Annotated in this window: 77 protein-coding genes, 1 tRNA gene and 4 pseudogenes; 29 read left to right on the top strand and 53 right to left on the bottom strand. The window is 49.1% G+C overall.

Translation table 11 applies throughout. The annotated features are described in order from the left end of the window. Positions 1–89: 89 nt before the first annotated feature. Complete coding sequence (locus tag FWE06_03290) at positions 90–1,109, bottom strand: site-specific integrase (GenBank protein MCL2546208.1); 1,020 nt, start codon at positions 1,107–1,109, stop codon at positions 90–92. A 531-nt stretch (positions 1,110–1,640) separates the two neighbouring features. Between FWE06_03290 and FWE06_03295 the strand changes: the two genes are divergently transcribed. The 5 genes and pseudogenes from FWE06_03295 (at position 1,641) to FWE06_03315 (ending at position 6,029) form a co-directional block, all read left to right on the top strand. Next, a complete protein-coding gene (locus tag FWE06_03295) occupies positions 1,641–3,557 on the top strand; it encodes an SAM-dependent methyltransferase (GenBank protein ID MCL2546209.1) in 1,917 nt (638 codons plus the stop codon). A 25-nt stretch (positions 3,558–3,582) separates the two neighbouring features. Further along, positions 3,583–4,005, top strand: a pseudogene (locus FWE06_03300) (restriction endonuclease subunit S). After that, positions 3,991–4,599: a restriction endonuclease subunit S gene (locus tag FWE06_03305; GenBank protein MCL2546210.1), complete on the top strand. Its 609-nt coding sequence runs from the start codon at positions 3,991–3,993 to the stop codon at positions 4,597–4,599. Before FWE06_03300 ends, FWE06_03305 begins: the two are co-directional and overlap by 15 nt. Before the next feature lie 12 nt (positions 4,600–4,611). Then, the gene (locus FWE06_03310) at positions 4,612–5,226 is read left to right on the top strand and encodes a hypothetical protein (protein MCL2546211.1); all 615 of its coding nucleotides are present in this window, start codon (positions 4,612–4,614) and stop codon (positions 5,224–5,226) included. Next, a complete protein-coding gene (locus tag FWE06_03315) occupies positions 5,226–6,029 on the top strand; it encodes a DUF4868 domain-containing protein (GenBank protein MCL2546212.1) in 804 nt (267 codons plus the stop codon). Before FWE06_03310 ends, FWE06_03315 begins: the two co-directional genes overlap by 1 nt. 205 nt (positions 6,030–6,234) lie before the next feature. On the opposite strand, the gene FWE06_03320 is transcribed toward FWE06_03315, so the two are convergent. The 11 genes and pseudogenes from FWE06_03320 to FWE06_03370 all read right to left on the bottom strand — a co-directional run bounded on the left by FWE06_03320 (position 6,235) and on the right by FWE06_03370 (position 15,864). After that, the gene (locus tag FWE06_03320; protein ID MCL2546213.1) at positions 6,235–7,398 is read right to left on the bottom strand and encodes a MobA/MobL family protein; all 1,164 of its coding nucleotides are present in this window, start codon (positions 7,396–7,398) and stop codon (positions 6,235–6,237) included. 42 nt (positions 7,399–7,440) lie between these two features. Then, positions 7,441–7,755, bottom strand: coding sequence for a DUF3847 domain-containing protein (locus tag FWE06_03325; GenBank protein MCL2546214.1), 315 nt, complete (start codon positions 7,753–7,755; stop codon positions 7,441–7,443). A 12-nt stretch (positions 7,756–7,767) separates the two neighbouring features. Further along, positions 7,768–7,929: a hypothetical protein gene (locus FWE06_03330; protein ID MCL2546215.1), complete on the bottom strand. Its 162-nt coding sequence runs from the start codon at positions 7,927–7,929 to the stop codon at positions 7,768–7,770. A 75-nt stretch (positions 7,930–8,004) separates the two neighbouring features. Beyond that, complete coding sequence (locus FWE06_03335) at positions 8,005–9,666, bottom strand: DUF4368 domain-containing protein (protein ID MCL2546216.1); 1,662 nt, start codon at positions 9,664–9,666, stop codon at positions 8,005–8,007. Continuing rightward, the gene (locus FWE06_03340; GenBank protein MCL2546217.1) at positions 9,609–9,806 is read right to left on the bottom strand and encodes a hypothetical protein; all 198 of its coding nucleotides are present in this window, start codon (positions 9,804–9,806) and stop codon (positions 9,609–9,611) included. The genes FWE06_03335 and FWE06_03340 overlap by 58 nt, the downstream gene beginning before the upstream one ends. A gap of 111 nt (positions 9,807–9,917) precedes the next feature. Next, positions 9,918–10,433 (bottom strand): annotated as a pseudogene (locus FWE06_03345) (ATP-binding protein). Positions 10,434–10,624: 191 nt separating this feature from the next. After that, complete coding sequence (locus FWE06_03350) at positions 10,625–11,314, bottom strand: hypothetical protein (GenBank protein ID MCL2546218.1); 690 nt, start codon at positions 11,312–11,314, stop codon at positions 10,625–10,627. A gap of 27 nt (positions 11,315–11,341) precedes the next feature. Beyond that, positions 11,342–12,205, bottom strand: a complete 864-nt coding sequence (locus FWE06_03355; protein ID MCL2546219.1) for a peptidoglycan DD-metalloendopeptidase family protein — start codon at positions 12,203–12,205, stop codon at positions 11,342–11,344. Positions 12,206–12,504: 299 nt separating this feature from the next. Then, a complete protein-coding gene (locus FWE06_03360) occupies positions 12,505–13,368 on the bottom strand; it encodes a hypothetical protein (GenBank protein ID MCL2546220.1) in 864 nt (287 codons plus the stop codon). A 12-nt stretch (positions 13,369–13,380) separates the two neighbouring features. Then, on the bottom strand, positions 13,381–14,574 hold the full coding sequence (locus FWE06_03365) for a hypothetical protein (protein MCL2546221.1): 1,194 nt from the start codon (positions 14,572–14,574) through the stop codon (positions 13,381–13,383). Between the two features lie 144 nt (positions 14,575–14,718). Then, positions 14,719–15,864 carry a hypothetical protein gene (locus tag FWE06_03370; protein MCL2546222.1) on the bottom strand — a complete coding sequence of 382 codons (1,146 nt, stop codon included), beginning with the start codon at positions 15,862–15,864 and terminating at the stop codon, positions 14,719–14,721. Between the two features lie 373 nt (positions 15,865–16,237). On the opposite strand from FWE06_03370, the gene FWE06_03375 reads away from it, so the two are divergent. The 7 genes from FWE06_03375 (at position 16,238) to FWE06_03405 (ending at position 23,059) form a co-directional block, all read left to right on the top strand. Further along, entirely contained in the window at positions 16,238–17,176 is a 939-nt protein-coding gene (locus FWE06_03375; GenBank protein MCL2546223.1) for an IS30 family transposase, read from the top strand. Positions 17,177–17,609: 433 nt separating this feature from the next. Then, positions 17,610–18,314, top strand: a complete 705-nt coding sequence (pgeF, locus tag FWE06_03380) for a peptidoglycan editing factor PgeF (GenBank protein ID MCL2546224.1) — start codon at positions 17,610–17,612, stop codon at positions 18,312–18,314. A gap of 382 nt (positions 18,315–18,696) precedes the next feature. Further along, positions 18,697–19,449: a heat-inducible transcriptional repressor HrcA gene (locus FWE06_03385; GenBank protein MCL2546225.1), complete on the top strand. Its 753-nt coding sequence runs from the start codon at positions 18,697–18,699 to the stop codon at positions 19,447–19,449. Further along, complete coding sequence (locus FWE06_03390; protein MCL2546226.1) at positions 19,442–19,933, top strand: nucleotide exchange factor GrpE; 492 nt, start codon at positions 19,442–19,444, stop codon at positions 19,931–19,933. The genes FWE06_03385 and FWE06_03390 overlap by 8 nt, the downstream gene beginning before the upstream one ends. After that, a complete protein-coding gene (locus FWE06_03395; GenBank protein MCL2546227.1) occupies positions 19,933–20,481 on the top strand; it encodes a GNAT family N-acetyltransferase in 549 nt (182 codons plus the stop codon). The genes FWE06_03390 and FWE06_03395 overlap by 1 nt, the downstream gene beginning before the upstream one ends. After that, a complete protein-coding gene (gene dnaK, locus FWE06_03400) occupies positions 20,478–22,289 on the top strand; it encodes a molecular chaperone DnaK (protein ID MCL2546228.1) in 1,812 nt (603 codons plus the stop codon). The genes FWE06_03395 and dnaK overlap by 4 nt, the downstream gene beginning before the upstream one ends. 188 nt (positions 22,290–22,477) lie before the next feature. Continuing rightward, on the top strand, positions 22,478–23,059 hold the full coding sequence (locus FWE06_03405) for an RNA polymerase sigma factor (protein ID MCL2546229.1): 582 nt from the start codon (positions 22,478–22,480) through the stop codon (positions 23,057–23,059). Between the two features lie 244 nt (positions 23,060–23,303). Here FWE06_03405 and FWE06_03410 read toward each other — a convergent pair whose 3' ends face one another. The 3 genes from FWE06_03410 to FWE06_03420 all read right to left on the bottom strand — a co-directional run bounded on the left by FWE06_03410 (position 23,304) and on the right by FWE06_03420 (position 26,558). After that, on the bottom strand, positions 23,304–24,197 hold the full coding sequence (locus FWE06_03410; protein MCL2546230.1) for an AraC family transcriptional regulator: 894 nt from the start codon (positions 24,195–24,197) through the stop codon (positions 23,304–23,306). A 155-nt stretch (positions 24,198–24,352) separates the two neighbouring features. Further along, a complete protein-coding gene (locus tag FWE06_03415) occupies positions 24,353–25,165 on the bottom strand; it encodes a hypothetical protein (protein MCL2546231.1) in 813 nt (270 codons plus the stop codon). Positions 25,166–25,232: 67 nt separating this feature from the next. Beyond that, entirely contained in the window at positions 25,233–26,558 is a 1,326-nt protein-coding gene (locus FWE06_03420; GenBank protein ID MCL2546232.1) for an MATE family efflux transporter, read from the bottom strand. A gap of 208 nt (positions 26,559–26,766) precedes the next feature. Here FWE06_03420 and FWE06_03425 point away from each other — a divergent pair, with 208 nt between their 5' ends. After that, a complete protein-coding gene (locus FWE06_03425; protein MCL2546233.1) occupies positions 26,767–27,942 on the top strand; it encodes a YibE/F family protein in 1,176 nt (391 codons plus the stop codon). 39 nt (positions 27,943–27,981) lie between these two features. Here the strand turns inward: FWE06_03425 and FWE06_03430 are convergent, their stop codons facing one another. Both FWE06_03430 and FWE06_03435 read right to left on the bottom strand, forming a co-directional pair. Beyond that, on the bottom strand, positions 27,982–28,920 hold the full coding sequence (locus FWE06_03430; protein MCL2546234.1) for a cation diffusion facilitator family transporter: 939 nt from the start codon (positions 28,918–28,920) through the stop codon (positions 27,982–27,984). A gap of 15 nt (positions 28,921–28,935) precedes the next feature. Continuing rightward, on the bottom strand, positions 28,936–29,898 hold the full coding sequence (locus FWE06_03435) for a biotin--[acetyl-CoA-carboxylase] ligase (GenBank protein ID MCL2546235.1): 963 nt from the start codon (positions 29,896–29,898) through the stop codon (positions 28,936–28,938). Between the two features lie 318 nt (positions 29,899–30,216). Between FWE06_03435 and FWE06_03440 the strand changes: the two genes are divergently transcribed. Continuing rightward, on the top strand, positions 30,217–33,630 hold the full coding sequence (locus FWE06_03440; protein MCL2546236.1) for a pyruvate carboxylase: 3,414 nt from the start codon (positions 30,217–30,219) through the stop codon (positions 33,628–33,630). 355 nt (positions 33,631–33,985) lie between these two features. Here the strand turns inward: FWE06_03440 and FWE06_03445 are convergent, their stop codons facing one another. The 24 genes and pseudogenes from FWE06_03445 to FWE06_03560 all read right to left on the bottom strand — a co-directional run bounded on the left by FWE06_03445 (position 33,986) and on the right by FWE06_03560 (position 52,282). Then, positions 33,986–34,252, bottom strand: a complete 267-nt coding sequence (locus FWE06_03445; GenBank protein ID MCL2546237.1) for a hypothetical protein — start codon at positions 34,250–34,252, stop codon at positions 33,986–33,988. A gap of 98 nt (positions 34,253–34,350) precedes the next feature. Then, positions 34,351–34,929: a manganese efflux pump MntP family protein gene (locus FWE06_03450; GenBank protein MCL2546238.1), complete on the bottom strand. Its 579-nt coding sequence runs from the start codon at positions 34,927–34,929 to the stop codon at positions 34,351–34,353. 78 nt (positions 34,930–35,007) lie between these two features. Next, the gene (locus tag FWE06_03455) at positions 35,008–35,343 is read right to left on the bottom strand and encodes a TM2 domain-containing protein (GenBank protein ID MCL2546239.1); all 336 of its coding nucleotides are present in this window, start codon (positions 35,341–35,343) and stop codon (positions 35,008–35,010) included. A 700-nt stretch (positions 35,344–36,043) separates the two neighbouring features. Next, entirely contained in the window at positions 36,044–36,637 is a 594-nt protein-coding gene (lexA, locus tag FWE06_03460; protein MCL2546240.1) for a transcriptional repressor LexA, read from the bottom strand. Positions 36,638–36,853: 216 nt separating this feature from the next. Beyond that, positions 36,854–36,958 (bottom strand): annotated as a pseudogene (locus FWE06_03465) (DUF2200 domain-containing protein). Between the two features lie 10 nt (positions 36,959–36,968). Next, positions 36,969–37,091, bottom strand: a pseudogene (locus FWE06_03470) (DUF1905 domain-containing protein). A gap of 16 nt (positions 37,092–37,107) precedes the next feature. After that, entirely contained in the window at positions 37,108–38,160 is a 1,053-nt protein-coding gene (locus FWE06_03475; GenBank protein ID MCL2546241.1) for a homocysteine S-methyltransferase family protein, read from the bottom strand. Between the two features lie 60 nt (positions 38,161–38,220). Further along, the gene (locus tag FWE06_03480; protein ID MCL2546242.1) at positions 38,221–38,622 is read right to left on the bottom strand and encodes a hypothetical protein; all 402 of its coding nucleotides are present in this window, start codon (positions 38,620–38,622) and stop codon (positions 38,221–38,223) included. Between the two features lie 2 nt (positions 38,623–38,624). Then, positions 38,625–40,316 carry an arginine--tRNA ligase gene (gene argS, locus FWE06_03485; GenBank protein ID MCL2546243.1) on the bottom strand — a complete coding sequence of 564 codons (1,692 nt, stop codon included), beginning with the start codon at positions 40,314–40,316 and terminating at the stop codon, positions 38,625–38,627. Next, entirely contained in the window at positions 40,310–40,738 is a 429-nt protein-coding gene (locus FWE06_03490) for a DUF1934 domain-containing protein (GenBank protein MCL2546244.1), read from the bottom strand. The genes argS and FWE06_03490 overlap by 7 nt, the downstream gene beginning before the upstream one ends. 113 nt (positions 40,739–40,851) lie before the next feature. Next, complete coding sequence (locus tag FWE06_03495; protein MCL2546245.1) at positions 40,852–41,658, bottom strand: creatininase family protein; 807 nt, start codon at positions 41,656–41,658, stop codon at positions 40,852–40,854. Positions 41,659–41,678: 20 nt separating this feature from the next. Beyond that, on the bottom strand, positions 41,679–42,107 hold the full coding sequence (locus FWE06_03500) for a GNAT family N-acetyltransferase (GenBank protein MCL2546246.1): 429 nt from the start codon (positions 42,105–42,107) through the stop codon (positions 41,679–41,681). 1 nt (position 42,108) lies between these two features. Next, the gene (gene ruvC / locus FWE06_03505) at positions 42,109–42,609 is read right to left on the bottom strand and encodes a crossover junction endodeoxyribonuclease RuvC (protein MCL2546247.1); all 501 of its coding nucleotides are present in this window, start codon (positions 42,607–42,609) and stop codon (positions 42,109–42,111) included. Continuing rightward, positions 42,597–43,820, bottom strand: a complete 1,224-nt coding sequence (locus tag FWE06_03510) for a methionine gamma-lyase family protein (protein MCL2546248.1) — start codon at positions 43,818–43,820, stop codon at positions 42,597–42,599. Before FWE06_03510 ends, ruvC begins: the two co-directional genes overlap by 13 nt. Continuing rightward, positions 43,813–44,313 (bottom strand): hypothetical protein, encoded by a 501-nt coding sequence (locus tag FWE06_03515; GenBank protein MCL2546249.1) that lies wholly within the window; start codon positions 44,311–44,313, stop codon positions 43,813–43,815. The genes FWE06_03510 and FWE06_03515 overlap by 8 nt, the downstream gene beginning before the upstream one ends. A gap of 99 nt (positions 44,314–44,412) precedes the next feature. Next, on the bottom strand, positions 44,413–45,234 hold the full coding sequence (locus tag FWE06_03520; GenBank protein ID MCL2546250.1) for a Cof-type HAD-IIB family hydrolase: 822 nt from the start codon (positions 45,232–45,234) through the stop codon (positions 44,413–44,415). Then, on the bottom strand, positions 45,231–45,989 hold the full coding sequence (locus tag FWE06_03525; protein MCL2546251.1) for a polysaccharide deacetylase family protein: 759 nt from the start codon (positions 45,987–45,989) through the stop codon (positions 45,231–45,233). Before FWE06_03525 ends, FWE06_03520 begins: the two co-directional genes overlap by 4 nt. A 78-nt stretch (positions 45,990–46,067) precedes the next feature. Further along, positions 46,068–46,511, bottom strand: coding sequence for a cell division protein SepF (locus tag FWE06_03530; GenBank protein ID MCL2546252.1), 444 nt, complete (start codon positions 46,509–46,511; stop codon positions 46,068–46,070). Between the two features lie 58 nt (positions 46,512–46,569). Beyond that, complete coding sequence (locus FWE06_03535) at positions 46,570–47,256, bottom strand: YggS family pyridoxal phosphate-dependent enzyme (protein ID MCL2546253.1); 687 nt, start codon at positions 47,254–47,256, stop codon at positions 46,570–46,572. Between the two features lie 177 nt (positions 47,257–47,433). Further along, the gene (locus FWE06_03540; GenBank protein ID MCL2546254.1) at positions 47,434–48,669 is read right to left on the bottom strand and encodes a hypothetical protein; all 1,236 of its coding nucleotides are present in this window, start codon (positions 48,667–48,669) and stop codon (positions 47,434–47,436) included. Between the two features lie 44 nt (positions 48,670–48,713). Next, positions 48,714–49,559, bottom strand: coding sequence for a tRNA (adenosine(37)-N6)-dimethylallyltransferase MiaA (gene miaA / locus FWE06_03545; protein MCL2546255.1), 846 nt, complete (start codon positions 49,557–49,559; stop codon positions 48,714–48,716). Continuing rightward, a complete protein-coding gene (locus tag FWE06_03550; protein ID MCL2546256.1) occupies positions 49,556–50,071 on the bottom strand; it encodes a GNAT family N-acetyltransferase in 516 nt (171 codons plus the stop codon). The genes miaA and FWE06_03550 overlap by 4 nt, the downstream gene beginning before the upstream one ends. Before the next feature lie 2 nt (positions 50,072–50,073). Continuing rightward, positions 50,074–51,963 carry a DNA mismatch repair endonuclease MutL gene (gene mutL, locus FWE06_03555; protein ID MCL2546257.1) on the bottom strand — a complete coding sequence of 630 codons (1,890 nt, stop codon included), beginning with the start codon at positions 51,961–51,963 and terminating at the stop codon, positions 50,074–50,076. A 76-nt stretch (positions 51,964–52,039) separates the two neighbouring features. Next, positions 52,040–52,282, bottom strand: a complete 243-nt coding sequence (locus FWE06_03560) for a helix-turn-helix domain-containing protein (protein MCL2546258.1) — start codon at positions 52,280–52,282, stop codon at positions 52,040–52,042. A gap of 117 nt (positions 52,283–52,399) precedes the next feature. Between FWE06_03560 and FWE06_03565 the strand changes: the two genes are divergently transcribed. Beyond that, positions 52,400–52,804: a hypothetical protein gene (locus FWE06_03565; GenBank protein ID MCL2546259.1), complete on the top strand. Its 405-nt coding sequence runs from the start codon at positions 52,400–52,402 to the stop codon at positions 52,802–52,804. An 86-nt stretch (positions 52,805–52,890) separates the two neighbouring features. Here FWE06_03565 and mutS read toward each other — a convergent pair whose 3' ends face one another. From mutS to FWE06_03610, 9 genes are all read right to left on the bottom strand, one after another. Beyond that, positions 52,891–55,479 (bottom strand): DNA mismatch repair protein MutS, encoded by a 2,589-nt coding sequence (gene mutS, locus FWE06_03570; GenBank protein MCL2546260.1) that lies wholly within the window; start codon positions 55,477–55,479, stop codon positions 52,891–52,893. 100 nt (positions 55,480–55,579) lie between these two features. Continuing rightward, on the bottom strand, positions 55,580–55,930 hold the full coding sequence (locus tag FWE06_03575; protein ID MCL2546261.1) for an endonuclease domain-containing protein: 351 nt from the start codon (positions 55,928–55,930) through the stop codon (positions 55,580–55,582). Between the two features lie 126 nt (positions 55,931–56,056). Continuing rightward, entirely contained in the window at positions 56,057–57,184 is a 1,128-nt protein-coding gene (gene miaB, locus FWE06_03580) for a tRNA (N6-isopentenyl adenosine(37)-C2)-methylthiotransferase MiaB (GenBank protein ID MCL2546262.1), read from the bottom strand. A 67-nt stretch (positions 57,185–57,251) separates the two neighbouring features. Further along, entirely contained in the window at positions 57,252–57,632 is a 381-nt protein-coding gene (locus FWE06_03585) for a VOC family protein (protein ID MCL2546263.1), read from the bottom strand. A gap of 81 nt (positions 57,633–57,713) precedes the next feature. Next, positions 57,714–59,195 (bottom strand): IMP dehydrogenase, encoded by a 1,482-nt coding sequence (gene guaB / locus FWE06_03590; GenBank protein MCL2546264.1) that lies wholly within the window; start codon positions 59,193–59,195, stop codon positions 57,714–57,716. 105 nt (positions 59,196–59,300) lie between these two features. After that, the gene (locus tag FWE06_03595) at positions 59,301–60,746 is read right to left on the bottom strand and encodes a leucine-rich repeat domain-containing protein (protein MCL2546265.1); all 1,446 of its coding nucleotides are present in this window, start codon (positions 60,744–60,746) and stop codon (positions 59,301–59,303) included. 69 nt (positions 60,747–60,815) lie between these two features. Then, a complete protein-coding gene (locus tag FWE06_03600; GenBank protein MCL2546266.1) occupies positions 60,816–62,369 on the bottom strand; it encodes a hypothetical protein in 1,554 nt (517 codons plus the stop codon). Continuing rightward, complete coding sequence (locus tag FWE06_03605; protein MCL2546267.1) at positions 62,366–64,678, bottom strand: MMPL family transporter; 2,313 nt, start codon at positions 64,676–64,678, stop codon at positions 62,366–62,368. Before FWE06_03605 ends, FWE06_03600 begins: the two co-directional genes overlap by 4 nt. A gap of 139 nt (positions 64,679–64,817) precedes the next feature. Continuing rightward, a complete protein-coding gene (locus FWE06_03610) occupies positions 64,818–67,112 on the bottom strand; it encodes a sugar phosphate nucleotidyltransferase (GenBank protein ID MCL2546268.1) in 2,295 nt (764 codons plus the stop codon). A gap of 413 nt (positions 67,113–67,525) precedes the next feature. Here FWE06_03610 and FWE06_03615 point away from each other — a divergent pair, with 413 nt between their 5' ends. Next, on the top strand, positions 67,526–69,589 hold the full coding sequence (locus FWE06_03615; protein MCL2546269.1) for an S-layer homology domain-containing protein: 2,064 nt from the start codon (positions 67,526–67,528) through the stop codon (positions 69,587–69,589). Here the strand turns inward: FWE06_03615 and FWE06_03620 are convergent. After that, positions 69,586–69,849 carry a pro-sigmaK processing inhibitor BofA family protein gene (locus tag FWE06_03620; GenBank protein ID MCL2546270.1) on the bottom strand — a complete coding sequence of 88 codons (264 nt, stop codon included), beginning with the start codon at positions 69,847–69,849 and terminating at the stop codon, positions 69,586–69,588. The genes FWE06_03615 and FWE06_03620 overlap by 4 nt on opposite strands. Before the next feature lie 611 nt (positions 69,850–70,460). Here FWE06_03620 and FWE06_03625 point away from each other — a divergent pair. The 10 genes from FWE06_03625 (at position 70,461) to FWE06_03670 (ending at position 77,764) form a co-directional block, all read left to right on the top strand. After that, positions 70,461–70,808, top strand: coding sequence for a hypothetical protein (locus FWE06_03625; protein ID MCL2546271.1), 348 nt, complete (start codon positions 70,461–70,463; stop codon positions 70,806–70,808). After that, positions 70,801–71,628, top strand: coding sequence for a purine-nucleoside phosphorylase (locus FWE06_03630; GenBank protein MCL2546272.1), 828 nt, complete (start codon positions 70,801–70,803; stop codon positions 71,626–71,628). Before FWE06_03625 ends, FWE06_03630 begins: the two co-directional genes overlap by 8 nt. Continuing rightward, complete coding sequence (locus tag FWE06_03635) at positions 71,628–72,938, top strand: amidohydrolase (protein MCL2546273.1); 1,311 nt, start codon at positions 71,628–71,630, stop codon at positions 72,936–72,938. Before FWE06_03630 ends, FWE06_03635 begins: the two co-directional genes overlap by 1 nt. Before the next feature lie 49 nt (positions 72,939–72,987). Next, on the top strand, positions 72,988–74,748 hold the full coding sequence (locus tag FWE06_03640) for a polysaccharide biosynthesis protein (GenBank protein MCL2546274.1): 1,761 nt from the start codon (positions 72,988–72,990) through the stop codon (positions 74,746–74,748). 103 nt (positions 74,749–74,851) lie between these two features. Further along, positions 74,852–75,505, top strand: coding sequence for a MazG family protein (locus tag FWE06_03645; protein MCL2546275.1), 654 nt, complete (start codon positions 74,852–74,854; stop codon positions 75,503–75,505). Positions 75,506–75,541: 36 nt separating this feature from the next. Continuing rightward, positions 75,542–75,814 (top strand): HU family DNA-binding protein, encoded by a 273-nt coding sequence (locus FWE06_03650; GenBank protein ID MCL2546276.1) that lies wholly within the window; start codon positions 75,542–75,544, stop codon positions 75,812–75,814. Positions 75,815–75,874: 60 nt separating this feature from the next. Next, the gene (locus tag FWE06_03655; GenBank protein MCL2546277.1) at positions 75,875–76,114 is read left to right on the top strand and encodes an RNA-binding S4 domain-containing protein; all 240 of its coding nucleotides are present in this window, start codon (positions 75,875–75,877) and stop codon (positions 76,112–76,114) included. 98 nt (positions 76,115–76,212) lie between these two features. Then, entirely contained in the window at positions 76,213–76,512 is a 300-nt protein-coding gene (yabP, locus tag FWE06_03660) for a sporulation protein YabP (protein ID MCL2546278.1), read from the top strand. Positions 76,513–77,014: 502 nt separating this feature from the next. After that, entirely contained in the window at positions 77,015–77,317 is a 303-nt protein-coding gene (locus FWE06_03665; GenBank protein ID MCL2546279.1) for a hypothetical protein, read from the top strand. A gap of 57 nt (positions 77,318–77,374) precedes the next feature. Beyond that, positions 77,375–77,764, top strand: a complete 390-nt coding sequence (locus FWE06_03670) for a S1 RNA-binding domain-containing protein (GenBank protein ID MCL2546280.1) — start codon at positions 77,375–77,377, stop codon at positions 77,762–77,764. Between the two features lie 75 nt (positions 77,765–77,839). Here the strand turns inward: FWE06_03670 and FWE06_03675 are convergent, their stop codons facing one another. Next, positions 77,840–78,445: a superoxide dismutase gene (locus FWE06_03675; protein MCL2546281.1), complete on the bottom strand. Its 606-nt coding sequence runs from the start codon at positions 78,443–78,445 to the stop codon at positions 77,840–77,842. Between the two features lie 230 nt (positions 78,446–78,675). Here FWE06_03675 and FWE06_03680 point away from each other — a divergent pair. The 3 genes from FWE06_03680 to FWE06_03690 all read left to right on the top strand — a co-directional run bounded on the left by FWE06_03680 (position 78,676) and on the right by FWE06_03690 (position 80,481). Next, positions 78,676–78,762, top strand: a tRNA-Ser gene (locus FWE06_03680). A 126-nt stretch (positions 78,763–78,888) separates the two neighbouring features. Beyond that, entirely contained in the window at positions 78,889–79,878 is a 990-nt protein-coding gene (locus FWE06_03685) for a hypothetical protein (protein MCL2546282.1), read from the top strand. Between the two features lie 84 nt (positions 79,879–79,962). Further along, complete coding sequence (locus FWE06_03690; GenBank protein MCL2546283.1) at positions 79,963–80,481, top strand: hypothetical protein; 519 nt, start codon at positions 79,963–79,965, stop codon at positions 80,479–80,481. A gap of 403 nt (positions 80,482–80,884) precedes the next feature. On the opposite strand, the gene FWE06_03695 is transcribed toward FWE06_03690, so the two are convergent. Continuing rightward, positions 80,885–81,076: a helix-turn-helix domain-containing protein gene (locus FWE06_03695; GenBank protein MCL2546284.1), complete on the bottom strand. Its 192-nt coding sequence runs from the start codon at positions 81,074–81,076 to the stop codon at positions 80,885–80,887. Between the last annotated feature and the right edge of the window lie 237 nt (positions 81,077–81,313).

Here is an 81,313-nt window from a genome sequence, read left to right on the forward strand (position 1 = left end):
AATTTATATTTTGTGTATAAGCCCCTCAAACCTAGTGTTTGCAAGGGGCTTGTCACTAGCCCGCTCCTAGTTCAATCTGCGTTTAACTGCTAGGCAGCGAGTAACTCAATGGCGGTTTTGAGTTCGTCAAAGGTTTTGTGCGTGTAGAACCGCTCCCCAACATCGCCAGTTTGATGCCCCATCATGAGGTCGATACACTTTTTATTTGCCCCTGCGCTGTCAAGGCGTGAGCGGAACGAGTGACGGCACTCATGCGGTGTGTGTTGTATGCCCGCCGTGTCCATGACGTTTTGCCAAAACACCCGATAGGTTTTATCCCCGCATTGCTTGCCTTTGTACGAGAATAAATACTCGCCGTCCTCTTGCATACGCGCCTCGACAATGTGACGGATTTTCGAGTGGATAGGCACTTTACGGTCTTTGCCCGCTTTGGTTTTTGTACCACCCGTGATTATGCCGTTTTCAAGGTCAATGTTTTCCTTGCGAAGTGCCAACATTTCCGAGATACGAAACCCGGTATAGAGCAAGAACAACACCGAGTCAACCCATGCTTGCCCCTGCATGGCCCACATTGCCGTGATTTCCTCATCGGCAAAAGGCTTGCGCTTTGAAGTTTGCACGGCGGGCGCGGACGTGAGCAAAGGCGCATAGTTGCGCGTGATAATGTCTAACTCTAACGCGAACTTGCCAATATGCCGCCAGTAGGTTTTGATGTGGTTTTGCGCCCCGTAGCCGTAGCCGCAGTTGTCGATAATGCCCTGCATATGATACGCCTTGATATTGACATAGCGTTGCTTGTGGAGTGCCGCGCAATGGTTGTATGCGGACGTCATCATGCTCAAAGTGCTTGGCGTTGTTTTGGGGGCTTTGCGGTCTAGCCACAAGCTGAACAATTCGGCAAGCGTTATATTGGCTTTGTCAACGTCCCACGGTTCATTGTTGTATGCGGCGAGTAATATCATGCCCTCCTCTCTTGTTGTTACATAGGCTATGATTTGGTAAATCGGGTGTCCCTTTTCATTAAAGCCTACGGTTTTCCGCACTTGGTAAGGGCGGCGGCGGTTGCCTTTTAGTTTGGTAACACTACCATATCCGTTGGGATTTCTCATCTTTTGAATACCTCCAATTTGTAGTGGCCTCTGACGTTCCGCGCCGTCACCCTGCGGGTGACTATGCGAAAGTCGACGGCATTGTCAGTTCCAAAAGCTGACACTATTATAGCAAAAAGCCCGCACCATCGCAACGATGGGTCGGGCTTTTCGGCAAGTAAGCGGATTTTGTCCCTAATCGATGCCGAGTAGGTGTGCCGCGAGGCTCAGACAACACGCACAAACTTTGTGATTTGTCAAGCGTGGGATGCCCCGATGTACTCGGCAAAGAGTTTGGGGCTGATGTGGTAGTCGTAGGTACTGCCCGATACTTTGGTGGCGAACCCGAACGGCGCAACGCCGTTTTGTAACGCCATGCGGATAAACTGCTTGGCAAGTCCAGGCAAATAACGCGCGAGGATAGGTCAATGTTCGTGCAGTTTTGTCAAGGGGGTAAATTAGATATTTTTGCATTTTCTCTTGCAATTTTGCTGTAAACACTATATAATGTGCTTGTCGACAAGTCAGCGACTAGATACGGAGGATACACACATGATAAAGCGTGAGGCGAATTTTGATGTATACATAAATGGACTGCTCACCGCCGCAAAAATCGAATTTTCGGTACAGGGCAGCACCGTTCTTGACATAGACAACGCATTAAAAACGGCATCTAAAAGACAAACAGGCAAGGGCGGCTATCCCGAATTTGTCGCGGTAGTAGGCGAGTTTGTTTTGGTGGGTGAAAACAAGCCCGAGCGTAGCCTGCTCTGCCAACGTGACAGCGAGGGCAATATCTCGCTTGAAGTCAAAGCAACCGAGGACTATGCCGTCAACGGTGCGCTGTGGTATGCCAAGCACATTGTCGAAAATACAAGCTATAAAAAAGTGTTTGCGTTCGGCAATGCGGGCGATAGCAAGCACCATATTTTGCAACCGCTTTTTGTTGGCATAGACGGCGTCGTCGAGTTAGACGAGGTGCAAACTTTCGAGAATTTCTCGGCTGAAAATATCGAAGAATACTACCGCCGCATCGTACTAGGCGAAACGCCGCCCGAAGATATACAACTTGGCGAAGTCTTGAAACACGCAAAGACTTTGCACGAATATCTACGCACATTTGGCAGTTTGGGCGAGGACGAAAAGCCGCTCGTTGTGTCAGCTATTTTGCTTGCCTTGCGTGAAGAAAAAGAGAAGAATTTTCAACTCGATTCGCTCAATGGTGACATACACGTCACAGATGGCAGCAAGCTATTCAAGGCATTAGAAAGCTGTTTTGCTCGGGCGCAAGTAAGCCCTCAAACCAAACGCGATAGAATACTCAACCAGTTCACGCTTATCAAAGACCGCCCCAAACTCAACGCAAAAGTAAAAACGCTAGGCGATAAAACGCCGCTCCGCTATTTTACCGAATTTATTCGCGAGAACATTTTTAACGCCGTGATTAGCAACTCGGGCGAGGATTTTCTCGGGCGATTTTATAGTGAATTTGTTTCATACTCAGGCGGTGATGGGCAAGCGTTGGGCGTGGTCCTCACGCCCGGACATACTACCGACTTGTTTTGTGACTTGGTGGACTTAAAGCCCGATGATGTGCTGTTTGACCCTTGTTGCGGCACGGGCGGCTTTTTGGTGGCGGGAATGTATCGTCTGCTTGAAATGGCAGCAGACGAACACGCCAAAAATCATGTCAAGGCAAATCAAATTCACGGCGTGGAAGATAGAGAAGATATGTTCGCCATTGCCACCACGAATATGATTTTTCGCGGTGATGGGCGTAGCAATTTGCAATGCGGCGATTTTTTCACCTTTGAGTCGTCCAAATTGCAAATTGACACCGAGGCAACGGTGGGGTTGATGAACCCGCCGTATTCGCAGGGCAGCAAAGAACACCCCTCGCTGTATGAAATTTGCTTTATTCGCCACTTGCTGGATAGCCTTTTGAAAGGCGGCAGAGCGGCGGTTATTGTGCCTGTTTCGACCATGATTGGCAAGTCAAAGGAGGAGAAAGAAATCAAAAAAGAGCTACTCAAACGCCACACATTGGAGGGCGTGATTAGCTGTAACAAAAACACATTCTACGGCGTGGGGACTGTGCCGTGTATCGCCGTGTTTACTTGCGGCAAGCCGCACGACAAGAACAAAATCGTGAAATTTATCAACTTTGAAGATGACGGCTTTGTGGTCAAAAAACATATTGGATTAGTTGAAACGCCCCGCGCTGTTTCGCAAAAGAAATTACTGCTTGATTGTTGGCATGGTCGCACCGAGGACGTGCCGAGCAAGTTCATGGTGCAAACGAAAATCGAGGACACAGACGAGTGGATTCATGCGTTCTATTACTACAACGACGAGGTACCCACCGAGCAAGATTTTATGAACAGTATCGCGGATTATTTGACATTTGAGTTTAATATGATAACGCATGGACGCGGCTATCTCTTTGGGGAGGGCGGCGATAATGCTTGACTTGAAAAGCAGGGAGTGGCTACCCTTTTTGCTGTCTGATATTTTTGAGATAAAGCACGGCAAGCGACTAACAAAAGCAGATATGAAAAAAGGTAGCCGTCCATTTATTGGTGCAACGGACTCTAACAATGGTATTACTAACTTTGTGTCAAATAGCAACTCGTCTTTAGACAAAGAGGTGTTGGGGGTCAATTATAATGGAAGTGTTGTTGAAACATTCTACCACCCTTACGAGTGTGTGTTTTCAGATGATGTCAAGCGATTTGTAATCAAAGCAACTTCGCTCAGTCGGCAAATCTATCTTTTTCTGAAGTCGGCAATCATCCAACAAAAAGTGAAATATGCCTATGGCTACAAATTTAATGAACAACGCATGAGTAAGCAGTCTATCTTATTGCCAACAGACGAAAGCGGCAATCCTGACTGGCAGTTTATGGAGGATTATATCCGTGAGCGGGAGGAGGGTTTGGTGCAGCAGTATATTGCCCATGCCGAACAGATTTTGCGCGCGTGTGAGGTGGGTGAGGTTGCACCGTTGCGGGATAAGGAGTGGGGTGAGTTTGTGTTGGGCAAAGAGTTTTCGATACAATCAACCTCCAGCAGTATTGACAAAATCAAATTAACCGAAGGTGAGGGCAATGCCCCCTACATCACGCGTACAGACAGAAACAACGGCATAGATAGCTTTGTGCGTGAACAAAAGGGCTATGATGTTGATTGTGGAAATTGTATTACGATAGGGCTTGATACGCAAACGGCGTTTTATCAACCCACCGCTTTTTACACAGGACAAAACATACAAGTTTTGCGTAGTGAATGGTTGAACTCTCACATCGCAAAATTCCTTTTGCCTTTTCTCAAAAATGCGCTCTCTATTTTTAGTTGGGGTAGCACAGGCGCAACATTAACGCGCCTTAAACGAACAAAAATTCTGCTCCCAATGGGCGAAAGCGGCAATCCCGATTGGGCATATATGGAGCAATATGCAAAGGTTATGATGGGGCAACAAGTGCGAGAGTACTTGGCGTATGTTGCGAGATAAGCGGTATCTTTCATGAGTAAACTTTTTCGTTGGAATATGCTGATTACTTCGTTTATTCCCCTTTGGATATCAATTCTATTTGTTGTATTTGCCGACAACCGACAAACTGATGGCTCAACATTAAGGGCGATCGTCGAAAACGGAAATATCCAAACATATTTTTCTCTTATCCTTGTCTGCGTAGTTCTTTTTAGCACAACTTGCGTTGTTTTGTTTTTGTTAAGCAGTTGCAAGCAGAATAGGATTAGTGGTGTTGGGAAAATTACACATGCACGCAAATCTACAACTTTGGCAACTGACTTTTTGCTTACTTACATCATGCCGCTTATTGCCTTTGATTTCACAAGAAACCGTGACATTGCGCTCTTTTTAATCTACTTTGCATTGATAGCTTTCTTGAATATAAGAAATGGAAATGTGTATACGAACATTTTGTTTGAAGTTATGGGATACAAGATTTTTAGTTGTGATATTGAACGAAAAGTGGCAGGAAAAAAATATGATGTTCCTTCATGTGTTATTATTAGTAAGAAAGATTTAGTGGGACAAGTTGGGCAAGATTTTTCATATTTTGATTTTAACAATGACACATATTTACACTTGCAAACGCCAAAGGAGAAACGCTGATGGATAAAGCATATCTAGAAAAATGCTTGCATAGTGCCGCAAATAATTTCGTTTGGAACCTCTATTTTTTCAATCGAGGGCGCAAACCCAAAAATGGCACTCGACCATACGAAGCTCATAGAATAAGATTTTCCAATAATGCACATTTAGTTTCTTACATGGGTGAGGTTCTGAATGCCGTAAATCATTTTCAAATTGCCCCTCTAAGCCAAGTTGAAATCTACAACGGTTTTAACACAAAATGTTCATGTGATAGACTTGCCATTAATGATGAGATAATAGAAGAATGCTTTTCTTCATTTAGAAATAGTTTGACCAATTCAGCTGAAGGCAACCTTAAGGATTCTTATCATGGTTACATATTGGAGGGGCAGCCACAAAGCGGAGCAGATGGTGTAGCTGTTACACTTATGAAATTTGCAAATCCCACGGCGAAATTGAAAGGGCGAAAAAGCACTTACTTCAAGAAATGCGATAATAATCTTTTGGGTGAAATCACAGAACAATTTTTTAAAATGTATTTGACTATTGATGCGATTTTAATTGAGGAAAATCGATATGTCTTTAATCATGCCTTTGAAAAGGTTTTCGATATGGAACAAACTTTTCAAAAGGTGAAAGCAAAAGCAATTCAAGCCATTGCAGACTCGGGCTTTATATCAAACCCTGATACTTTTGCAGACTACGCACAAAGCACAAACGCTAGAACGTTTGTGACGCTTGATGATGAGCGGATGCAACGCGCGGCAAAAGGTGATGAACGAGTACAGATTGGTCGATTTTCATGTAACGGTGAACGCTGACGGCTTGTTTGAAGTATCAACAGAAGATGAAACAAAGAACTTGCTAAAGTATCTTTGTTACAAAGCCTTTAAGGAGGCAGAAACAAACACAATTCTTGAAGGGAATGTATCACCCCTAACCATCGAAATCCCCACATAATTCAGTCACTTCGGGGCAAAAAATCATCGCGCAAAGAGGGCAGCTTTGCTACCCTCTCTATAATGCCTACCGCTCCATTTCGTGCGCCGTGGTGCGCTGTTCGGCTTGCATGATGTCGTACACGCCGCGCTTGATTTTGTAGGCGTTGTCGGTTTCGCGTTTGAGGGTTTGGTACTGTTGATTGAGGGCTTGCTTGTCGGCAAGCAACCGCTCCCGCTCCGTGCGCCATGACTTGATGGGGATAACTTTTCTGCCGTTGAGGTGGCGGTCAAGGTAGGCTTTTGATTGTGGGGATTTCGTCTTGCGATATGCCGCCGCTTGCGTGAGGTGTTCGTCCAAAGCCTTTAGCCGCCGCTCGATGGGCTTTAGCTTGTCGCGGAGGTCAAACTGAGTCGCGTACATCTGCGTGAGTTTTTCATCCAGTCCCGCCATGTCGCGGATTTTGTTGCCTTGCAAAAACGCCAAAATCTCGGCGGAGTATTTCAAGTGGCGTAGCCCACTTCGGCGGTTGAAAATTGCTTGCATGACTTCGGCAAGGCTTGGCTCTTTGGGTAGTTCGTTTAGCCATTTTTGGAGTTTACCAATCTGTGCTTTGAGTTGGCGCAAATTCTGATTTGTGATTTCGATTGCGCGATTGATATTGCCGCGCTCGGTGCGAATGCCCTTTCGCTCCATTTGGTGCGCCGCCGTGCCGAGGTGAACAGTCGGCACTTTGTCTATGCCCTGCCGTTCGTAGCTCCGATGGTCTACGCGCTCGGCGTGGTTGTGGCGTTCGAGTTCGGCGTTGACGGCAACCGCCCAACCCTCCCGCCAAACTTCGGCTTTGGTCTGCTCGTTCCAATCGGTGGCGGGGATTGATTTGCATTTGTATTGTCGCGTTTTTTTGTTGTAGATTTTCTCGCTGTTCTTGTCAAGGATATACTCCTTTTTCTGTTTGCCGCCCCACTTTCCGCACGGCTCGATGGGGCGGGTCGTTAGCATGATGTGGACATGAGGGTTGCCCTTTTTCGTGTCGTGAATGGCAAAATCGGCACACATTCCCACGCTGACAAAATGGCGTTGCACATACTCGCGCACAAGGGCTAGGTTTTGCTCGGCTGTCAATTCTTTGGGCAGGGCAAATTGTACCTCCCGCGCAAGCTGTGAGTTTTTCGCTTTCTCGATTTTCTCTACTGCGTTCCACAGTATGGCGCGGTCTTGATATTCTCGTGGGGCGTGGTCGGGTAGCATTATCTCGGTGTGGGCAACCCCGACCTTGTGACGCCGCCCCCGTCAAGCGGGGTGGCAGGCGCACCTTGCCGTGGCGTATTCTGTGGGCTTGTGGCGTTGTTTTGGGTGTCGGGTGAGGTTGATTTGTCGTAAGGCTTTTCGGGCAAAATCGTTGTCTAGGGTGCGTTTTAGAAAGGCTTGGATTTGGTCGTTGGTGTAGTCTTCGGATTTGGGAATGAGCCCCTCCAAAATTGCCCCGCGCTCGATGAGCCGTTTTGTTCGCGTCTTGCGGTCATGTTCCTTTTGCTTTTTCTGCTTTTCTAGCTGTTCGATTTTTTCCTCTAGCGCGGTGAGTTTGTCGGGTTTGGGTTGTGACATAGTGGTGTCCTCCTAGTGTGTTTTTGATTTTGTTGCAAGGTCATTTTCAATAAGGCGCAAAATACTGTCGTTGATACTTTCTTTGCTTGCTGTGCCATAATACACATTGACATGGTACTTGGTCGTGCGTATTCTCTTGGTGATGGTGGCGTGTGGGGCGGGGCTGTTCTGCATGGGCAATACTCCTTTTGGCATGAGATGAAAAAACGACCTACAGATTGTCTGTAAGCCGTTATCGTGGATTGGTTATTATGCGGTTTGATGTTGGGTACTCTCGGCTTGGGCGGCTCGTTTTCGCGCCATATACCTACGCATACATTCGCGGTCATATTTTCGTTTTTGCTCTAACTTCTCGGCGGCGATACGCTCTTGCTCGACTTCATCGGGTGTCCGCATATCCGGCACGGCGAAATTGCCAATATATTTGAGGTATACATCTACCTGCTGTGTGCGTGTGCCGCGTGGTCTGCCATTCTCGCCCACGCCTTCCGACCATACGCCTTCATGGACTATAATTTTGTCGATAAACTCATTTATCATGGCGTTAGTCAATTCCTCGAAATGAGTATATTTTCTTACCAATGCAAGGAATTTGTCCGTTTTGTCCTTCTCTCGTTCCAACTCGGCAAGTTCTGTTTGTAGTTTCTCATTTTCAGATTTGGCGGCGGCTATTTCTTGGTCGTAGTTTACTGTCATGTCGGCAAAGCGTTCTTCGGTGATTTTTCCGAGAGCCTTGTCCTCATAAAGAGCATGAAAAACCCGCGCAAGGTCGGCAAGCCGCTTGTCATTTTTAGCAATTAGCTTTTTGTGCGCCGCCGTCGTTTCACGCTGTTGGGTGGTGGAGGATTTCCGCAGCTTTTCCAAAAACTCGCTTTCGTGATTGCTGACATAGCCTATTGTCTTTTTCAAAATATCGAGTATAATATCCCTTGTTACCTCTGTGCTGATATGGTGAACTGAACATTTGGATTGAAAGTCTTTTTTGGCGATTTTGTAGGTTGAGCAATGGTAAACATCTGTCCGTTTTTTCTCGGTGGGCTTTCTCGGTTTTGACTGACGGAAGTTATACATCTTTTCGCCGCAATCGGCGCACCACAATAAGCCAGTTAGTGGGTTGGCATAGCCTAGCGTATCAATTCGGCGTTTGGTTTGCCGTAGTTTTTGCACGGTGTCGAACACTTCGCGGCTAATAATGGCGGCGTGGTGGTTTTCAAAAATGAGCCATTCATCTTGCGGCTTTACTTCTGTTTTTCTGCTCTTAAAGTCTACCGTGCGTGTGCGTAAATTTACAAGGTGTCCGCAATACTCCAACGCCCCCAAAATGTTTGCGACAGTTGTGCCGCGCCACGCATAGGGTAGGTCGGGATTATAGTCATTTTTGCGAGTACCATTGCCTTGTCTGCCGTGATAATGTGAGGGGCGTTCCACCTTATCCTCGGCAAGCATTCGGGCGATTGTGTGTATGCCCATGCCGTCCATTGCAAGCTGAAAAATACGGTGCACGACTGCGGTCGCGGGTTCGTCAACTAGCCACTTGTATTTGTCGTTTGGGTCTTTGATAAAGCCGTAAGGCGGGCTGTTAATGGTGGGCTTTCCGCTCTTACCTTTTGCGGTCAATACTGATTTAACTTTGCGGGAAGTGTCGCGGGCGTAAAACTCTGCCATGATTTCACGAAAGGGTATAAAATCGTCCTCACCGTTGGCAGAATCTATGCCATCATTGACGGCAATCAATCGCACCCCACGGCTACGGAACATTTCACGATATAGCCCTGCTCTAAGATAATCGCGCCCTAACCGTGTACTGTCTTTAACACAGATACAATGCACCTCGTCATTTTCGACTTTTTCGATTAACTCCTGCCAGCCTGGTCTGTTCCAGTTCGTGCCTGTGTACCCATCGTCTTGGATATGGGGATATAGGGCGTTAGTCCGTTTCGCTCGGCGTACTCCTCCAATAGCTGCCGTTGGTTGAGAATGGAGTTTGACGTGCCTTGCAGTTCATCGTCTTTGCTTAACCTCTCGTAAAGAATTGTGATTTTCTGTTTCATGGTCTGCTCCTTTTCGGATTTGTGAGATTTGCAGTTTTGGGCTGAAAACGCCGCAAGCCTTGTGAATACTGCGTTTTTTGAGTATGCCCATTTACTACCTTTACACTATCTCACATTGGTTTGGTTGTTGAACACGTTCAAGCTTCCCGAAACGTAAATTTCGAGTGAGGTTGCTATCCTTTTCGCCTCGGCTTCGGGCTGTTCGCACATAAGACGGTGCAGATCGGCAAGCGTGGGTGTTGGTGCGTTTTCGGGGTCTGCGAGGTAGTCACGGTAGATTTCACGGACACAACGGTCAATAATGGTGCGCTCAATGGGTTGCAAGCCGTCCTTGCCCGCGACAATCAACTCACAAAGCGACAGGATAAAGTCACTTTTGAGCGCGACAGGGTTCTCATCGTCCAGTTGACCCGTGAGGGTTAAGTCCATCGGGTTAATGTGGTGCGGGCTGTTGGGGGCGATGGTTATCACTTGCCCGCCGATTCTGCGGATTAGCGGGCTGTATTCACCCATTAAATCGACCACGATAATGCGGTCTTTGGTGGTGAGAAAGGCATTGAGCAATTCGCGTTTGCCCGCGAATGATTTGCCTGAACCCGGCACACCGAGATACAGACCATTGGGGTTGTATTGTCAAGGACTGTTTTTCGGGCATGGAAATACCCCATAGGGTAAAGGCGTGAAAAGCCTTGCCCTATGGGGCTTTGCGTAGATAATATCAATTTTTACGGCGTGGGTCGGCGGTTAGGCGTTAGCGGTGGAAATGCTTATTATCTGCCCACATTAAATAATAATTTGCTCCCATATACATGCGTAAACTATCGTGCTGCCAATATTTCTTGCGCTTGCACAACAAGTTCCTCTTGTAGCTCCTTGCGCTCTTGCTCTACTTGTTCGTATATAGCAACACTTTCTTCTCTTGGGAGTTGCGCATAATAAATTCCCTCATCCCAAAGCCTATGCGCCATAATCCACATTGATGTACGATAATACTCATTGATAAGCTCATTATCAAAACTGAAAATAATGTCGGCATTAAATCGGAGCACAGGTAATTCATCACCCCAAAAACTCTCCTCGAATTCTGCGTTTAGCCTATCAAATGTTTTGCGCGAGATGTTAAACTCGCGAATAAAATTTGCCATTGTCATTCCAAATTCAAGTTCAATATAATCCTCTTGCATCAACTGATTTTGCAAATGAAAATCATCTACCCTATCCTCGCCAAAATGTTCTATGGCATAATCTACAAAATCGACTGGCACGGCATCATAATACATCCAAAATTCAAAGAGTGGTGTCCCAAATAAAGAACACACTAATGGCAACTCATCGCCCTCTGGGAATTCGGGAATCGATACTTCCCAGTCGGGCTCAGGAATGAACTCGTGCTCAGGCACTGACGGCTGTTGAACTTCGGCTTGGTCATCGACAACATTGCCGCCGCAAGCGGTTAATAGGACAGCACATAACACGCCTGCCAACAAAATTGTAAAATATTTTTTCATAATTTTCTCTCCTTTATTATGCTATATTTAGTAGCGTCTTCTGTCATGTCCACCATCGCGTTCAATACGCGCTACGCATGATGTGCTATTGTTTATACATGATGTGGTTCTGCCGTTGTTATCGGCTCTATATCTAGCTTCTTCATCCCAAAATCTGCATTGCGTTGATGATTGAGAACCATCAGTAAACGTGATGCGTGGGTAAAACAGATATAGCGGGTTAATACGATTGGAATATCCTCTGGCATGGGTGCCGCTAGTGTTCCAAATATTTCCACTTGGTGCGTTAGTAACCTCAAAACACAAATGTGGATTGCCGCCTGTATTTCCGGTCGACCCCACACGACCAACAATTTGGCCTGGAACTACTCTGGAACCTACAACAAGGCGAGGTCTATTTGTTCCGGCAACATCTGGATTATCTTGCAGGTGCATTTTGATAACAATTAACTGTCGGCGCGTTACCAAGCAGATAACGTCATCAAGTTCATATGCAATGGCAAAGCCCGTATCGGCACTTGAACTAGTACTACGCCAAACTACTCTGCCATGATAGACAGCACGGATTTCTGTAAATCTGTTTACACCATTCCCTGCAAAATCAACTCCTAGATGGTTTATAGGGTTAACCCCCGGTCTTGGGCCATACCGTGATGATATGCGATTGCGAGGTTCGGCTGACGTTCGGTCGAACATATACCGAATATGGCTTGTAGCAATACGAAATTGAGCTCGCGTGGATTTGGTTGCATTAGTTCCTGTCGGGTATGGCGGCACTCTAAAAAAACCCCATTGCTGAGTTTGCGGAATATTGCCAGTATTTACGCCTAGTGTAATACGCTCACCCGGCGAAATTTTCCTATTGGCTACGGAATGTGATTGCAAACGCATATTACTCCTGCCTCTATTATGAATTACAGCTACGTTATTGGAATTCGTTGTAATCCACCATTCATCGCGCTGGCCATGGCCAGATGAAGCTGTTGTGAAGCGTACATTATTACCCACACTTGCAGCGTTGGCAACCACTCTACGGTTACATGGGTAAGTAAATATATGCCAGTTACTGCCGGTAGTGCCAATTCTTTGAAGCCGAAAAAATTGTGTTCGCACATTAGTCCAACGGTGCGACATAAAAGCAGAGTCTGTGCGATGGTCTGCGAAAAGGCCTGTATTCAATGCCCAAACAATCATTGCTCGTCATCATTTTCACCTTGATTGCTGCCGCCCGGGCGACCTGGCCGATGCCCATGGTTGCTACCACCTTGATCATCATCTTTGTCTTGACTATCTTCGCCTTGGTCGTCATCATCCTGAGCGCCTTGGTGGTCTTCGTAAAAAATATTATCTAAAAGTCTATCGACAGTGCCTGCTCTACCTGGAGCGCCTTTCCATGTTGACATGATGTCGGTAATGTAGAATGCTGTGTTACCATAGTCGTCTATATACCACTCCTGTCTTTGGATAACGAGTATAGCATCATCAAAATGGTATACCAGCGAGTAAAAAGGAGGATTGTCGTACTCGACAACAACATAACCATCGCCATACAACTCTATCATCTGCTCGTATGTGTCTCCTACACGCAGCCCTTTTGGTGTAAGCACCAAATCTCCTGCCAAGCCTGCCAAAACCAACACGCCATCTGCGTTTTCTCTGAAGAAATAACGCGCATTCCTAAAATCTTGTTGTTCTTCCGGCAGTCCAAAGTCATCAAAGCCTGTCGTAATTGTAATTGTGTTGTGTAAAAAATTTGTTGGGTCATCTTTAACCACAAGCCCCGAATGTTCAATGCCAAGCTCATCAAATTTCGCAATGACATCTTCCAACGCCATACCAAAGTAAATGATGCCGGTTCCATCTTCATTTGTCAATGTAGTTACATTTTCAAAGGTTATAGCTTCATTGTTTAAATTGGGCGTTGGTGTTGTGTCAACAGGGTATGCCAGCTCTTGAGTTAAGTCTTCCCCGTCCGCGCCGGGAATGTTTTGCGTACAAGCGATTAAGCTAATGAGTAAAAGCAGTACGAGTAATGCGCATAACAATTTTCTCATAATAATCTCCTCTTAAAAATATGAATTTTGAACAAAGCCTTCTATGTTAGTGTTGCTTATGTTGTCAGTCCTATTCCAATGCACTCTACGAGGCGTTCCCCAATTTCCATCAGCAAGATGTATCACGCCTGTACTCCGATTGAAACTAACCACAATACCAATATGTCCAGTCCATACGATGAAATCGCCAGGCTGTGGCGTGTACTGATTGTTGACTACCTGGGCTCGCGTCCGCCAGCGCCCAACACTCATTGCCATTGCTGGATCACGGAAACTAAGTGATGTTGACCCGCCAAAATAGCCACTAGGATACTGTGACCCACCGATATGAGTGAACCGCCAGCGCCCTGGCTTATGTGTCGGCATACCTGTTGGTGTAACCCCCGATGTAGTACTTATAGCTGCGGTTCGTTGCGCAGCCCAGGTCAAAATGAATGCACACCACGGAGCGTTATAATGCAACCTATGGTACTGGCGGCCATTCGTTTGACCCTCTTCGCCGCGAATAAATGCCAACATCCACCCCCTCGCTCTAGAATTAACAATCGCATTTACATTATTAGCGCGTGATATATAGATCGGGTTTTGAGCGTTGTCACGCGTATTAACCAACGGTCTGACAAAATGAATTTCCCATCGTTGACGACGAATGTTGGCCATGTTGTTGTTATTGCTTAAAAAGATGCGATCGCCCGACGAACTTTTTCCATTGGCATTAGCATGGGATTCCAACCAAATTCCTCTATTTACATTCTGAATATAAAATAATGAGTTGTTATTGTTGGCGTTCACTCGCACAACCCACCATTCGTCACGCTGTGAATAATTAGGACGATTACCAGCTTCAGCCCATGTTTCCACTCTTACGCCGTTGCCGCTGGCGGCAGCAACTAGTCGTCTCCCACCTGGCGTGTAAAGTCGGAAACGAGCATTCATACCAGTGCCACCCACATGCACAAACACCCAATGTTGTCCAGCCCTATTTCGGGTGCGTTGACTAAAATGGGTTGTTGTATGACCTGCATTAGTGGTATTGCTATGATCCATCCAAAGCCGTGAGGTTGAGGACTGAATGTAGTAGAGACCGCCTAGCATATCTTGACCAGTAAAAATCCGTGCCTCTGCTTGTGGCGATGCGATTATGACTATTGACAACAACAAACATACTATCAAAAAGGTGGATAAAACTTTACGCATTTTTATCATATGTGTATCTCCTTTGCAATGTTAATAGTTATATTAGTACTAAACACCAAAACAATTGTCACCGCAACACCCTTTCCCTTCATATTTTTTTGGTATGCTAACTTCGTCTATCACTGGAACCACTCCTCTCGCAATATTATAGTTCTATCGAAATCGATAGTCAATATTGATAATTTCTCCAACGACATTGCCGTCTTCATTGCGAATAAATTCTATGGTACACGTATCGGTGTTGTACCTCAATAAATATTGTGTTGTTTCACGATTGCCCAGCCAAAACGGCACACTATCCCAAGTATCAAGCCCTCTGCGACGATGGAGATAGGCATCACGATAAACCACATTCAACAAATAGCCGCTATTTCGCCAATTTGGCATTTGATTAGGGCGTAAATCAGGCACAAAAGCCGTGCCTTTGATAAAGGCAGAATCTTCGCCAATGAATGGGTGGTCGTAATTTACCTCTATCGTTTGTCCTGTGCCTAAATTGGTCACCCGGAGCGTCATTGCACCCTCAGTATATTGATAGTCAATCTCTACATCATGGCGCGGAATCCACTTGCCGTCGATATAATCGGACTCAACAATTAGTCCGTAGTCGACGAGCTCTCCCCATGTCGTTGCCACAAAGACACGCCACTCGCCATCATTCGCCCAGCCATTATATATGCCGGCATCAAAAGTAACGTCTTGATTTTGTAAAGCGAAGAAGATATATGCATTGAAGCCGGTAGGGTTAGCCCCATGGGAGCAGTCAGATTTTCGCAAACGCGCTTGACTTAATTCAACTACTGTTGTTGCACGGCGAAAGCTATTGTGTATATAGGATACTTTATAAATATAGCCACCACTAAATGGCTCAATACGCCATCCACCAAGCTCATAGCTATCGTCATACGTAAAAAATTCATAGTTTGCACCCAATATTGTGCCATTACTTAGTATGGCATGTGTATAGGGTGTGTTTTTTAGAAATTCCTCAGCCTCCCATTCAGAATATACAGTTTTGATGTATTGTGTATGTTGAAACAAGAATACCGCACCTGGCTCATTTCGCCTAAAAACAGTTTGGTTTTCGCCATCCACTACTATGGCGTTCTCACGTCTATGTGTGCGGTCAATCGCCTCAAATAAGTTCTCGAACGTGCCTATCGAGTGTCCGTTTTCCAAAAACACTTCAAACGAAGTGACATCCAGCGGTTGCGGCGAATTGTCGCTTATTTCTGAACAACCACAAGATGCCAATAGCAATAGTGACAAAAACACAAATAATAGAGAAAATTTTTTCACGAAAAAGTCCTCCTTGTTCCTTGCGGTTGGTGGGGGACAGTCTATGCCATCATGACAGAGTTTTCTAAATATAAATAATTAACTTGATTCTATCACTGTCAAAGACGTTTGTCAATCAAAATTTTTGAAAAAATCGTAAAACTTCTATAAGAAACTCCGCACTCGGATTTTACCCTCGAATGCGGGATAATATAAACTCGCCACCACACGCCCCGCCATTACGCCGAGCGCAGATAACAAAACCACTATACCACACAGACCCCATCGAAAAGGCGGGGCTGGGCAAAATATAATATGAAGTGCAACAGGTGACAACACGGTTGCCAAGGTGTAAAATGTAGTTACCACACAACATTGCAGCACGGAGGCAACCATGAAGTCATATGAACATTTTACCTTAGAAGAACGCGAATGTCTACGCATAAAGTTGAGCGAAGGAAAGAGTTATCGGCAAATCGCCCGAGAATTGAACAGAGATGTGTCCAGTATTAGCCGAGAACTCAAACGAAACAGGAAGAAAGATGGCACCTATAATGCAATTTGGGGACAATCAATGTATCGTTATCGTCGAAAACGATGTGTCCGTCCATATCGACTAGAAACAGACCATAAATTACGGGATTTTGTAACAAAAAGCTTAGATAAATATTGGTCGCCCGAGATTATTGCAGCTAGGTGGCAAGGAAAAGAGTTCAGCCCATCAACAATATATCGAGCTTTGAAACAAAAACGCCTGTTTGGTTATTCAGAACGCACCCATTTACGACGGAGAGGTATCCTCAAATATTGCCGAGGAGACAATCGAACTATTCGCCCAGAGCATACAATACATGAGCGTTCCGACGAGATAAACAACAGACAACGTATCGGTGATTGGGAAGGTGATATAGTGTTAGGCGGTCCGGGAAAAGGCGGTTTGGTAACGATGGTAGAGCGTAAGAGTCGTTATCTGGCAATGGAATTATTGCCTAATAAAGAGGCGGCGACAGTTGAAAAAATCATTTGTAGTCCACTTTGCAAAACGCTACCAATTAAGTCCATCACCTTTGACAATGGCTCGGAATTTGCCAACTTTCGGAAAATCGGAATAAAGCTAAATGCAATCATCTACTTTGCAGATACACGCAGCCCTTGGCAACGCGGCTCGAACGAAAATATCAACGGGCTTGTACGTTTTTTCTTCCCAAAAGGCACGGATTTTCGTACTGTATCACCCGAGAAAGTGGCTCATGCTTTATCACTTATCAACCAGCGTCCCAGAAAATGCCTTGGATGGATGTCACCACTTGAGTTTATCCAATGTTGCACTTGACTTGACTTTTTGCCTGCACCCCCTTTGAACCCCTACGCACCCACGGGACAAGATAACGCGCCGTTATCTTGTCCCGTGGGTTTTGTGTTTTCATGCCAACCTTGACATTTTTTCAAAAATGTGTGTAAGACACAATCCGCCCCATCGTTGCGTTGCTGAAGGCATTTTGGTATAATGGTCATGGCTTTTGAAACTGACAATTTTCACGAAATTGGAGGTTCAAGAGAACATGAGAAATCCGAACGGTTATGGGTCAGTCATCAAGCTACATGGCAACCGCCGCCGTCCCTATCAAGTCCGAAAAACAATAGGTTTAACGAACACTAATGTCACCGCGGAGTAGTTTCGGTGGTGCTTTTACTACAAAATTGTTTATAATGTTCACAAGGACGGTTTGTGGCTGTCCGTGCAGATACTTGAAAGGAAAGAATATATGCGACTCATAGACTTTACCCAAACCAGACCCATAATCGCCGGCGCTATTAAACGCCTGCCGGGCGATCGCATCGCGCCGGCTGTTGACGTGCTGGCCGCTTACACGCAGGGCATTCAAGACTGGGGGCTGCTACCTCAAAACTTTATCATCGCCAAGCAGGTACATGGCAGCGATGTTCGTGTAGTCGTGCGTGGCGACGGCGGCATTGTTGATACAGTTATCACGCAACAGCTGGAATGTGATGGTTTGGTAACGCGTGAAATTGGCCTGGGCGTGGGTATTGTCACTGCCGATTGCCTGCCTGTGTTATTCTTTGACGAGGATGCAACTGTCGTTGCCGCTGCACACGCAGGTTGGCGTGGGCTAGCAGATAGTGTCCTTGCCGCGACGGTCAAGGACATGGGTGTGCTACCCGAGAAACTGCACGCATACATAGGTGCGGCGATTTGTCAAAACTGTTTTGAGGTTGGCCCCGAAGTGGCGGCAGCTTTTGCCGAGAAACACTATATTAAAGGTGGGCGAGATGACCGGTTGCATATTGACCTGAAAGGTATCGCAACGGAGCAGCTGCAAGCGCAGGGTGTAAAGTATATTACAGTATCACCTGACTGCACTTGTTGCTTGCCCGGCGTCTATTGGTCGCATCGAAAACACAGTTGGCAGCGCGGCAATCAATTGACGTTTATTTGCCTTTCGTCTTGAACATAACGGCACGCCATTTCGATAATTCTCGTATTATATTTTGCGCGGCAGGCAGGAGCACAGCGTTTGCGACTTCTGTATTTTTCGGCATGGCTGCAAGATGCTATAAATATGCCGGCTTTACTTTAAAATTGCTTGGGATTTCTAAAAAAATGGCTACTGCACCTCTCTAATGGCTTTCGACAGTGTTTCTTTATTTTCATATTGCATGTGTTTTCCCCTAAAATTAAGCTGTCTATTCGGCGAATAATGTAAATATATCACAAGACGGCATCAATAGAAATTATAAATTTTTTATGAAATACTTGACAAACAATTCCAATGGTGGTATTATCAAGCTAGCACTCTTCTGTATAGAGTGCTAATGAGGAGGCGGACGTCCATGTCAATCGACGAACGTAAGGAAAAAATCCTTAAAATCATCATTGACCGGTATATTGAGAGCGCCGAGCCGGTGGCGTCTAAGCATTTGGTCGAGCAATGCAATTTAGAGCTGTCGAGCGCGACCATTCGCAACGAAATGGCAGAACTGGAAGACCTCGGGTTGCTCGAAAAGCCGCATACGTCAGCAGGGCGCATTCCCTCGGCGTTGGGCTATCGGCTATATGTTGACCGGTTGATGCAGCAACAGCGCCTAACGTCACAACAGAAAGCGCACATTAACACTGTGTTGCAAAGCAAACTCGACAAATTCGAGCGGCTGCTTGCCGAAGCCGGACGGCTGGCCGCTGATATCACGCGTCACGCTGCCTATGCTTTACCGCCAACACAGGGGCAATACGAACGTGATGATGTGTTGGTGGAGGGCATGGCGCATTTGTTGGAACACCCAGAATTTTCCGACATTGCACGAGTACGACGCATGGTTGGCTATTTGTCGGATAAGCAGGCGCTGGCACAGATGCCTAAGCCTGCACCAAACCGCCACATTGAGGTGCTGATTGGCTCGGAAAACGTCACGGCGGCGTTGCAAGATGCGTCTGTTGTTATGGCAACTTACCAAATCGGCGAAACACGGGGCTTTATCGGGCTGATTGGCCCGACGCGTATGGATTACGGTACGGTGACATCTAAGTTGGGCTATGTGGCGCGGCGGTTGGAGCATTTACTGTCAGAGGAGGATGACTATGAGTGAACACGGAAACGAGATTATCGAAGAAATACTTGACGACATGCCCGAAGAGGAAATGGACCCGGTGCAAGCCGAGTTAGAGGAGTGGAAAGACCGTGCGTTACGAACACAGGCGGACTTTGAGAACTTTCGACGGCGCAATATAAAAGAACGCGAAAGCGTAATCGTCGACATCCGCGCGGCGACACTGGCGGCATTGCTGCCCGTGTATGATAACTTATTGCGGGCGCTGCAACAACCCACCGAGGATGCGGCGTATGCCAAGGGTGTGGAATTGACGCTGGCGCAGCTTTTGGGCATATTTGAGGACTTGGGTGTTGTGCCGTTTGGCAATACTGGCGAAAACTTTGACCCCAACATTTGCGAGGCGGTGATGCACGTAGAGGACGAAACGATTGGAAACAACATCATCGTTGAGGTGTTCGCGCAGGGGTTTAAGATGGGTGACAAGATTTTGCGGCACGCGGTGGTGAAAGTGGCGAACTGATGGTTAAATTACAAGGCAGCAACATATATCTCGCGGTACTGGAACGGGCGGATTGCAGGAAATTATACGAGGATTTTGAGTATGATTTTGACAACGATGCCGATTTTTTCTACATTGGTCATTCTGTCGAAAAGTCTGGCGAGTGGTTTGACGAGATTCAAAAATTGCAGAGCAATGAAAATATTAGGCTTGGTATATTCCTCAACGACGGTACCGTGATTGGCGATGCAGCATTGCAGGGTATCGACAACAAAAACCGTTGTTGCTCTGTTGGTATGGGCTTTGCAAAAAAAGAAAATCGCGGCAAAGGCTACGGTAAACAAGCCATCAAGCTGCTTCTCAAACACGGCTTTGCCTATCTCGGCATGGAGCGCATTACGGCAAGCACACTTGAAATCAATATCCCCGCCCAAAAAGCACTGGAAAAGCTGGGGTTTACGTTGGAGGGGCGGGAACGCAAAGCCGTGTATTTCCGCGGTGATCGATATGACAATCTCAAATACAGCATACTTTTAGAAGAATATAATTCAGGAGGACAAACACTATGAAAACAATCGGAATTGACTTGGGCACAACAAACTCTTGCGTGGCAGTCATTGAGGGCGGCGAACCTGTCGTTATCCCCAATGCCGAGGGCGCGCGCACAACGCCGAGCATCGTGGCGTTCAGCAAAGACGGCGAGCGGCTGGTCGGACAGGTGGCAAAACGCCAGGCTGTCACGAACGCCGACCGCACGGTCATCTCCATCAAACGCGACATGGGCACGAGCCGTCGCGTAGAAATCGGCGACAAGAAATATTCACCCGAAGAGCTGTCGGCCATGATTTTGCAAAAATTGAAGGCTGATGCCGAGGCGTATTTAGGCGGGACGGTGACAAAAGCTGTCATCACCGTGCCGGCGTACTTTACCGACAGCCAACGTCAAGCGACCAAAGATGCAGGTAAAATCGCGGGGCTGGAAGTGTTGCGGATTATCAATGAGCCGACAGCGGCGGCATTGAGCTACGGGTTGGACAAAGAGGGCGAACAAAAAATCATGGTCTATGACCTTGGCGGCGGTACGTTTGACGTGTCGATTTTGGAAATTGGCGAAGGCGTGCTGGAAGTGTTGGCCACGGCAGGCAATAATCGCTTAGGCGGCGACGACTTTGACAATGCCGTGGCGCAGTGGATGATTGCCGAATTTAAGAAAACCGACGGCATTGATTTATCCAACGACAAAGCTGCCATGCAACGTGTGCGCGAAGCGGCTGAAAAGGCGAAAATCGAGCTTTCGGGCGTGATGCAAGCGTCCATTAGCTTGCCCTACGTCACGGCTGATGCCAACGGCCCGCGGCACTTGGATTTAACATTGAGCCGTGCAAAGTTCAATGAACTGACTGCCGATTTGGTAGAAAAGACCATGGGGCCGGTCAAGCAAGCTATGAAAGATGCAGATGTCAGTTCGTCTGACCTCAATAAAGTATTGTTGGTGGGCGGCTCGACGCGTATTCCCGCTGTGCAAGAGGCTGTCCAAAAATTAAGCGGCAAAGAGCCATTCAAAGGAATCAACCCTGATGAGTGCGTTGCCATCGGCGCGGCTTTGCAAGCCGGTGTGTTGAGCGGCGATGTAAAAGATTTGCTGTTGCTTGACGTTACGCCATTGTCGCTGGGCATTGAAACGATGGGGGGGGTGTTTACACGGCTGATTGACCGCAACACCACCATTCCGGCAAAGAAGAGCCAAATCTTCTCAACGGCTGCAGATGGGCAAACGAGCGTTGAAGTACACGTCTTGCAAGGCGAACGGGAAATGGCCTCGTCGAACAAGACGCTGGGGCGCTTCCACCTCGATGGGATTCCACCGGCTCCGCGCGGTATGCCGCAAATTGAGGTGACGTTTGATATTGACGCCAACGGCATTGTGCAGGTTGCAGCGTGCGACAAAGGTACGGGCAAGGAGCAGAAAGTGACGATTACGGCATCAACCAATATGTCTAAGGATGACATTGAACAAGCCGTCAAGGAGGCAGAACTGCACGCCGAAGAGGACAAGAAGTGGCAAGAAGGCGTCGAGATTAAAAATAGCGCCGACCAAATGCTGTACACCACGCAAAAATCGCTTGATGAGTTGGGCGACAAAGTGTCAGATGATGAGAAAACAGCCGTTAACGGGGCGATGGATGCGCTCAGAGAAGTCGCAAAAGGTGACGATATTGAGCAAATTAAGGCACTGACGGAGGAATTGACAAAAGTATTTTACCCTATCAGCGAGCGGATTTATAAGGAAGCTGCAGAGCAAGCACAAGCAGAGGGCGGAGCCAATGTGCCGCCGGACGCTGATGTTGTTGAAGATGCGGAAATTGTTGAGGAATAAAGATAACAAGGGAGCGATTTTATCGCTCCCTTGACGTTTCAAAGAGTTGATTAGGGTTGAATTCTGAACGAATTCATGTTATAATATGTACAAATAAGTCGCGGATTTGATTTTATGCCGCATAGCAATGTAATGTATTGTTGTGCAATTCTGTCATATATTATAAGGGAGGATAGGAGGGAAAGCCTTTGCCTTACGACTATGACGCGTTGGCAGAACTCGTTCACCGAATTAAAAACGGAGATATGACCGCCTTTCGCTCTTTGTACGAGCAGACGCAGAAGCAAATTTACTATTTCGCACTCAAGGTGATGCGCAACAAAGAAGAGGCCGAAGACATCTTGCAGGAAACGTATATTAGTGCATATAGGCACATCGAGAAGTGCAAGAATGACCGAGCCATCGTCAAATGGCTGACAAGTATTGCGTATAATCATATGCGGGATAGACTGGCGGTTCTGGCAAAAGCCAATCAGGTATTTGTGCGTGATACGGAGGAGCAAGAGATACTCAACCACGTTGCCGATGATGTTTCGTTAGAAGATGCGTTTATCAGGAAAGAAGACGCAAAGCACATTCTTGTGCTGGTGGAGCAACTGCCTGAAAAACAGCGGTTGGCATTATTTATGTATTATTTTAAAGGGCTGTCGGCAGCGGAAATTGCCGAGATTTGTGACTGTAAGGAAAATGCAGTCAACAAACGCTTATTTGATGCCCGCGCTGCCATTAAGAAAAAAATACAGCAAGAAGAAAGGGAAGAGCAATCATGAATCATATCGGACTGCACGACATTATTCGTGAAGATTTTGAGTGCACGCCCCATCCGGACTTCGAAAAACTCTGGGAGCGAGTGATGGATGAGATTGGTGAGGATCAGGAGTCTAAATAACAAAAGGGACATTTTCGCCAGCGTGAAAATGTCCCTTTTGTTATTTGGGAACGATAGGAGCAGTTTGTGTTTGTCCTCACATGAGGTTCGACAAACGTCAATGTATAGAAACGATTTGGTTTTAACTACTTCTTCTTTACCGCAACCCAAAGTTCAATTGTGCCAAACTCATTGTCGCCGCCGTAAAGTTCCATATCTAAATCACCAACCTGCTCGTAGCCTGTTGTAGGAAGCCATTCGGAAAAAACACGTTTATACAGCGACTCAATGACTGTGCCAATATCGTCCCAAATAAACTTATCCGACAGAAAGACAGCCCATGTGTGGGCGGGGATATCCACAACAGCATAGCCGTCAACGCAACTGCTTGGGCTGCGGAACGCACACAACATATAGGGGAAAGAATCGGCAGTTGTCTCCTTGTAACTGCATACTGCGTGTACTTTACAGAAGTCTCCTTTGATAAATGCAGGCAACTCTCCCGCATCCTGCACTAATTTCTCATATGCGCCGTCCTCATGGCATTTATCCCATAGCTCGCTGGGCGTTTTGGGAGAAATCCCGCTCCCATCTAGCTTAAAAATGCCCTCGATGCCGAAAACTTGAAAAGCCTCTTTTGTTTCGATACGATAATCCATGCCTTTTTCTCCTTTAATTGAAATTTGGAAGGAGAGCTTGGGATAGGCTTTGAGCGTCACACCGTCGGCGCGCGCTTCCGTTGGTGTGACGCCGTGCAGCGCTTGAAACGCACGCGAAAAGGAAACCGGCGAATCATAGCCGAATTTCATCGCTAAATCAATGACTTTTGTGTTGCTGTTTTGCAGTTCAAGTGCGGCAAGCGTCAGCCGTCTTCGACGAATATATTCGGAGAGTGAAACATCAGTGATAAGTGAAAACATTCTAAAAAAGTTGTGTGAAGAGCAACAGGCGATCCGTGCCAGTATCTCATAATCGATTTCGCCAATCAAGTTATCCTCCACATATGCAAGGGCTGCATTCATGCGTGTAAGCCAATCCAAAATCATCCCCTCCTTTCACGTTAAAGTATAATGGAAAACAAACTTCAATGTCGCAACAATTCATGCCGTGTTTTGTTTGCTCGGGCAACGATATAAAAAACAATACCGAGCCGCTATCTTAGCGGCTCGGTACGCTCTTTGTTTGTACTGACAAATCACCCCAACCCAACAGGAATCTCAACATCATCACCAAACGCGTTGAATGTATGGAGCGTCTCCATGCGCATTTTTACTGTTTCGCCCTCGGCCGTGATATTCATGGCCATATCCATTGTCATTGACAACGGGTTGTTGTCAGAATCGGCAACGATTGTCAAATAAACATCGTCAATATCCATGGAAAAATCGTCAACTTCGCCCAACATATCTGTCATGCCATCCATGGATGACATAAAGAAATCGGTGAGGGCTTGCCCTGCCAGCACAGCGCGCATGACTGTATGATCGCCCGATTCTTCGATTGTGGCCGAAAGGAACATATTTAAGGTAAGCTCGGGCATATTGACGGCACTATCCAAGATATCGTCGAATTCCTTTTGAGAAAACATTTCACCCATTTCCACACCATCAATCAATATACTCATCGCCGTAACGCCGTCGGCGTTGATTTCCATGTACATCTCCATGGTCGTTGTAGTGAATCCCATATCCATTTCCATCACCATGGCGCTGTGGATATCATTGCCGTCGGCAATTGTAATGCTGTTGCCGTTGGTAGTCATATTGATGGTCTGTCCTTGCGCTATAACCTCCACGTCCATGGTAAAATCCACGTCAACAGCGCCCGACTGCCCGTCACCGACTGTCATACGCGACATGATGTCGGAATATGCGGCGAAAGCAGCCAGCGTTTCGGTGTTGTCAGGCGGGTCAACGACATTGCCGTCGTTGTCGCCGCAAGCCACCAACGTAATGGGCAGGGTGAGCAGAGCGAAGGCAAGCAAAGCTGTCATGAATTTTTTTGGCATGAGGAATACCTCCATTTATTAATTATATTGCATTCATTATAACATAGCGCCGTTGTTATCGCAAGTTTTATACGCGCATTGTTTTCCATTTGCCACTATGATACCGCCATAACGTCAGCGGCAACAATAATGCCCAGCCAACCGGCATTGTTACCCACGCGGCGCTGTAGCCCAATACACCCCAATATACAAATGCGTAAGCCAAACCAACGCGCACAATTAAGTCAAGCGTTGTCGCAACGGTGGGGAACATGACATCGCCGGCGCCTTTAAGTGTGCCGTTAACAATGAGCGATGGTGTGAGTAATATCAGCCACGGCGCGACAAAGCGAATTTGCTCTACGCTCCGCGCCATCGCTTCACCCGTCAAGCCAAATAATCCGACAAGTACCGGCGCAAAGATAAACAAGCCCGCCGCCATGACAATGCCCGCGCCTGTAGCCATGCCTTGTGTTTGTACAAAGCCTTTCTTGACACGGTCGAGGCGGCCTGCGCCGATATTCTGTCCAGCAAAGGTTGTCATACTGTTGTTAAAGGAAAGCATGATAATAAAAACAAAACCGTCAATGCGCATGGCAACGGCATAACTTGCAATGCCGAAAACCTCAAACGAATTGACAAGCCGCCCCATTGCCATGTATGCTATGGCAAGCACACTATGCTGCACGCCGATGGGCAGGCTCAGCCGCAGTGCTCGTTTGCAGACAAGAATATCAAAGGCGCGTACGGGCCGCAGATACTCATATTTTTTCACCATATAAATGTAGGCAATGACTGCCGAGAACATTTTGGAGAGCAACGTTGAGACGCCTGCACCGGCAACGCCCCAACCCATAATGACAACGGCAAACAGTGTTAAAATTACATTGAAGACCGTGGTGGCAATCAAAAAATACAACGTAACTTTGGCGTTGCCGATGGCGCGCAAAATTGAGGCAATGGTGTTGAAAATAAATAGAAACACAAGGCTTGCTGCTATAGTGCGCAGATAGAGAATCGCCATATCTAAAATCTCAGGCGGCACACCCAGCATATGGCGCAATAATATGGGCGTCAAAACAAAGCCCACCGCGCTCAGAAACACGCCAGTCACTGTGCCGAGCAGCAATACCGTCGAAACTGTCGCGCGCATATCATCGAGTTGCTTTGCGCCGAACTTTTGCGATACAATGATGCCACTGCCCATTGCCAATCCAATTGACAACGCTAAAAAAAGAATAATTAGCGGCGCTGACGTACTGATGGACGAAAGGGCTTCTTCGCTGACAAAATTGCCGACGACAATGCCGTCGAAAATACTGTACAGTTGCTGAATAATGTTGCCGAGCATTACAGGCACGGCGAAGAAGAGGATGTGCTTCCATTCCTTGCCGGTGGTCATATCACGCTGCATGTGTTATCCTTCTTACCTACATTCTTATTGTACAAGTATAACACAACTTGCGACATAATGCAAAGTCAAAACAGAGTGATAAATCTTGACAAAATAACTCTGTGCATGTATGATGAGTAAACCAAACAACGACTGTTATGGAGAGTAAACTCACCTATAATTGTCAGTTTAATGGAACATATTTTAGACATATCAGGAGATTGTCATCATGTACAGTAAACCCTCAGAAACAAAGTTGAACCATACACGCGATATTATCATTCGTGTTGCCATTATTGCTGTTGCCGTCATTTTGCTCGTTGTGGGCAATCGTATTGCCGTGCGTAATTTGGATTTGGCGCAGCGTGACGAGAATGCCATTACCGAGCGGGCGCGGGTGGTTGCTGTTATTAACGAAGGTGAATATGATGATGAGTTTGGTAGTTGGCGCACTTTGATTTTTGAGGCACGCATTACGCATGGTGGGCGTCGCGGCGAAACTGTGATCGTGCAGCAGTCGATTGATATGCATTATGATGATGAAAGCACACTGGTTGCCGTTGGCGACCGCGTGATTATCGGCGTGCTTAGCCCGCCCGATCCGCAATTTGACGACCCGGATATGCCGCTTGAATGGCACTTTTATGCCCACCAGCGTATCAATGGCATTCTTGTTTTGGGCGGCATATTTGCTTTGTTGCTTCTATTATTCGGGCGAATGAAAGGGTTAAATGCCTTAGTATCACTTGCGTTGACAGTGGCCATTATCTTCATGGTATTTATTCCCGCCATTCTATCGGGCGGCCATGTGTATGTTTGGACAGTGTTGGTTTGTCTGTATGTCATTGTGTTTGGATTGTTAATTATTCACGGCATTGGCCGAAAATCTCTTGCTGCGATTGCCGGGTGCCTTGGCGGTGTCGTTGTTGCAGGGTTGTTGGTGTTGCTGATGAGCGGAGCGCTGCGCCTCACAGGCACGGGCACTGATGATGCTATGCATCTGCAATGGATGAACATTGATTTACGAGCCATTATTTTTGCCGGCATTGTCATTGGTGCCGTCGGCGCGATTATGGACGTTGCCGTTTCGATTGCCTCGTCGTTGTGGGAGTTAAAAGAAAACGCACCCGAAATGGGCGCGAGAAGCCTGTTCAAATCGGGTATAAACATCGGGCGTGACGTGATGGGGTCAATGACCAACACACTAGTGTTGGCGTACATTGGCAGCTCGTTAGCTGTGATTTTAATTATTGTTGCTAATGCCGCATCATATCTCGAGTTGTTTAATTTGGAAATGATTGTTGTCGAGTTGCTGCAAGCTTTGATCGGTAGTTTGGGCATATTGCTCACAATGCCACTGACAGCGGCAATTTGTGCAGTGATATACGGGAGAGATTCGGAGTAGGGGGAAGCATACCCTGCACGACGCTTATATCGTCGCCGGCTAGTCCGGCGGCAATTGTGCCGTGCTTATCGGAGTTCCCGCGATGTTTGTGGCATGGGGATTTACATGCACCATGCAATGTTTGACCGCAGAAAATGTCGCTTCGATAGCGTCATGCACATCCTGTGCGACGGCATGGCTTTCGTGCAGGGTATGTTCACCATCGATGCTGATTTCTACGTCGACATAGATTTTATCCCCAAAGAGGCGTGTTTTGAGTTCGTCAATGCCGCGCACTTTGTCGAATGCGTCAATCACATCGCGCATTTGTTGCTCGGTTGCTTCGTCGCACGCTTTGTCGGTCATTTTGCCTAAGGCGTCGCGAAATATGTCAAGCGCTGCTTTCAAGATAAGCGGACAAATAACGATTGCTGCAAGCGGGTCGAAGATGGGGAATCCTTGTCGCGCAATAAAAACGCCGATAAAGCTGGCAACTGAGGAGAGGGCATCGGCACGGTGATGCCATGCATCGGCCATCAGTGCGCCGGAGTTGATGCTCTTTGCCACACGGCGCTTGTACCAAAACATACCCTCCGTGACGATGATGGTAGCAGCCGCTGCAATTAAGGCAATCAAGCCCGGCGTGCCCATGTCAATGCCATCGGATAAATCGACGGAAACAATATGCCGAATGCCGGTCCAACCTATGCCTATACCTGTTACAGCAAGCGCAATAGACACAAGAATGGCCGCTACACACTCAAAGCGCTCATGGCCGTAAGGGTGACTTTTGTCGGCTTTGCGGTTGGCTAGTTTGACGCCAATCATAGCGATGACTGTGGTCAGCATGTCCGATAACGAATGCGCGGCATCGGCAAGCATGGCAGTAGACCCACCGACAATGCCGGCGATGAGCTTTAGTGGCGTGAGAATAAGAATGTCAAATGCTATGCCAACGGCCGATACGCGCATGGCTTTTTGTTCGTTGGTTCTGTTCATCTATATGCTGTCTCCTTATGCTGTAGTTCGTACAGACACTTCGCCCGATAATAGCGTGACGATTTCGCCGTTGGTTTTCTTGACAACCAGTCGCCCGCTGTCATCAACATCGACGGCAAGTGCGTCATATACTTCTGTGGGCGCGTGGACAGTGATAATTTCTCCCAGTAGCGGCATACGTTGTTTGTATTGTGCCAACAAATCTTGCTCACTAAACGTTTGCGGCGTTTCCAGCTTTAACAAGCGGTTTGTTATATCGGCGACAATGCGGTTGCGCGGAATGTCGGTGTGAATACTATCTGCGATGGCCTGCAATTCATTTGGGAATTCCGGTGTGTTGACGTTGATGCCGATGCCGACGACAATCCAGCCGATTTGCCCGCTCTCGAGGTCGGCAACGCCCTCGGTCAGGATACCACAGACTTTTTTTCCATCGATTAAAATATCGTTGACCCACTTGATGGTGGGAGTGAGCGCGGGCAATAAAGCCTCAATCATCTCGCAAACGGCAATAGCAGCATAGGCTGTTACCAGTGTCGGTGTAGATAGCCACAGCTGTGAGGGCCGCAAAATCAAGCTCATGTATATGCCGTGGGCTGAGAAAAACGCGCGGCCATATCGGCCTTTGCCCGCCGTTTGTGCGCCTGCGACAACGAGCGTGCCGTGGCTTGCGCCGTCAAGAGCAAGTTCTTTGGCGGTCTTGTTGGTTGATTCGAGTGATTCATGCACAAAGATAGGTAAGTCTTGGTGCGCCAAAAAAGGCTGAATGCCCTGTGCCGACAAAATGTCATTGTCCAGGCACAGGCAATAGCCTTTTTTTGTGACGGCGTCAATGTGGTGACCGTCCTTCTTGAGTTCGCGGATGGCTTTCCAAACGGCATTGCGGCTGATAAAAAGCCGTGCGGCAAGAGTTTCTCCGGAAATGTGTTGCCCGCGATGCTGTTCGAGCTGGGCGAGGACTTGGTGTTTTGTTTTCATGATGATAGTATACGGCAACGGTGGAGAAAATGCAAGTGTCATGCAGGATATTTCGCAGATGTTGTGAGTGGGCAGTTCGGCACTTCTTGGGTGTTGCGCCTTGTGTACAGTGGTTGTTTGCTGATTTTTTGTAGGCTATGTCAGATCATCCCCTGGCCCGCCGCCTCCAAAATCAACGGCCGCCTACTCGGCGTTTCAAATTTTTTTGCAAGTTTCGACTCGATGTCTTGCATTTTTGTTTTCGATGTGGTATACTACGAAAAATGTCTTCGTATGCCATGCGGGGGATTTAATGAAAGTATGAGGTAAGATGCCATCATGAAGAAGATTAAAAAGGTACTTGTTGCCAACCGTGGTGAAATTGCCATCCGTGTATTCCGGGCCTGCAATGAGTTGGGGCTGAGCACAGTTGCGATTTACTCTAAGGAGGATACTTACAACTCGTTTCGCACTAAGGCGGACGAGTCGTACTTAATCGGGCAGGACAAGACGCCGTTGGGTGCGTACTTGGACATTGACGCGATTATTAAACTGGCAAAGGAAAAAGAGGTCGATGCCATTCACCCCGGCTACGGATTCCTGTCGGAGAACGCCAATTTTGCGAGAGCCTGCGAAGAAAACGGCATTATTTTTATTGGTCCGCCCTCAACGGTGCTGGATAAAATGGGCGACAAGCTCAACGCTAAAGAAATCGCCAAGGCCTGCGGTGTGCCGACCATTCCTGGTTCGGAAAATCCACTAGCCGATATGGATGATGCGCTTGCCAAAGCGGCGCAGTATAAATATCCTGTCATTTTGAAAGCGGCGGCCGGTGGCGGCGGCAAGGGTATGCGTCGGGTTAACAATGCCGAAGAGTTGAAAGCGGCGTTCCCGCTGGTGCAGAATGAGGCACTCAAAGCCTTTGGCAACGGCGATATTTTCATGGAGAAGTATCTTGTTGAGCCGAAGCATATTGAGATTCAAATTTTGGCTGATAAGCATGGCAACGTCGTTCACCTTTTCGAGCGTGACTGTTCGTTGCAGCGCCGCTATCAAAAAGTCATTGAGGTCGCGCCGGCTGTGTCATTGGATGAGAAAGTCAAGCAAGCACTTTATGACGATGCCGTCAAGATTGCCCATCATGTTGATTATGTGGCGCTGGGTACGTTTGAATTCTTAGTGGACAAGGAAAATAATCATTACTTCATCGAGGTCAACCCGCGTATTCAGGTTGAGCATACTATTACCGAAGTGATTACCGGCATTGACTTGGTGCAGGCACAAATCCACGTGGCAGAAGGGCATAGACTTGATTCGGAATTGATTGACATTCCCACCCAGGAGTCCATTCAAATGCGCGGCGTGTCGATTCAGTGCCGCGTGACGACCGAAGATCCGCAAAACAACTTTTCGCCTGACATCGGCAAAATCAGCGTCTATCGCTCCGGCGGCGGATACGGTGTACGGCTAGATGCCGGCAACACCTATACAGGTGCGGAAGTGTCGCCGTATTATGACAGCTTGCTGGTCAAAGCCATAACCTTTGACCGCACTTTCAAAGGCGCGACACGCAAGGCGATACGTTTGTTGAGTGAGATGCGGATTCGCGGCATTAAGACAAATATACGCTTTCTGCAAAATATTTTGGCGCACCCGAAGTTCGAATATTTGGACTGCAACGTGACATTTATTGACGACACCCCATCGCTATACGAATTCCCAGAGCCGCAGGACCGTGGTACGAAGGTATTGAATTATATCGGCAACACAATCGTCAATGGAAAAGGTATACCCTCTGCACCGCCTGCACCGCCGATTCCCACAGCCTCAGGTGCACCGAAACCGGGCTTGAAACAGCTCTTGGATGAAAAGGGCGCAGATGCCGTGCGTGATTTTTGCTTGGATAGTAAGAACGTGTTGATTTCCGACACGACGTTGCGTGATGCTCATCAATCGCTGTTGGCGACGCGTATTCGTACCCGCGACATGGCGAGCATTGCCGAGTATATGTCGCACGCGCTGTCCGATGCTTTTGCGCTCGAAATGTGGGGCGGGGCGACGTTTGATTTGGCGTACCGCTACTTGCACGAGTCACCGTGGGAGCGTTTGGCGATTTTGCGTGAGAAAATCCCTAACATTCCATTTATGATGCTCTTTCGCGGTGCCAATGCCGTGGGCTACACGAGCTATCCCGACAATGTCATCAAGCAGTTTATCCAAGAGGCAGCAACGGCGGGTGTTGATGTCTTCCGTGTCTTCGATTCGCTTAACTGGTTGCCCAACGTGCAATTGTCCATTGAGGAGGTCGTCAAAGCTGGCAAGGTTGCCGAGGGCTATATTTGCTACACCGGTGACATTTCCGATGACAGCCGCGACAAATATGACCTGAAATACTATGTCAATATGGCCAAAGAGCTTGAAAAAATGGGTGCACATATTCTCGGCATAAAGGATATGTCGGGCTTACTGAAACCTTATGCCGCCGAGAAATTGGTCAAGGCATTGAAGAGTGAGATTGGCCTGCCCATTCACTTGCACACGCACGATACCAGCGGCAACGGTGTGGCAACGTTGCTCAAAGCCGTCGAGGCCGGCGTAGACATTGTCGATACTGCGATTTCATCGCTGTCATCGTTGACCAGCCAACCGTCGATGAACTCTGTCGTTACGGCGTTGGAGGGGCAAGAACGCGACACGGGCATTCGCGACGCCGACATTTTGCCTATTTCAAGATACTGGGAAGTGGTGCGCGAGTATTACGCCAACTTTGAGGAGGGCTTAGAAGCCCCCGCGACTGACATTTATCGTTACGAAATCCCCGGCGGGCAGTATACCAACTTGAAAGTGCAGGTCGAGAGCTTTGGCTTGGGTGACAGGTTTGTCGAGGTCAAAGAGAAGTACAAAGAGGCTAATGACATCCTTGGCGATATTGTAAAAGTCACGCCGTCATCGAAAATGGTGGGCGACTTGGCAATCTTCATGGTGCAAAATGAGCTGAATGCCAACAATATTGTGGAAAAAGGCAAGAGTTTGGCTTTCCCTGACTCGGTGGTGAGCTACTTTGAAGGCATGATGGGACAGCCGCAGGGCGGATTTCCCAAAGATCTGCAGGAAGTTGTGTTAAAAGGTAAAACGGCGATTACTTGCCGCCCGGGCGAGCTGCTTGAACCCATCGATTTTGACAAAGTAAAGCAAGAAATGCAAGCATTCCGCCCCAATGCAACCATGCAGGATGTGGTAGCGTATTGTTTGTACCCAAAAGTGTTCAAGGACTATTGCGCCAATGTCAAGGCGTATTCTGACCTATCAGTGTTGGAGACATCGGTCTTCTTTAATGGATTGGCTGTTGGGCAGGTTACTGAGGTCAAGATTGAGGATGGAAAAACGTTGATGATTAAGCTGGTCAGCGTGGGTGAAGCCAATGCCGACGGTGAACGCAACATGATTTTTGAACTCAATGGAGACCGCCGTGAAATCGTTGTGCGCGATGCCAAGCAGAGCGCGTCCTCGGCAGTTGTGACGATGGCAAACGCTGACAACCCGATGGAAATCGGCGCAAGCATTCCCGGCACGGTCAACAAAATCAACGTCAAGCCGGGCGATAAAGTCAAGAAAAACGCCGTACTGGCGGTTATAGAGGCCATGAAGATGGAAACGACCGTTGTCAGTAAAGTGGACGGCGTGATTGATCAAGTGCTGGTTAGGGAGAAGCAGGCGGTTAAGGCCGGGGAATTGGTTGTCGTAATGAAGTAGGATAACCGTGACCCACAAATACATTGTTACGATAGCAATAAAAACCTGCAAAGAAAAGTCAAGCAATTTTTTTAGTAGAAATTTTACGCTTTTGTTCCAATTTCGATTCATTTTGGTTAGTTACACGAAGGCTCATGTGAGCTTCAACCTGCTTAATCGAACCTTTACAACAAGGGGTGGCGGACTGTTTTTATTTCGGGTGCGTTAATCCTAAAAGACCACGCCCGACCAATTACTCCCTTATTGTAAAAAATAAGTGCAAATGCTCAATGCCTGCATTAGACATTTTGCAATTACACTTTTATCCTACTAAAAAGAACCATCAAAATAAGATGGTTCTTTTTTGCGTTGTTAATTAGTTATCGTCGTCGTTACCTTCGATGTCGTCAACGATGTCATGGTATCCGTCTTCAATGTCGTCAACGATATCTTCAGCACCATCTTCAATACCATCAACGATGTCCTCAGCGCCATCTTCAACATCATCAACGATGCCTTCAAACTCAGTTGTGACTCGATGCTCACCTTCACGGAGGTCGTCTTCGACATCGTCGTTATCGCAACCAACCATGAATGCCATGGCAAGCATCAGCACCAGAGCCAACAGAATCAGTTTTTTCACACATTTCACCTCCCTTCAAGTATATTCAAGTATGTAAACATTCAGTGACTTGTATGATATCTAGCAGCATCCTATGCTACCAGAGCGATGGAATGCGTCTATACAACGCCTAACCCACCAAGCAAGATACGCAGCCCCATCAACACCAGCACCGCACCGCCAAAAAACTCGGCTTTTGTTTTGAATTTTATGCCGAGCAGTCGCCCGAGTTTCAATCCTAACGTAGACAGTCCCAATGTTACGATGCCAATTAGCAGTACAGCGGAAAAGATATTAACCCTCAATAAGGAGAATGACACGCCGACGATCAACGCATCAATGCTCGTGGCAAAAGCCAACGGAATGATGCCGGCATGCGTAAGCGTGCCGCATTGACAGGTATCAGTTTTGCATGTGCAAGAATCAGGTTTGCGGCAGGCAAGCATCATCTTACCGCCGATAAATGCCAGTACGGCAAAAGCAATCCAGTAGCCAAACGCGTCCACATGGTGAGAGAACTGTGTGCCGAGCAGATAGCCGATAAGCGGCATGCCGGCTTGAAATACGCCAAAGTACAGCCCCACAGTGAGCATATGCTTTAGAGTGGGCTTAAACATGGAAAGCCCGAGGCAAACGGCAACAGCAAAAGCATCCGCCGCAAGCCCGATGGCGATCAAAGTTAACTCCATAAAACTCATAGCAAGCTATTATACCACATCTTTAGCAATAAAGCAAGAGGGACGTCCGGAAAGACGTCCCTGTACTATGCGTCTAGGTTAAATCACTGCGGTGAGGTTGTTGAAATTCAGTTCTTTGGTCTTTTTGGAAATTGTGAACCAGTCGATGATGGTTAAGATACCACAGACACCCCATGTGAGAAGTTTTAATACGCCCATGCCTGTGTCGCCAAGCATAAAGCGGTCAATGCCCAGACTGCCTAGGAAGATGGAAACGAGTAAGAGTGTGGTCGGATCTTTCAGTTCAACCGTCGAGATAAGTGTAAACTTTTCTTCCGGCATTGCCAAGAGCTTTTCTTTTAAGTACATGATTTTCTCGGCGGGGAAATACTTTTGATTAGTCATGATATACATATCCACTTTTTGCTGATCCATGATAAAATCCTCCATTTATTTGTAGAATAACGGAAGTATAGCACAAATGATGGCGATTGTCAAGGGATATAGAAAAAAATTATACGCACAAGATAAACGATGAAAGCAATGATGCCTGAGGTGATTAAAACAATATCTTTTGCTCTCTTGCTTATATTGAGAGAATTTTTGCACAGGAGGAATACAATCAGTATGAGGGCAGGTATAGCCAAAGGGTGGTAATAAAAAGAGGCGCAGAAGTTCAATGTAAAAAGCGCGATAACAGCGCGTGTCATGCCGCAGGCAGGGCAGGGGATGCCGCTTATCATACGGATAGGGCAGTTGCCGAGAAAGGCATAAAACGCAGCCAGCGCAATGCCAATAATAAAAATATAGGGAAGTTTTTTTAGATATGTATTTCTCATGAGGGGAGTATAGCACACATTCATAAACAAAGCAAATGGTTTGTCGCGAACCGCAGCCTGACAAAAACCGCTCGGGGGGCGAGCGGTTTTTGTCCTGGAGAAAATAGGAGGAATCCCAACATGCGAAACGCATGTGGCATAAGAAAAGCGTAGTCGATGTAAAGGTTTAGTGACTCACACGTTTGCGTAAAAACAGCAGCTTGACAACTAATGCCACTGCCGCCACAGCGGTGGCGATGCAAATGATTTTTACGCGAAAGCTTTGAAAAATTTGAAGATTCATCATTAGTACCCCTCTAATATTCTCGAACCAAAGCAGTGACAATGCCAAGGATTTCGCATCCTGTACCGTCAATGGGTTCGTAATCGTCATTTTCAGGCAAAAGCCAGCATTCGCCGCGCGAATCAGACTGATAGCGTTTCACGGTTGCTTCACCATCAATCATAGCCACAACGATTTGCCCGTTTTCGGCGTTGTTTTGTTGGCGTACAATGACAAAATCACCGTCCAAAATGCCGGCATTAATCATGGATTCACCAAGTACCAACAACGCAAAATGTTCGGCATCGGTTTCGGGTTTATAGCGAACAAAGCCTCGCTTAGACTCAATAGCAGTAATGGGCTCACCCGCTGTAACATCGCCGGCAAGCGGCACGAAACCGGGCATGGCACCATCGGGGAGTTTTAAGGCCCGCGGCTTGCCGTCATCGCGCAAGATGAGCCCGCGATCAATCAATGTGTTGATATGAGTATGTGCCGTCGAAGGGGAACGCAAACGCACAGCCGCACAAATTTCGCGTACAGTAGGCGGGTAGCCATTCGTGGCCGAAAAGTCCAAAATAAACTGATATACTTTTGTTGCTGTTTTCCCTAAAGGCCGTTGTTTCACAAAGCCCACCTCACAATCATTGGTTACCATAAGACACGCTGCTATGGGTCCATGCTCATGCATAAAATACCGGATTCAAACAATATATGACATTGAAATCAATAGTCGACACAATATACAGTGCTTTACGTTTGGGTTACATAAATCTGACAATTTCATTGTACAGAATGCAAAGCGATCTGTCAAGTCTTTATTTACAATGACGGCAAAAATTCATTAACTTCTTAGAATTTTCTCCATCGGCTTGTCTTTTGCAAGCTTGTCCACCGACTCGTCCAATCGAAGAATATTTTGCATCAGTGGACTGGCGATATTTTCGACAAGACCCATCGTCAAAGGTGGCGTGAACTTTGACATGCCCTTTACCGAATTTGGCTTTAACATCATAGGGGCATTCAATGTATGCGGCGTCTATGTCTGGCACTTTGTAGATAATTTGCTTCGAATGTGTCATAGGTTTTCATGACGCATTATGTCCAACGCGGGATGCCGTGGTAGGCGCGCTTGACAACGTCATACCACTCTGGCGCAGCGTTCAGTCGCACAGGGGCTTGCCAGAAAAACTGCTCTTCCAACAGCGTGGCCAGATCGACTTGGTTGTTAACGGTAAAGTTGTCACCGTCCGGTGCGTCAACAGAATAAACACCGCGGTTGTCGGCTGTTATGCTGTCATGTAGTGGGGCAGGGGGGGCAACTTTTGTGCCTTTTAAGTTTTTGGCGATGCCGGCGATATGTTTCGCTGTGCCGCCGCAACATACACCGAAGTATTGCACGCCCAGCGTTGCCAGTTCGCGATGATGGTGCGTGAGCTCTTCGGGCGTAATGTGATAATTGCCGTCGCCATCGGGCAAGCCCGCGTTGGGCAGGTAGAGTAACGGCACTTCTGCGTATGACCGCAACCGTGCAAACAAAGGCAACGGGTCAAGGGCAATGCAGTTTAGCCCGAAGGCTTGCACGCTCATTGATTGCGCAATCATCAAGGCGGCTTCAATATCCGACCCCGACAGCGTCTTGCCTTTTTGGTTGCAAGTGAAACTGACAAAAATAGGTTTGTCGCTTACATCTTGAATGGCCAGAATCGCCGCCCGCATTTCTACAACATCGGTCAGCGTTTCGACATAGAAATAATCCACACCCGCTTCATGCAAGGCCCGTGCTTGTGTGGTATAGAGGGCAATCAGCTCATCAAAGGCAGTATCGCCATATGGCGGCGTGAATAGTCCAAGTGATGCCATATTACCTGCTATTAATGTGTCGTTTGACACATTTTGTTTTGTCATAGCAACCAGTTGCTTGTTAATTTCGGCAACGTTATCTTGTAAGCCATATTCGCCCAAACGGATGGCATTTGCACCAAACGTCGGCGCGGCAATGCGCTGCGCCCCCGCGTTGATATAGCCGTGCTGAATCGCTCGCAACGCCTCGGGATGCTCGATTGTCCACTGCTCGGGACATACGCCCGATGGCATACCTTGGGCTTGGAGGGCGGTACCGATAGGGCCGCCTAGGATGGTTGGTTGCATAGTAATATCCTCCCAATCCTCTTTTGCAAAGAGGGTGCCGTCGCAACGGCAGGTGCGTTCTTATTTGTGCTTAGGTTTATGTGTAGACTCGTTTGGATATATATAAGATCGGGTAGTGTAGACTAAGGACTCGACGAGCTTGTTTAATTCGCAGTAGTCCGGTTTTTGTTTGGCAGCTATGCTTTTGAGCGCTATTTTTGCTGATATTCTTTGTTCGCTATTCCCATAAATATCAAGCAGAACGAGCTTGTCCCGTAGTGTAGTATAATTTTCGTCACTAAGCGGCTTAGAGTCCTCCAATATTGTCAAAGCAGACAAAAGAGTTTGGGCTATATCAATCAAAGCGGTTAGCCATCTGTTGTCCTCTCTTGCATTTCGATTGGCCAAATGGGCAACAATTCCGGCAACAACAGCACTAGTGATAGCACTTGAAAATAAAACAATGACTTCTAACAATCCCATAACTACATCTTCTCCGGCGCACTCACTTTCAACAACGCCAACCCGTTGCGCAACACTTGCCGCGTGGCATTCGCTAACGCCAGCCGTGCATCGCGCAATGCCGGTTCGGCGTCTTTGATGCGGCAAGCATTGTAGAATCTATGAAACGCCGCCGCGCAGTCGAGCAAGTAGCGGTTGACGCGGTATGGCTGCCGTGTTTCCGCCGCACCCGCAATTTCTTCGGGGAAGTAGGCCAGGATTTTCAACAAAGCAAGCTCGGTTTCATGTGTGAGCAGTGCAGCATCAATCGTAGGGGCGGGGTTAGCCTGCTCATTTTCAGCCATCAGCTTATCCATAATGCTGCAAATTCGTGCATGCGCATACTGCACATAATACACAGGATTGTCGCTGTCCTCGCGCACGGCAAGCCCCATGTCAAATTCCAAATGCGTGTCGGTACTGCGGTTATTAAAAAAGAACCGAGCTGCGTCAACACTGATTTCGTCGAGCAAGTCGGCCAATCGTATGGCGCGGCCTGTGCGCTTAGACATACGCACGCTTTCGCCGTCGCGCAAGAGGTTGACCAGTTGATATAGTGAAAATTGCAGACGATTGCCGTCAATGTCCAATGCTTCCAAGCCGGCACGAAAACGGACGGCGTGGCCATGGTGGTCGGCACCCAACACGTCAATTACCATGTCGAAACCGCGCTTTTCCAGCTTGTCGCGGTGATAGGCAATGTCTACGGCATAGTAAGTGTAGCTGCCGTCCGATTTGACCAGCACATAGTCTTGGTCACAGCCGAATTGGCTCGACTTAAACCAAGTTGCACCGTCTTTTTCATAGAGATGGCCCTTTTGCTGCAATAAGTTCAGTGTTTCGGCGACGTAACCGCTTTTGTGTAATGATGACTCATGGAACCACTCGTTGTATTCAATGCGATACCGCGCCAAATCGTGTTTAAGTGCCGCAGTATTGCGCGACAACCCGAATTGCACCATATCGTGCAATGCCGTTTTTTCGTCAACATCAAGGTAGCTTTCGCCGTGCTCGGCAATAAACGCATCGGCCAAATCCCAAACATCGTCGCCTTGATAGCCTTTTTCAGGAAAAATGATGGCACCCTCACCTTTGAGGCGTTGGATATAGCGCGCACGAATCGACTGTGCCAGTAGGGAAACTTGATTGCCGGCATCGTTGACATAAAATTCGCGCCAAACGTTGTAGCCCGCCGCTTCAAGCACTGATGAAAGTGCGTCGCCCAGTACACCGCCGCGTGCGTTGCCCAGCGTCATCGGGCCGGTCGGGTTGGCGGACACGAACTCTACCATCACACGTTTGCCCTGCCCGGCATTGCTTTTGCCGTAATCGTCACCGATTTGTGCAATGGCAGTCAGTACAACTTCACGCCATGCGTCGCCGTAAAATAAATTGATAAAACCGGCACCGGCAATGTCGACTTTGCAGAAATAACTGCCTTGCAAGTTGAGCCGTTCGGTAATGGCTTGTGCGATGGCGCGGGGCGGCATTTTCAACGCCTTTGCCGCGGCAAGTGCGAAATTGCTTGACACGTCGCCGTGGCTTGCCTCTTTGGGGATTTCACAACCACCCAAATCCGCGCCCTCGGGCAATACGCCGTCAGAAACAGCTTGTCCGTAAGCGTTTTGGATGATTGTTTTACATTGCTCGAAAGCAAGTTGCGTGAGATTTAGCATAGCACATCCCCCTTAACTCTGACAAAAATCGAATTTGTACCGGTCTTTTGGTGGTCAACTTCGATGTCATACACCAAGCTGAGCGTACCACCGCTGTCGTCGAAATCGCCCGCAATTTTGCGTGCGCAGACACCAACCGTCAGTGCGCCCACAGGCGTTTCGGTAAACGAAACATGTTTGCGGTCTTTTTCAAAAACCATTTGCGCCACAACGTCGCCTGTGCGACGCATTTCCACACGCTCGGGTTCAATATTGAATGTCGTTGTTGTGCCGTCCATGCCGGTCAATTCGCTTTCGTTGTACTCAACGACATAGCGGCCGTCTTCTTTATAAAAGCGCCCGCCGGTAATCAGCTCAACAGGCGTTTCTTGCTCAAATTGCCCGACGTTGATGCCCAGAATAGAAATCAATGCGTTATCCATGAAAAAAATAGGTTCTCCTTTACAAGGCAATTACCAAATCGCCCACGTTCCTGAATCCATAAAGTATATCACAATAGCAGGGTGAGGTCAACCCGCCAAAGCACATCTTTGCATTACGCCCCCGGCTTGTCGGCCATATCAAAAAACTCGTGCTGCAAATTGGCAGCATTGTCGTTGAGTTTGATGCTTTGTATGGTGGCAACTAAGTCATTGACGAAAAAATCACGCCATGCCGCGCCGCGTTCGGCGGTTGCGCCGGTAGGGTCACCGGCAACATGATGCGGGTAATCGCCGTAGAAATGTAGGCCCGTATATGCGTTGTGCAAATGCTTCAGGTTGCCTTGTGGCTGTGTTTGCTCGACTTGCAGGTTCTCCATGGCAACCAGCGACTCAGAAATCGACATAATAAACCCGGTTTCGTTAATATCAGCGTGTCCGCCGCCTTCGCCTTGCGGTGCACCGTATTTAGCGTTGAGATGTATGGTCATTTCATGCGAAAAGTTTGGAATATGCGCATAAACTGTATAATCACGCCGTTTGTCCAGCTGTGATTGCGCAAAATAGCGCAGCATATGCGTATTGCCGCCGTGCGAACAGACTAATATAATTTTATCCAGCCCATTGCGGGCGATTTCATCGCACAAGGCTTGCATGAGTTCCATTTGCAAGTTGGCTTCCAAAGCAACCGCGCCCATGTAATGCCGCACTTCGCTGACTTGCCCAAACGGGTACGATGGAAACACGACCGCCGTTTCCATCGCCGCCGCGCGCAAGCAGACGTCGCGGCCAAAGAACAAGTCGGTGCCGAGCGGCAGGTGGTCACCGTGCTTTTCGATGCAGCCAATGGGTACAAGGCATACGCCCTTGCTGTCTTTCACGGCTTGCGTAAATTGTTGGATGTTTAGTGTTTCCCAGTTCATGATGTGGTCTCCTTTAATGTTTATTCGGCGCGTTGATAGATTGAGGGGATTGATAAATAAACGTCATTGCCAACAGCGGCTTTTTGGAAGCCAAGCCTTTCGTAAAAACCGGCTATGTCTTTCGTTGTCCCAAGCAACCATTCCGAATTTGGAAAGTGCGCAATGCACCGTTTTACCAGTTCGCTGCCGATTCCCTTGCGTTGGAATTCAGGGTGAACGACCAAATCGTAAATGATTGACCGCATTATTTTGTCGCTCAATACCCGTACTGCGCCAACCAAGCGTTCCTCTTCCCACGCGGAGATAACTAGTGTTGAGTTTACAAACGGCATATTGAAGTATTGAGTCATCGAACCGTCAGCCCCGTCAGACCAGTCCGCGGATACAAATAATTTTTCCAGCTGCTCGCAGGGCAAGTCTTTTTTTGTAGTGTTGTAAGTGATGTTCATATTATTCTCCCTGCCGCTCTAGCGCCGCCACCATCGGCGCGTGGAAACTGTGGCACAACGCCACTGCCAACGCGTCTGCGGCATCGTCGGGGGTTGGTTTTTTTGCCAATTTCAGCAATTGCTGCGTCATTTTAATCATCTGCGGCTTGGTTGCCTTGCCGTAGCCCGTGACCGTCAGTTTTATGCTGCCCGGGTTGTACTCGTGCACGGGAATCATTGCCGCCGCAGCCGCCAGTAAGATAATGCCGCGGGCGTGTGAAACTTGAATGCCTGTTGTGATGTTTTGGTTAAAAAACAACTCCTCAACCGCCATCACATCGGGCTTTAACGCTTGCAGCAATTCAGTCATATCGTTATGAATTGTCAGCAATCGTGTCGCCAGCGGCAGCCCGGGCGTGGTGCGGATGACGCCGTATTTGACAGCGCGGTTTTCATGCCCAAACTTCTCAATCAGCCCGAATCCAATCGTGCCCAACCCCGGGTCAATGCCTAGGATTCGCATAACTTCTCCACCGCCCGCATGAGGCAAATTTTGCCTGATTCATACGTCAACCCGCCTTGCAAGTACGCCGCAAACGGCTCACGAATCGGCGCGTCGCACGACAGTTCAATCGACGCGCCTTGCACAAACGTGCCTGCCGCCATAATTACGTCACAGCCATAGCCCGGCATAGGCCACGGCTCGGGCGTAACAAAACTGTCAACCGGCGAACCGTACTGGATATTGCGGCAAAACGCAAGCAATGGTTCTGCCGTGCCGAACGCAATACGTGTGATGATGTCACTGCGCTGCTCGTCGCGCGTTGGCGAGGTGTCATAGCCCAGAAACGACAGCACTTCTGCCGCCACTGCGCTGATTTTCAAGGCTTGATTAACCGTGTGCGGCGCAAGAAAGAACCCTTGAAACAGCAATCGGTTCTGCCCTAACGTCGCCCCGCAATGCCCTGCAATGCCGGGAGCTGTCATACGCGCTGCCGCCGCCTCGACCAAATCGGCACGTCCGCAAATGTATCCACCGCACGGTGCCAGCCCGCCGCCGGGGTTTTTAATTAGTGATCCGACAGCGATATCTGCGCCCACGTGCGTGGGTTCGCGCGTATCGGTGAATTCGCCGTAACAATTGTCGACTACGATATTGATGGCGGGGTTGCGCGATTTTACAAAACTGCAAATTGCGCCGATTTCGTCAATCGTCAACGCCTTGCGCGCGCTGTACCCGCGCGAACGTTGGATTAACACTGCGCCCGAAACACCGTCAATTGCCGCGCCCAGTGCCTTGAAGTCGACTGCACCGTCTGCCAATGGCTCAACTTGGCGGTATTCTATATTAAACGTATCAAACGAGCCAACATTGCCCGCGATTACACCTTGCAACGTGTCGTACGGCGCACCGTACGCCGAGATTAGCGTTTCACTAGGCTTAATTGCCCCAAATAGCGCACAGGAAATTGCGTGTGTGCCGCTGACAAATTGCGTACGCACCAGCGCCGTTTCCGCGCCGAATACATCGGCGTAAATGCTTTCGAGTGCTGTGCGCCCGGCGTCATCATAGCCGTAACCCGTTGTGCCGCCAAACATGGCATCGCTTACGCGGTGCTTGGCGAATGCAATCAGTACGCGCTCGGTGTTGGCTGTGCTGATGGCGTCGAATTGGGCGAAGAGGGGGGCTAGAATTTGATCGGCCTGGGTGAATAACTCTGTAATATTAGGCATCGTTTTCACTCAACACTTTCATAATTTTCATACATACATTGCAAGCTGAATAACAGTCGCTTGTATCAACTGTTACGCCAAGGTTTTCGGCATACGCTAACAAATTTCCAACACCGCCGTCCAGCAACGCGCGCGCTGTCGGGATTGTATAGGGGTCATACTTGTCGAGAATGGCCAAAACGTTTTTCTCGTAGACGTTGCCAACAGGAAAGTGGCAAAGCATCAAATCGCCGTTTGGACTAACTGAAATACTGTCAATCTCGTCAAGCCTATTGGTGTAGGGCATTTGACCGCATGGTACGGACAAGTTAATGTCTTTGGGCGGCGAGAAGTATTCACCCAAGAATGTAAGCGCGTTACCCGCAGGAGAAATATCATTTCCGCTTGAAGTGTCAATGCCCAGCTCATTGAAGGGTTGCAACAGTCGCTTAGTTTCAATATTATACGGGTTTTGATGGTCTTTATTTACAAGCCATGCAGGGTGGACACGCAATCTTGACACTTTACTAAGCAATAGTGCTTTGGCAAATAAAATCACCGGTTCAATCGGTACATATCATGAAGAAATTATAACAGGAAAAGACGGGCGGTGTCAAATATCAAGCAACCACTTCACCACGCCATCCCTATCATTTTTGTCGCAAACAAAATCGGACGCTGCCCGAACCTCGGCAACGGCATTTTCTACGGAAACTTTGACATCGCAAGCCGCGAACAACGGCAAATCGTTGAGATTGTCACCAAACCCAATGAGCCGTTCAAAACCAAATGTTTCCCGCAAGTAATCGGCAGCAGTCTGTTTGGAGGCGTCAACGCTGAAAATCTCCAAGAACCAAAAACCTTTGCGATAGGTGTCGTGATACAGTACGCAATTCAACCCCGACAGCACTTGCAGCGCGTTATAAATCGGCAAAAGCCGCTCATGTGTATCGAGCAGCGTGAAGTAGATGATATGTTTATACGAGGCGTTGCTGAAGTTTTCAATATGCCGAAATCTTCTTTGATAGCTTGCGATGCGCTCGGCGATAAAATCGCGCATTATTTGTGACTTAGAGGCTTCGTGATAGGTTATAAATTCGCCGTCATTGCACTCGTACATAAAGGCGGTTGTATCAAATTGACGCAGTATGTTAATTATTGCCAAGGCAGCCTCGGGTGAAAGCGTGTTGATTTTGGCGTAACATTGCTGCTCCAAGTTGTATATCAACGCGCCGTTCATCAGAATAATAGGCAGGCGCAGATTGAGGTTCGCCAAAACTTTCTGCGTGGACTGTGATGCTCGCGCCGTAGCAACGGTAAAGTGCAAGCCGTCGGCAATCAGCGCGTTGAGTTTGTCAGTTGTATAGTCAGATAGCTCGGCGTTGCTGTTGAGCAGTGTGCCGTCAAGATCGGAGATATAAAGCGTCTTGCTCACAGCAGCCGCTCCTGCAACCCCTGCTGATATGTTGCAAGATTTTCTAAAATGCATTCATCTTGCCCGACAACAAATCGCACGATAAGGTTAAACGGCAGGTATTTTGGCTCAACGCACCAGAAGTTCATGCACTGCTGGTCGATGCCCCATTTGTGCAGAAGCGTGAAATTCTCATAGATATACACAGGGCCGTGCCCGCCGGGAAAAGCGTATGACGTAAACGCGCGCTTGCCCAAGTGTTCCTCAATATCGGCAATGCAGCCAAAGACTTGCTCATGCAACTCGTCCGGCGACATGATGGCTGTGTTATCATGCATTTTTCCATGCGGTTGCATGGTGGCAAAGCCGCTGTCTTCCATGATTTTGGCTTCTTGCCACGTAAAATGCGGCGTACCCACAACACCGTCTTTGGGGCGCGCGCCCATGGTGTCAGTCACGATAAAAATGTCGGTATGTACGCCTAACCGCTTGCAAATTGGATAAGCAAGGGTGAAGTTGCTCTCATAACCGTCGTCCATTGTACAAACAAAGGGCTTATCCGGCCATTCGGCACGTTCGTTGATGCAGTCATAGCGCTGTTTCAGCGAGATAGGCGTGTAGCCGTCATTGAGCAAGGCCGTCATGTCTTGCTCAAATTTTGCGGCCGTCGATGTCGCGAACATGTCGCCTTCAACCTCTTCGGTGAAGTTGTGATAGGCAACGACAGGGCAGTTGATGAGCTGATTGGCTTGCGTGGAAAAATCTAGTTTTGGCATGGTGTATCATCCTCTCATGTTTATAGCGAAAAGGCGACCGATGCAGCAAGGGTCGCCTAAACAGTATATCACAAACAATTAACCTATGTAAACGTTCTCTAACTGCCCCAGCAAATCCTCAACAACGCCTTCGAGCTGCACGCAAGTCGGGGTTGCCATGTAAGTGTTGGTAGCAATAATTTGGAGCTGACCGTCCAGCGCGTTGACCACGCCGCCGATGAAATACAATAAGTTACGCGCGTCGTCCTTGTTGGTGCGCTCAAGGTTGATGACCAAGATATGACGATTGCGCAGGTGGTCGGCAATGCAATCATAGCTGTCCTTAAAGCTGTTGGGCGACAAGATGATAACACGGTGCTGCGTCGCCGCCATAATGTTGACGACTTTCTCATCGCTCGGCACTTGGGCCGTTTCTGCGTTTTTTTTGCGCAACGGTGGGAACAATTCGCCCCCGTTTGTCTCTTCGTCCAAATACTCGTCATCCGGTTTCAGAAAATCTTTAAGCGCATTAACAAATCCCATAGTAAGTATCTCCTTGTGACTTTTTGTAGGGCGCGGTGACTCGCAACGCGCCAAGGTTTCATTCTCGTTGTCCGAATAGCACTGATCCCAATCGCACCATTGTGGCACCTGCCGCAATGGCATCGCGATAGTCGTCGCTCATGCCCATCGAAAGGACATCGAAAGAGTTTACAGAATTAGTATACACGCTTTGTTCACGAATGTCAACATAAATTTGCCTCATTTTGGAAAAAAATTTTAGATTGCCTCTGTTGACACCGTTTGACGGTGGCGGGATTGTCATAAGTCCGCGGATTTTCAGGTTCTTAAAGCGCGAAATTTGCCCAAAAGTTGACATAATTTCTTTTGGCGGAAAACCATATTTGCTATCTTCATCGCCCATTTTAACTTGTAACAATACGTCCATCACACATCCGATGCGCTTTGCCTCGCTGTCGACAACCTCGGCAAGTCGCAACGAGTCGAGGCTTTGGATCATATCCACTTTATCAATGATGTCACGCACCTTATTGCGCTGCAAATGCCCGATGAAATGCAAATTCGCACCGTCGTATGCACCGTCACGGTGCTTGGCAAGCAATTCTTGTACGCGGTTTTCGCCAACAACAGTTATACCGGCTTTGATAGCGCGGATGACTGTATCGCTATTCTGTGTCTTGGTCACGCCGACGGCAGTGACAGAGCCATAGTCTGCCGTTTGTGCCAGATGGTCGACTTCCATAAGGATGGATTGTATGTTTGTCATAGTGTTTATTCTCCTTGGTTGCAGGGGTAGCAGATTGTCATATGTGAGCGCTTGTTAGCTATCAAAATATTTTCTCATAAAACACGCCCACAATATCATCGTAAGGGCCAACCCTAATCATCCTATAACCTAGCTTTTTGTATAAATATTGATTTCCCGCGTCAAGCGCATTTTTACCTATCCGACCCGTTTCCCGTCATACAACCCTGCACCAATGATTAACTCATCGCTATCCCGCAACGCTCGCGGGTCGACGCGGTCAAATTCCAGCAAATAGTACGACTCACTCGAGTAAATAATCTCTACCGGATTCCAACGCGCTATGCCGGCGACCAGTTCAAACACGCCGGTTTCGCCATATTCGTTGAGATGTAAGGCATTTTTGGGAATGCGCAGCCCGCGGTGTGTGCGGAAGATAATTTCGGCCGATTGCCGCCGTGCGCGAATGGTGCCCGCCATATTTTCCCGTGAGCGGAAGACGACAACGCTCATGCCATCTTCATCACTGCCCACACGGTCGCGCCACATTTCAATGGTTGCCCAAAGTCCTTGCGAAAAGCGAATGGTGACATCACGCTCCAAACGCTGTGCCTGCTCAGTCGGCATAATGGCGGCGAAATACCAATGGAACTCCGGCACCAACTTACCAAGCACGCGTTCGCTGTCCACCTCGCGGCGCAAATTTGACAGGTCCCGTAGCATCGCGACAGTAATATTCTGCCGCATGCCGGGGTATAAAATCTCTTCATAGCCATCAACGTACGCCGAAAAAAATGCCGGCGGCAGCGTGTTGGTAATCGTGCTCTCCGCCGCCCGCTGCAAAGCTTGCAGTTCGCGTAGTTCGTCTTCAACTTGAGTGATCATAACATTGATGACGGCAGCATCTTCAAATGTGTGCTCGCGCAAAAACATCAGTCGCCGTAAATCCTGACTTTCGCCGTACAACTCGTAGGTAGCGCCTGTGTCAACGGCGTGCGCCAACACGGACAGTTGCTCAAAAATCAGCTGGTCCAGCGCGCTGGCGTCGGCAACAGTATCGGCATTGTCACGGATATTGCGCAGCATCTCCAGCCGCGCGTCCAGTGCGTGAATGCGCGCGGTGTGCTCTAAATCTTCAATCCGTTCGTACAGCGAGGCGAGCAATTGCCCTGTGCCGACCCTTGTACCCTCATCAACGTGCAGCTGTATCACACCCGGCGCGCGCGGCAGCACTGTTTCGTTGCGGATAAAATAGCCGTCAATGTTCAACGTCTCCTCTGACGTGTGCATGATGGGATTGACCAAAATGACGGGGTCGTTAATAAATCCTATCAAATGATACCCCATAAAAAACAACACAAAAAGAGCCAGCAAAAAGCACATGAGCTTAATGATGGGGTGGTCTTGTCGTTTATTGAGTGGTTTTTTTGGCATAATTTTCTCCTCTTATGTTAAGGCGCGATGAGGGCATCATATCTCTACACATCAATCCATCGCATATCATTTTCCCGCGCCAACCACGTCATCTGCCGTTTGGCATACCGTCGTGTGTTCTGCTTACACTGCGAGACGGCCTCTTCCAATGGCAACTTGTTCTGAATAACACCGATAAACTCTTTGTATCCGATCGCCTGCATAGCCTGCGATGACGGACTTACGCTGTTGTCAAGCAAACCTCGAATCTCATCAAGCAAACCGCTCTCGATCATAGCATCCACGCGCCGTTCAATTCGGTCGTATAAAACAGCGCGGTCACAGCGCAACGCCAAAACTTCGGCGTCAAAACGCGGTGCACCATGAGCTTCAAAACTCGATAGCGGCTTGCCCGACAGCTCGAAGACTTCTAAAGCACGAATGACGCGGCGTTTGTTGTTGACAGGAATATTAGCAGCCGAAACAGGGTCAACAACGGCAAGCCTATCGTGCAAATCTTGGCCGTCGTGTAAGTCTAGTCTAGCTCGAAGGGCCAAGTCGCCTTTCGGCGCGTCTGAAAGCCCACGGTACAGCGAACGCCAATAAAATCCCGTGCCGCCGCACACAACGGCCGCCTTGCCGCGTTGCCGGATGTCTTCAATGCATTGTAAAGCCTCATCGGCATAACGTGCGGCAGTGTATGACTCACGCGGGTCGGCGATGTCGAGCATATGGTGAGGGATTTCGGCGCGGTCTTGCCGTGTGGGTTTTGCTGTGCCGATGTCCATGCCGCGATAAATTTGCGCCGAATCACAGCTGACAATTTCTCCGTTATGTTTACACGCCAGTTGCATGGCAAGCGCGCTTTTGCCAGATGCCGTCGGCCCGAGGATGGCAATGACATGGCTCATAATTGCACCACGTAGCGAATATTGGTAATGTTGCGCCCTGCAAAATGCATAGGGTTACATGTGCCCTCAGACGTGAAACCAAGCCGTGCATACGCTTTCTGCGCGCGTAGGTTGTTGTCCAGCACCCATAGGTATGCAGTCTTGTACCCGTCAAAGCGCAGGTGTTCCATCGCTTTTGATATCATTGCATGGCCGAGATTTTGTCCCCAAAATTCGGGTAGCATATAGCAAGAGCAAATTTCGCCGTCATCAGGCCAACGCTCGTCCTGTGAGTGGCCGTAGTGCAATGCGCCAATAACTACGCCGTCAACTGCGCACACCAACCCACGCGGTGCAGGCACGTGTTCCCCGTTAAAATTTTTGGTAAATGTTTCTACCCAATGGTCGTCGGCCAAATTGTCTAAATACTCATCGCTCAACGTGCCGCGAAATGCTGTACGCCAAGATGTGGCATATACATATGACATACGCGGCACATCCCCAATGTGTGCGTGTCTTATGATATAATCCATGCTCATGCCCTCAAAAATAATTTTTCGATTGCCTTACGGCTCAATGCCACCAAAACAGGTCGCCCGTGTGGGCAATAACGCAAGTCGGGATTGCCCATCACAGCATTGGCGAGTGACTCAATTTCGGCGTATTGGCTGCTGCCGCCAACTTTGATAGCTGCTTTGCACGCCAGTTGTTTCAATGCCTCGTCGCGCGTGCGCAACTGCTTGGTGCGATGACCGTTTTGCAATAGCGTTGCCACTTCATCGAGCATGGCCGTCGCCTGTGAAGGGTCGATGTCATGCGGAATAGCGCGCAAAAGCAAGCTTCCATCGCCATAATCTTCTAACTCAAAGCCGATTTTTGCCAGCAATTCTTGTTGCTGTGTCAAAATGGCCCATTGGGTTGGCTCACACCGCACGACAATGGGTGCAAGGAGTTGTTGCGACAAGATTTCCGGCTGACTGTCACGCCATTTTTCATAGAGAATACGTTCATGCGCGGCGTGCTTGTCTAACAGCAGAATTTGCCCTTCCTCTTCGATGAGGATATAGCCGCCCAACGCCTCACCGATAACGCGGCAGGGGGTGATGGGGTCGAGAGTTGTTTGTGGTGATGATGTGGGGGTCGTGTAGGGCGCGGTGTCTTCAGTGCGTTGTGCCTCGGTATGTAAGGGCGCGCATGGCGTATCTGTAATAGATGGTGGTGTGGGTGAACTTTGTGGGACGCTTGGGGTAGCGTCCCCTATAACATCTGCATTTCGTACGAATGGCACAATCGATTGCTGCAATGTCATTTGTGGTGATGGCGCATAGGGCGTAATATTTTCATTACGACGTTCATTTGCGTCCTGTCGCGGGATGCTCGGGTGTGAATCCCCTGCGGGCGTTTCAACGCTCCTAAAATCCGGGCGCACAACACCGTCTGTCATTTGCAAAGCGTTCCGCACGGCGATATATATCGCCTCGAAGACTGTTTTTTCGCGCATGAATTTGACTTCCGATTTTGCCGGGTGTACATTGATATCGCAGTCGCCGGGGTCGATATCTAAATGCAGTACGCATATGGGAAACCGCCCCGATATGATCGTTTTGCTGTACGCCTCTTCAAGTGCCGCCATCATGACTTTGGCACTGACAGGCCGTCCATTGACAATGAAAATCTGCATGGCACGGTTGCCGCGCGCAATGGATGGATTGCCGGTAAAACCCGTAACACCAATGCCATCGTAGGTGTCACCGACAGTCAGCATATTGTTGGCAATGTCGCGCCCGTAGAGGCAGTAAATTGCAGACTGCAAGTTGTTGTCGCCCGGCGTTTGAAAGATTTCCTGCCCGTCTTTGATAAATCGCACTGAAATTTCAGGGTGTGCCAACGCTGCCCGCATGACGGCGCTTTGTATGTAACCCGCCTCAGTGGAGTCCTTTTTGAGGAACTTATAGCGAGCGGGAATGTTATAAAACAAATCGCGCACCGTGACAGTTGTGCCAATCGGGCAGCCAACGTTTTGCACATCAATGACATTTGACGCCTCAACGCGGATTTCATGTCCGATTTCGCTACCCTGCTGCCGTGATGTCATCGTTGCACGGCTGACGGCGGATAAGGCTGCCAATGCCTCGCCGCGGAAGCCCAGCGTCACAATGGCATCAAGGTCTTCCGCCTGCGTGATTTTGCTGGTGGCATGCCGCTCAAATGCCATACGCATATCATCAGCATCCATGCCGTGGCCATCATCGGTAACGCGCATAAATACCACGCCGCCCTTCTCGATTTCAACGGTAATGCGTTGAGCATGGGCGTCAATGGCGTTTTCGAGCAATTCTTTGACAGCGTTTGCCGGGCGCTCAACAACTTCGCCGGCAGCAATCATGTCGGCGATGTGTTGTGGTAATTTGCGTATGTTTGGCATGGAGTTTACCTCGAAATTCGGGGAAATCGTAGGGGCGGCATTCTGCCGTCCCTAACATATATAGATTACCATAATTCTACGCATCTAGCAAGTGGTTGACGGTGACATTCAACGCATTTGCCAAAAATACGACTTCAAAGTCTTGCACAAGGCGGTGTTGTCCCTCCAAACGCGACAACCCTGTCGCGCTGATGTCCATGCCAAGCACTTGCAATTGTGCGAGAAAATCCTTTTGTTTAATTTTGCGTTTGGTTCGCAGTGTATAGACTTTCGCGCCGACAATATTTTTGTCGCCGAGTAATACTTGCCGTGGCTTCATTCGTCATCGCCCCCTCCCTACGATGAGTGTAAAGCGAAAGGGGGTTGACTTACTGCGAATTATGCAGTAAAATAAAAAAATAATGCGATAAACGCACTATTGGGGGAGGCAATACAGATGGATAAATTTTGCAGAACGTGCGGCGGAGAACTTACGCAGGGGGCAGGGTTTTGTTCGTCATGCGGTAACGCAGTAGGGGAAAATGCTGCTGTGGTGAAGCTACAAATTAACAGAGATACAATCGGCATAGTGCTAATAATTCTTGGGACGATAGGGGTAGTGTCGGCAGGCATTATTATGTTTTTGGAGTATTTGCGTTGGCAGGAGCGATTTGGTGACTGGATCCCGTACAGACCGTCCGACAGATTGGTTGCGGCGATGGTTATATCGGGTGTAACCGAGTTCGTCGGGAATATGTTGTATGAAAAGACGCGTTATAGGGTGCTTCTCTTTTTGATAGGTGTGGCTATTTTTGGGATGTTTGCGCTTGTTGTATGGGGCGTGTTTTCGGTGGGGGCGTGATTTGTAGTGACATAAACAATCACAACGAAACGTCAACTGTATATGCACGGGCGGCAGATTGCCGTGCATTAACGAGATATACCACCTCACGCCCTCACGTCCCGCGCCTTTCCATGCAGCTCCGCCAACGTATTCATTGCTTCAATCGGCGTCAATGTATCCGGTGCAATGCTTGCCAGTTGCAGTACAAGCTCCAATGCCGACAGATCGGCCAGCGACAACTGCGGCTTTTCGGCAACAGCTTCGCCTGATGTTTCAATTCTCGCCGCGTTGTCTTCCAAGGTTTTTAGCAACGTCTGCGCACGAGTGACAACAGTTTTCGGCAATCCTGCCAATTTGGCTACTTCTACGCCGTAGCTGCCCTCTGCCGCGCCGCGCACGACTTTGCGCAAGAATACAATATCCTCGCCGCGTTTTTTCGCCGTGACGTTGTAATTCACAACATTGGACAGGTCGCGTTCCATGTCGGTCAGCTCGTGATAGTGTGTGGCAAAGAGCGAACGTGCGCCGATTTTCTTGGCGATATGTTCCAGCACGGCCTGCGCAACAGCCATGCCGTCAAAGGTGGAGGTGCCGCGTCCGATTTCGTCCAAAATCAGCAGGCTTTTGGGCGTGGCGTGTGTCAAAATGTGCGACACTTCCGTCATTTCTACCATGAAAGTCGAGCGCCCGCCTGTTAAATCATCGCTGGCACCGATGCGCGTGAAAACGGCGTCTACCATGCCGATCATCGCCTCTTTTGCCGGCACGAAAAAGCCCATTTGCGCCATGAGCGCAATCAGCGCGACCTGCCGCATATAGGTTGACTTACCCGCCATGTTGGGGCCGGTGATGATGGCAATCGTCTCTTCATGGCGGTCAAGCAGTGTGTCGTTGGGCACAAAGGGCGCGTCGCGCAATAACGCCTCAACAACAGGATGCCGTCCCTCGCGGATGTTGATGGCGTCGCCGTCATTACAGTATGGGCGGCAGTAGTCGTTTGCCACAGCCACGGCCGCCGCGCTGCATAATACGTCTAGCTCGGCAATGGCGGTGGCAGTGCGGCGAATGCGCTCGGCGTGCTTGGCGACGTCAACGCGCAACTTGGCAAAAAGCTCTTCTTCAAGTGCTTGCAAGCGGTCTTTTGCCGTTAGGATGGTGGCCTCCATCTCTTTAAGCTCCGGCGTGATAAATCGCTCACAGTTGACCAGTGTTTGCTTGCGGTCGTAGTGCGCTGGGGCTTTGTCGCTGTGCAGTTTTGAGATTTCAATATAATAGCCAAACACACGGTTGTAGCTGACTTTCAAGGCTTTAATGCCGGTGCGCTCACGTTCAGCCGTTTCCATATTGGCAACCAATTCCTTGGTATCGCGCATAATGGTGCGCAGGTCATCGACCTCTTGGTGGCAGCCGTGTTTAATCAGCCCACCTTCGGACAATTTCAACGGCGGTGTATCGACAAGCACTTCGTTAATCATTAGTGCGATATCATTGAGTGGCTCAATACGCGTATCAATATCAAGCAATAATTGCCCTTTGAATGCCGTAGTCTGCTGTTTCAACAACGCCACTTGCAGACAAGCCGCCGACAGTGCTGTGACATCACGCGCATTGGCGGTGTTGGCGCAAATGCGTGCGATGAGGCGCTCCATGTCGGCCATCGATTTCATAGCATCCATGCATTCACTGCGCAGCATAGTGTTTCCGTGCAGCGTTTGCACTGCGTCAAGCCGAGCGCTGACGGCATCAGTCGAACGCAGTGGGCGGTCAATACGATTGCGCAACAGCCGCTTACCCATCGGTGTGACTGTCTTGTCCAATACACTCAGCAAACTGCCGCGTTTGCCGCCCGAAAGGCTTTCGGTCAACTCTAAATGTCTGCGGGATGAAGCGTCGAGCGAAACGTAGAGTTCGGGTCGATAAATTTGCAACTTATCAAGCAGCCCGTCAAGCTGTTGCTGCGTCTTACGCAAATACGCCGTCGTCGCGCCGACAGCCGTTATCAGCCAATCGTCGCCGTGAATGTTGTTGCCAAAGAGTTCTTCGGCGGCTTTTCGCGCCGTTTTCAACTGCCACGCCTCATCATCGGTGCGCGAAATAGCGGCCGGATGCGTCGTCAAACAATCACCCCACGGCTCAGCGGTTTTGGCAAGGATAATTTCCCGCGGATTAAATCGCGCCAATTCATCGCACAGCGCGGCAACGCCATCTTCTTTTGATAACGATGTGGCGAAAATTTGCCCCGCCGAAATGTCGGCAAAGCACAATCCCACGCCGTCTTCGTTAAATGCTAAGGCGCAGAGATAATTGTTGGTGCTCTCGTCCAAACAGGTGCTTTCAGTGACCGTACCGGGCGTGAGATAGCGCACAACTTTGCGCTCAACCAATCCTTTGGCAAGTGCCGGGTCGCCCATCTGCTCACAAACGGCAATGCTATACCCGCGCTCGATTAGCCGCGCGATGTACGCTTCGCTCGAATGATACGGTACGCCGCACATCTGTGTCTGTTCCTCGGGCGGCACGTTTCTGTCACGCGTCGTCAGCACCAAATCAAGCTCAGAGCTGACCAAACGCGCGTCATGGTCAAACATCTCGTAAAAGTCGCCCAGCCGATAAAACAGGATATAACCCTCGTTTTCGTTCTTGAGGTCGTAGTATTGTTGCATCATGGGCGTTAAGGGTTTCTTTTGTGACATGGGTGTTGCTCCTTTTTGTGTGAAAATCGCGCACGGCGCGGACAGGAAAATCACCCGTCCTGTGGGACACCCTCTTTTCCGAAAGAGGGCAAGATAGGGATTAGCGTGAAATTAATTGTTGTTGGATAACGTTGCAGACGCTTTGAAAAGATGTATCTACTTCTGTATTGGAGAATCGCAAAACATGTAAGCCTAAGCCGTTGAGATAGTTTGTGCGTATAGCGTCGTAGTCTTTACCTACGTCAGTGTAATGGTGCTGCCCATCCAGTTCGATGACTAGCTTCTGTGAGTGACAGATAAAATCAACAATATAACTGCCTATGATGGCTTGTCGTAAAAAACGGCGAGGGTGTGTACGTAAGAATCCATACCAAAGTTTATTTTCTTGCGGTGTAGCATTATTGCGCAAGTCACGTGCCCGTTGTTTTAATTTTTGGTTGTAAAGAAACATTCTAGTTTCGTTCCCTCCTCGCCCTCTTTCAGAAAAGAGGGTGCCGTCGCAACGGCGGGTGATTTTCTCCCTCGCGCTCGTGCGCGACGTCTCCCAACACAGACATTGGACGCGCAATGCGCGCCCCTACAATTTTGTGTTCTCAATCGTCCTCTGCACCTCCAACAACCGCATAAATCGTGCCTTCTTCACATCCTCCGGCACAACATTCTCCATACTTGCCGCCGGCGTATCTTTACGCGGCGAAAACAGAAATGTAAACAATTGCTTGAACCGCACGGTCTCCAGCAGCGACAACGTGTCTTCAAAATCCGCATCGCTCTCGCTGGGAAAGCCGACGATCACGTCGCTCGTCAAGCGCACATCGGGAATCAGCTCGCGCAATTGCTCAATTTTCGTCAAATATTCCTCTCGTGTGTATTTGCGGTTCATTGCGGAAAGCATGGCGTCACTGCCCGCCTGAAACGGCAGGTGTAGGTGTTTTTCAACTTTGCTGCAGTCTGCCATGGCTTGAAACAGCGCCAAATTCGCGTCCTTGGGGTGGCTGGTCATAAAGCTGATGGAAAAGTTACCGTCTAGTGCGTTAATTTTGCGCAAGAGTGCCGGAAAGTCGCAGTCGCCGTCGCGGTAGGCGTTGACATTTTGTCCAAGCAGCATAATAGTCTTGTAGCCCTCGGCAATGGCTTGCGTAATTTCGTCTACAATATCGCCAACACCACGACTGCGCTCGCGTCCGCGCACATACGGTACAATGCAGTAGCTGCAATAGTTATCGCACCCGCGCATAACGGTTACCAAAGCATCGCGCTTGCCATTCTGTCCCGAAGAGCCGCGCACAACCGGCAACTGCTCGTGCCAAGCATCGTCTTCTTCAATATCGACAGCCCGCGTGCCGTCAGACAAGCTATGGCGCAAAAGCTCGGGCAATTTCGGCAAAGCATCCGGTGCAATGATAATATCAATTTGCGGAAACTCGTTTTGCAATTTCTTAGCCATATCCGGCTGTGCCACCATGCAACCGCAGACGATAATGCGCAATTCCGGATTCTTGCGTTTCAAAAATTTTAGCCGCCCGATGTAGCTTAACGCCTTGTTTTCGGCGTGGTCGCGCACGGTGCAGGTGTTGATGAAAATGACATGGGCAGCCTCCGGCGCATCGCACAACGCATAACCTTGCGCTGTCAGCAGCCCTGCCGCCATTTCACTGTCGCGGACGTTTTGTTGGCAACCGAATGTTCGGATAAATAAAGTCATAATTCACACTTCATGATGATTTTGAGGGATTGGGATAGTTAATGCTTTAAGGCGGGGAACAGAATGCTTATTTGCAATATTCGAAAAATTCCAATGTTTCTCCGTCCGGACCTGTAAAGAATATGTTCTTTATGCCGCCGAGCATAGGCGCGCTCATAATACGTGACGCGTCTATGTTGATACCATTTGCTTTGGCGTTTGCGACAGCTTGCTCGATATTATCGACAGTCATAGCAATATGGTCGACTGTCCCTGCGGTACGTTCTTCGCTTATCCCAATCAATTCGATGAGACATGTGCCTGCACTGAGAAAAGAAAGCCGGGTTCCGTTGTCGGTTTGTTCGTTATTATCAAGCGTAAATCCCAAGCGTTTATAAAAATCGATAGATTTGCCTATATCTTTGACGAATATACCGATATGAGCCAATCCTGTAATGTTGGATTTCATACTTAAGATTCCTTTCGTTTCTGCTGGTTCAAATATACACACTGTGGTGTGGTATAAGCGTGACAATCTGCCACTCTTGCACTACCCACTCACACTGTAATTCGGCGCTTCCTTCGTAATCGAAATATCATGCGGATGGCTCTCACGCAGCCCCGCACCCGTGATCGTCACAAAAACACCATGCTGTTGCAAATTGGGAATATTCGGCGCGCCGCAATACCCCATGCCGGCACGGATGCCGCCGAGCAGTTGGAATGCCGAGTCGGCCAACGAGCCTTTGTATGGAACGCGGCCTTCTACACCTTCCGGCACAAGTTTTTGCGAACCCTCTTGAAAGTACCTATCGGCGCTGCCTTTGGCCTGCTGCATCGCAGCAATCGAACCCATGCCGCGGTAAACTTTGAAGCGGCGCCCTTGGTATAATTCGCTTTCGCCCGGCGATTCCTCACAGCCGGCAAACAACGAGCCAATCATGGCGAGATTGGCACCTGCCGCGAGAGCTTTGACAATGTCGCCCGAGTACTGAATGCCGCCATCGGCAATGACGGGAATGCCCTGCATCGACGCGGCGCAAGCAGCATCGTAAATGGCCGAAATCTGCGGCATGCCGATGCCGGCAACAACACGCGTGGTACAAATCGAGCCGGGACCGATGCCAACTTTGACGGCATCGGCACCCGCATCAATAAGTGCTTTTGCACCGTCTGCAGTAGCCACATTGCCCGCCATAAGCTGTGCATTGGGGAACGCCTTTTTGATATCACGCACCGCAGCAATAATATTTTTCGAATGCCCGTGTGCGCTGTCAAGCACAAGCAAATCAACACCGTTTTCCAACAATGCTTCGGCGCGCTCATGACAGTCACCCGACACGCCGATGGCTGCGCCGACAAGCAGCCGTCCCTCGCTGTCCCGCGCCGAGTTGGGATAGGTCACAATTTTCTCAATATCTTTAATGGTAATCAGGCCCTTGAGGTGCCCCTGCTCGTCGACGATAGGCAATTTCTCAACTTTGGCGTTGGATAAAATGCGTTTGGCCTGCTCCATCGTCGTGCCGACAGGCGCGGTAATGAGGTTTTTATGCGTCATTTTTTCGGAGATCAACTGGCTCATATCTTCAACAAACTTCAAGTCGCGGTTGGTGATAATGCCGACCAAAATGCCCCTCTCATCGCAAATCGGCACACCTGAAATGCGATACTTGCCCATCAAGGCGTCGGCATCCTGCAACGTATGGGCGGGGGAGAGAAAGAACGGGTTGGTAATGACGCCGTATTCGCTGCGCTTGACGCGGTCGACCTCTGTCGCCTGCGCCTCGACCGACATATTTTTGTGAATAATACCAATGCCGCCCTCGCGCGCCATGGCGATAGCCATACGCGATTCGGTGACGGTATCCATCGCCGCGCTGACGAGCGGCATATTAAGTTTAATGCTCTTGGTGAGATTTGTCGAAAGATCAACATCCCTGCCCAGAATTTCACTATACCCCGGAATGAGAAGCACATCATCGAAGGTGTAACCTTTTTTTAGAAATTTGCCAGCAACGTCACGGTTTACCATAAAAAACACCCCTTTTCTTTTGCTGTAAGTATAGCAGAAAAGAGGGAGCTATGTCAATGTTTGGCGGAGCATTTAACGGGCAATAATCGATAGATTATTTTACAACTACCTTTGCAGTTCAAACCGCGCATCATCAAATGCGTCAACCGCGTCCCGCAAAGGATTGTCAGCGGCGTCCACTTTGCGCAACGCCGGACAGTTCAGCAACGGTGCCAGCGTTGTAATATTGTTATTTGATACATTCAAGATTTGTAATGAACGAATATTTGTCAGCGGTGCGACAGAGGCAATGGCATTGTTACGAACGGATAAATTTTTAAGCAAGTCGAGATTTGCCAATGGGGTCAGTGATGTAATTTGATTGTCGTCGAGACGCAAAACATGCAATTGTTCAAAATATTCTAGCGGCGACAAGTCATTTACAGCGTTATCTGATAGCATGAGGATTTCCAGTTGCGCTAAATTTGCCAGTGGCGATATATCGCTAATGTTGTTGCCGCTTAAGTTGAGTGAAAACAGTAATTGCATGTCATGCAGCGCCTCGATCGATGTAATGCGATTGTTGGACAAATCCAGTTGCCGAAGCCAATCCATTTGTGCGAGGGTGTCTAAGTCGGACGTTGTAACATGAGCGTTTTCCAGCGTCAAGTGCTGTAACGTTGGCAGTTGTGCCAGCACATCAAGACCGTCGAGCGGCGTGCTGCCGCCTAAGAGCAGCAACTCTCGTAAACCTGTCAGCCACTGCAAGTCTTCAAGCGTCGTGGGCATTACACGGAGCGCCTCGTTGTTGAGCCCAACAATATCCCACAAATCACTCGTAAACAATTCACCTGTTGGCTGCCCCAATGCGTCGCGTACCAACGCCTCTATCGCCTCATCCACGAACGCCACAGGCTTGACCAAGCCCTCCAAACGGTACGTCCCTTCAAACAAACGGCTGACCAGTCCGTCCTCGCCCACCGCAACGGCAGTCAGCACATTTTCACCCACCGGCAGCGCAATCGGTGTATCAAACGGCTCACTATTGACCGATGGCATCGAGCCGTCCAGCGTGTAAAAAATCTTGACACCGTCGTCGGTATCAAACGTGACATACACGTGTTCACCAAACTGCCCCGGTTCGGGATCGGGTACAGGCATCCGCGGTCGCAGATCATTAATGCGACCCGCAAGCCCGTCCTGCGCGTCAAGCAACTCAATGGCGTCACGTAGATTATTCTGTAACACAAACAACGCCGACAACGCTGTCAGCATTGTCGGTTCACCGGCTTGTACCTCTAAGCCGGCCAGCAACAGACGCTCAGCCTGCGGATAAAATCCCTGTGCTTTCAGCAATCGCACCGCCTCCAGCCGCACCGCCGGCGATTGCGGCAACCGCGCCAAAGCACGCTCATAGTGCGACACCGCCGTAGCATAATTGCCGACACTTTCAGCCCGCTCAGCTTGCCACACATGATAACGGCTGATAAGCCCGTCGCCAAAGACAAAATAACCCGCAGTCAACCCCGCCGCGATCAGCAGCAGAACAATCAATCTGACAGCGATCTTCATGCAAAATCACCCCGTAGGGCGCGATGGTCTCATCGCACCGTGTAATTGTCACATCTCACATTTCAAAAATTACCCAAACAAATCCAACAACCGCCGAAAGAACCCGCGCCGTGCCGGCAATGCGCCGTCATTTTCGGCACGCGCTGCTTCAATGGCCGGCATTCGAATAACAAATTGCACCATCTCAATGACTTCATCGTTGCGTTCGTCGACAAACGACACCGGTGTAAACTCACTGTCAGCGTCATCAAGGTTCAACGACTCGGTGACCAAGTTGACCAATGCGTTGGCGTCGTAATACAATCGCTCAATGCTTTCCGTCATTTCGCCAATGTTGTCGTTGATACGGCCGGACTCGCCGCGAATGGCGTCCAGGGCATTAAAGCTGTGTAACAGCATTTCGCTGAATGGCAGGAAGACACTGTTGAGCTGTCCTGCCTCGGCATTGAGTGCTGCAGCACCGCCTGAAGCATCATACACGCTGTTGAGAATGCTGTCAAAATCATCAAAAAACGCGCGTGTGCGTTGCAAACGTTCAATCAACTGTGGGATGGTGTTGCGTGCCGTGGACGTGTTGATCAAATGCATCTCGTGGTTGAGTTCATCGGCAAAATGGTCAGAGTGAAAAGGCCCGCGTGTTTGCATGCCCGCCGCCTGCCGCATGCTGTTGACCGAAGTCTGCGCCGACCACAACAGATCCATAAATGTATACCACGCGTCGTGGCGCAGCTCGTCGCGCTGTTCGGCAATATTCAGCTCGGCCAGCGTACCGAAGATGGCCGCGGCGCCGCCGACAGTATCGGTCATGCCTTGGTTGATGCTTTCAATCTGGCCCGATATGTCATCGACAGGCAGTGCATGAATGCCGCCGCTCAAATGACCTGAATCATCACGAACCGATAGCGCCGTGTCGCGCAATACCGTAATGGCATTTTGCAAACCCAATAAATTGACGCCAAACCGACCCAAGTCACCTAAAAAAGCGTCTTCAACAAAAAGCCCGCTCATCGTTACGCTCGGCATACGGAAATCAACAACATCGGCAAAGACGGTGAACGTACCTCCGCGCCCGGGCGCGAATGTGTAGGTGAACTGCCGGTATGTACCGACATTCTTGGCCGTTGCGCCTGCCGCGTCAACGTTGTGTGCGACAGCTGTACTTAGCAGCAACGTCACTTGTACCGTGTATTGCCTGAAAAATGCAGCACGCACACTTTCATTCGGTCGCGCCGAAATGTCAATCTGCAAGCGACCGCTCTGGCCGCCCAAATCGGCCGCATCAATCGGCATATCGTCGAGCATATAACCAATGTCAAAATGCCAAGGCAAGTCAAGCCTGTTCAACGAACCTTGGAACGACACCGACTGCTCGCCGGCCTCCAACGTCACTGTATCGCCGCTGTGTCGCAAGTTCTGCGCGCCAATCACGCTACGTACATCATCATAATCACCGTAATCAACAATACTGCCGCCGTGCGGAAATGTGTTGACAATGGTGATGACCTCAACATCGCCGCTGCTGTTGAGGTTGGCATACACAATTTCTTGCTTGGCCAGCGCGCTCACACTCAAAAACAACAGAGCGGCAAGCAACGCGGCAGTCAAACGAGTCAATTTTTTCATGATTTGGTGTCCTCCTCGGCGTTATGAATGTAGTCGCTTCCCCTTGCAGGGGAGGTGTCCGCGTCGGCGGACGGAGGGGCTATGCTGTCAAATACAGACTGATCGGGCACAATGTCACTTGTGTGTACCGTTGTCGGTGGCTCCTCGGCCGGCTTCAGCTCCTCGGTCTCAACGTCCTCGTACTCGTAGTCGGGGTCTTCTTCCTCATCGTCGCCCGCGTAATAGTATTCCCAACCATCGCCATCTTCATCACCGCCACCGGGCAACCCGAAGTCGCTGTACTCCACCTGGTAGTGCAAGTCGTCCTTGTCGCTGTAAATCTTGGCCTTGCGCCAAGTCAAGCGCATAATCGGTTCATCAAGCAATCGCAATAAGGCGGGCAAAATAAACAGCGCCGCGCCCAAGCCAATCAACGCGCCCCGCAACAGCAATAATCCAAGATGACTGACCGCCAACTGCGGTGCGAACAACGCCAAAATCAGCCCGCAGACGGCTAAAGCTCCGGCACCGAGCATCATAGGTTGCGCTGTCGACTGAATGGCGACAAACGTCGCGCGGTCGCGCGTAAATGTCTCGCGTTCTTGCAAATAGCGGCGGGCATAGCGAATGGCAAAATCGGCCGTCAAGCCCAACAACACCGTTGTCAGTGTCAAAAACGCCGTCTGCGATATAGGGTTGCCCGTAAAGTAGGAAACAGAGAGCGAAATCCAAGCCATCAGCTGCAACAGCACGGTAATGACAATGGGGATCACAACGCCCTTAAATGCCGGTATCAACAAAATCAACACGCCGGCAATAACGATTAAATTAAGTGTGTAAATGGCCGGCTGCTCTCGCGCTAATCCTAAATCGCCGCCAATGTACCCTGAGGCAAAAAAACTGCGCGCAATGCTGTCAAGTTCGGTAACGCCGTATACAGCGGTCTTAACAGGCAGCCCAACTGTCAAAATAAAACGGCTGTCATCGTCAACAAAAAACTGACGGCGCAACGACGCGTCGACAAACTCCGGCGGCACAGTCGCGCCGACTTCACCCACAAACGAGCGCACACTGTACACATATGGCAACCTGGTCAAGCGGTTGTGCAGCAGCAGTTCAAGATCAGGTCGCCCCTGTGGCACAAGTATCGTAACCGTGTGCAAGTCGCCAAATGTTTCGCGGATGGCAGCGTTGCCGCCCGCGTCGTGACGGAACGGCACCTGCCGGTACGCCAATATCGCGGGAATAAAAACAACAAGTAAAACACCGATAGCAACCCCGCGCAACGTGAAGATAGTTCTCCCCAATTTTGGCCCCTTCGGAAAGTCATCTTCCTTTGCTGACTCACCGCTCGCAGAAACATCGCCTTCGTCGGTTTCGTCCTCATACTCCAAGTCATCGGGCGAGGGCGGCGCGGCAAAATTGTCGCGCTCGATAAACCGCATAAACAACAGCGTCTTGACAGGCAACAGGCAAGACACAACTAAAACCGCTAAGATAACACCCTTGACCATCACCCAGTCCTGCAACGCCGCAAAAGCAACGATAGCAACACCTGCCGCAACCACGGTAGCCGGCAATGTGTTCTGTACTGTCGTGCGCATAACGTCCTCAACATCGTATGTTGCGTCGTCATCGTCATCCGTGCGCTCCAGCTCGGTCTGCTCTTTCTTAAAGCGGCACAGCAGTGCCGTCCCGTACCCAACAGCCACGGCAAAGATAAGCAGCGCGCCATAGGCGGCGGTGTACACAGAAATGTCAGTAAAAAACGCGTTGGTACCCGCGTGAATAACCGCCGCGACAAGCGCCGCACCTATGATGAGCAGCGGGTGCCACAGCGAGCGAGAAACAAGGATAAGCAACATCAAAACAACAATCGCCGCCAATATCAACAGCAGCAACATAGACCACATATTCATGATCGCTGCCGCCGTGTCGTCAAATACTGCATAAGGCATTGCATTGCGTGCCGCCGTGACAACAGCGGCATGGTCGGTGACAGTCAGCCAAAACAAAGCGTTGCCGTCATGATAATACGGGTTGGCAACACCGTCAGGCAACAACTCCACAGGCGACCCGACCGAGGTAACATCGTCGAGCCAGCGAATGTCAACAACACCGTCAATAGCCAGTAGTTGCTGCTTATAGTCAATAGCCTGTCCGATATCGACATCACGCACCATGACGCGCAAGTTGGGCAAGTCACAAACTTCGGTCTCTTGGCGCACTTGCACAAGCGGCAACAGCAGCACCGACAAAAACAGCAGTACTGCGCAAGTAATGAGAATAACTTTTTTTCGCCCGAGAATGCAGGACAATATCTTTTCCATAGCGACCTCGACTTACACTTGATTGCCCTAGTTTACCATATTATGTATATGTGGTCAACCCGCCCGCAGAGAAAATTATGTATAGGCGATTATCAATCGCCCGCAATATTGCAAAACGCCGTGTAGCGGTGAACATTGCTCACGACATCTCCCCATCAAGTCTCCGAATCCTCTGCTTCAACACATCACACAGCTCCGCCGCTGTCTCCATATCCTCGCTCTCACTCACCACACGCAGCGCCGCCCGCATAGTCAGCGGCGCAATCGTCACCATGCCGTTGCCGACACGTAGCCGCAGCCCTTCGCCCAATTCGGCATTTTGGCTTCGCTCAGCCAATGCCCGCATAACAGCCCCGCGATCATTGCGTAGCGGCACTTCAACAAATGACGTCGAAAATGACGGCGATTTTCTGTCATACTCAGCGAGTGTCATGTTTAATTTTGTGAGACCCGACAGCAAATAGCACGCCCGCGCGCATGCGTCATGCAGAAAAAACTGCTGCGCCAACAGCGCCCGCGCCGCGTGCCCGTCTCGTCCCAAGCGCAACAGCCGCGTATTTCTCTCTTTGGCCCACTCATCCAAACAAGCTGGCGCATCGTACGGCACAGCAATGGCGGGAATGCCGTTATCCCAAGCCATCAAGCAGCTCAATGCCAACAGTCGCCCCGGCGGCACCACCGCGCCGCGCTCATCCGAGCAGAGCAATGTCAAACCATCATCATCAAGGCTGAAAAACGGCGCGATACTGCGCGAAGACGGCGTTACACGGCAACCAATACCGATCAATGCGTGGCGCAGTATCGCCGTCGGCACAGGATGCCCGGTAACAGTCAGCATTTGCCGTGCACGGTGTTTGCCGACAACCGCTTTTAGGTAGGCCACCGACAGCCCGCTGATCGTCACGGCAGCACCTGCCCGTTCACTGTCAGCGACAATCACCTCACCGCGTTTGACGGCGTTCTCCAACTTGCGCTCCATTTCGCGGTCGATCGGCAAACCACTGCTGTCAAACACTGACAGAATCAGCTTCAACTTCTGTTGCCGCACAAACACCGACAGCGAAAACCCGTGCAACACTGCGGCATAGGCCGCTACCGCTGCCAGCGGTGCGTCGCAATTGGCCGTCGGAACGCCCGCGCTGTTGCAGGCGCTGGACAGCAACTGCGCGTAGATCCGCGCCGATTCTCCGCCAGCATATGAAATGCCGACGTCACCTTTAGCCGTTGCGGCAATTGCCGAGCCCAATCGCAAGCAAAAATCAGGTGTAATGTCTGCGCCGATCTCGCCAAACAGACGCCCGCTGCCGTCAAAGACAATCTCTTTGCGCACCTGGCCGGTAATCACACTGCCGCAAACCAACTCGCCGTCGCTGACCTCTTTGTTTGGCCATACACGGCTGTGCTCATGCAGCTGTGCATGTTCGCCGACAACCGAATACTCACCGACCACACTGTACTCATGCAGCTGTGCGCCGCGTTTAACCGTTGCGCCGCGGCAGATAATGGCCCCCGTTGCCGTCACACTGTCATCAACCTTGGCGCTGTCAACGACACTGCGTTCAATTCGTGCCTCCGCGCCAACGCTGCTGCCTCCGCCGATCACGGCATATGGACCAACGATACAGCCTTCATGCAGCGTCACGTCCTCGCCGATATAGCACGGCGCGATGACAGATGCTCCGTCGGGACAATTTGACTGTGTCGGCGAGGCAAAAAGTTCAATCTTACCGTCCAGCGCGTCGTGATGACAGCGCAAATACGCTGCCGGGTCACCGATGTCGCACCAATAGCTGTTCATTTCCAACCCGTAGACGGGCAATTTGTCGGCCAATAGGGCAGGGAAGAGGTCGCGGGCGAAATCAGCCGCTTTGCCCGCCGCAACACGGCGCAAAATCGCGGGATTAATGATATACACACCGGTATTCACCAAATCGGAAAATACCTGCTGCCAGGACGGTTTTTCAATAAAACGCTCAATTTGCCCATCCTCCCGCAGCATCACCAACCCGTAATCAAGCAGCTCGTCTTGCTGTTTTAGCAACAATGTCGCTGCTGCGTCTTTTTCGCGGTGAAATGCCAACGCCGCTGTTAAATCAAAATCACACACCGCGTCACCGCTGATAATCAACAAAGCATCATCGGCCAACGCATTCGCCATCGCCGCTGCGCACCCGCCCGCCGTCCCCAGTGGATTGGTTTCGATCGCGTAACGCAATTTGACACCAAAGTCATGTCCATCGCCAAAATGATCGGTAATGACATGTGGCATAAATTTCAACGTCATCACAATGTCATCAAACCCATGTTTGCGCAGCAGCGAAATACTGTGCTCCAGCACCGGCTTGTCAAAGAGCCTTACCATAGGTTTGGGGCGATTGCAACTGACAGGCCGCAGCCGCGACCCCTCACCGCCCGCCAAAATAACGGCTTTCATGCTGTTGTCCTCCTATATACTATCTATTAAGGCTGCTGAAAGTTTTTTCAACGCGACTGTCTCACGCGATATTCACATATTATGCCTGTCGAACCCTGTCGTTATGCAATTACAAATTTTTGATTCACCCAATTAGCCAAACCCTTGCACAAAAAGGCAAAACACTATCAAGCAGTCAATATAATAGCCAACGCGAGTGTGAGCGTTGTTGCGGTCCCGAACCAACGAGCAACGACGGGGACAAAGAGATCACCGCACCCCCATAGATTGCGACGGCGACTTCTGAAAGTATGCAACCCTTTTCGTCATAGAAAATTTCCAACAACTTGCTCAATAAGACTTGCAAAAGTCGACATCATCTGATACACTGTCGCCAAAAGACCTAAAATACGCGATAAAGGGGAGAAAAAACCATGAAAAACGCCAAACGCCGCCTCGCCCTGTTGACGGCGGCAATATTGGCATTCACACTGCTCGCCAACTTCGGTGCGCAGGCGTTTGACGATATTGCCGACAACTCGCCCAACCAACAACGCGCCATCCACAGCCTGCGACAGATCGGCATCGTACATGGCGTTGACACTGGCAGCACGCGCTTTGCGCCCAATGACCCCATCTGTCGCTCGGCATTTGTCAAATTATTGTACACGGCAAGCAACAACGGCATTCACGACAACGCCGTCAATTATCGGAGCCGCCCCAACCCCTTTGCCGATGTCAACACTACCAACTGGGCATATGGTTATTTGGTATGGGCGCTGGAAAACGGCATCATTTCAGGCACCGGCCATGCACCCGACGGTCGCGTTATCTTCCATCCGCGCGGACAAATCCGCTTGGTCGAGGCCATGAAAGGCCTGCTGGGGCTGATAGGCTATTGCCCGCGTCAGCTTGGGTTCAGTGGCTCGGGTTGGCGGCAGAATATTATGACCCATGGCATCAATGCCGGTCTGCGCCTGCCCGATTTTGCGCATATCGGCGATATGGACTTTATGACCCGTGCCGATGCCGTATTGCTGGCCTATGCTGCGTTTAATGTCAGCACGGTGCGCACAGTTAGCGGTGTTGTTATGCCCAATAATGTCAACTTTCTGTACAGCGAGATCGGTATGCGGCGCGTCGAAGGCACGGTAGTTGCCAATGATGCCGTACGCCTTGTCGCCGTGCCGCAGCCTGCGGGCAGTACCGTTCTCTTTGCTGTTGACGCAAGCGGCAGTGACATCTTCGAAAACCGTGCCGGACAGTTTATTACCATTGAAAACGCCGCCACCGACGCGTCGTTTATCGGACAGCAAGTCTTCGTCGTCGCACGGTTCAGCGATGCAAACACGGCAACCACCAACGGGCCGCCTGCCCACAACCCGCGCTACCGCGTCACCGCAACATACAGCGTCGCGCTCAACGCCGGCAACACATCGGTCCCCGTTTATATCAATTACAGCCGCACAACATCAAACATGAATGCGACGATACAGCGCGGCCGCCAAGCACCCTTGTATATCGCTAACCAACAAGGGCAATTCCTTACGCCTTTCAATAACATCAGCTATATCCTCGATGAGCAAGGACGCGTATTGCGCGTTCTTGCCGAAGAATGGGTATATGGCCGCGTCACACAATTGAGCGATACACACATCACCGTGCTTGGCGCCAACGACGGCGCGCTGTTAATTGACAACCAACCCCGTGAGCGTGAGACAGACGGCCCCAAAATGCGGTTAGGCGATATAGTTTTTGCGCAAGTTATCGGCACAATAGGGGGTACCCGCCGAAATACCATGCAACTATCAGTCCCTTTTTTGGGTAATGTCAGGCAGTCCGACCCGCAAAGCGGGCGTCTGCTCATCGACAGTACTTGGCATAATTTATCGATTAACCCACAACGCTCTGCAGCCCACACCCTACAAGCCTTTTTGGACCTGACCGGCTCATGGCGCTTCACACTTGACAAAGCTGGCAACATCATCGATTGGACACCTGAAAACCCCGCAAACGCCCAACGTGTAGGGCTCATCACTGCAACCATGACAGTCCAAGAACGTGACGGACCAGTGTGCTACGCCATCATACAATCAAGTGACAACGTGCTACGTAGCTTGCCCGTCGCCTCCATCAACGGTGTACGGCCCACCGATGCGCACTTTGCCGCGCAGTTTAACCAACTGACGGAAAATATGCTGATAGCCTATACTATGTCCAACAACCAATGGACGCTGATAGCCTATAGTTCGCGTCTGAGCGGCTTTGATATCCATCACGCTAGTGCACGGATTGATTTTGACGTCGCCGTAAGCAGCCGCATCACCGTAGCTGGTAATGAGTATACTGTCAATCCGCAAACGCGCTTCTTCGTGCGCCGCAACGGCGTATGGGAGACTTTTACCGGCGCGCCGAGTTTCAACGTCAGTGGCATCGGTGAAGTACACAGTGAGAGCCGCGCGACATATGGTTATGCGCGGATTGTGGTCATTCCCTAACGAAAAATCAACTGCACCAATAGCAGCATTGCAAACCCTGGCACGCCTAGCACAGCAATGACACCAACATTGACAGCGTTGACGCCGACTGTCATATGAAACGGCTGTCCCGCAATATTAAAAGCAATCAGCAGCACAAAGCCTGCGGTAACATTAACTAAAATCTTAATAACTGGCTTAAACGGCATATTAAACAGACGGATCGCGGCGGCGAAAAACAGCAAAGCCAGTGCGCCATAAAGAATATATTGGGACATCATAGAGACCTCCATATGTGGGCAAACATTGAACAGTCGTGCAAAGGGAATAAAGTGCAGAAAGACGGAAATACGACACACTGTGCCACGACGTGGATTTTCGTCATTTGGGTTTATTTCAATTGTTCGTGCGTCGTCGTGAAATGTAGCATTTGGAATATATGCAGCCTTAGGACGTGCCATGACAGAAAATTTTGGCAGGCGTAAAATTAGCAAATGCGGCTATACTAGCACCGGACACGAAAAGTGCTTTTTAGGCCGGTGTTTAGAAGCACCTTGCTTCTGATGAAAGGCTAAAAGCGTGCAACGGCAATCGCTTGAATGAAGTGACAAAAGTTCGGAAGGCTTGCGCTTGTTTTAGAACTTGCCGTGCGGCTCTTTCGTGTCTTAACATAAGAACTGCTGAGCAGTTGCCCGGAAAAAGTAGGAGTGTTTGAAAACTTCCGTGTAGTTGATACAGCCAACAGAGTCGAAAGATAGAAAATCAAAATTTTGCTGAATAGGAAACATCGCGAAGCGTGACAAACTAACTTTGCTATCCGTACGCCAAATTCCGACTTGACCCGCCGTGCATTCAGTGGTATAATCAACCAACGAACGAAGGAGGCTATACCATGAACGACAATGTTAAGGATCTATTGGAGAAAGTTAAAGAAAAAGGCACTGCCGCGGCTGAAATTGCTGGCAAGACAGCCAGTTCCGCTGGCAAAAAGGCGGGTGAAATTTGGAGTATTACTCGTTTGCGCATGCAGGTCTATGACCTCAATACGGAGTTAAGCAACCTTTACCGCCAGATGGGTGAAATTGTCTATACTGCGCATATTGATGTCGAGGCCGATACGTCCGACATTGAAGGCTTGCTCGAACAGGCAGAACAGAAAATCAACGCCATCAACCTGCGCCGTGAAAAAATTGAAGTACTTAAGCTCAAAGGAAAAGACGATAAAGACGATGATGAATAAATCAATGCAACTTGTGCAAGACATGGCGCAATCACTCCGTGAACATGTCGGTGATTTTTCACCGCAAGTTGTGTTGGTGCTCGGCTCGGGATTAGGAGAATTTGCTGAGTTGGTAGAAAACGTCACCATTGTGCCCTACACAGATGTTGCGCATATGCCGCAATCGACAGCGCCGGGTCATGCCGGAAATTTTGTCTTTGGAATGCTCGAAGGCAAGCGCGTGGTGGTTATGCAAGGCCGACCGCACTACTACGAGGGGCATGATGTTGATGCCGTAGTACTGCCGTTGCGCGCTTTGCGATTGATGGGCGCAAGTGCGATGATTGTTACCAATGCGGCAGGCGGTGTGAACACTAAATATAACACTTGTGACCTAATGCTGATTGTCGATCACATTAAATTGTTTACGCCAACGCCGCTGCGGGGAGCAAATCTTGCTGAGTTTGGCACGCGGTTTCCCGATATGACATATGCCTACTCGCCGAAACTGCGTGAAATTGCGTGCAAAGTGGCGAGCGACAGGGGCATCAAATTACACGAGGGTGTGTATATGTACTTCCCGGGGCCGCAGTTTGAGACGCCCGCTGAGGTGCGCGCTGCCCGTGTTTTGGGTGCCGATGCTGTGGGCATGTCAACAGTGTACGAAGTCATCGCGGCAGTACACGCCGGATACCACGTGATGGGCGTCTCTGTCATCAGCAATATGGCAGCGGGTGTGTTGCCTGTTAAATTGTCAGGCGACGATGTCAACGAGGCTGCCGAAGTGGCACGTCCATATTTTGCCGAACTCATTTTAGGTTGCTTGCGGGATATGCCGTGATGGATTTATTGCTCTCAGGCGTAACTGCTGTTACGATGGGTGAGTTGCAGGTGACAGTCGCCACGTCTAGTATACGCAACGCCTATATAGGCATTACTGACGGAAAAATCAGCCATTTGTCAGACAAGCCGCCGAGCGGACAAGCCAAACGGACGCTACATAGGCCACACTGGGTTGTCATGCCGGGGTTGGTCAATGCGCATACGCACTTGCCAATGACGCTCTTGCGCGGATATGCTGATGATTTGCCGTTGCAGCCGTGGTTGTTTGAACACATTTTCCCTATCGAGGCAAAGATGCGGCCGCAGGACTTGGAAGTTGGCACATTGCTTGCTTTGGCAGAAGCTTTGGCAGGCGGCGTGACAAGCGTAACAGATATGTATACGCCGATAAACATTGTGCCGTGTGTGGCGCAGGTAGGCATGAAGGCCAATTCAGCGCGCGGTGTACTATGTCTCAATGATAATTGGGACTTTGAACAAGCCGATGGCGTGCGCGAAATGAAACAAGTGCTGCGTGACTGGCATGGGTATGACAACGGTCGCATTGCCATTGATGCCTGTATCCATGCCGAATACACCTCGCCGCCCGAAGCATGGCGGGATGTGGCGGCATTTGCCAAAGAGAACGAGCTCCGTTTGCAGGTTCATATTTCGGAAACAGAAAAAGAACATGTTGAGTGCATTGCGCGGCGCGGCAAAACGCCGACACAAGTTTTGGCGAAGCAGGGAATTTTTGATGTTCCTGTGACAGTCGGGCATGGCGTGTGGCTGACTAATGAGGATATGCAAATCTTAGCTGACAAGCAGGCGACAATTGCTCATTGTCCGGCAAGTAACATGAAATTGGCAAGCGGTATAGCGCGACTTGACGCTATGCAGAATGTTGGTCTGAATGTGGCGTTGGGCAGTGACGGCATGGCGAGCCACAACGCTATGGATATGTTTGCCGACATGAAATTGGCGGCATTGTTACAAAAAGTCAACCGACGTGATGCATCGGCATTGCCTGCACACGAATGTCTGAAAATGGCAACTGCCAACGGCGCAAAATCACAAGGACGCGAGGATGGGCAGCTTAAAATTGGTCATGACGCTGATTTGGTCATTCTCGACTTTGACAAACCGCACCTGACGCCTTGCTTCAACCCTATGAGTCATTTGGTCTACGCGACAAAGGCAAGTGATGTCGTCATGACGCTGGTACGGGGTAAAGTGCTATACGAGCAAGGTGAATTTGCAACGATTGATATGGAGCAAGTCAAGTGGCAGCTGAGAAATAGGGTGTTGCCACATTTGTACGGGAACTAAATGCTTGCAGGGGGCGTGCACAGTGCGTTCCTGTAACTAAGGGGTAAATATGGAACAACCGCAGCAAAGTAAAACAACATCATTTCTCAAAGGTGCGGCAATTATGTCTGCGGCGACAATTGTTGTACGCATCATCGGCGCGTTGTTCAAAATCCCGCTTTTTTCGATGTTTCGCACTTACGACGTGCCTGAAGCAACGTCATTTTTCACCTCGGCATATAATATCTTTGGTTTGCTTTTGATTGTTGGGACAGCGGGATTGCCTGTTGCTGTATCTAAAATGGTGTCCAGTGCGCATGAGCGGCGGCAATACAAGGATGTCATGACCATTTTTAGCGTGTCGCGCATAGTGTTTATGACGGTTGGCGGTGTATCGACGCTGTTGATGGTTATTTTTGCACCCATTATTGCCGTGTGGATTGAAGGTTCAGCCAATGCCATTCGTGCTGTTGCCCCGGGCGTGTTTTTGGTTTGCTGGATGGGGGCCTATCGCGGCACGCATCAGGGGCATGGCAACATGATGCCGACAGCGATGTCGCAACTGGTTGAGGCAACAGGAAAGCTGATATTTGGGTTGTTGCTGGTGTTCCTGGTGGTACGCGGTACATTGAGTATTTCCGGCGTGATGAGTTACGATGCCGCGTCGGCCGGTATTGCCGGCGTGACGATCGGCAGTATATTAGGCGCGTTTTTTATGGCGGGGATGTGGTACAAGCAGCGCAAACAATACACGCAGTGCATCAATCCCGAGCAGGTGGGACGCAGCCGCAAATCCGTTCTCAACGAATTATTGCGGCTTGCCATTCCCGTGACATTGGCGGCCATTATCTTGCAGCTTGCCAACATCGTTGATATGAGTGTGGCCTTGCGCCGCTTGATTACGATGTACGGCGTTGACAGAGCTGGAGCGAATGCCATGTTCGCGCCTATTGCCGAATCACATCCGATTACCGGCTTTCCGCAAGGTATCGTCGTTGCTATGGCGGTCAGTCTAATCCCTGCACTGTCGTCGGCCATTGCTGCAAAAAATCGCGAAAAAGTCTATGGTGTCGTCGGCTCGGCGTTTCATGTGTCGGCGGTGCTAATTATGCCCAGTGTGCTGGGTTTAGTTGCGCTTGGTACACCGATTATGCAATTGTTGTTCCGAAGCGGCACGCACGGTGGTGTTATTATGTCGGTAGCCGCACTGAATATTATGCCGCTGTGCATGGCATCGCTGACGAACGCTATGCTGCAAGCCATGGGAAAACCAACTATTCCGATGATCAATATGATTATTGGCGGTGTGACACGCGTCGCGGCAACCTTTATGCTGATGTCGTGGCTGGGGCCAATTAGCCCGCGGTTCGCGCTGATTGGTGCTGTTATCAGTCCCGTGATTGCCTATTTCGTGATTTTTGTGCTCAACTTAAGTGCCATTGCGCAGGTTATTCCTTGGAAACGATTGACTGAGCCTTTTGTGCGGCCATTGCTGGCGGCATTGATTATGTCAGGCTGTGTCTACTATATCAACCGCGGCATGATGACAATATTGCCCGGTGGGCTTGACTCGCGCTTAATGACAACCATCGGTGTTGCTGTAAGCGTGGGTGTGGGTGTGCTGATTTACGGTTTGCTGGCGATTTGGTTGGGTATTGTGCGGCGGCGCGACTTTGAACGACTGCCCAAGGGGGAAAAGGTTGCCGATTTCTTTAATGTCAGTGCTGAACCGCCCAAACGACGGTTGAGCGTGGTGGCCATAGCAGCCTTGCTTGTGCTTGGCTCGATGTTGGCGGGTATGATGATATTGCCGCCGCTGTATACGATATAAGAGCAATTTTAGTCTTTGTGTTAACGGATTATGGGGCGCATTTATAAAAAAATCAGTTTTTGTCAGATTTTCGCAAAAAAAGGGTTGCAAAAAGGAGTGAAATATGGTAATAATAGAGAGTAGGGAAAAATACACTGCTGATGACTTGCTTGAAATCGTGTCATTGTTGCGTTCACCGAGTGGTTGTCCATGGGATGCAGAGCAGACGCATCAGAGCATCCGGCGCAATATGGTTGAAGAAGCGTACGAAGCTGCAGAAGCCATTGATCGTTGCGACAAGGCGTTGTTATGTGAGGAACTGGGCGATGTGCTATTGCAAGTGGTTTTTCATGCGTCTATCGCGGCAGATGCTGGTGATTTTACGTTCGATGACATTGCCGATGGTATTTGTAAGAAGCTGATTGTGCGGCATCCGCATGTTTTCAGCGATGTACAAGTTAGTGGCAGTAGTGAAGTGATAGGTAACTGGGAAGAAATCAAACGCAATGTCAAGGGATATACTACGCTTGCAGAGACGTTACGTGGCGTCAGTGCGGCATTGCCGGGGCTTATGCGGTTGCAAAAAATGGCGAATAAGTGCGTTGAAGCAAATATGTTATTGCCTGAGGGGCAAGGATTTGCGCAGAAATTGATGGCATTGGCATTGGAAGCCAATGCGCAGGATGTGGATTTGGAGACGGTTGTAGCGGAGTTATGCCGCGCAATTATTATGCAAGCTGAAATGCCGGGCTCATCGAGCGGGAAAACTTGCTCGTGAACATAAAAGCCAAAGATAAATTAGGAGGAATTTTTCGTGAACAAATCAGAACTCATCGCAGCAGTGGCCGAAAGGGCCGGCATGACCCAAAAAGATGCGGGTGCATGCCTTGATGCAACCATCGAAACCATCGTGGAAACAATGGTGAAAGGTGACAAAGTTCAATTGGTTGGCTTCGGCTCGTTTGAAACAAAGAAACGCGCTGGACGCACCGGACGCAACCCAAAGACCAAAGAAGCTATCCAAATTCCGGCGGCAACCGTACCTGTGTTCAAAGCCGGTAAAGCGTTGAAAGACGCGGTTAAGTAAGAGGATATATGTTTGTAGGGGGCGGTGTAAATCGCCCCGCAGGCATATTTAGGAGTATCTATGCGATTAGATAAATATCTCAAAGTTTCGCGCTTGATTAAGCGGCGTACCGTTGCTAACGAGGCGTGTGACCAAGGGCGTGTTAGTGTTAATGGAAAGCCTGTGCGGGCATCATATGAAGTCAAAATCGGCGATGTGGTAGATATTATGTTTGGGCAAAAAAGTGTACGCGTAGAAGTATTGTCAATTGCTGAGACAGTACAGAAACAGGGCGCGAACGCGCTGTTTAAACAATTGTAGGGGCACTCTGTGCATTCACTTATAGGGATAATGAGTGGCATATCTTGTCCGCAGTCATCATATAATCATGGTGTAATACATGACGAGAGGTGACATATATGATGACAAGGAACGTAAATGCAATGGAACGCAGCGGCATAGAGCTTCCGCACCATTTGGTGTTGGAGGGGCGCAGCCGGTTGGCGGTTTCGGGTGTAGAGGAAGTCGAGAGCTTCGACGAGGGCTTAGTGGTTTTATACACAAGCAAAGGCATACTGCTTATTCGGGGCAGTGGATTAAGCATTGACAGACTAAGTATTGACAAAGGTGAATTGTCGGTTGAAGGTGAAGTCGATGCGTTGGAATATGAAAACAGGCAGCAAAAGGGCGGCGGGTTTTGGTCGCGGCTGTTGAAATAGAAGGTCATGACAGATGTTTCGATGACCGATAGTGTCGTTCAACAATTCTGGGTGGCGATGGCGGCGTTGGGATTGGGCATGACAATGGGCGTCGTGTATGATGCCTATCGTGCAGTTACATCAGGAAAAACAGGTAGGTGGCTAAAACGGCTGGCGGCAGTGCTGGATGTGCTGTTTTGGTTGATTTGTCTAATAGCGGTATTATGGTTTGGCATGACCGTTGGCCGCGGAGAGCTTCGTATTTATGCTGTTGTTACCTTTTTTGCCGGCGGATGGTTATACCGAAGATGGATCAGTCCATTGGTGCGTAGATTATTGCGTAAGATTTTCGGGGGGATATATTGGCTTGTAAGATTTTGTTTGTCTCCTATAATTGCGGCACTGTGTAAAATGCATAATGCATGGCGATTAGAACAAGCACGTAAATTTACAGCGAAGAACAAGCGCGGGACGCGCCGTGTGTGGCGCAAGACCGTGATAGACATACAGAGGAGAACGACTCATGCGGAGAAGGGCACGAGGAAAAAACGGGTCGCGGTTGGCGAAACTCGCCATCGTGGTTTTTTCGCTGTACGTCGTCATGTTGCTCATCAACAATCAGGTGAGCTACAATCAAGCGCAACAACGGACAGTCGAGCTGCAAGAGCGGTATCATCACCAGCATTTGGTCAACGCCGGTATCAAAGCACGAAGCGAGCTGGATTCCGACTCTGAGGCGTGGTTGCGGTACATTATGGACGTCGCGCACAACCGGCTCAACCTTGTACGTCCGAATGATATTATTTTTGTGGATATTGGCAGATAGAGTGTCGAGTAGGCGGCCAGTGCACACGAGGCATGATAGGAGGCACAGCACCAGTCCATGACCATTGAAATCAACACCACCGTTACCGGAAAAGTCACCGGCATCAAAGGCTTTGGTGCTTTTGTTATTTTGCCTGATGGCAGGTCAGGGTTAGTGCATATTTCCGAGATTGCACAGGGGTATGTGGAAAGCGTCGCAGAGCATTTGGAGGTTGGGCAGGAAGTACAAGTTAAGGTATTGGACGATCGAAACGGACGTGTCAACTTGTCAATTAAACGGGCAATGCTGCGTGAAAGCAGGCAAACATTGCCGCCTGAGTTGACGTTTGAGCGTAAGTTGAAACATTTTATGGAAGCCGCTGAAGATATGCAGGAGCAACCGCGTATTGAACGTCGAAAACGGGGCAAAAGTCGTGGTGATTACGACGATTATGAGGAACTTGACTAAAAAAACCGCCATTTGGCGGTTTTTCTATTGTTTGTAAAGACTGACCCGGCTATGCCAGGGGATATTTAATATCCATCAAGATACTACATCAAAGTTAATCACTTTCCAAATGTTTTGCAGATAGTCTGCTCGTGCATTTTTGTACTTTAAATAATAAGCGTGTTCCCACACGTCGATCAGCAATAACGGCTGCAAACCGATGGGATACACGGTATCTTGGTTGGCACGTATTTCGATGAGCAGATCGCCTTTGGCTGAATGGGCCAGCACAGCGTAGCCTGAGCCGAACACACTCGCCGCCGCTTGTGTGAATTGCTGTACAAATGCGTCAAACGAGCCGAATGCGTTTGATAGCTTTCGTTCCAGCGTTGGGCCGGGGCGGTTATCCTCGCGGTAAGGGGCAAGCATGTTGAAAAATAAGTAGTGATTCATGACACCGCCACCGTTGCGTTGAATGTCGGTGCGAATGTTGGCAGGTAGTGTGTGGGGGTTGGTGAGCAGTTTCTCCAACGGTATTTGGAGTTGAGGGAATGGCTCAAGCGCGGCGTTGAGCTTATCTACGTAGGCTTGATAGTGCTTGTCATGGTGGTAGCGCACGGTTTCGGCATCGATAGCAGGCTCGAGTGCGTTGTACTCATAAGGTAACGGTTGGACTTCGTAAGGGTAGCTTGTATAAGGCATAGCAAAAACTCCTTTGTTGTGTGTATCAGCGTAAATATATGTGCAGGCGTTGCGTTTTATGCATACGTTTATGATAAACCAAAATGCATTGGACAAATTCCAACGCGCATAAGTGGCGCAAGTGTTGACGGGGGAAATACTGCGCTGCAATGGTCGGAGTGGATTTCTAGGGCTTGCAAAACGGGGGAAGCTGTGGTATAATAATTAAACGGGGAAAGTGCCGTTAAAAAGGAAGAGTATCGAAGTGGTCATAACGAGCTCGACTCGAAATCGAGTTGCCGAGAGGCACGTGGGTTCGAATCCCACCTCTTCCGCCAGTCTATGCCCCCTATGAGGATTCGCACCTCGTGAACCCTCATAAGGGGCATGATGTTTATTTTATAGTGCAATGTAGGAAATTTATATTTTGTGCAAGAGCAAAGAGAGGAGCAATCTAATTTACTATGACAGAGACACCGGCACAATTACAAGCAAGAAAAAAGCCAAAGTTGGAAGAGTTTTTAGCTTCACATTTCGATGACGAACTACGGCAAGAAGCGCTTGCCCTTTTAGATTATTGCAAGGCGAATAAAATATCATATCCGTGGAGTTCAATGAACACTTGGACGTTGAAAGTGAAAGGCAAAAGCATAGGCTACATACACATCGACGATGAAAATGATACCAACCATTGGACTATCTGGCTACACTTAACAGAACTTTTTCAGTATGGCCAATTTCTAATACAAGAAAATTTGCAGAATGTTATTTCTAACGCAATAAAGTGCTGCACTGGTTGCAGCACCTACTGTGCGCCGGGTTATACCGATAAGATTCTTGGAAAAGAGTATCGTGGCTTATGCAGGGCGATGTATCATGTAGATAAAAACAACCAGTGTATGCACTTTATCGACCCTGACGCCGAAGCAATGGATAAGATAAAACGGATTATTGATTTCAGACTGGCATTATCCCACGGAACAGCCAATCGCCCGATTTTTGACCTGGCTACAAGCGAGCTGACCCGTGTTAATAACAAATCGCTAGTAAAAGGAATAGCGGATTTACAAGGCAATCCTATTGAAAATCAAATCACGGCTGGGTCGAGCATAGATAAGCTATTCGACGACAATTACAAGAGTTATGCTCGATTTTGGGCGAATGAAAACAGCTATGATTTTGCGTTTAAGTTAAACGAACCTATTGAACTTGCAATGTACAGTTTTGTCACGAGCGTTCAGCTTCAAGTCCCCGATAGTTGGAAGTTATATGGCGCAGCATTTCCAAATGAGTCATGGACTTTGCTTGATGAGCAGAACGAATTTCCTAAGCCTGTGACAAGCTATACCGAAAAATCTTTTGTAATTGATACGCCCAGTGCTTATCAATGGTTTCGTCTTGTTTTCAGAAAATGTAAGTTTGATTTGTCACAGGTGCATTTATATACAAAATAGTCGAACGCACCTATTAAGCAGTTTTGACATCGCCAATTCGGCGGTTGCTGGTAATACAAATCAATATTTTCGGGAGTTGAGATAGTGGCAAAAAAAGGTGAAGTATCAATATATGAAGTGCAAAAAGCAAATAAACCTACGATAGATGATGTTTGTGAGCAATTATTAACAGACCCAGTATTAAGGGGCGGTATGGCACACTTGTTAGAGTTGTCAAAGGAACTCCGAATGAAACCATGCTGGTCGCACACAAATGTCTGGAATTGCAATTATAAAAGCAAACGCGTTGCAATGTATAGCATCGGTCGTGGCGACGGTTGGGTAAAAAATTGGGCAAAAATAAAAATATATACGACTGATGTGAATGATGTGGAGCGATTTTTGCTAACATTGCCTGGCGAAATGAGAAATGAATACATTAATAATATGACTTGTACTCATTGCGGTGATTGTAAGCCGCATAATCTTACACTTTTAGGAGAGCCACTTGAAGTTTGTTGGGATATTGGCTATCGCCACCATAATCCAACACAAGAGCAGTTTGGATGGATAGAAAAGTTTATTATTGCACGGAGAGAGTACATCAAAGACACCGCAGTATAAGCATTTGCAAGTTGTAAACATTGCTTGCGGCGGAAACCCGCATGATTGCGGTGTTTTTCCGTGCCCCTTATGAGGGTTCATACCAGTGAGGGTGTTGTTAGGGGATTTGGGATTGTAGATACAATCTCGGGTCGCTTGACAACACCCACTTTCATTTCATGCGGTGGCGTAACTCATCGCCACGCCTTTTCTTATTGGAATGTTAATTTCCGTGTGCGGGATTTTCTTTAAGTCCGGGACATCTATTGCCCCGACGCAGTTATAGAAAATCTCAACCTTTTGCATCTAGACAGCAGGGCTGTCTTTATCGGCAACACTAACCCTCTCACGATGATGCACCACAATCTTATTCCACGAACTCACGCCTTTATCCTGCATTTAGAGATATACGCGGAAGATGGTCTTATTCACAGTCAAACAGCTCGCCCACGGGTACACCAAGTGCTTTGGCCAACTTGTACAACGTTTTCGCTTTTGGGTTAGCATTACCTGATTCTATAAGCACAATATTGCTGCTCGCAACACCGGATGCTTCCGATAATGCTTTGAGCGTCATGCCCTTTTTGTTGCGGAATTCTTTGAGACGAAACTTCATGTCGGCAACTCCTTTTTAGTTTTCTTGTTGTAGTATTCGCTCGAAAGGCTGAGTAAATTAAGGTAATTATAAGCAATTTGTGAAATTTATTACTTTACTCTTATGAGAGGTCTCTTCAAGAAAATGTCGAAAAAGCATTGACACATCGACTCTAATATGGTAGTATTTCGCTAATTACATGCACCTGCGTATAGGTGACGAGCCTATCAAGTGAACCATGCTTTATCCGTGCGGATA

It is taken from the genome of Oscillospiraceae bacterium (genome assembly GCA_009780275.1).
Lineage (GTDB): Bacteria > Bacillota > Clostridia > Oscillospirales > UBA929 > WRAI01.

Excerpts from the sequence above, each read along its gene's own strand:
- FWE06_03330 (MCL2546215.1), bottom strand. The coding sequence starts at position 7,929 with ATGCAGAACAGCCCCGCCCCACACGCCACCATCACCAAGAGAATACGC.
- FWE06_03315 (MCL2546212.1), top strand. The coding sequence starts at position 5,226 with ATGGATAAAGCATATCTAGAAAAATGCTTGCATAGTGCCGCAAATAAT.
- FWE06_03310 (MCL2546211.1), top strand. The coding sequence starts at position 4,612 with ATGAGTAAACTTTTTCGTTGGAATATGCTGATTACTTCGTTTATTCCC.
- FWE06_03540 (MCL2546254.1), bottom strand. The coding sequence starts at position 48,669 with ATGCCAAAAAAACCACTCAATAAACGACAAGACCACCCCATCATTAAG.
- FWE06_03305 (MCL2546210.1), top strand. The coding sequence starts at position 3,991 with ATGGAGGATTATATCCGTGAGCGGGAGGAGGGTTTGGTGCAGCAGTAT.
- mutS (MCL2546260.1), bottom strand. The coding sequence starts at position 55,479 with ATGTCACAAAAGAAACCCTTAACGCCCATGATGCAACAATACTACGAC.
- FWE06_03325 (MCL2546214.1), bottom strand. The coding sequence starts at position 7,755 with ATGTCACAACCCAAACCCGACAAACTCACCGCGCTAGAGGAAAAAATC.
- FWE06_03585 (MCL2546263.1), bottom strand. The coding sequence starts at position 57,632 with ATGAAATCCAACATTACAGGATTGGCTCATATCGGTATATTCGTCAAA.
- FWE06_03420 (MCL2546232.1), bottom strand. The coding sequence starts at position 26,558 with ATGCAGCGTGATATGACCACCGGCAAGGAATGGAAGCACATCCTCTTC.
- FWE06_03415 (MCL2546231.1), bottom strand. The coding sequence starts at position 25,165 with ATGCCAAAAAAATTCATGACAGCTTTGCTTGCCTTCGCTCTGCTCACC.
- FWE06_03695 (MCL2546284.1), bottom strand. The coding sequence starts at position 81,076 with ATGAAGTTTCGTCTCAAAGAATTCCGCAACAAAAAGGGCATGACGCTC.
- miaB (MCL2546262.1), bottom strand. The coding sequence starts at position 57,184 with ATGACTTTATTTATCCGAACATTCGGTTGCCAACAAAACGTCCGCGAC.
- FWE06_03495 (MCL2546245.1), bottom strand. The coding sequence starts at position 41,658 with ATGAACTGGGAAACACTAAACATCCAACAATTTACGCAAGCCGTGAAA.
- FWE06_03635 (MCL2546273.1), top strand. The coding sequence starts at position 71,628 with ATGGATTTATTGCTCTCAGGCGTAACTGCTGTTACGATGGGTGAGTTG.
- FWE06_03525 (MCL2546251.1), bottom strand. The coding sequence starts at position 45,989 with ATGCCAAAACTAGATTTTTCCACGCAAGCCAATCAGCTCATCAACTGC.
- FWE06_03685 (MCL2546282.1), top strand. The coding sequence starts at position 78,889 with ATGACAGAGACACCGGCACAATTACAAGCAAGAAAAAAGCCAAAGTTG.
- FWE06_03360 (MCL2546220.1), bottom strand. The coding sequence starts at position 13,368 with ATGAGAAAATTGTTATGCGCATTACTCGTACTGCTTTTACTCATTAGC.
- FWE06_03600 (MCL2546266.1), bottom strand. The coding sequence starts at position 62,369 with ATGAAAAAATTGACTCGTTTGACTGCCGCGTTGCTTGCCGCTCTGTTG.
- FWE06_03670 (MCL2546280.1), top strand. The coding sequence starts at position 77,375 with ATGACCATTGAAATCAACACCACCGTTACCGGAAAAGTCACCGGCATC.
- FWE06_03350 (MCL2546218.1), bottom strand. The coding sequence starts at position 11,314 with ATGAAAAAATATTTTACAATTTTGTTGGCAGGCGTGTTATGTGCTGTC.
- FWE06_03450 (MCL2546238.1), bottom strand. The coding sequence starts at position 34,929 with ATGAGTTTTATGGAGTTAACTTTGATCGCCATCGGGCTTGCGGCGGAT.
- FWE06_03630 (MCL2546272.1), top strand. The coding sequence starts at position 70,801 with ATGAATAAATCAATGCAACTTGTGCAAGACATGGCGCAATCACTCCGT.
- FWE06_03390 (MCL2546226.1), top strand. The coding sequence starts at position 19,442 with ATGAGTGAACACGGAAACGAGATTATCGAAGAAATACTTGACGACATG.
- FWE06_03480 (MCL2546242.1), bottom strand. The coding sequence starts at position 38,622 with ATGGGATTGTTAGAAGTCATTGTTTTATTTTCAAGTGCTATCACTAGT.
- ruvC (MCL2546247.1), bottom strand. The coding sequence starts at position 42,609 with ATGCGAATCCTAGGCATTGACCCGGGGTTGGGCACGATTGGATTCGGG.
- FWE06_03290 (MCL2546208.1), bottom strand. The coding sequence starts at position 1,109 with ATGAGAAATCCCAACGGATATGGTAGTGTTACCAAACTAAAAGGCAAC.
- FWE06_03355 (MCL2546219.1), bottom strand. The coding sequence starts at position 12,205 with ATGCGTTTGCAATCACATTCCGTAGCCAATAGGAAAATTTCGCCGGGT.
- FWE06_03595 (MCL2546265.1), bottom strand. The coding sequence starts at position 60,746 with ATGAAGATCGCTGTCAGATTGATTGTTCTGCTGCTGATCGCGGCGGGG.
- FWE06_03640 (MCL2546274.1), top strand. The coding sequence starts at position 72,988 with ATGGAACAACCGCAGCAAAGTAAAACAACATCATTTCTCAAAGGTGCG.
- miaA (MCL2546255.1), bottom strand. The coding sequence starts at position 49,559 with ATGAGCCATGTCATTGCCATCCTCGGGCCGACGGCATCTGGCAAAAGC.
- dnaK (MCL2546228.1), top strand. The coding sequence starts at position 20,478 with ATGAAAACAATCGGAATTGACTTGGGCACAACAAACTCTTGCGTGGCA.
- argS (MCL2546243.1), bottom strand. The coding sequence starts at position 40,316 with ATGCTAAATCTCACGCAACTTGCTTTCGAGCAATGTAAAACAATCATC.
- FWE06_03425 (MCL2546233.1), top strand. The coding sequence starts at position 26,767 with ATGTACAGTAAACCCTCAGAAACAAAGTTGAACCATACACGCGATATT.
- FWE06_03375 (MCL2546223.1), top strand. The coding sequence starts at position 16,238 with ATGAAGTCATATGAACATTTTACCTTAGAAGAACGCGAATGTCTACGC.
- FWE06_03440 (MCL2546236.1), top strand. The coding sequence starts at position 30,217 with ATGAAGAAGATTAAAAAGGTACTTGTTGCCAACCGTGGTGAAATTGCC.
- FWE06_03560 (MCL2546258.1), bottom strand. The coding sequence starts at position 52,282 with ATGAAGCCACGGCAAGTATTACTCGGCGACAAAAATATTGTCGGCGCG.
- FWE06_03475 (MCL2546241.1), bottom strand. The coding sequence starts at position 38,160 with ATGCAACCAACCATCCTAGGCGGCCCTATCGGTACCGCCCTCCAAGCC.
- FWE06_03430 (MCL2546234.1), bottom strand. The coding sequence starts at position 28,920 with ATGAACAGAACCAACGAACAAAAAGCCATGCGCGTATCGGCCGTTGGC.
- FWE06_03645 (MCL2546275.1), top strand. The coding sequence starts at position 74,852 with ATGGTAATAATAGAGAGTAGGGAAAAATACACTGCTGATGACTTGCTT.
- FWE06_03490 (MCL2546244.1), bottom strand. The coding sequence starts at position 40,738 with ATGGATAACGCATTGATTTCTATTCTGGGCATCAACGTCGGGCAATTT.
- FWE06_03510 (MCL2546248.1), bottom strand. The coding sequence starts at position 43,820 with ATGCCTAATATTACAGAGTTATTCACCCAGGCCGATCAAATTCTAGCC.
- FWE06_03435 (MCL2546235.1), bottom strand. The coding sequence starts at position 29,898 with ATGAAAACAAAACACCAAGTCCTCGCCCAGCTCGAACAGCATCGCGGG.
- FWE06_03625 (MCL2546271.1), top strand. The coding sequence starts at position 70,461 with ATGAACGACAATGTTAAGGATCTATTGGAGAAAGTTAAAGAAAAAGGC.
- FWE06_03320 (MCL2546213.1), bottom strand. The coding sequence starts at position 7,398 with ATGCTACCCGACCACGCCCCACGAGAATATCAAGACCGCGCCATACTG.
- mutL (MCL2546257.1), bottom strand. The coding sequence starts at position 51,963 with ATGCCAAACATACGCAAATTACCACAACACATCGCCGACATGATTGCT.
- FWE06_03665 (MCL2546279.1), top strand. The coding sequence starts at position 77,015 with ATGCGGAGAAGGGCACGAGGAAAAAACGGGTCGCGGTTGGCGAAACTC.
- FWE06_03455 (MCL2546239.1), bottom strand. The coding sequence starts at position 35,343 with ATGGATCAGCAAAAAGTGGATATGTATATCATGACTAATCAAAAGTAT.
- FWE06_03605 (MCL2546267.1), bottom strand. The coding sequence starts at position 64,678 with ATGGAAAAGATATTGTCCTGCATTCTCGGGCGAAAAAAAGTTATTCTC.
- FWE06_03340 (MCL2546217.1), bottom strand. The coding sequence starts at position 9,806 with ATGAAACAGAAAATCACAATTCTTTACGAGAGGTTAAGCAAAGACGAT.
- FWE06_03385 (MCL2546225.1), top strand. The coding sequence starts at position 18,697 with ATGTCAATCGACGAACGTAAGGAAAAAATCCTTAAAATCATCATTGAC.
- FWE06_03675 (MCL2546281.1), bottom strand. The coding sequence starts at position 78,445 with ATGCCTTATACAAGCTACCCTTACGAAGTCCAACCGTTACCTTATGAG.
- FWE06_03620 (MCL2546270.1), bottom strand. The coding sequence starts at position 69,849 with ATGATGTCCCAATATATTCTTTATGGCGCACTGGCTTTGCTGTTTTTC.
- FWE06_03365 (MCL2546221.1), bottom strand. The coding sequence starts at position 14,574 with ATGATAAAAATGCGTAAAGTTTTATCCACCTTTTTGATAGTATGTTTG.
- guaB (MCL2546264.1), bottom strand. The coding sequence starts at position 59,195 with ATGGTAAACCGTGACGTTGCTGGCAAATTTCTAAAAAAAGGTTACACC.
- FWE06_03655 (MCL2546277.1), top strand. The coding sequence starts at position 75,875 with ATGCGATTAGATAAATATCTCAAAGTTTCGCGCTTGATTAAGCGGCGT.
- FWE06_03535 (MCL2546253.1), bottom strand. The coding sequence starts at position 47,256 with ATGACAAACATACAATCCATCCTTATGGAAGTCGACCATCTGGCACAA.
- FWE06_03610 (MCL2546268.1), bottom strand. The coding sequence starts at position 67,112 with ATGAAAGCCGTTATTTTGGCGGGCGGTGAGGGGTCGCGGCTGCGGCCT.
- FWE06_03295 (MCL2546209.1), top strand. The coding sequence starts at position 1,641 with ATGATAAAGCGTGAGGCGAATTTTGATGTATACATAAATGGACTGCTC.
- yabP (MCL2546278.1), top strand. The coding sequence starts at position 76,213 with ATGATGACAAGGAACGTAAATGCAATGGAACGCAGCGGCATAGAGCTT.
- FWE06_03530 (MCL2546252.1), bottom strand. The coding sequence starts at position 46,511 with ATGGGATTTGTTAATGCGCTTAAAGATTTTCTGAAACCGGATGACGAG.
- FWE06_03550 (MCL2546256.1), bottom strand. The coding sequence starts at position 50,071 with ATGGATTATATCATAAGACACGCACACATTGGGGATGTGCCGCGTATG.
- FWE06_03615 (MCL2546269.1), top strand. The coding sequence starts at position 67,526 with ATGAAAAACGCCAAACGCCGCCTCGCCCTGTTGACGGCGGCAATATTG.
- FWE06_03500 (MCL2546246.1), bottom strand. The coding sequence starts at position 42,107 with ATGAACATCACTTACAACACTACAAAAAAAGACTTGCCCTGCGAGCAG.
- FWE06_03395 (MCL2546227.1), top strand. The coding sequence starts at position 19,933 with ATGGTTAAATTACAAGGCAGCAACATATATCTCGCGGTACTGGAACGG.
- pgeF (MCL2546224.1), top strand. The coding sequence starts at position 17,610 with ATGCGACTCATAGACTTTACCCAAACCAGACCCATAATCGCCGGCGCT.
- FWE06_03565 (MCL2546259.1), top strand. The coding sequence starts at position 52,400 with ATGGATAAATTTTGCAGAACGTGCGGCGGAGAACTTACGCAGGGGGCA.
- FWE06_03575 (MCL2546261.1), bottom strand. The coding sequence starts at position 55,930 with ATGTTTCTTTACAACCAAAAATTAAAACAACGGGCACGTGACTTGCGC.